This window comes from Streptomyces sp. NPDC056373, assembly GCF_042262425.1.
Taxonomy (GTDB): Bacteria; Actinomycetota; Actinomycetes; order Streptomycetales; family Streptomycetaceae; genus Streptomyces.
This window is the reverse complement of record NZ_JBHJPX010000004.1, coordinates 224,029-337,351: the sequence shown is the minus strand read 5'-3', so window position 1 is coordinate 337,351 and position 113,323 is coordinate 224,029. Positions and strand designations below refer to the sequence as shown.

Here is a 113,323-nt window from a genome sequence, read left to right as displayed (position 1 = left end):
CCCGGCCTCGAGAACCGTCGAGGTACGGGTCCGGGGCGGGTGAATCCCACAGCCTGACACCGCGGCCCGCTTCTCTCACGTCGCCGCCCTCCGGCCCCGCGGCTCCTCACACCCGTGCCCGCCAGTCCCCGCCCGTGATGGCCCGTCCCCGGGCCCGAAGCCGTGCGGCGACGGCGGGCGCGGCCACGTACACCCAGGCCCGCAGGGCCGCCCCGTCGCACTCCCGGACGACCTTCCGCTCGACGCGCTCGTACAGACTGCGCGGATCCCCCGGCACGTACTCCTCCAGCCGGTCCAGCTCCGCGAGCAGGCCCGCGTAGGCCTCGGGCAGCGCGGTGACCAGCTCCCCGCTCACCGTGCCGCCGCCCGGCTCCTCGACCGCGTACGGGTAGCCCGGCCCCTCGTAGAGCACCGCGTCCGCGAGCCTGCCCGGCTCCTCGGAGCGGGTGCGGCCGCGCAGGAAGAGGCCGTGGTTGACCTCCCCCGGACGGAGGGTGCCGTAGACGAAGAAAGGCAGGGTCACAGGAACGATTCTGCACCCTCACACACCTCCACAGCGGGGCTATGGACATGCCAGGTCCGTGACGCCTTAACTCGCGGTCAACATCAACGCCGCCCCCGGTCGACCCCACGCGACCGGGTGCGCCCGTATGAGGAGACCGATGAGTCGGATACGTCATGTCCGCGGTTCCCGTCTCGCCCTCGCCGGTGTGGCCGTCACCGGTACCACCGCCCTGCTGGCCGCCGTTCTCTCCCCGGCCGCCGGCGCGGCCGACCGGCCGACCAGGCCGGGCGCGATCGAGGACGCGGAGGCGGTGCTCGCGGACCGGGCCGGAGCCCTGGGCCTCACCCCGGCCCAGGAGACGAAGGTCCGGGACGTCGTCGTCGACGAGGACGGCACCCGGCACGTGCGCTACGACCGCACCTACCACCGACTCCCGGTGCTCGGCGGTGACTTCGTGCTCCACCTGAACCCGGACGGCACCTACCGGGGCACGAGCCGTGCGACGAAGGCCGCGCTCTCCCTGGCGAGCGTCACCCCGAAGGTGACCGCCCCCAGGGCCGCCGACCTCGCGGCGGGCCTGCTGCGCGCCGCGCACCTCGGCGAGACCCTGAAGAAGCTCAAGTCCAAGCCCCGCCTCGTCGTCGACGCCCTGCACGGCGCCCCCAGGCTGGCCTGGCAGACCGACGCGGTGGCGCACGACGAAATCGGCAACCCGGTCGGGCGCACGGTGCTGACCGACGCGACGACCGGCGACCGCATCGACGCCTGGGACTCCATGGAGTCGGCGTCGGGCGACGGCAAGTCCCTCTACGGCGGCACGGTCCCGCTGGAGACGACGGCGTCCGGCTCCTCGTACCAGCTGAAGGACGCGACGCGCGGCGGCACCTACACCGGGGACGCCGCGAACAAGACGGACAAGTGCCTGCTGACCGTCTGCCTGACCCGCGCCCCCGCGACGCTCTTCACGGACTCCGACAACCAGTGGGGCACGGGCGAGGCCGCCGACCGGTCCACGGTCGCGGTGGACGCCCAGTACGGCACGGACGCCACCTGGGACTACTACAAGAAGGTCCACGGCCGTAACGGCATCGCCGGCGACGGCAAGGGCTCCTTCAACCGCGTCCACTACGGCAAGGACTACAACAACGCCTTCTGGGACGACAACTGCTTCTGCATGACCTACGGCGACGGCGACGGCAAGCTGATGGGCCCGCTGGTGTCGCTGGACGTCGCCGGGCACGAGATGTCCCACGGTGTGACGTCGAAGACGGCGGCGCTGACCTACTCGGGCGAGTCCGGCGGCCTGAACGAGGCCACGTCGGACATCTTCGGCACCCTGGTGGAATTCCACGCGGAGAACGCCGAGGACCGGGGCGACTGGCTCATCGGCGAGAAGGTCGTCCGCTCCGGCCTCGGCCGCGAGGCCCTGCGCTTCATGGACAAGCCTTCCAAGGACGGCAAGTCCGCCGACTGCTGGAACGCCAAGCTCGGTGACCTCGACGTGCACTACTCCTCGGGCGTCGGCAACCACTTCGCCTACCTGCTCGCGGAGGGCAGCGGCGGCAAGACCCTCAACGGCGTCGCCTACAACTCCCCGACCTGCGACGGCTCCACGGTGAACGGAATCGGCCGGGCCGCCCTGGGCAAGATCTGGTACCGGGCCCTGACGGTCTACATGACGTCCTCGACGGACTACGCGGACGCCCGCACCGCGACCCTGAGCGCGGCCAAGGACCTCTACGGCGCCGACAGCACCGAGCAGAAGGCGGTGGCGGCGGCCTGGAAGGCCGTCGCCGTGAGCTGACCGCTACCGCTCGACGGGCTCCAGCCGCACCGCGCACGCCTTGAACTCCGGCATCCGGGAGGTCGGGTCGAGCGCGGGGTTGGTGAGGGTGTTGGCGCGGCCCTCGCCCGGCCAGTGGAAGGGCATGAAGACGGTGTCGGGCCGGATGGCGTGCGTGATCCTCGCGGGCGCCACCGCCCGGCCCCGCCGCGACACGACGGCCACCGGATCGCCCTCGGCCGCTCCGAGCCGGGCCGCAAGCCTCGGGTGCAGCTCCACGAACGGCCCGGGAGCGGCGGCGTTCAGCTCCGCCACGCGCCGGGTCTGCGCCCCGGACTGGTACTGGGCCACGACCCGCCCGGTGGTCAGCAGCACGGGGTATTCCTCGTCGGGCTCCTCCGCGGTCGCCCGGTGCGAGACGGGGACGAACCGGGCCCGGCCGTCCGGCGTGGCGAAGCCGTCGAGGAAGAGGCGGGGCGTGCCCGGGTGCACGGCAGACGCCTCCCCGCCGGGCAGGGTGCCCTCGGCCTGACCCTTCCCGTCGGGCAGGGTGCCCTCGGCCGGGCCCTTCCCGTCGGGCAGGGCGCCCCCGCCCTCGCCCTCCGGCTCCACCGGCGCGGGGCACGGCCAGAACACCCCGTTCTCCTCGGCCAGCCTCCGGTACGTGATCCCCGAGTAGTCCGCCGCCCCGCCCGCCGACGCCCGGCGCAGTTCCTCGAAGACCTCCTCCGGATCGGTCGGGAAGCCCTTCTCCACGCCCAGGCGGGCGGCGAGTTCGTGCAGGATCTCCAGGTCGCTGCGGATGCCGTCGGGCGGGGTGATCGCCCGGCGTCGCAGCAGCACCCTGCCCTCCAGGTTCGTCGTCGTGCCCGTCTCCTCGGCCCACTGGGTGACCGGCAGGACCACGTCCGCGAGCTCCGCCGTCTCCGACAGCACCACGTCGCAGACCGCCAGGAAGTCCAGTGACCTGATGCGCTCCTCGATGTGCGCGGCACGCGGTGCCGACACCACCGGGTTCGACGCCATCAGCAGCAGCGACCTGATGTCGGTGCCCAGCGCGTCCAGCAGCTCGTAGGCGCTGCGCCCCGGCCCGGGCAGGCTGTCCGGGTCCACGCCCCACACCTCGGCGACGTGCGCCCGGGCGGCCGGGTCGTCGAGCTTGCGGTAGCCCGGCAACTGGTCGGCCTTCTGCCCGTGTTCGCGCCCGCCCTGCCCGTTGCCCTGGCCGGTCAGGCAGCCGTACCCGGAGCGCGGGCGGCCCGCCCGGCCGGTGGCCAGGCACAGGTTGATCCACGCGCCCACCGTGTCGGTGCCCTTGGACTGCTGCTCGGGCCCCCGTGCGGTGAGCACCATCGCCGACTCCGGCTCGCAGAACATCCGGACGACCTCGCGGAGTCGAGGAACGGACACACCCGTGATCCGTTCCACGTACTCGGGCCAGTGCGCCATCGCGGCGGCCCGGGCGTCCTCCCAGCCGGTCGTGCGTTCCCTGACGTACTCCTCGTCCACCCGGCCTTCGGCGATCACCAGGTGCAGCAGGCCCAGGGCGAGGGCCAGGTCCGTGCCCGGCCGGGGCGCCAGGTGCAGGTCCGCCTGCTCCGCGGTCTTCGTGCGGCGCGGGTCGATGACGATCAGCGTGCCGCCGTTCTCCTTCAGCTCGGTGAAGAACCGCAGCGACGGCGGCATGGTCTCCGCGAGGTTCGACCCCACGAGGATCACGCAGCCGGACTTCGGGATGTCCTCCAGCGGGAAGGGCAGCCCGCGGTCGAGCCCGAACGCCTTGATGCCGGCGGCGGCCGCCGACGACATGCAGAAACGCCCGTTGTAGTCGATCTGGGAGGTGCCGAGCACGACCCGCGCGAACTTGCCGAGGCTGTAGGCCTTCTCGTTCGTCAGCCCGCCCCCGCCGAACACCCCGACCGCGTCCGGCCCGTACTCCGCGCGCGTGCGGCCCAGCCCCGCGGCGATCCGCTCCAGCGCCTCGTCCCAGGAGGCGGGCACCAGCGTGCCGCCCTCGTCGCGCACCAGCGGGGAGGTCAGACGCACGTTCCGCGCCAGCACCGCCGCCGATGTACGCCCCTTGCCGCACAGGGCGCCCCGGTTCACCGGGAAGTCCGCGCGCTCGCTCACCTCGACGGTCCCGTCCGGGGCGGGCGTGAGGTTCATCCCGCACTGCAGGGCGCAGTACGGGCAGTGCGTGGGCGTCGCGGTGTTCTGCATGCCGTCCAGCGTGCGTCGGCCGTGTTACGCCGGGGACGGCTCCCTGTTACGCGGCCGGGACGGCAACCTCCCCGCCGCCGCCCCGCCCGCGTGAGGCAGGAGCCCGCCGCCCTGGCGAGACACAGGCCCGCCCTCCTTCAGGTCGTCGCCGACCGGCACGGACGTTGCCCGTGGGACGAGAAACGCCACATGTGGCTCATTGCGTTCCTTTCTTGGCCGATCCGACCTCGTTGAGAGTTGAAGCAGCGGCACTACGCTCTCGCTACGCGCAGCGCTCGCACGACTCCGCACGGCGTTCGACACCCGGGCATGCCCGCCGCTCACGGCAGCATCCACCCGCGGCCGGACCGCAGGTGGCAATCCGACCTCGAAACAGCCAGGAGGCCACCCGATCATGCCTCTGCGCCATTTGACCCCCCGCGACCAGCAGCTCTTCAGGCAGTACGGCCGAGGCCCCGCCGTCCCCGTCCCCGACCCCCTCCTGCACCACGCCGTCGCCCGGCACGCCGCGGCCACCCCGCACGCCGTCGCCGCCGAACACCAGGGCGCCCGCATCACCTACGGCCGGCTCGACCGCTGCGCAGGCGCCCTCGCCGCCCGCCTGGTCCGCGAGGGCGTCCGCCCCGGCGACCACGTCGGCCTGTTCGTCCGCCGCTCGATCCCGATGCTGGTCGGCCTGCTCGGCATCCTGAAGGCCGGCGCCGCCTACGTCCCCCAGGACATCGGCCTCGCGCCCCCGGCCCAGCTCACCCACGTCATCCGCACCGCCCGCACCCGGATCGTCCTCACGGTCGCCGAGCACGCCCACCGCGTGCCCCTGCCCGACGGCCATCTGCTGCTCCCGCTCGACGAGCCCCTGCCGTACGCCCCGGCCCCGCGCGTCCGCGTCACCGGCGACGACGGCGCCTACGTCCTGTTCACCTCCGGCACCACCGGCCGCCCCAACGGCGTGCGGGTCAGCCACCGCAACGTCGCCAACCTCCTGCTCACCGCCCCGGGCGACCTCGGCGTCCGGCCCGGCGACCGGGTCGCCCAGCTCCTCAACATCGCCTTCGACATGGCCGCCTGGGAGATCCTCGGCTGCCTCACGCACGGCGGGACCCTCGTCATCCGCGGCAAGGACATCGCCGCGGCGGCCCGCACGGCGGACGTGCTCGTCGCGACCCCGACCGTGCTGTCCGGCCTCGACCCGGCCGCCTGCCCGCGGGTGCGCACGGTCGCCGTGGCGGGGGAGCCCTGCCCACGCCCGCTGGCCGACCGCTGGGCCCGGCAGGCCGCCTTCTTCAACGGCTGCGGCCCCACCGAGACGACGATCGTCAACACGATGAGCCGCCACGTCCCGGACGCCCCGCTGCTCACCATCGGCCGCCCCACCCCCAACAACACCGTCTACGTTCTCGACGCCGACCGCCGTCCCGTGCCGGTCGGCGAGCCCGGCGAGATGTGGGCCGGCGGCGACTGCGTGTCCGCCGGCTACCTCGGCGACGACGCCCTCAACGCAGAGCGGTACGCCCCCGACCCCTTCCTCGGCGGTGGCCGGCGCATGTTCCGCACCCGCGACCTCGGCCGCTGGACGCCCGGCGGCGAGCTGGAGCACCTCGGACGCACCGACGACCAGGTGAAGGTGCGCGGCTTCCGCGTCGAACTGGACTCCGTCTCCTCCGTCCTGGAGTCCGCGGCCGGCTGCACGCGGGCCGTCACGCTGAAACGCGACGCCCGCACCCTGGTCTCCTTCGTCTGCCCGGCGGACGTCGACCCGGAAGCGGCGCGCCGGGCGGTCGCGGACGCCCTGCCCTACTACTGCGTCCCGGAGCGGATCCTCCCGCTGGCCCTCCTGCCCGAGACCGACCGGGGCAAGGTCGACAAACAGGCGTTGCTGCACATGATCGAGGAGCGCGTGGCGGTGGCGCGATGACCACCTCCCCGCCTCGGAACCAGCGAACCCGGAACCAGCAGGCCACCGACGGGCTCCCGCCTCTCCTGCCGGGCCCCCGCCGCCTGCTCAAGCACCCCCGCCTGATGCACTACAACCGGCTCGCGGCCCTGGTGCTCCTGGCCAACACGGCCTTCGCCTGGATCGGTTGGCCCCTGACCGCCCCCACCCTCGGGCACGCGGCCCTCGCCAACTTCGCCCTCGCCGTCGTCGTACGGCAGCAGTACGTCATCAACCTGCTGTTCCGGCTGGCGACTTCGGCGCCGACCAGCTGGCCGCTGCGGGTCCGCTGGTCGCTCGGCAAGGTGTACCACTTCGGCGGACTGCACATCGGCGGGGCACTGGCGGGCACCGCCTGGTTCCTGGCCTCGACGACCACGGCACCCGACGGCCCGGCCAGGGCGGTCGGGTGGACCCTGATCGCCCTCCTCGCCCTGATCATCGCCACCGCCCTGCCGCCCTTCCGCTCCCGTCGGCACGACCACTTCGAGAAGATCCACCGTTTCGGCGGCTGGACGGCGCTGGCCCTGTTCTGGACGCACACGCTGCTGGCGTCGCCGGGCCCCTGGGAGGTCGGCACGCTCGCGGTGATCACCTTCAGTGTCGCCCTGCCCTGGCTGCGGCTGCGCAAGGTGGACGTCCACCTCGAACGCCCCTCCTCGCACGTCGTGCTGGCCCGCTTCGACCACGGCGAGACCCCGTTCGCGGGCTCCTCCACCGCGATCAGCCGCAGCCCGCTGACGGAATGGCACTCCTTCGCCAACGTGCCCGCCCCCGGCGAGTCCGGCTTCCGGCTCACGATCTCCCGGGCCGGCGACTGGACCGGTTCCTTCATCGACGACCTGCCCCGGCAGGTGTGGGTCAAGGGCATCACCACGGCCGGGGTGGCCAACATCGAGGTCCTGTTCACCAAGGTGGTCTACGTCGCCACCGGCAGCGGCATCGGCCCCTGCCTGCCCCACCTGCTCGCCGCCCAGGTGCCCTCCCGGCTCGTCTGGGCGACCCGCGACCCCCGTACGACCTACGGCGACGCCCTGGTCGACGAGATCCTCGCCGTCCAGCCGCACGCCCGGATCTGGGACACCTCCCGGCACGGCAAGCCCGACATGGTGCGCCTCGCCCACGAGGCCTGCCGGGACTTCGGCGCCGAGGCGGTCATCTGCATCTCCAACAAGAAGCTGACCTGGCAGGTGGTCCACGGCCTGGAACGGCGGGGGATTCCGGCGTACGGCGCGATCTGGGACTCGTAGAAGGGGATGCTGATGAACCACCTGAAGCTGGAGCGGGACGGCCGGGTCGTGACCGTACGCCTGCACCGCCCGCACGTACGCAACGCGCTCAGCAGTGAGCTCCTCACCGAACTCCTGGACACACTGAGCCCGTTGGACGCGGATCCCGAGGTCGGCTGCTTCGTCGTCACCGGCTCGGACACGGTCTTCGCCGCGGGCGCCGACATCAGGGAGATGGCCGGGAAATCGGCCGTCGACATGATGGCCGAGGACTACTTCGCCGGCTGGGAGGAGTTCGCGGACCTCCGCACCCCCAAGGTCGCGGCCGTCAACGGTCATGCCCTCGGCGGCGGTTGTGAGCTGGCGATGATGTGCGACCTGGTCGTCGCGGGGGAGTCGGCCGTCTTCGGGCAGCCCGAGATCAAGCTCGGTGTGATCCCCGGCATCGGCGGCACCCAGCGGCTGACCCGGCTCGTAGGCAGGGCCACGGCCATGGACCTGGTCCTCACCGGTCGCACCATGGACGCACAGGAGGCTGGACGCTGCGGTCTCGTCTCCCGTGTGGTCCCCGACGACCGGGTCCTGCCAGAGGCCCTCGAAGCGGCGGCGGCGATCGCCTCGTACGGCAGTGCGGCGGTCAGCGCGGCCCGCGAGTGCGTCGACCGGGCCCTCGAAACCGGTCTGCGCGACGGGATCCGCTTCGAACGCCGCGTCTTCCACGCCCTGTTCGCCACCGACGACCAGAAGGAGGGCATGACGGCGTTCCTGGAGAAGCGCTCCCCGCGCTTCCACGAAGACGGACACAGGCCCGAAGACGAGCACGAGCACTGACACCGACACCCACCGACCGGCCGGGGGCGGACGCCCCCGGCCGGGTCACCCGCGAGGATCCCCGGCCGCCGCCAACGCCCGCCGCACACCCGGCTCCCGCGGCCCGAGGAAGCGCGGATCCGGACGGAACACCGCGTCCAGCGCGGCCTTCCCGGCGGCGAAGATCTCCCGGGTGCCCCCGTAGTACCAGGTCGCGTCGTGCACGGCGTCCACACCGACCCCGTACGAGGAGACCCCCGCCGCCTCGCACAGCGCCACCGCCCGCCGGATGTGGAAGCCCTGGCTGATCAGCACGGCCTGATCCACCCCGAAGATCTTCTTCGCGCGCACGCAGGAGTCCCAGGTGTCGAACCCCGCGTAGTCGCTGACGATCCGCCCGTCGGGCACCCCGTGCCGCGTCAGATAGGCGCGCATCGCGTCCGGCTCGTCGTAGTCCTCCCGGCTGTTGTCCCCGGTGACGAGCACCACCTCGACCCGCCCCTCCCGGTACAGCTTCGCCGCCGCGTCGAGCCGGTGCGCGAGATACGGCGAGGGCTCGCCCTCCCACAGCCCGGCACCGAACACCACCGCCACCTCGGTACGCGGCACGTCCGCCACCGTCCGCAGCCGGTCACCCGCCACGGCGTACATCCACGTCGCCGGAAGCAGGGCCAGCACGCACCCGGCCATCACGGCCTGCACCAGCCTCCGCTGCCCCCGCCGGGTACGCGGCAGCCGCGGTCTGCGCAACGTCACACGACGCATCGGACGGTCCCTCCCCAGGTCGGCCCCTCGACAGTCAGGGACGTCGTCCGGGACCGCCCGGTTCATCCGCAGCCACGTGACCAGCTTCACTCGTCTCGGGGAAACGGCAGGTCAAGGCAGCTCACACCGCCGCGTCCCACATCGTGAAGCGCTGGAAAACACCCGTGACGCCCATGCAACGGGAAGGCAACGCGCCACCGTCACCATCGGAGCATGCCCAGTCAGCTCAGCCTCGTCCCGCCGCCCGCCACGCGCCGCCCGGCCCCGCCCGCCCTCGTGGTCGTGGCCCACGGCAGCCGCGACCCCCGCGCGCTGAGCACGGTGAGCGCACTCCTCGACCGGGTCCGCGCTCTGCGCCCCGACGTGCCCGTGCACCTGGGCCACATCGAACTCAACGCCCCCCTGCTCCCCGACACCCTCGCGGCCCTGGGCGACACGGAGGCGGTCCTCGTCCCCCTCCTCCTCAGCCGTGGCTACCACGTCAAGCAGGACATCCCCGAGATGGCGGCGGCCTCCCGGGCCCGCACTCACCTGGCCGCCCCGCTGGGCCCCCACCCGCTCCTGGTCGACGCACTCCAGGCCCGCCTCACGGAAGCCGGCTGGGGCGGGACACCCCACCGCACCAGCGCGGTGATCCTCGCCGCCGCGGGCTCCCGAGACCCGGACGCGAAGACGGACACGGGCCGCACCGCCCACCTCCTGGCGACCCGCCTCGGCGTCCCGGTCATCCCGGCCTACGCCTCGGCGGCGACCCCGACGGTCGAAACGGCCGTCCGCACCCTCCTGGCGAGGGGCCGCCGCCACATCGCCCTCGCGTCCTACTTCACGGCCCCCGGCCGCTTCGCCACGGAGTGCGCCCGAAAGGCCCCCTGGACAGCGGCGGCCCCCCTGGGCACCCACCCCGCCATGGCCGACCTCGTCCTCCACCGCTACGACGAGGCGCTGGCGACGGCGGCTGCTCAACCGGTACTGGCCTCGGCCTGATGTCGCCGACGGGGACATGTCCTTAAGGGGCGCGGGGAACTGCGCGACCAGCCCAGAACAACGCGCACACGCCCCACAACAGAACCAGGCACACGCGTTGGCGCTTACTGTCGAGCCATGGACGGCACCGCACAACACCCCCCCGGCTACGACCCGACGTCAGTCGACCGCTGGGCCCCCGAACCCGACAAACGCCCCGGCCGCACCGCCTTCCAACGCGACCGGGCCCGGGTCCTGCACAGCGCCGCCCTCAGAAGACTCGCCGGCAAAACCCAAGTGGTGACGCCCGGCACCCTCGGCCCCGCCTGGGACGCCAGCCCCCGCACCCGCCTCACCCATTCGCTCGAATGCGCCCAGGTCGGCCGCGAGCTGGGCGCGGCCCTCGGCTGCGACCCCGACCTCGTGGAAGCCGCCTGCCTCTCCCACGACCTGGGCCACCCGCCCTTCGGCCACAACGGCGAACAGGCCCTCAACGAGTTCGCGGCGGACTGCGGCGGCTTCGAGGGCAACGCCCAGTCCCTCAGGCTCCTCACCCGCATCGAGCCCAAACGGTTCACCCCGGAACGCTCCGTCGGCCTCAACCTCACCCGCGCCGCCCTCGACGCCGCCACCAAGTACCCCTGGCCCCGCGGCGCCCACCCCACCGACCCGGCGTCGCACAAGTTCGGCGTCTACGAGGACGACCGCCCGGTCTTCGACTGGCTCCGCAAGGACGCCCCCGGCACCCGCACCTGCTTCGAGGCGCAGGTCATGGACTGGTCCGACGACGTGGCCTACTCCGTGCACGACGTGGAGGACGGCCTGCACGCCGGTCACATCGACCCGAACTGCCTGCATGCCGACCCCGAACGCCGGGACGTCTTCCAGGTCGCCCTCGGCCGGTACGTGCCCGCGGACACCGACCCCGCCGAGCTCGCCGAGGCCCTGGACCGGCTCCTCGCCCAGGAGTGGTGGCCGCACGGCTACGACGGAACCGCCGTCGCCCAGGCCCGTCTGAAGGACGCCACCAGCCAGCTCATCGGCCGCTTCTGCCTGGCCGCCGAGACCGCGACCCGCACCGCCTGGGGGTACCACCCAGGCCGTTCAGGCACTGGGGGAGGCGCCGGGCGGCTCACCCGGTACGCCGCGGAGCTGGTCGTCCCGCGCGAGACCCGCATGGAGTGCGCGGTCCTCAAGGCCGTCGCCGACCTGTACGTCATGCAGCGCGCCGAGCAGGAGCGACTGCGCGCCGACCAGCGGATCGTCGTCGCCGAACTGGCCGAGGCGCTCACCGCCCGCGCCCCGGACGGCCTGGACCCGCAGTTCCGCGCCCTGTTCGACCGAGCGGGGGACGACAGGGCGCGCAAGCGGGTGATCGTCGACCAGATCGCCTCCCTCACCGACACCTCCGCCCGTTCGCTTCACGCCCGTCTGACGGGGCAGGGATGAAACTGGCGTGACCGGCGGGACGCGAGCACCCCCGAATGTGACCCTCCGTGGCCTGATCGGGTCACTCCCTCTTCCCGCATCACGCTCCGTGCGGGACGCTCGCAAGTGGCGACACCCTGACGAGGAGGCACCAAGTGGTCGACGCGGATCAGACATTCGTCATCGTCGGAGGCGGACTGGCCGGCGCGAAGGCGGCCGAGACGCTCCGCGCGGAGGGCTTCACCGGCCGCGTGATACTGATCTGCGACGAACGCGACCACCCCTACGAGCGCCCGCCCCTGTCCAAGGGCTACCTCCTCGGCAAGGAGGAACGCGACAGCGTCTTCGTGCACGAGCCGGCCTGGTACGCGGCCCACGACATCGAGCTGCACCTCGGCCAGACCGTCGACGCGATCGACCGCACCGCGAAGACGGTCCGCTTCGGCGAGGACGGCACCCTCGTCCGCTACGACAAGCTGCTCCTGGCGACCGGTGCAGAGCCGCGCCGCCTGGACATCCCGGGCACGGACCTGGCCGGCGTGCACCACCTGCGCCGCCTCGCCCACGCCGAGCGCCTCAAACACGTCCTGACCAACCTCGGCCGGGACAACGGCCACCTCGTCATCGCCGGGGCCGGCTGGATCGGCCTGGAGGTCGCGGCGGCGGCCCGCGAGTACGGCGCGGAGGTCACGGTCGTCGAGCACGGGCCGACCCCGCTGCACGGCGTGCTGGGCCCGGAGCTCGGCGCGCTCTTCGCCGAGCTGCACCGCGAGCACGGCGTGCGCTTCCACTTCGGCAGGCGGCTGACGGAGATCGTCGGCCAGGACGGCATGGTCCTCGCGGCCCGCACCGACGACGGCGAGGAGCACCCGGCGCACGACGTGCTCGCGGCGATCGGCGCGGCCCCGCGGGTCGCTCTCGCGGAGGCGGCCGGGCTGGACATCGCCGACCGGGCGCAGGGCGGTGGCATCGTGGTCGACGAGCGGCTGCGCACCTCCGACCCCGACATCTACGCGGCCGGCGACGCGGCCTCCTTCCACCACGCCCTGTTCGCCACGAGCCTGCGGGTGGAGCACTGGGCCAACGCCCTGAACGGCGGCCCGGCGGCCGCGCGCTCCATGCTGGGCAGCGACGTGACGTACGACCGGGTGCCCTACTTCTTCTCCGACCAGTACGACCTGGGCATGGAGTACTCCGGCTGGGCGCCCGCGGGCAGCTACGACCAGGTGGTGATCCGCGGGGATGCCGGGAAGCGCGAGTTCATCGCGTTCTGGGTGAAGGACGGCAGGGTGCTGGCCGGGATGAACGTGAACGTGTGGGACGTCACGGACAAGATCCAGCGCCTGATCCGCTCCCGGGCGAGGGTGAACCCGGAGTCCCTGGCGGACCCGCACGTTCCGCTGGAGGGCCTCGCCTCCTAGCCGTCAGGACTGTCGGCGGACCACCGTAGAATTCACGCGTGGCAGGACGGATCAACGACGAGGACGTGAAGGCGGTACGGGACGCGGTCCCGATCGACGCCGTGGTGTCCGAGTACCTCCAGCTGCGCAACGCGGGCGGCGGGAACCTCAAGGGTCTGTGCCCCTTCCACGACGAGAAGTCGCCGTCCTTCCAGGTCAGCCCGAGCAAGGGGTTCTTCCACTGCTTCGGCTGCCAGGAGGGCGGCGACACCATCACGTTCGTGATGAAGATCGACCACCTCTCCTTCTCGGAGGCGGTCGAACGCCTGGCCGGCCAGGCGGGCATCACCCTGCGCTACGAGGAGGGCGGCTACAACCCCTCCCACCAGCGCGGTGAGCGGATCCGCCTGGTCGAGGCCCACAAGATCGCCGCCGACTGGTACGTGGAACAGCTCGCCACCAGCCCGGAGGCCGACACCGGCCGCCAGTTCCTCGCCGACCGCGGCTTCGACCAGGCCGCCGCCCAGCACTTCTCCGTCGGCTACAGCCCCCAGGGCTGGGACCACCTCACGCGCTTCCTGCGCGGCAAGGGCTTCACCGACAAGGAGCTGATCCTCTCCGGCCTCTCCCAGGAAGGCCGCCGCGGCCCCATCGACCGCTTCCGCGGACGCCTGATGTGGCCCATCCGCGACATCGGCGGCGACGTCGTCGGCTTCGGCGCCCGCAAGCTCTACGAGGCGGACAACGGCCCGAAGTACCTGAACACGCCCGACACGGCGATCTACAAGAAGTCCCAGGTCCTCTACGGCATCGACCTCGCCAAGAAGGACATCGCCAAGGCCTCCCGCGCGGTCGTCGTCGAGGGCTACACGGACGTGATGGCCTGCCATCTCGCCGGCGTGACGACCGCCATCGCCACCTGCGGCACCGCCTTCGGCGGTGACCACATCAAGATCCTCCGCCGGCTGCTGATGGACAACGGCTCGGCCCGGGTCATCTTCACCTTCGACGGCGACGCCGCCGGTCAGAAGGCCGCCCTGCGCGCCTTCGAGGACGACCAGAAGTTCGCCGCCGAGACCTACATCGCCATCGCCCCTGACGGCATGGACCCCTGCGACCTGCGCCTGGTCAAGGGCGACGAGGCCGTCGCCGACCTCGTCGAGCCCCGCACCCCCCTCTTCGAGTTCGCACTGCGCCAGATCGTCAGCCGCTACGACCTCGACACCCCGGCGGGCCGCGCCGCCGCCCTGGACGAGGCCGCCCCGATCGTCGCCCGCATCAAGAACAGCGGCGCCCAGCACGAGGTCGCCGTCCAGCTCGCCGGCATGCTCGGCATCCTCGACACCCAGTTCGTGGTCAAGCGCGTGGCCCAGCTGGCCCGCTGGGCCCGCGACCGCGGCGGCAAGGGCCCCGCCCCGGAGCGGCACCACCAGGGACAGCAGTACGCCGGCCCGCCCCGGCCCGCCGCCCCCCGCGGCCCGGCCCTGAACCTGCGCAACCCCGTCTTCGCCACCGAGCGGGAGCTCCTCAAACTCGCCCTGCAGCGCCCCGAGCTGGTCTCCCCGGCCTTCGACGCCTACGGCGTGGACGAGTTCACCGCCCCGCCCTACGCCGCCGTCCGCCAGGCCATCCAGGACGCGGGCGGCGCCGAACCGGGCGTCGCCGACCCCCAGGACTACCTGGTCAGGGTCCGCGAGGCCGCCCCGGACGACGCCGTCCGCGCGATGGTCACGGAGCTCGCCGTCGAGGCGATCCTGCTGCACAAGGGCGTGAAGGGGGCCGACGAGGTGTACGCGGGCGCCCAGTTGGTGACGGTCCGCCGCCGGGCCGTGGAGCGCCGCATCCGCGACATCACGAGCCGGCTCACCCGCCTCGGAACCCACGGCGACCCGGCCGAGCTCGCCGCCGTGCAGAACGAACTGTGGGTCCTCCAGCAGTACGACCAGACCCTCCGGACGCACGGCGCCGCCGCGCTCTGACACGGGTCAGGCCCCGGCCCCCTCGAAGGCCGGAGTCACCGCGCGCACCAGCCGCTCGGCGAACTCCCGCTCGTCGTACCTGAACCGCGGGTACTCGGTGACGAAGTGGTTCCACTCCACGGAGCCGACCGCCTCCACCACGTCCTCCAGGAGGACCTGCTCGCGGTACGAGTACGGCCACTCGCCCGACAGCCGGAACACCTCGTGCAGCAGCTCGTAGCGCAACGGGTACCGCTCGGCCAGCAGGACGGCGTCGTACAGGTCCTTGCCCTGGGCGTGCGCGTCGTTGATCACCCACATCAGCTTCCACGCCAGCGACAGCTCCGGCGTCGCGGCCTGGACGAGCGCACCGCCCGGCAGCTCGACCGGCCCGGGCTCCTCGGGCAGCCGCTCGTTGAAGACGAAGTCCAGCTGGACGTGACCGCCGGGCAGGCCGGGGGCGCCCCAGGGGAGCACCATGCGCCGGCCGGGCACGCGGTCGTACGTCCAGATGTCCTCGACGACCGCGCCGCGCGCCGAGATCCCGACCCCCTGGCCCCGCGCCTCGGCCAGTTCCTGCGCCGCTGCCGCGATCCCGGCCAGCATCCGGTCCGTCCGGCCGTCCTCCATCCGCCAGGTGTGCGGAACGACGACGAAGTCCAGGTCACCGGGCTCGCGCGCGGCCTCCCCGAACCACGCCGACATCAGCACGCTGCCCCGCAGCACCAGCGAGTCCACCCACGGCGAGTCGCTGATCGCGGCCAGGACCAGATGCAGCGCCTGCCGGCGGGCCGCCCGCCACGCCTCGCCCCGCGTCGGGTCGGCGAAGGCCGGGTCGGTCGCGCGATAGGCCTTGTGGAGGTGCTTCAGGGCCGGGTCGAAGACCGGGCGCTGCACCACGTCGTCCCCCGGCACCGGACGCAGCGTCTTCGGCAGGTGTTCCGCCCTGCGGGTGGCGTCGTCGAGAGGCTCACGGGGGATCTCGGAACTCCGCCAGCCGAACCGCTCCCACGCCGTCCCTGTCATGCCCCTGCCCCCACCGGTTCCTCCAGCCATCCCTCGTCCACCGACACGTCACTGTCGTACAGCACGAACTCCCGCTCCACACCGAGCACTTCGCGGTCGCTCAGCTCGGTCAGCAGCCGCTCCAGTGCCCGGCCCGCGCCCTCGGCGTCCACCGCGTGGCAGCGCTGGGTCACGAACCGCTCCTGGTGCTCACCCCGCACCCGCCGGGCGTTCCACGACAGATGGGCGCCGTGCGGCACGACGCGCGCCGCGAGAGCCGCCAGGTCCGTGTCCGCGGTGAGCCGCAGCTTCACATGGTGCTCGAAGTAGCGCCCGTCGTCGCAGGGCCGGCGCGGCACCTCCGGCGACCAGGGCGACGACTCGATCTTCACGCGCACCGGATCAAAACCGTCCGCCCGCAGACGCGCGGCCACGTCCCGCACCCGCGCCGCTTCGCAGGCGTACGACGGCGAACCGGACAGGGTGAGCATCGGCTGGTCGCGCATCCGGCCCCTGGCCAGCACGATGTGCGTGAGCTCGAACCCGCCCGCGGCCGCCCAGCGGCGCAGCCGGGCGAGCTCGTCGGGGCCGGCGCAGCGGACCGTCACATGCGACTCGTACAGGGCAGCGGACATCGGCCGATCGTCGCAGACCAGTGGCGTACGGGGCATCCGGGTTTCCCACGAGGGGCGACCGCGCGGTCACGGACCGGAAACAAAAAGTCACCGCACGCCCCTCGTGGCGACGATGTGTCTTACCCCACACTGGGTTCCGGTGCCTGAGTCCTCGGAGCGCGGCCGATCCGTCACCCACGGGTCCCAGACCCCCGCGGTTCCGCTCATCGCGTACGGGACGGAAAGCGGCGAGGCCGACTCCGCCCCCGAAGTACCGCTGCCGCACTCCAGGGCAGCGATCATCCTGGAGGTCGCCCCCGTGCAGACCCAGACCCTCACCCAGACCGACGCCGATGCCGCCCCCGGCGCCGACGGTGCCGCGCCGGACGCGGAGGCCGACGCCCTGTCAGGGGTCCCGGCGCAGAGCCGCGCCGTGCACCACCCCGAGGCGGAACCGGAGCCGGAGCCGGAGGAGCCGGAGGAGCCGCCCGCCGAGGCCGTCGAGGCGGCCGAGCCGCCGGAGGCCGTCGAACCCCGGCCGGTCCGCACCGAGACCGGCAGCCCCTCCTCGGACCTGTTCCGCCAGTACCTGCGGGAGATCGGCCGCATCCCCCTGCTCACCGCCGCCGAGGAGGTCGAACTCGCCCGCCGTGTCGAGGCCGGACTGTTCGCGGAGGAGAAGCTGCGCCTCACCCCCGACCTGGACAGCCAGCTCGCCCTCGACCTGGACCGGCTCGTCGTCATGGGCCGCATGGCCAAACGCCGCCTGATCGAGGCGAACCTGCGCCTGGTCGTCTCCGTCGCCAAGCGCTACGTCGGCCGCGGCCTGACGATGCTCGACCTCGTCCAGGAGGGCAACCTGGGCCTGATCAGGGCGGTCGAGAAGTTCGACTACGCCCGCGGCTACAAGTTCTCCACGTACGCGACGTGGTGGATCCGCCAGGCCATGTCCCGCGCCCTGGCCGACCAGGCCCGCACGATAAGGGTCCCGGTCCATGTCGTGGAGCTCATCAACCGGGTCGTCCGCGTCCAGCGCCGCATGCTCCAGGAGCGGGGCTACGAGCCGACGCCCGAGGAGGTCGCGGCGCATCTGGACCTGCAGCCGGAGCGGGTCAGCGAGGTTCTGCGCCTCGCCCAGGAGCCGGTGTCGCTGCACGCGCCCGTCGGCGAGGAGGACGACGTCGCCCTCGGTGACCTCATCGAGGACGGTGACGCGGCCTCTCCGGTGGAGTCGGCGGCGTTCCTGCTGCTCAGGGAGCACCTGGAGGCGGTCCTGTCGACCCTGGGGGAGCGGGAGCGGAAGGTCGTCCAGCTCCGCTACGGCCTGGCGGACGGCCGCCCGCGCACGCTGGAGGAGATCGGCAGGATCTTCGGGGTGACCAGGGAGCGCATAAGGCAGATCGAGTCGAAGACGCTGAACAAACTGAGGGACCACGCCTTCGCCGACCAGCTGAGGGGTTATCTGGACTGATGCCGTGTGCGGGTCCGGTGGGGCTCGTTCGCGCAGTTCCCCGCGCCCCTGAAGGGGCGCGGGGAACTGCGCGAAAAACCACGATGGCGCCGCAGCCGCTCCACGACCCCACCCGGCACCCCCGGATCGCGACTCAGTCCACTTCCGCCACCGCCTGCGCGAACTGCGCCTTGTACAGCCGCGCATACGCCCCGCCCGCCGTCAGCAGCTCCTCGTGCGCGCCCTGCTCGACGATCGACCCGTTCTCCATGACGAGGATCGTGTCCGCGTCCCGGATCGTCGACAGGCGGTGCGCGATGACGAACGACGTGCGGCCGTGGGCGAGTTTCGCCATGGCCTTCTGAATGAGGACCTCCGTACGGGTGTCGACCGAACTGGTCGCCTCGTCCAGCACCAGGATCACCGGGTCGGACAGGAACGCCCGGGCGATGGTGATCAGCTGCTTCTCACCGGCACTGACACCGGTGCCCTCGTCGTCGATCACCGTGTCGTACCCGTCCGGCAGCGTCCGGACGAACCGGTCCGCGTGCGCCGCCCGGGCCGCCTCCTCGATCTCCCCGCGGGTGACCTCCCGGGACGCGCCGTACGCGATGTTCTCCGCGATCGTGCCGCCGAACAGCCAGGTGTCCTGCAGCACCATGCCGATCCCGGCCCGCAGTTCGTCCCGCGACATCCGCCCGATGTCGACCCCGTCGAGCGTGATGCGCCCGCCGGTGACGTCGTAGAACCGCATCAGCAGGTTGACCAGCGTGGTCTTGCCGGCGCCGGTCGGGCCGACGATGGCGACCGTGTGCCCCGGCTCCACCTTCAGCGACAGGTCCTCGATGAGCGGCTTGTCGGGGTCGTAGCGGAACGACACGTGCTCCAGCGCCACCTGCCCGCGCAGCTCCTCGGGGCGCACACCCGGCACCGGGTCCGCTTCCTGCTCCTGCGCGTCGAGCAGCTCGAAGACCCGCTCCGCCGAGGCGACACCCGACTGCACCAGGTTCGCCATCGAGGCGACCTGCGTCAGCGGCATGGAGAACTGCCGCGAGTACTGGATGAACGCCTGCACATCACCGATCGACAGCGAACCCGAGGCGACCCGCAGGCCGCCCACGACCGCCACCAGCACGTAGTTCAGGTTCGACACGAACATCATCAGCGGCTGCATGACCCCGCTGTTGAACTGCGCCTTGAACCCCGCCTCGTACAGCGCGTCGTTCTGCTCGGCGAACTGCCGCGCCGACTCCTCCTGCCGCCCGAACACCTTCACCAGCGCGTGCCCGGTGTACATCTCCTCGATGTGCGCGTTCAGCTTGCCCGTCGAGCGCCACTGCTGCACGAAGTGCGGCTGCGACCGCTTGCCGATGCGCGTGGCCACGACGAACGACAGGGGCACGGTCACCAGCGCGACCAGCGCGAGGATCCAGGAGACGTAGAACATCATCGCGAGCACGCCGATGATCGTCAGCACCGAGTTGATGAGCTGGCCCATCGACTGCTGGAGGGTCTGCCCGATGTTGTCGATGTCGTTCGTCGCCCGGGACAGCACCTCACCGCGCTGGCGCTGGTCGAAGTACGACAACGGCAGCCGCGACAGCTTCGTCTGCACGTCCTCCCGCATCCGGAACATGGTCCGGTTCACGGCCCGGTTCACCAGCCGTGTCGCCACCGCCATCAGCAGCCCGGCCACCGTGAACACGCCCAGCGCGAGCAGCAGCACATGCCCGACGGCCGTGAAGTCGATGCCCTCGCCCGGGGTGAAGTCCGTGCTGCGCAGCATGTCGGCGACGTCACCGTCCCCGCGCTGCCGCATGGAGTCGAGGACCTGCTCCTTGCTCGCCCCTTCCGGCATGCCCCGGCCGACGATGCCCGCGAAGACCAGGTCGGTCGCCTTGCCGAGGATCTTCGGCCCGACGACGTTCAGGCCGACGCTGAGCACCACGCACAGCAGCAGCAGGTAGATGGTCACGCGCTCCGGCCGGAACCGCGCGACGAGCCGCTTGCCCGACCCCTTGAAGTCGAGCGAGCGGGAATCGGGGCCGCCCCCGGCCATCATCCGCCCCATGGGCCCCGCCATCAGGCAGCCTCCGCTTCCGTGAGCTGGGAGAGCACGATCTCCCGGTAGGTCTCGTTGTCCGCCATCAGCTCGTGGTGGCGGCCGGTCCCGACGACCCGGCCCTCGTCCAGGACGACGATCCGGTCGGCGTCCCGGATGGTCGCCACCCGCTGCGCGACGATCACGACGGTCGCCTCCGAGGTCTCCTGCGTGAGCGCGGCCCGCAGCGCGGCGTCCGTGGCGTAGTCGAGCGCGGAGAACGAGTCGTCGAAGAGGTAGATCTCGGGCCGCTGCACCAGCGTGCGGGCGATCGCGAGCCGCTGGCGCTGACCACCGGAGACGTTCGTCCCACCCTGCGAGATCGGCGAGTCGAGACCGCTCTCCAGCCGCTCCACGAAGTCCTTGGCCTGCGCCACCTCCAGCGCGTGCCACAGCTCCTCGTCGGTGGCGTCCGGATTGCCGTAGCGGAGGTTGGTCGCCACCGTCCCCGCGAACAGATACGGCTTCTGCGGCACCATCCCGACGGTCCTGGCGAGCAGCTGCGGGTCGATCTCCGCCACCTCCACGCCGTCGACGAGCACCTGCCCCTCGGTCGCGTCGAACAGCCGCGGCACCAGCCCGAGGAGTGTGGACTTGCCGCTGCCGGTCGAGCCGATGACCGCGGTCGTCTCACCCGGCCGGGCCACGAGGTCCACTGCCCGCAGCACCGGCTCCTCGGCACCCGGATAGCGGAAGCCCGCCCCGCGGATCTCCAGGTGCCCGTGCCGGCGCAGCTCCCGCACCGGCGCCGACGGCGGCACGACGCTGGAGGAGGTGTCCAGCACCTCGTGGATCCGCTCGGCGCACACCTCCGCGCGCGGCACCATCATGAACATGAAGGTGGCCATCATCACGGACATGACGATCTGCATCAGATAGGCCAGGAACGCCGTCAGGTCGCCGATCTGCATCCCGCCGCTGTCGATCCGGTGCGCGCCGAACCACACCACGGCGATCGACGACAGGTTCACCACCGTCATGACGATCGGGAACATCAGCGCGAGCAGGTTGCCGGTGCCCAGCGCGAAGTCGGTGAGATCGGTGTTGGCCTTCCGGAAGCGCTGCTGCTCGTACTCGTCCCGGACGAAGGCCCGGATCACGCGGTTGCCGGTGATCTGCTCGCGCAGCACCTGGTTCACCGAGTCCAGCCGCTCCTGCATCGCCCGGAACAGCGGCCGCAGCCGCCGCACGATCAGCGTCACGCAGATGCCCAGCACCGGCACGACCGCCACCAGCACCCCGGACAGCGGCACATCGAGACCGAGCGCCAGCACGATGCCGCCCACGCACATGATCGGCGCCGACACCAGCAGCGTGAACGTCATCAGCGCCAGCATCTGCACCTGCTGGACGTCGTTCGTCGTCCGCGTGATCAGCGACGGCGCCCCGAAGTGACCGACCTCACGCGCGGAGAACGACTGCACCCGGTCGAACACGGACGCCCGCAGATCGCGCCCCAGCGCCGACGCCGTACGGGCCCCGTAGTACACGGCGCCGATGTTGCACACGACCTGGACGAGCGAGATGCCGATCATCAGGCCGCCGTAGCCCAGGATGTAGCCGGTGTCGCCGTTCACGACACCCTTGTCGATGATGTCGGCGTTCAGCGTGGGCAGGTAGAGCGTGGCGCAGGTCTGCAGGAACTGCAGCAGCACCAGGAGAGCGATGGGTCTCTTGTAGGGCCTGAGACAGGTCCGCAGAAGTCGTATGAGCACGCTGCTTCTCTCGGAGTGGACGACGGGGCGAGTGGTTGCCCCTGGCCCCTATCGTCGAACACTCCACCCGCGTTACCTCAACCGAATTAACCCAACAGGCGGTCGATCCCCTCAGAGGGCACCGGGGTGCGTCTGCTCCCGCACCGCCACGAACTGCTGCCGCACCGCCTGCCCCACGGCCAGCTCGTCCCCGGGCTCCAGCACCTGCGCCACCGCGCCCTGCCAGGCCGGCGGGTTGCGCACGTCGAGCGTGCCCTGCGAGGCGCCCAGCGCCCAGGCGGCCTGGCGGGCGGCGCCGATCGCCGCGTAGTCCGCGGGCTGCGGCACCACGACCTGCGTCCCGAACAGCATGGGCGCCGCGGCCTGCACGGCGGGCAGTTCGGCGGCCGGCCCGAGCAGGAACACCCGCCGCACCTCCACACCCCGGCCGCGCAGCACGTCCAGCGCGTCCGCGAGCCCGCAGAGCATCCCCTCGAACGCCGCCCGCGCCAGGTGCTCCGCCTTCATCGACTCGCGCCTGAGCCCGGCCAGGGTTCCGGCGGTGTGCGGCAGATTCGGCGTCCGCTCGCCTTCCAGATAGGGCAGCAGCACCAGCCCGTGCGACCCCGGCGTCGACTTCATCGCCAGGTCGGACAAGCTCTCCAGATCCGGCAGCCCCAGCAGCTCGGAGGCCCCGCGCAGCGTCCGTACGGCGTTCAGCGTGGTGACGACGGGCAGGTGCATGCCGGTCGCGTCCGCGAGCGCCGTGATCATCCCGGACCCGTCGACCAGCGCCTCGGGGTGCACGGCCATCACGGACCCGGACGCGCCGAGCGACACCACCGCGTCGCCGAGGCCGATGCCCAGACCGAACGCCGCCGCCATGGTCTCGCCGGTTCCCACGGAGATCAGCAGCCCCTCCGGCGTCGTACCGGCCGCGTCCGCCGGGCCGATCACCTCCGGCAGCATCACCTGATGGCCGAGCGCCAGCTCCACGAGGTCGGGCCGGTAGCCACCGGTGGCCGCCGACCAGTAACCGGTGCCGGACGCGCCGCCCCGGTCGGTGGTTCTCCTGACCGGCCGGCCCAGCAGCTGCCACACCAGCCAGTCGTGCGCCTGGAGGAGGATCGCGGTGCGCTGCGCGTTCTCCGGCTCGGTGCGGGCCAGCCAGCGCAGCTTCGTGATCGGCTGGGCGGCCTGCGGCACACACCCCACCGCCTGCGCCCACGCCTCGCGCCCGCCGAGCGCGTCGATCAGATCGGCCGCGGCGACCTGCGTGCGCTTGTCACCGCCGACCATCGCCGGCCGCACGGTGTTGCCCTGCGCGTCCAGCGGCACGACGGCGTTCTGCTGCGCCGAGACGCCGATCGCCTGCACCCCCTCCAGCAGCCCACCGCCCGCGGCCTCGCCCAGGGAGAGCAGCCAGGCCTGCGGGTCGACGTCCGACGGACGGCCGCCGCCCTCGGGGCTCTCCACCGGATGCGGCGCATATCCCTGCCTGAGCACGGCTCCGGAGTCCGTGTCACAGACGACGATACGAGTGAAATCGGGTGAACTGTCCAACCCGGCGACTATCCCCATGGCCAAAATTCTGCCGCACGCTCCCATGGGGTCGGGCCATGGGCGCCGTGGGGGGTGTCGCCGGGTTTCGAGTGCGGGCTCGTCGTGGCTGGTCGCGCAGTTCCCCGCGCCCCTTTCAGGGGCGTGACCCTGCTCGGCATCAGGAGATCAGGTGTTGCTCGTGCCCCAGTCGTCCTCGCCCCCGTTGTGGGTGGCTCGGTCGCGCAGATGGCGGACGCGGTCCGCCACCGACTCGGGGACCCGGTCGCCGACCTTGTCGCTCACCACGTGGTACGCCTTGCCCGCGAACTCACGGCCCTGGTGGGCCGCCGTCTCCGCGGTGTTGCGCACGGCAGGGTTCTGCGCGAACTGCCGGGCTGACTTCTTCAACTGCTCGTAGCGCTCGCGTCCGGCCCTCGTGCCCAGCACGTAACCAAGGACGACTCCGGCGACGAACGTGAGCCGGTAACGCATGGCGGCCACCCTTCCCTTGCGTAGATCTCCGGTGCGGTGACGGCGCCGGGGAGTACCGATTGGCAAAGCACCCCCCTGCTTGCGCTAATGTATGTGTCGCAGCGAGCGCGCGCCCCCTGGCGGATACCCAGGTAGGTGCGTTCGATGCAAACGAGACCTTCCTCGGTAGCTCAATTGGCAGAGCAGCCGGCTGTTAACCGGCAGGTTACTGGTTCGAGTCCAGTCCGGGGAGCTCGGTCCTCCGTAGCTCAATTGGCAGAGCAGCCGGCTGTTAACCGGCAGGTTACTGGTTCGAGTCCAGTCGGGGGAGCAGGTCGAAAAAGGACCCCACGCAGGGGTCCTTTTTCGTGTCCGTTCCGCTGTCCCGGGAACCGCGCGGCACCCGGCGCAGTCCTCAAGGTCACGTAGGCCGTGCGAAGCCGCCCACCCGAAGCAGGAGATCGTATGAGCGGCTATGCTGCGGCAGACGGCGCGCACACATGTACGCGACACGCCGCTATGGGGCGGTAGCTCAGCCGGTTAGAGCAGCGGACTCATAATCCGTCGGCCGTGGGTTCGAGTCCCACCCGCCCCACTTGCGCAGGGCTGTGACCTGCGGAAACGTTCATTTTTGGCTGTTGGATCGTCAACTTTGCCTGGACGGACTGAATCCGCTGCTCGTGGGTTTGGAGGCCGACGGCGGTCGGGGGAGCTCCAAACCCTCTGACCTGCGGCTGAGTAGATGATCGAGGGTGTCGCTCGTGGTCCGGGCGGCTGCCCTTAGGGCCGATGCCAGGACCCAGGGGCCGTACAGGGGCCGGGACGGCGCAGACGTGTCCAGGCCGACGGGGTTTCGGGGTCGATTCGTTGTCCCATTTGATGGTTGCGTGGCTGGGGCAGCCATCCGCAGGGCGGACAATTGAGTACCGGGCCGGCGGCGGAGGCAGTGCTGATACCGGCGCGACGGTGCGCGGACGCGGTAGGGCGACGTCGGCTGCCGTCTGTGCTGTGGAGAACCTGTCGCTGCTGAGGAAGGGTCCCGGCGATGGCTGAGGGGCAAGGAAACGGCCCCTCTCGGCTGGCCTCGCGCCACAGTCGCTCGCCTGGAGAACTCCTGGCTGTAAGGAACCGCTGCCACCGCGGCAGGTGCCGTGGTTTTGCCAGTTCAGGTGAAGCCCGGCCAGTCGGCCAGGCAGGTCCCATTCCGGGTGCGGCAGGAATGTACGACGCTCTGTCAGAGCGGTTCCTCCCACTCACCGGTGGGCCCCGCCCGGGCGGCCGGACCGGCATGCGGGCTGGTCACCGGTGCTGCGCCGTGGCCAGCTCGTCGGTGTACCGGCCGAGGACGTCCTCGGTGGCGGGGGCGGGGCCGAACAGCTGCTCCTGGCGGCGGGGGTCGGCGACGTAACGGCCGGTGTCGAACCAGCTGAACATCGCGGCCATGTCCTTGACCAGGGGCATGAAGCGTCCGGCGACGGCTCCTGCGGTGCGGGCGACGACGGACGGGACGGCCCGTACCTTGATCTTCGTTCCGGCCCGGTTGCCCATCAGGTCGGCCATCTCGCGCGTGCTGACCGGACGGTCCCAGCCGATGTCGATGCGTTCACCGTTGTCCGCCTCGGCGTCGACGGCGGCCGCCAGGTACGCCGCGAGGTCGGAGGTGTGGACGAAGGTCAGCGGGACGGTGGTCTTGCCGATCCACGTCAGGCGGCCCTTGTCGATCGGGTTGCCCGCCATGGTCGCGATCTGGTCGAGGAAGGCCCCCGGCCGCAGTGCGAGGAACGGGACGCCGAGCTGTTCCAGCTTGTCCTCGGCGAGCTTCTTGTGCCAGAAGTGCGGGACCTGGGGCGTCTGGTCGCTGGTGAGGATGCTGGTCAGGACGAACCGCCGGATGCCGGTGCGGTGGGCGGCCTCGGCGAGGTTGGCGTTGCCGACGGTGTCGATGTCGTGCGCGTTCCTGCCGCCGCGGGTGTAGCCGGCAGCGGTGGTGATGACGGCATCGGCGCCGTTCATGGCGGCGACGAGCGAGTCGAGGTCGAGCATGTCGCCGCGGGCGATCTCGACACCCCGGGTTTGGAGCCTGTTCGCGTCGGTGGTCGGCCGGACCAGGGCGCGGACGTACTTACCGCGCCCCAGCAGTTCGTCGACGACCTTGCCACCGAGGGAGCCGGTCGCGCCGACGACGAGGACGGGGAGGGTGGTGGTCATGGGGGTCTCGCCTTCCATCAGGTCAGTGGTGGGGATGGGGTGGGCGGGGGAGGGACGGTCGGGGACGTGGGTGGCCAGGGACGTGGGTGCTTTCGACCCGGGTCGCTCAGGGGGCGGCCCTGTGGTGGGCGGGTCCGCGGCGCGGGTCACCGGCGGCCTGGTGGGGAGCTTGAGGAGGTCGACGGTGACCCGGGGGCGGGTGATGCGTCCGTCCCGATGGCGGCCGGCCGTTGGGCCGGCGACGGGGGAAGGGCTCGCCGGGCCCGCGGGGTGTTGCCCTTGGGCGCTGCCCCGTCCCCGGAAGAGTTCCGTCCTGCTTGCACCGGGACAGCTCGTGCTTGCCCCTGACGCTGGGGCCCCGCTCACCCCCGCCCGCCCCCGTCCTCACTGCGTACGCGGGGGCAGCGGGCGGGTTCCGCCACAGGCGCCGGAACGGCTCGCCACTTCGCAAGAACGCCGGGAACGAGGCGCACTCCAGGCCGGACCGGGGTGCGGGTCTAGGGGAGTTACTCGGACTCGTCCCGCGGAAGAGCGGGGTTGTTGATCGCGTCGGCGATCGCGTAGGCGGTGCGGACGAAGGACTCCGCCTGCTGCGCCGACAGATTGAGCGCGGAGGTCTCCTCCAGGGCCCGCCACATGGCCGCGATGGGCTCGCGCATGGCACGGCCCTTGTCGGTGAGGTGCACGACCATGACACGCCGGTCGTGTTCGGCCGGCTCACGGACGAGCAGACCGGCGTCCTGCATACGGCGCAGGGACTTGGACACGGTGGAGTGGTCCAGGCCGACGCTCGCCAGCAGCTCGGACTGGGACTGGCCGTCCCGGTCGAGGAGTTGCATCAGCAGCAGTTCCTGTCCGGGATGCAGGTCCATCTCACGGAGCATGACGCCGGCGCGGGCGCGGTGGGCGCGGGCGAGCTGGAAGATCGCGTAGCTCATCGGCCCCTCGCTGGCTGTAGAGGGGGCGCGGTGTGTGGAGGCGGGCATGATGCGGGTCCTCAGACGGTGTGGGTGGGGTAGTCGGTGTAGCCGGCCACTCCGCCGCCGTAGAAGGTCGCCGGGTCGGGGGTGTTCAGCGGCGCGTCAGAGCGTAGCCGCTCGACCAGGTCCGGGTTGGCAAGCGCGAGGGCGCCGACGGAGACGAGGTCAGCCACGCCGTGGTCGATGTCCTTGGCGCGGGTGGGCAGGTCGGTGCCGGCCCGGTTGAGGATCAGGGTGGTCGGCCACAGTGCGCGCAGGGTGCCCAGCAGCTCCTCGTCGCCCGCGTGCATCACGTGGAGGTATGCCAGATCGAGCGGGCTCAGGGCGCGCAGGAGCGCCGGATACAGCTCGGCGGTGTCCGACTCGGCGATGTCGTTGTAGGGGTTGCCGGGGGAGATACGGATACCGGTGCGCTCGGCGCCGATCTCGTCGGCCACGGCAGCGGCCACCTCGACGGCGAAGCGGATGCGGCCCTCGATCGAGCCGCCGTAGCCGTCGGTGCGCTGGTTGGTGTTGTCGGACAGGAACTGGTGCACCAGGTAGCCGTTGGCGCCGTGGATCTCCACGCCGTCGGCGCCTGCCGCGACGGCAGCCGCAGCGGCGCGGCGGAAGTCGTCGACGGTCGCAGCGACCTCCTGCGTCGACAGAGCACGGGGTGCCGGCATCTCCTGGGGCCCGGACGCGGTGAACATCACGCCCTGCGGCCGGATCGCCGACGGGGCGACCGGCTGCCGACCGTGGGGGGTGTTGTCGGGGTGGGCGATGCGTCCGGTGTGCATCAGCTGGATGACGATCCGGCCATCCGCTGCGTGCACGGCGTCGGTGACCTTGCGCCACCCGGCGATCTGCTCGTCATTGTGGATGCCGGGAGTGAGGAGGTAGCCCTGGCCATCGGCGGAGGGCTGGGTTCCCTCAGTGATGATGAGCGCGTGCGAGGCCCTCTGGGCGTAGTACTCGGCGTTCAGCTCGTTCGGTACGCCTTCAGGCGTGGAGCGGTCACGGGTCATGGGGGCCATGACCAGTCGGTGCGGGAGGGAGATGTCACCGACGGTGGTCGGTGTCCACAGGGAGTGCAGCATGAGGGGTCCTTCGACAGGGCGGTGACCGGCCGGTCACCGAAAGGCAGCGGGTGGTCGTGTGGAGGCCGGGGGGCGTGCTCAGTCGACGTTCAGGACGAGCTTGCCCCGCACGTGCCCGGCGTCGCTGACCTTCTGGGCCTTGGCCGCCTTGTCGAGCGGGTAGGCGGTGACGGTGGTGACGAGCTTGCCGGCCGCGGCGTCCTGGGCCAGGGCGGCGAGGCGGGCGGTCGAGCGTTCCGGGGACCCCTGGGAGAAGGTGATGCCCAGCTGTCGTGCACCGAAGTCGGCGATGGTGACGATGCGCTCGGTGCTGCCCCGCAGGGTGACGGAGTCCTCCAGGGCGCCCTTCCCGGCCAGGTCGAACACCGCGTCCACGCCTTCGGGGGCCAGCGCCCGCACCCGCTCGACCAGGCCCTCGCCGTACACGGTCGCGGTGGCGCCGAGCGAGGTGAGATAGTCCTGGTTGGAGGGGCCTGCGGTGGCAATCACGCGCGCTCCGCGGGCCGTGGCGAGCTGGACCGCCAGGGTTCCCACCGCTCCGGACGCGCCGTGCATCAGCACGGTCTCCCCGGCGGCGACACCGAGCAGGTTCAGGACCCGCTCGGCCGTCTCGCCCGCCACCGGCAGCGCGACCGCGTGCTGCCAGTCGAGTCCGGCGGGCTTGGGGGCCACGGTGGTGGCCAGCGCGTACTGGGCGTACGAGCCGGTGTCCGACCAGCCCTGCACCTCGTCACCCACCTTCACGTCCGTCACGCCCTCACCCAGGGCGTCCACCACGCCGGCGAGCTCGCCACCGGGGACCGCGGGGAAGGTCGTCGGGCGGACGGCCTCCATCATCCCGGAGCGGATCTTGCCGTCCAGCGCGTTCAGGCCGGCCGCCTTGACCCGGACGCGGACCTGCCCGGGGCCGGGCTGCGGGACCTCGACGTCCGCCTCGTACAGCACTTCCGTGCCTCCGAAACGGTCGAACAGGATGGCTTTCATGACGACTCCTCTCGCGCCCCACCCATTTAGGTGGCTGGACACATAATTACCGTAACAGCAAACATGTGGCTAGCCAAGTATTTGCTGTCGATCGCGCTGGGCGAGGGCGGTCGTGGTCGCGTCGGTCTCTTCGGGGCGGCGGTCGAAGTGGGAGGCGCCCCGCCGGAGCGCACCTTCCCCCGCCACGGGCTACCTCGATTGGAAGCTGGAAGACGGGCCGGTCGGGCCCCGGCCGGCGGTGTGCGGCTTCTTTTTGCCCGGGGCTCGGGTCGGCTCGCGGTTGGCCGCCGGTCAGCCTGCTCCGCGACCCTCTCCTCCAGTCGAGCCAACGGCTCGGTGTCCGGCTGTTCCAGCGGGAGGCCTGGCGCGCCGTACGGCCCGGCCTGGTCGCGGATTTCTCTGTTGACGAGCGGTCGTTCAGGGTCGGTACCACCACCTGTCCGCTTGCTGTGCTTGCGTGACGACCTCACGGTCCAACAGGTTTCCCTTCGGCGGTCGGACGGGACCCGGGTCGCCCTTCTCGCGGGGCATGTGGCCGAGCGACTGAACGGCTCCTGGGCCATGAGGGGGCAGTAGTACGTCGTTGGCCTCTCTGTGTGGGTCCACGGCAGACAGTGCGCATCGATCGCCATGTGCTCGGTGGACGGCTGAACGGCCGCCGCTTGGCGTCGAGTGGCAGGAGGCCGTCGCCGGCATCGTGGGGGATCGGTAGTGGCGCGTCCGTACTGCGAGAACGGTAGCCACTCTAATTATGACGTCAGTGGTGTATGCTGCTGGTGTAATAATTTGCAGCTGGGGGTGTGTGCATGGCTTGGAAGATTGTCGTGGTCGAGCCGGCTCTTTCGTGGCTTCACGGCCTGCGCCGTACTGACCGCGACACCCTGATCCAGGTCAGCCAGGCTGTCACTGCCCTTCAGGAGGAAGGTCCCGCGCTGGGCCGGCCTCTGGTGGACACGATCAAGGGCTCGGAGCTGTCGAACCTCAAGGAGCTCCGCCCCGGCTCGGCAGGGGCTACGGAAGTGCGGTTGTTGTTCGTGTTCGACCCGGACCGCCAGGCAGTGATCCTGGTCGGCGGTGACAAGGCGGGCAACTGGTCAGGTTGGTACCGCGTCGCGGTGCCCCAGGCGGAGCAGGCGTACGCGGAGCATCTGAAGCGAATCGATGGAGAGGACGAGGCACGATGACTGATCACCTCAAGGATCCGCAGGCTGTCTCCTGGGGAGACCTGGCCGAGGATTTCGCCTTCACCGATGCCGAAAAGGACCAGATCCAGAAGGGGGCGCAGGCGATGGTCCTGGCCTCCCGTGTGCACCGCCTCGCCGAGTTGCGGAAGCGGCAGCACACCACACAGGTTCAGGTGGCCGAAGCCATGGGCGTCACCCAGGCCCGCGTCTCGCGCATCGAGAAGGGCCAGCTGGAGCGCAGCGAGGTCGACACCCTCGCTGCCTATGTCAAGGCGCTCGGCGGCAAGTTGAAGATCGTCGCTGACTTCGGTGACGAGACTTACGTCCTCGGCTGACCTGATCGACACGCTGTGCCCAGGCCCATGCGCCCGGTGGACAGATTCGCTTCGTGACGTCAGCGATGATGCTCCACCCTGGTACAGGGTGGAGCATCATCGCGTCGGTAAGGCACTCCGCTGTGCGAGGGTTCCATCCCCTCGGCTGAGCTGGGCGGACGCGGCTGCTGCTGTGGCAGGCGTCCAACTCGTCGAGCCTCAGGGGCCATTGAGGGGCCACAAGGACAGGAACGCATCGACAAGCACCACGCAGGACTGACACGGATCAGCGCGTCTGGCCTGCGAAAACGTCAGGAATGAGCGTTGATCGACAAGGACCGCCAAGATTCCCAAAGGACTCATAATCCGTCGGCCGTGGGTTCGAGTCCCACCCGCCCCACTTGCGCAGGCTCCTGACCTGCGGAAACGTTCATTTTGTCCTGCCGGATCGTCAATTTTGCCTGAACGGACTGAATCCGCTGCTCGTGAGTTCGGCTCCGTTGCGGTCGGTGTTGGTTCATATCGCTCTGAACTGGGCGGATGGTGCGGTCCGGCGATGGGGCAGGCCGCTGCGGATGGCGTGTGTGCGGCCTTGGTGCCCGATTCTGGACGCTGGCTGGACATGAGGATTCAGAAGTGCCGCCCGGGGACCTTCGAGTAGGCGGCTTTGTCGAGCCGGCGGGTGGGCACGGAGGCAGTCCGAATGGGGTGCGGTCCGAGTCGGGAGGCGGAAACAGCCCGTACTGGAAACGGCCCAGAGAGGATCGGCAGGCTGGGTGGGAGCGGCCGGGCGTCGAGCACGACCTTGCCCGACAGCGCGGCTGCGGGAAGCCCCCGTAGGGAGCCGGCGGATGCTCACCACGACCCGGTCACCGGCGCGGGCCGCCTCCTCGGGTGTCGCGGTGCGGGCTCGTCGGCCGAGCTTGGCCCCCGTCTCTGCCAAGGTCTGGGCACCGCGGGATTTGGACACTAGGAATCGCGAGCCGGGCGAGGTTCGTGACGAACGACGCCCTGCTGCGCCCCGATCTCACCGCCGAGGATCTGGTTCTGTTCAGCGGCTCCCTGAACCAGGCCGCCCTGATGACCGGCGACAGCCATGCGGGCCAGGAGAGCGCCGCCTTCTGCGCATCTCCCTCGACCGCCTCAGCAGCCGCAACACCGCACCCGTACGAGTCTCGGTGACGGGGAGAACGGCCTCGCCGCAGCGGGCGCTGTTCGCGCGAAGACACCGGATCAAGAGGAAGAGGCCGACCTCTTGCATGAGGTCAGGCCGGCTCCGTTCGCCGACGATCCGGCCGTCGGCCATGTAGTAGAAGCTCATGGCCGGCACCGAGACCTTGTTGTCGAAGTGTCACCTGAAGACCACCGGGTGACCGCCATCCGCCGGGCGCTTTGTCGAATGCCGGGAAACGATGGGAGAGGTCACCACGAGCGACCAGCCGCCGACTCACCTCGCGAAGCATCCGCATCGCGCTGGAAGGACATGTCATGACCGCTACCGCTCCCAAGGCTCCGACCGCACCAGGGGTGCGGTCCTGGTGGGGGATCCCGTACGCCACCGCCGAGCGGTACCGCCGTCCCGTGGTCGCGGGCTTCGATCCGAGCCTCCCGTACGACCGCAAGGGCGTCTTCTGTACAGCCCGACAGCGGTGACTGGCTCGAAGCAGACAGCGGGATGGGTGAGGACTGCCTGAACCTGAACGTGTGGGCCCCCGAGGAGCCGGCCGACAAGGCGCTCCCGGTGACGGTGTACATCCACGGGGGCGGATTCGAGGTCGGCGCGAACACGCAGATCACCTCGAACGCCGCCGGTCTCGCCGCGACGGGGCGCGTGGTGGGCGTGTCCGTCAACTACCGGCTCAGCGCCCTGGGCACACTCTCGCTCTCGCAATACGGCGGGAAGCTTGCCGAAGCCAGCAACCTCTTCCTCCAGGACATCATCGCCGCGCTCACCTGGATCCAGCGGAACATCGCCCACTTCGGCGGCGACCCCGGCAACGTCACCGTCTACGGTCACAGCGCCGGCGCCTACTCCACCTTCGGGCTGCTCGGCGCTTCCTCCGCCGACGGCCTGTACCGGCGCCTGGCCGGGTTCTCCGGCGGGCCGGCCCGCTCCATCCCGGCCTGGTGGGCCGAGGAACTCGCCCACCGGTTCGTCACCGAACTCGGTGTCGCGGACAATCCGGAGAAGGTGCTCGACCTCGACCCGCTCTCCCTGCGGGACGCCCTGCGCAAGGTCCTCCCGACGGACCTCGGAGTCCGCGGCGGGGTGGACAACAAGGCCACCGGCGTCGTCCTGGACATCGGGCAGCCCGGCGCGGTGGTGCACGCCCACCCCATGGACGTACTCGCCTCGGGCGTGCACCGCGACGTGGACGTGCTGCTGAGCATGGCCGGCGACGACATGGGCTGGTGGGTGGCGAACGACCTCGACCGTTTCGACCCGGGGACCGTCGACCGCGTCGTCGACGAGGTCGCGGGGTGGCGTATCTCCCGCTCCCGCGCGCAGAAGATCGTCGACGCCTACGACCAGGGTGGCCGTACCCCGGCCGAGGTCCGCGCCGCGGTCATGGCGGACTACCTCTTCGCGCTCCCCGCCGCCCGCGGCGCCCTGGCCCACGCCGCCGCCGGCGGCAACGCCCACCTCCTCGTGATCGGCCCCGCCGCGGGTGCGCCCGCCGTGCACGGCACCGAGATGCACGCCCTGGTCGGCCAGGAAAAGCCGGGCCGCAGCGCCGAGCAGGCCGAGCGTGACACGCGGATCCGCGACATCGTCCTCGACTTCACCACCGGCGAGCAGTCCCGCCTGTGGCCAGCCGTCACGGACCAGCCGACCTCGGAAACCGTCGGCAATTCTCCCTTCGAGGGCACCGCTCACTACCAGCAGGTCCTCGACCTGTGGGAAGGCATCGACCGCCCCTGATGGCCGGCGGGCGATACGGAACAGCGCAGGAGACACATGGAGTGAGGTACTCGACATGAGCCGACCGACAGCAGCCGGCGACGGCGCACCGGCGACGATGCGGGCTGTCGTCGTCACACGACCCGGCGGCATGGAGGCACTTCAGATCAAGGACGTGCCGGTGCCCGTCCGCAAGCCCGGCTGGGTGCGGATCAAGGTGAAGGCGTTCGGCGTCAACGAATCCGAAGTCACCACCCGCAAGGGAGAGTCGGACGCCGAGGTCACCTACCCGCGCATCCCCGGCATCGAAGGCGTCGGGATCGTCGATGAGGCCGACGATGACAGCGGGCTGCGACCGGGGCAGCAGGTGGCCACCATGATGGGCGGCATGGGCCGCTCGTACGACGGCGCGTATGCCCAGTACGTGACCGTGCCCGCGGCGCAGGTCATCCCGTTCGAGACCACCCTGCCGTGGGAGGTCGTCGGCGCACTGCCGGAGATGTTCCAGACCGCCTACGGATCCCTGACCCGCGGGCTGGACCTCAAGGCCGGGCAGACGCTGCTGATCCGCGGCGGCACCTCCACCGTCGGGCTGAGCGCGGCAGCGATCGCGAAGGACCTCGGAGCCACCGTCATCTCCACCACACGCAGCCTCGACCGGGCCGGGGAACTGCGGGCGGCGGGCGTCGACCATCCCCTCGTCGACGACGGAACCCTCGCCGGCCAGGTGCGGGAGCTGCTGCCCCACGGTGTCGACGCCGCACTTGAGCTGGTGGGCTGCTCGGTCCTCGCCGACACCCTGCGCACCGTCCGTCGCCACGGCACAGTGTGCTTCACCGGAGCCCTGGCGGGCCAGTGGACGATCCCCGACTTCAGCCCGTTCATGATCCCGGGCGGAGTGCGCCTGACCTCCTACGACGGTGCGGCGACCGATCTCCCGGCCGACGTCCTGGCCCACCAGCTCCAGGCCATCGCAGAAGGACGCCTCAATGTCCCGGTCGCGAAGGTCTACCACGGCCTGGAACAGGTCCGGGACGCCCAGGCCGACCTCGAGTCCGGCACCACGCCGGGCAAGCACGTCGTCGTCCTTGACGACTGAGACCCGGACGACCGACGACTGAGAACTGATCGCGGGGCGCGACAAGGTCATCGCGCACAGCGAGTCGATCTCCTCGCTACGCCGCACCGGCCCGTGCTGAGGACCTCAGCCGGCTGCCGCGCGCCTACATCGACACCGGCTCGGCCGAGGGGTTCCGCGACGAGATCCTGATCTACGCCGGCCGCCTGTCAGAGGCGGGCGTGAGCGTTGATCTCCACATGTGGGGCGGAGCCTTCCACGGATTCGACATGTCGGTGGATCATGCGGCTGTGTCACGCTCTGCCAACGCGACCCGTGAGGAGTTCATCCGGCGGGCTCTCGACAGGTGAGCGGTGCGACAACGCGCAGATTGCGAAGACAGCCTTCGCCTCCTGACGAGCAAGGGGCGTCCGCCGCGTTTCCGTCAAGCGTCGGTCCTCGCCTCGCCCGCCGCGAAGGCGGCCGGGGTGAGGCCGGTGCGGTCGCGGAAGAAGCGGCCGAAGTTCGCGGGGTCGGTGAAGCCGAGGTGGGCGGCCACGGCCCGGGCGTCCCACCGGGCAACTCCCAGCAGGCGCCGGGCTTCCAGGAGGCGCCGCTCGTCGATGAGTTCACGCACCCCCTTGCCGGTGGCGTCCCGGGCGGCCCGGCTGAGGGTGCGGACCGAGCAGCCGAGCAACTCGGCGTAGTCCGAGGCCTGGTGCAGTTCGCGAAAGTGCAGTTCAAGGGCGTCCAGGAAGCGTCCGTACCTGTCGGCGCGGCCCGCGTGGGCCGTGGCCGTGCCGACGGGGGCGATGCCCGGGGAGTTGGCCAGGCGCAGCAGCAGCGATTCGAGCAGGCTGCGCCGCAGGGCGTGGTGGATGTCGAGGGGGCGGCGCCCCAGTGCGCGGTGTTCGTCCAGGAGCTGGAGTGCCGTCTGCTGGAGCCAGGCGGTGTCGTCGGGGTGCGGGCTGAGTACGGCAGGGGCCTCGTGCGCGGTGAGCGGGGCCAGGAGACGGGCGGGGTCGGGCCGCAGCACGTCCGGTTCGAACAGGATGAACGGGCCGCGGGCCGCGCCGGGCGGATGCCAGCACTGCGCGTGCCCGGGACGCACCCACAGCCACTGCCCGGGGGTGACGGTCCGCGTGACGTAGTCGACATCGTGCCGCAACTCACCCTCGGTGACCCCGATGAGGTAGTGGAAGGTGGCACGGCCCGGACGGGGCGGGTTCCACGGCCAGTCGTCGTGCTGGGCGAAGAAGTCCTCGACGGTACTCACCTCAAGGCCGTACGGAGTACCGACCGGGGGCTGGAAACCGTACAGCCGAACCGCGGCAGGACCGGTCGCGGTTCCGCTCGGGTCGGGGTGTCGCTTGTCGACCATCACGTGTCCGCACCCTACCGCCCGTCCCGTCGGCTTCGACGCAAGGATGGAACGTGCCAGTGCACCCGTGCGGCGCTTCCTACCTCCTTCGACGCCACAGTCCGTCACCACCTGAGAAGGCCCACCGCCCATGAACGCATCGACCCTGCACAAGACTGCCGCCGACTGCGCGGAAGAACTCCCCGGAGCCCAGCTGGAGCACCCCTTCGGCCCCGACTGGGAGGTCTACAAGGTGCGCGGCAAGGTGTTCATGCTGATGACCGAAGTCCCGGGGCGTCCCGTCGTGATCCTCAAGGCGGACCCCGGCGAGGCCGACGCCCTGCGGGAGCAGTACAGCCACATCACCCCCGGCTACCACATGAACAAGAAGCACTGGATCACCGTGGAGGGCGGAGAAGGCGTCGACAGGAAGCTGGTCGAGGAACTCGTCACCGACTCCTACCGGCTCGTCGTCGCCCAACTGCCCAGGGCCGAGCGGCCTGTCGACCCGCACACCTACGGCACCAGCAGGCGGGCGGCCACGTGAGCGCGGCTGGCGACCGCCTCCAGGACACCGCCCGCCGGGCCGCCCTGGCCCTCCCCGACGTCAGCCACGGCTACCCCTTCACCCCGACACTCGACGTGTACAAGGTCGCGGGCAAGGTGTTCCTGATCGTCACCGACGACCCGGACGACCAGATCATCACGGTCAAGTGCGAACCCGAACACGCCCGCGCTCACGTACGCGCCCACGCCTCGATCTCACCGGGCCGCTATCTCGACAAACGCCACTGGATCTCCCTCGGGCCAGGCCCCGGCATCACCGAACGGCTGGTCACCGACGCGGTCGAGGACTCCTACGACCTGGTCACCAAGCGGCTGCCGCGACGCGACCGCCCCGGCGCCCGATGAGCACCGCGCGCTTCCCCACGAGCGGCTGAGCCGACGCCTGTCAGTGCCCCGTGCAAGGCTCGCCACGTCCGCACACGTCCGCTTCCGACCCGAGAGACCGATGGAACCGACCGAAGCGACTCTGCCGCTCTTCGGCGAGGAGCCCGCCCGGCCCCTCGCCGACCGCCTGCGCCCCACCCGGCTGGAAGATGTCGTCGGGCAGGACCACCTCCTGGCCCCGGACGCCCCGCTGGGCCGCATGGTCGCCCGGCAGCGCCTCGGCTCCGCCATCCTGTGGGGCCCGCCTGGCGTCGGGAAGACCACCATCGCCCGGCTCCTCGCGGACGCCGGCAACCTGGCCTTCGAGCCGGTGTCCGCGACCTTCTCCGGCGTGGCCGATCTGCGGAAGGTGTTCGCCGCCGCACGCAGCCGGCGCGGCATCGGCCAGGGCACCCTGCTGTTCGTCGATGAGATCCACCGCTTCAACCGTGCCCAGCAGGACAGCTTCCTGCCCTACGTCGAGGACGGCACCGTCACCCTGATCGGCGCCACCACGGAGAACCCGAGTTTCGAACTCAACGGCGCCCTCCTGTCCCGCACACAGGTCCTCGTCCTCAAGCGCCTCGATGAAGCGGCCCTGTCCATGCTCCTCGCCCGCGCCGAGCAGCTCACCGGCCACCGTCTGCCCCTGGACGACGACGCCCGCCGCGCCCTGATCGCCATGGCGGACGGCGACGGCCGCTACCTCCTCAACATGGCCGAACAGCTCCAAGCCCTCCCCGACACCGGAACTCCCCTGGACACCACCGGGCTCGCCCATCACATCCAGCAGCGGGCCCCGCTGTACGACAAGGCGCAGGAGGGCCACTACAACCTGATCTCCGCGCTGCACAAGTCGATGCGCGGCTCCGACCCGGACGCGGCCCTGTACTGGCTCGCCCGCATGCTCGACGGCGGCGAGGACCCGCTGTTCGTCGCCCGCCGGCTGGTCCGCTTCGCGAACGAGGACATCGGCATGGCCGACCCCCACGCCATCCAACAGGCCCTCGCCGCCTGGGACGTGTACGAGCGGCTCGGTTCCCCCGAGGGCGAGTTGGCGATCGCCCAGGCCGTCGTCTACGCCACCGCACCCAAGTCCATCGCCGTCTACCGCGGTTTCAACGGCGCACTCCGATCAGCCCGGCACACCGGCTCGCTCATGCCACCCGCCCACATCCTCAACGCCCCGACCCGGCTGATGAAGGACCTCGGCTACGGCAAGGACTACCAGTACGACCCGGACACAGCCGACGGCTTCTCCGGTGACGACTACTTCCCCGATGACATGGACCGCGAGACGTACTACGAGCCCACCCGCAACGGCTACGAAGCCCAGATCGCCGAGCGCCTGCGCCACTGGGCCGCTCTGCGCGCCCGCCGGCAACGCGGCTGACCGGCCGACGCCCGCGAAGAATCATCACGGCCGGAGGACGAGGTGCACCTAGCCGATGTCGGCCGCCTGCTCCGGCGCGAGGCGTCCGTGACTGAACCACTCCAGGCGTCGATGGTAAGTGGATCGACTTGCCTTATGGATGGCGCGGGGGCTGCCTTCAGTGGGTAAGTCCATCGACTTACCTATCGACTCGGCAAGGAACAATCAACATGAATCGTCTTGCGGGCAAGCGCGCCCTCATCACCGGCGGCACGAGCGGGATCGGTCTGGAGACCGCGCAGCGTTTCATCGCGGAAGGCGCCGACGTGCTGGTCACAGGGGTCACCCCGGCGCCCGGTGACGCCTCGGGTGGGCGGTCAGCGAGAGGCTTGACGTCCGTCCGTGCGACCGGGCGGACTCTACTGCCTGAGGTCGATCATGCGGACCGGCTGCCCCGTCGTGCGCGCAATGGTTTCGAAGTCGCGGTCGAAGTGGAGCAATGTGAGGCCTGCTTCTTCCGCGGCCGCTGCCACCAGGAGATCGACGGGGCCCGCACTGCGGTGTTCCCCTTTTGCGGCCAGTTGTTCCTGGACGATGCGGGAGCGGCGGTAGACGCCGTCAGGCATGGGGCACCACACGTAGTGGGCGTCGAGTGCAGCCTTCAGTCGCGCGCGGTCCGCGGCTGAGCGGGCGGAGTAGAGGACCTCGAGTTCCGTGATGTCGCAGATCGCGACAAGGCCGGAGCCGATCCTGTCGTCCCAGTCGGTCGTGGTCTGGCGGAGCAGGACGCGGGCGAGGGCGGAGGTGTCGATGAGGTAGTCGGCGATGGTCACGGCCGGTACTGGTTCTTGTCCAGGAGAATGTCGACGTCCAGGGCTCCGTCGGTCACCAGTTGCCGGGCGTCTTCGAGTGCGCGCAGGCGCCGGTAGCGGGCGGTGACCTCGCGCAGGGCGGTGTTGATGGTGTCGCGCTTGGTGGTAGTGCCGAGTTCCTTGGCGGCTTCTTCCAGTGCCTCGTCGTCGAGGTCGATCACGGTGCGGCTCAAGACAGCCTCCTCATGCACACTGTGGCGTATATCAATATACATGATCGATTGTATATCTAGAGTCCGCACACCCCTGGTGGTCTGTTTCTCGGATCTGTGGACTTGCAGCGAGCGCGCCAGAAGAGGGGGCGCCAGGAACTTCCCGGTGGGCTCCTTTCAGCGTTCGACCTTCCAGGTGGGGCGGGAGGTCGTCGCGTACGGCACAGGCTTCAGCCTCTGGTGCCCCCTGTCGAGGCTCTGCCTCAGCACCCGGGGAGAGCCTCTCGTGTTGGAAGGGGAATCCGTTGCGGGCGGGTTCGAGATCCCCGCCCGAGCTGGGGCGCTGCTCTTCGTTCCCGGCCGGACCGGTCCATCCGGGAATCGTTCTGGACGCAGGTTGGACACAAGGATCCGTCGGTCGGCGCCGGCCTGGCCGTCGCGCAGCGGGTCGCGCAGGATCCCTCCACCGGGCCCCGGCAGGCCCAGGCCGCCGTGGACGCCGTCCACCAGGCCTTCGCCCACGGCGTCGCCCAGACCAGCCTCATCGGCGGGATCATCATGGCCGCCGGAACTTTGATCGTCCTCGCGGTCCTGCCGGGTCGGCGCGGGTGCGCGAGGAAGAGCGCCGAGCCGGGGGCCGGGACGGCGGTCAGCGAGGCGGAGACTGTGCGGGAGCACACCGGGTCCCCCCGCTAGATCGCCGACGGGGCGTCCACCGGATCGACGGGGACGCGCCCGCCTGCCGGAGCGAGTGGCACCGCCTCCGCCGGATGCACACTGCGGCGTATATCGATATGCATGATCGATTGCATATCGGTGGGCTCGCGCGGTTCTCGCGACATGACGGGCCCTCACCCCATGGCGGCCAGACTCGTGACCACCGCTATGCCGGCGGGGGAGGGGGCTCCGTCAGGGGCGTTCCTGCGCAGCCAAACCCCTGTCAGACCGGCACGCTGAGCACCGACGGCGTCGTTGTCCAGGCTGTCGCCGATGTGCACCGTGCGCTCGGGCGGGGTGCCGAGGCGATCACAGGCCAGGGCGAAGGACTCCGGGGACGGCTTCGCCAGACCTGAATCGCCCGACACGGTGATCGCGTCGAGCCAGGGGCGCAGGCCCAACCCCGTGATGCGGCGTCGCTGCTGACGCCCGTCGGAGTTGGAGAGGATCCCGATCCGGTATCCGGCGGCGCGCACGCGCCGAAGGAAAGGAAGGACGTCGGGGTAGAGCCGGAGCCGGGATTCCACGGCCTGTTTGCGTCGCGCGTCAAGTTCGTCGAGACCGGCGGTGCCAGGAACAGGGCGACCGAGCACGGTGAGCATCTCGGCGAGACGGTTCCGCTCCAGGGCCTGATAGCTCAGCCGTCCGGAGGTGAATCGTGGATACCAGCGATCGGTCAGCGCCATCCACGTCGTGAAATCGGCCTCCGGGCCCAGGACTTCGGCCAGAGCCGCAGGACTCGCCCCGCTGAAGTCGACGAGAGTGTCGTCCATGTCCAGCAGAACCCCGGCGGGTCCGGCTGTCCGGTCGGGCAGCCGGACCGTGCCGCAACGCGCGGCCGATCCGGGCATGGTGTTCATGCCACCGGACGAGGACGAGCCGGCAGTGCGTGCAGTCAAGGATCCTGTCTTCCCCGGGAGCCCGGTGGTGAAGTCCTGATGGTCGGTGAGGTGACTCCACGACCGGGTCGATGACGGTTCCTACGGACTCGACGTGGGGCGGCCACCGGCCGTCGTCGTGTGCCGCGGTGCCCGGAACGGCCGCGGTGGGCCGGCGGCGGCCCGGACGTTCACTCAGCCGCCACGTCGATCCGCAGCATCGCACGCAGTTCGTTGAAGCGGGCGTCGAGACCCTCGGGGTCGTCGGCGGTGAAGATCACGTGGCCGTGCGCCTGCCCGACGTGGGAGGACTCCTGGACGATGTCGCCCACGCTCTTGTACACCTCGACGTCGACGACGCCCTCGGTCGCGCGGGCCTCCTCCACACCGTGGATGGCGGTGATCACGCCGGCCTTCTCGGCGAAGAAGCCGAAGAAGCCGGTCGGCCGGGCGTCGCCGGTCCCCTTCAAGTCGGGTTCGCGGCCCAGCGCGACGTCCAGGATGACGTCCACCATGTCGACGCCGGTGCTGGTCAGCACCGAGGTGTAGACCTGGAGGCCGCCGAGCCGTGCGGCGGTCTCCAGGATGACCGGCTCGCCGTTCGCGGGGATGCGGAACTCGGTGTGCGTGACACCGGTACGGATGCCCAGCGCCTCGTGCGCGTGGGCCGTCAACTCCACGATGCGAGCCTGAATCCCGGAGGAGAGCTGGGAGGGCGTACGGAAGAAGACCTCCTGGAAGAAGGGGCCCTGCATCGGCAGCGGCTTGTCGTGGATCGCCACGACCTGGGTCTCCCCGTCACGCACGACGGACTCGACACTGACCTCGCTGCCCTCGACATAGCCCTCCAGCAGCAGTGCCGCGCCGTACTTCTCCCGGTCCGCCCGGTGCAGCGGGTCGTAGTCGAAGCCGTCCCAGGCCCCGCCCCGGATCATGTCGAAGTGCTCATCGAGTTCGGTCTCGCTGTCGACCCGGCGTACGTACATGCTGCCGCCGCCGATCAGCGGCTTCATCACGAGCGGATAGCCGATGTCCGACCCCAGCCGCCGAGCCTCGTCCAGGGTGTGCGCGAGACCGAAGCCCGGTCCGGGGACGGAGCCGTGCCGCGCGAACTCGGTACGCATCTCGAACTTGTTACGGGCGATGTGCGCGGTCTGTTCGCTGATGTACGGCAGACCGAGCGCGGCGGCGACCGCCGCGGCAGCGGGCACGCTGTGCTCGACGAAGGACACGACCCCCTCGATCGGCTCGCTCTCCGAGGCCGCCAGCTCCCGGGCCGCGGCCACCGTCTCCTCGATGCTGCTGGTGTCCGCGTCCACCACGCGGTCCACGAACTCCGGCTCCCACGTGGGGCCGTTGACGATCAGCAGCAACCGCTCTCCGTGCTGCCGGGCACGGGCGAAGTGCGGCTTGCGGTTGGGAGTGCTGGTGTGCAGGATCAGGACGCTCATGGCGGGTCGGTTCCTTCGTTGAGAGTGACGGGTAAGCGGTGCGTGCCCAGGCGGCGGTACCGCGGGTGGGACGGAGACAGGACATCAAGCCGGCCGCGGGCCCGCGCGTCGCACCCGGGGGTCTTGACGGACCGCGGTGACGGACGGGCGGCGGTGTCCGTGTCCGGTGGTGGTGAGCTCTTACAGCAGCGTGCGCAGATGGGCGACCGGTCGGCCGCCGCCCCACAGCTGTGGCGAGAGAAGCTCCTCGACGGTGCCCCTGGCCGATTCGGGCACCGGCAGCCCGGCGAACTCGATGAACGCACGCAGCGCCACCGGCATGGAGGCACGGCTCGCGCCGTCGTCGATCTTCACCGCCACCGCCCCGGCTCGCGGCGCGGCCAGCAAGTGCAGGCCCTCCGCCCCGAGCTTCACCAGCAGGCCCGGAACAGCCGTCATCGCCCGGGCGTCGACCTGGTCGGTGCCGTCGACCAACTGCGGGTGGGCGCGCATCGCGTCGGCGACCTCCCGCTCCTGGGTCCCCTCCGTGGCCTCGACCAGACGGGTCATCGCACGGGCCAGGCCGGTCAGGCTCACGGCGAAGATCGGCACACCGCAGCCGTCGACACCGGTCGCGGTGACCGGCTCGCCCGACAGCTCGTCGATCACGGACGCGGCCAGCTTCTGCAGCGGGTGGTCGAGCTCCCGGTAGGTCGCGGTGTCCCAGCCGTTGGCCGCACAAGCCGCGAGCATGGCCGCGTGCTTGCCCGAGCAGGCCATGTACGCCTGCCGCGGCCCGGCTCCCGCGGCGATCAGTGCCCGCTGGGCGGCAGGGTCCCCGGGCAGGTCCGCCGGGCACTGGAGCGCGTCTTCGCCGAGCCCCGCGCCCGACAGGATCGCCTCGACCTGCGCCACGTGCATCGGCTCGCCCCGGTGGCTGGCCGCGGCGACCGCCAGTTCGGCGGCGCTGCCGGGCTTCCACCCCGCGCGCAGCATCGCGACGGCGAGCACCGGCTTGACGGCCGAGCGCGGGAAGACCGGAGAGGCCGCGTCACCGACCGACTTGACCAGTACGCCCGCGGGATCGACGACCGCGACGGAGCCGCGGTGGAAACTCTCGACGAAACCGGAACGGACGAGCTCGGCGACGTTTTCCCCGCCACGATATGCGGCGGCGGGAGGTTCAGGGCTCACTCGGGACACTCCTTGCGAAATCGGTGTGATGGCTGCGTGAAACCCGGCGGATCGGCCGGCCGTCAGGCCACGCCGGAAGAATTTTCGACGGGAACCCCGGGTGCTTTCGAGACCGCTTGCTCGCCAGGGACGTTCCGGGTGCGCTCGGCCCAGCGCACGGCCGCCGGCTGGACGAGTCCCGCCACCAGAAAGAGCAGACCCACGATGTACCAGCCCGGTTTTCCCAGTCCGATGCACAAGGAAGTGAGCAGGGCAGGACCGAAGCTTTCGGCCAGACCGAGCCCGATGCCGAACACGCCGAGATATTGACCCTGAGAGTGGCTCGGCGCCAGCTCGAAGGAGATCTCGAATCCGCCGGCGGCCTGCCACAACTCGCCGACGCTGTGCACGACGGTGGCGATGACCAGCATGGTGACGGCAACCCACGTGGGGACCCCGGCGGACCAGGCAATGGCCACGCACGAGATGAGGAAGGCGACCCCGGACCGGCGCAGGGCGAATCCTGCCGCCCGGGGGCTGTCGATGCCTTTGCTGGCACGCACCTGAAAGAGCACGACGATGGCGGTATTGGCGATGACGATGGCCGATATGAGCCAGCGCGGCGCGGCGGTCTGACTGACCAGCCACAGCGGAATGGCCACCGTCAGCACCCGGTACTGGATGGACAGAATGCCGTCCAGCAGAGACAGCGCGATGTAAGGGCGATCCCTCAGAGCCAGCCAGCGTGGCCCTTCCGCCGGGGCTTCCGGCGCCACCGGCGGCAGGTAGAGCATGATCGCGGCGGAGGCCAGGAGCATGACCGCGTTGCCGATGACGATGAGGAGATAGGCGCTGCGCGTATCGGCCTGGGCGGCCCATCCGGCCACCGCGGCACCCACAGAGATCCCGACATTGGTGACGGATTGAATGTAGGCGCGGAACTCCTGTGGCCGTCGGCCGCCGTAGCGGCGAATGAGCGGGCCACGTGCGATGAGGCCCGCTCCCTGAGCGGCGGCGGCCAGACTCGCCACCACGAGGAACGGCCAGAAGCTGCTCACCAGGCAGAAGCCCGCGGTCGCGAGGCCGCCGAGCACCAGGCTTGCCACATAAATGCCCCTGGCCCCGCGACGGTCGGCCAGATAACCGGCGAGGACTCCGACAGCCACCGATATGAAACCGGCAACGCTGAGCCCGATGCCCACTTGCCTGACGGGAAGATGTGCGGATCTCGTGAAATACAGCACACCTGCGGTGAGGAAAATTCCCTTTCCGATGGTGCCGACCAGCGTCGCGAGCGCCAGGACGCGGCGTGGTCTGGTGTCGGGAAGTAGTGGAGACATGGGTGGCTGCCCAATCCTGCGTATCAGTTACCGAACCTGGAACCGGAGAGTCTCGTTGATGTCCCGCTGCTTCTCGAGAATGTCTTCACGGGATTCCCCAGTGAAGATCACGTGTCCGTGGGCTTGCCAGACCCGCGGCGGCACGTCGACCTGCTCGCCGAGCTGGCGGTAGATCATGACCTCCGAGACGCTGTCACTGGCTTCCAGGCTCTCGACTCCGTCGACGGCGACGAGTTCACCGGGCTCCTCCGCGAAATGCAGCGAGAAGCCGACGTGCCGGAAGTTCTCGCTGTCCACGACGACATCGGCGTCCGCGCCCAGCGACACCTTGGTGAGGACCTCGACCATGTCGACGCCGGTCGACAGCAGCACACTCTGGTACACCGGGCCGCCGCCCAGGCGTGCGCCGGTCTCCAGAATGTAGGGCTCGCCCTCCGGGGAGACCCGGAACTCCGTGTGTGTGGCGCCCTGAGTGATGCCGAGCCCCTCGTGGGCCAGGGTCGTGAACTTCTTCACCTTCTCCAGCGTCTCGCCCGTCAGCACGGTCGGAGTCGCGTAGAAGGTCTCCTCGAAGAAGGGGCCGTCCATCGGCGCCGGCTTGTCGTGAACGGCGACGACGGTCGTCTCGCCGTTCTGCACGTAGCTCTCGACGCTGATCTCGTCACCGGTGAGGAACTCTTCGAGGAGAATCCCCTCCGAGTACCGCGACTTGAGGAAGAACAGCGGGTCGTAGTCGAACCCGGCCCAGGCGCCCTGCCGGATCTCCTCGAAATGCTCGGCCAGTTCCTCCGGGCTGTCGACCCGGCGGACGAACATGCTGCCGCCCCCGATGATGGGCTTCATGACCAGGGGGTACTCGATGGACCGGGCAGCCTCCTGCGCCTCCTCGACCGAGGACGCGAGCGCGAAGCGCGGCTGCGAGATGCCCACGGTCTCGAAGGCGCTGCGCATGCTCAGCTTGTCGCGGCTCTTCGCGGCCGTCTCGGGAGAGATGTACGGAAGGCCGAGTTCCGCGGCGACCGCGGCCGCGGCCGGCACACTGTGCTCGACGAAGGCGATCACGCCCGCAATGGGCTCGGACTCCTCCTTCGCGATCTCCACACACCGGGCGACGGTGGCGTCGAGGTCACCGGTGGGCGCGGCGTAGACCGCGTCGACGTAACTGTGCTCCCAGCTGGGCTGCTCCACGACGACGATCGCCCGGTGGCCCAGCGCGTGGGCCGTCTCGGCGGCCTTGGCGAGGTGCTTGCGGCGGCTCGCGTTGCGGGTGTGCAGGATCATCAGGGTCATTTTCAGTGCACCTTTCGAATTGCTATCGCCATGTCCGGCGAGACTTCGTCGACCGACGTGTCGAGCACGAGGACGGCCGGGCCCTGCCGGGAGAAGAAGGACGCGATCTCCGAGGCGTCGCGGTCCGGGTCGTCCGAGGCCATCACCGGCAGGCCGATCGCCGCACAGATGGTGGGCCAGTCGATCCGGTGGAAATCACGGCTGACGGCGGCGGCTCCGTGCCGGTGGATGGCGTGCTGGTCGATCAGATTGAGCCGTCCGTTGTCGAGGACGATGATCTTCACGTCGAGACCGAGGCGCTCGATGGTCTCCAGCTCGCCGATGGACATGGTGAGTCCGCCGTCGCCGACCAGGGCCCACACCGTCGCGTCGGGGCGTGCGACGGCAGCACCGACGGACGCGGGGATCGCGTAGCCGAGGCTTCCGGTTCCGCGCGGGGTGATGAGGCGCTGCGGTGGCGTCAGGTGCAGCAGCGCGCCGAACCAGCCGCTCGCGACGCTGGCCTCGCCGACGCAGACGTCCCGGTCGGACAGCTCCGCGTCGACCGTCGCCACCAGCGAGGCGGTGCCGGTCTTCGACCAGTTGCCGGCGGTGGTGGTCGAGGGACGGGGGCCGCCGTAGGACCACTCTCCCAGCGCGTCGGTGAGCAGCTTGAGGCCGTCGGCGATGTCCTCGCGCAGCACGCAGCCGCGCAGCGGGTCGGGGTCCTCGATCGCCGGGTCGTCGTCGATGCGGACGAGGAACTGGCCGGGCGACGGCCACGCGTACTGGTTGGTCGACTTGTCGCCCATCTTGGAGCCCGCGTAGAGGACGACCTCGCAGCCGCTGATGTACTCGTTGGCGGGCGTGTCGCCCTTCGACCCGACCACCCGCGGCAGGTCGCTGCCGACCTCGGAGAGAACGCCCTTGCCGTTGAGTGTGGTGAACACCGGGATGCCGAACCGGTCGACGAACTCCCGGAGGGCCTCGGCGGCGCCCGCCGCGTGGCAGCCGCCACCGGCGATCAGGGCGGCGCTCGCACCGCGCCCGACCGCTTCGGCGGCCCGCGCGACCGCGCCGCCGGCCGTGGCGGCCGTGTCCGCGTGGGCCGTCTCGCTTGCCGCGGTGGACGGCGCGTCCAGCAGCGTCGGGTCGGCCTCGGCCTCCAGGACGTCGGGGGCGATCTCCACGACGACCGGGCCGCGGCGGGGCCGCTCCGCGAGGACGAGCGCGGCGTCGATGACGGCCAGCGCGCCCCGCTGCTCACGGACCACGTAGACGTGCTTCGCTACGCTGTCGAAGAGCCGTGCGTGCTCGACCTGTCCTGTTGCCCACGGCCGCGGGGTGCTCTTGCTGGGGCCCGAGGTGATCAGCACCAGCGGCGTGCCGCTGTTGAAGGCCTCCAGGAGGGCCGGGGTGGCGTAGGGAGAACCGATTCCTCCCGGGGCGTCGCAGACCGCGACACCTCCGCTGATCCGGGCGTACGCCTCGGCCGCGTAGGCCGCTCCCCTGGGGCACCGGCCGACGACGTGGGTGAGCTCGTCGTTCCGCTGGAGGGCGGCGTACAGCGAGAGCGAGGTCTCGCCGGGGTATCCGAAGACCTGTGAGACACCGCGCTCCGCCAGCCTGCGGGCGATCTCGTCCGCGACCGTGGTCATGAGGCCACGCCCAGGATGTTCGTCGGCGTGGGCAGCATGGGCCGCTCCGCACCGGTGAGGATGATGAGCAGGTCGCTGTCCTCCTTGAGGGACCCTTCCTGTGCCATCCGCATCGCGCCCGCGAGACACGCGGCGGCCGCGTAGCAGGCGTCGAAGCCGAGTGACTTCAGCAGTCCCTTGGCCATGTGCATGTCGTGCGTCTGGGCGGCCACCAGTGCGCCGCCCGTGGTGAGAGCCATGGAGCGCAGGTAGGGGTAGGTGTTCGTCGGGTCGCCCCGCTGGATGGCGTGCGCCAGTCCCTCGGGGTTCTCGACGATGTCCTCCTCCGCGATGGCGGCGCGGCCCGCGTTCCACGCGCTCACCATGGGGGCGCAGCTGTTCTCCTGCACACCGACGAAAGCCGGCAGGCTCTCCAGGAGGCCGAGGCGGTTCATCTCCACGGCGCCCTTGTAACCGCCGAGCAGGCCCATGCCGCTGCTGATGGCCTGGAAGACGTGGGTCGGCGCCGACGGCATCTGCTGGTAGGCCTCGAGGTAGGACATCTTGAGGCCCTCGCGGCGGGCGTAGTTGAAGAAGCCGCCCTCCCAGAAGTACCCGTTCTCCTTGGCGTACTTCTGGGCGGCCGCGCCCGCACCGACGAACGTGCCGGCGACGGCATGCGTGTCGATCTGGGGGTGGTCCGCGTAGTTCAGACGGTAGGCGAACCGTTCCCCGACGAAGATGTGGAGCTTGAAGCCCTGCACGAGGCTCATCGAGTTCGCGTACGCCATGGAGCTGTTGCCCGTGGAGGCCATGACGAACTCGTTGACGCCGAGGCCCTTGAAGCGGCTCAGGCTGGCCGACGCGATGCGGTCCTTGGTCGATCGTGTCGGATTGCGCGTCTCGTCCTTGATGTACACCGAGCGGACGCCGAGGAGACGGGCCAGCGCGGGTACGTCGGTGCAGGGGGTGTTGCCCTCGCCCAGCCAGGTGATGTGGTCCTCTTCGGCCACGGGCAGGAGGTCCTTGTAGCGCCGCAGCGGGTTGGGGTTCGAGTCGAACGACCCGATCTCGGCCCGGTCGAGCGGGTACAGGACCTCGATCGCGCCCTTGCAGGACGGACACCGGTGCGTCCTGTCGTCCGTCTCCTTCTCGCAGTCGAGGCAGAGGAAGACGGGACGGTCGGCCGACATGTGGTTCGCGTAGAGCTTCTGGTAGTCGAACATCAGGACCCCCCGGAATCCTTGTCTTCTCGCGGGCACGTGGTAGCGGCCATTCCGGCCTTCAGCCCGAGTGCGTGGCCGTTTCGGAGGTCCGCGCCCTCGACGAGAATGTTGTAGTGGTTGGGCATGTGGGTTTCGTCGAAGCCGCTGATGGTGCCGAGCGTGCGCCCCTCGCTGACCAGGGCGTCACCGACCGCGAGGACGCCCGACGTCTCGAAGCCGGCGAATCCGTAGTACTCGACGTGGTCGACGGGGTAACGGGGACCGGGGCCCACGTTGATGAACTCGTGCACCTCACCGGCGCGAATGCACCGCGTGCGCCACGCCGACGGCTCGATGGCGCGGTCGCGTCGCGTGTGGTCCATGACCGCGGCCCAACGGAGCCGAAACGGTTCTCTACTGGTAAACATCATTCCCTGCTTCTCGGAAAAGGACGTGAGCGAGCGCCGTCAGCGCGGGTTCACCGCGCGCGGCAGGTCCCAGGCCGAGGAACCCTGGTGGAAGCGCGGACCGAAACGGCTCGATCCCCGCAGCCGCCGGTACAGCGAGATCGGAACGAACACCGCGACGAACACCGCGGATGCTGCAAAACGCATGGAGACCATTCCTTGTCAGTCGAGCGGGATCTCGTCGCGCCAGTCGACGGATTCGGCGAACGGCGGCTGGTCGTCCTTGTGCAGTACGTGGCTGCCGAGGACGAGCACGTCCATCCCGGTGCGCCTGAAGCAGCGGTAGGCGTCCTCGGGGGTGTGCACGATGGGCTCGCCGCGCACGTTGAACGACGTGTTCACCAGGACCGGGCAGCCGGTCGCCGCCTTGAAGGCGCTCAGCAGCCGGGCGTACGGGGCGTTGTCGCGCTCGGTGACGGTCTGCACCCGGGCGGAGAGGTCCACGTGCGTGATGGCGGGCAGCTCGGAACGGGCCTCGTTGATGCTGCCCAGGCCGCGGCTCGGCCCGCCGGGCTTCAGCGAGGTCTCGGTCTTGATCCGGTCCGCGACCTCGGCGACCACCAGCATGTACGGGCTGTCGCCGACCAGACCGAAGTAGTCCTTGGCGTCCTCGGCCAGGACGGCCGGCGCGAACGGCCGGAACGACTCACGGAACTTGATCTTGAGGTTCATGCGCTTCTGCATGGACCGGTCGCGCGGGTCGCCGATGATCGACCGGGCGCCCAGGGCTCGGGGGCCGAACTCCATGCGTCCCTGGAACCAGCCCACCACGGCGCCCTCGGCCAGGTGGCCGGCCACCTCGTCGTACAGCTTGTCCGGCGGGAACGTGGTGAAGACGTAGCCGTTCTCCTGCAGGAACTTCTCGATCTCGCTGTCGGAGAAGCCCGGTCCGAGCAGTGCGCCGGACATGCCGTCGCCGCCGCCGGCCAGGTGCGGCCGGCCGTGCGCCGGGACCGAGTGGTCGAGCGCGGCGCCCAGCGCGCAGCCCGCGTCGCCGGCCGCCGGCTGGATCCACAGGTCGTCGACGATGCCGGAGCGGCTGAGCACGCCGTTGGCGACGCAGTTCAGGGCGACGCCGCCGGCCATGACGAGCGCGCGTTCGCCGGTCTGCTCGACCGCCGCTCGCGCCAGGCCCAGCACGATCTCCTCGGTGACCACCTGGACGGAGGCCGCCAAGTCGCAGTGGCGCTGCTCCAGTTCGCTCTCCGCGTCCCGGATCGGCGCGCCGAACAGCTCCTCGAAGGCGCGCCCGACCATGCGGCGACCCTGATGGAACTCGAAGTACTTCATGTTCAGCGTGAACGAGCCGTCAGGGCGGATGTGCACCAGTTCCCGGCGGATGACGTCCGCGTACCGCGGTTCGCCGTAGGGCGCCAGGCCCATCAGCTTGTACTCGCCGGAGTCGACCTTGAAGCCGCAGTAGTAGGTGAACGCCGAGTAGAGCATTCCCACCGAGTGCGGATAGGAGACCGAGTTGACCAGTTCCAGGGAGTTGCCGCGGCCGTGCCAGATCGTGGTGGTCTGCCATTCGCCGACGCCGTCGATCGTGAGCACCGCCGCGTTCTCGAACGGCGAGGGGTAGAACGCCGATGCGGCGTGCGAGCGGTGGTGCTGCGAGGCGACGGCCCGTGGCGCAGTGCCGCGCCCCATCGCCACGAGCTCGGCGTCCACGCGCTTCAGGACGTCGCGCTTCCAGCGCAGCCACTCCGGCAGCACGGCCGAGAACGGCTGGAGGCCACGCGGGCCGGCACTGGCGAACGAGGACAGCACACGCCCGTACTTCAGGCTCGGGTCCTCGTAGTAGACGACAGCGTCGAGCTCCGCCAGGGATATCCCCGCGTGGTCCAGGCAGTACGCGATGGCGTCCGTCGGGAACGCGGAATCGTGCCGGACCCTGCTGAAACGCTCCTGCTGTGCGGCGGCGACCACAACGCCGTCGCGTACCAACGCGGCCGCGCTGTCGTGATAGTAGGCCGAAATTCCCAGCGTATACATGGACATCAGGACACCCCCACCGGTGCGTGGTGGAACAGCGACCCGCCTTGCGATCGAGGTTTCCACGGAGTTGTACGGAATCGGTCGCCGATCCGGTCGGCGACGGTGGACGACGGCAGCGGGGCCAGTGACTCGTAGCCGATGCGGACCCGTTCCCATTCGGTGGCGGACTCCGCCGGGGTCGACAGCTTCGACACCGTGCGCATGTGCGTGTCGATGGCGTCGGCGGCCCAGGCCGAGTGGCCGGTGGACACGTTGTCGATCGTGTTGTGGAGATCGACGAAGTGCGTGGAGAAGCCGTAGTGCTTCAAGAAGCGCCGGGCGGTGCGATAGCTGCCGCCGACACCGGAGAGCTCCATCGCCAGGTTCATGCCGAGGATCTCCGGCATGAAGGTGTGCGGCAGCTTGCCCAGGCACAGCCAGTAGACCGGCCGCTCCAGCGACTCCTCCCGGAACCGGGCGTCGTAGGCGAACTCCCGGCTGCCGGTGGGGGCGAGCTCGATGCCCATCTCCCGCAGCACGTCACGGTAGATCTTCGGATGGTTGAGCTCGATGTCGCCGTTGCCCAGTTCGTCCCAGTACGTCTCGAACAGCGGGAAACCGTACCGGGTGGTGGCGAGCCCCGCGTCGGTGAAGCCCTGCAGCCACGAACCGTCGATCAGCGTCAGCGGCGCCAGCTGCAGGGTCTCGTCGATGACCTGCTCGCGGGTCGGCATGTCGCCGGACCTGCCGGTCTCGAACTCGACGCCGTGCTTGTCGTGCATGTCCAGCAGCCAGGGACGCATTCCGGCCGACGTCCACCGCTCGGGCAGCGAACGGTCCGTGCGGCCCAGCGACCGCTTCGCCCGGGCCAGCCAGTGGTTCACGTACCGGAGGGCGAAGTCGCGGGTGCCCGGGGCCAGTACGCGCCCCTGCAGCACGAAGTACGCCTCGCGGACATCGGCCGGCACCACGCCCGCCTCGGCGGTCCGGTCGATGAGGCCGGGGGCCGGTGCGCTCGGGACCCGCGCGGCCGGCGGCGGCGTGGGCTCCGGCTCGGAGTCGGCCAGCGAGTCGATCCACGTCGAGATCACCTCGACGTCAGCTGCCGAGAAGACCCGGAACATCGGGCCCTTCGGGCCGATCAGGCCGTTGACCAGGGAGCTGCGCTCGGCGTTGCCCGGCTTGACCATGCGGGTCGCGGCCAGCTTCATCAGCAGGGGGCCCGGGTCGGTCTTGGCCCGCTCCAGCAGCTCGGAAAGCGACTCTCCGCCGTCCATCCGGAAGTTCTGGTGGTAGACGGCGCCTTCTCGGGCCCGCTCCCGGATCAGTTGTTCCATCGCACGCTGCGGATGCAGCGCGGCGCGGGCCTCGTCGAGCAGCAGCTCGTTCCACGACCGCAAGGCGTCGAGCATCCAGGCCGCGCCGAACGCGACCTGGCGGCGCGCGGTCTCGCCGGTTGCGCAGAACTTCTCAGCCACGCCACGCGAGAGGTCCAGCGGCGCCTCGATGCCGGTGGCCCCGGTGGACTGTGCCAGGTCCAGACGCGCCCACTCGGCCGGGGCGCCATCGCTCGCGCGGAGCGCCTGCCAGCAGGGAAGCATGCCGACGGAGCGCAGCACCACGTCGATGCCGGCGATCACAGCCGCGAACTCGTCGCTGCGTCGGCTGACCGCGAACAAGGCCGCGGGCAGGGCGAACATGTGGTCCCGGACCGGCCGCTCGGCGGCCAGTTCGTCGGCGTCCACAGCCAGTTCGGGACGGCCGTACTGCGCCGCGAGGCCCTTGAACGCGTCGTAGCGCGACGAGCGCGGCCCGCCGACGCCGATGTCGTCGGCGAACAGGGCCAGGATCCTGAGGTGAACCTCGTCCTCGAAGACCCCGGGTGCGCTCATGCCCTGCAACCAGGTCCCGAGCGTCGAGGCGAGGGGCCCGGACTGGCGGAGCAGCGCGTGCGCCAGGGTTCTCGATGCCTCGGCCAGGTCGGCGGAGTCTGCTAACTCCCGGTAGGCGCTGCCCTGTTCGTTCCGCCACGAGGAGGCCTCGTGGAGCGTGACGTCCAGGTTCGGAGCGTCGGTCTCGGGATCAACAGACGCGACCTCGGCCATGAGTGTCTTGATCGCGGTGGTGCCCAGGAATATCTCGGGGTCGACACACCTGCGGTACGTCTCACGCCACATATGGTGCTCTCTTGTCGTGCTCGACCGGTCTCAGAACATCGGGTAGATGGACGCGTCCGGCTTCTTGGACTTCTTCCGGCGGAAAATACGGCCGAGCAGGGATTTGATGAACGACATGCGGGGCTCCAGGTTAGATGTTTTCCAGAATCTTGCCGGCAACGAAATCATGACCGTGGTCCGTCAGGTGGATCCGGTCGATGAAAAGCCACTGGTCCTGCTGGGCGGAACCGGCCAGGACGGGGCTGAAATTGACGAAGTCGACGCCCATTTCCTTCGCGCCCTGCTCGAGCAACGCCGCGTACTCGACGTTCACGTCGCGGCTCAGAATATCGCCGTACATCGCGGCGAAACCGCCGTGCTGCTCAAGCTCGTCGAAGATGAGTTCCTCTTCCCGGCTCCCCTTGTCGCGCACCCAGCCCGACAGCGGCTGAAGAATGTAGGTGATCTTCGCGTCCCAGGTGGAGGCCAGGGCCTTCCAGCCGCTCAGGTGCCGCAGCGTGAGGTCGGCGGCGTAGCTGATCTGCTCGTCGATGCTCGGCGCGGCCGGCGTGGGCGCTTCCTTCTCCCGGCGCAGCAGGCTGCGCATCGGGGACTTCGTCTTCGCGTGCTGCGCGAAGATGTCCTGGTACGTCGTGTACTGGAAGAAGGTGCCGTGGTCCTCCTCCCGCATCTGCGGCATGCGGGCCAGGCTCAGGTTGTTGAACCCGGAGAACAGCACGATCTCGTCCACCTTCGGCAGCAGGTGGCGGTAGAGCGTGAGCAGGAGGAGTTCCTGTGTCGAGTTGAAGCTGCGGCCGCCGAAGTTGAGCCAGGTGCCGGGCCGTTCGTCGTGGGCGTTCAGCCGCGAGGGAAGCGTCCAGGCGTCGGAGCTGGCACCGATGCCGAAGACGGTGGAACTGCCGGCCAGGAGCCGTACCGACTCGGCGTCCCCCAGGTCGGCCACCGAACAGCTGCGGTCGCCGTCCGTGGCGTACCGGAAACCGATCGAGTCGGTGTTCACCACGTCCGAACGATGCGACTGCGGGTGGAAGAAGAGCAGATGCGGGAGCCAGCGGATCTCGCCCTTGCTCGTGAATTTCTCCTCATAGCCCGCAAGATACGGCGCCAGTTCGTTCCTGATTTTCACTGGTAACTCCTCAGGAGATAGGCCCGGACCCTCATCGAAAGCATTATTCGATCTCGATCCTGATGGACTTCACAAGCTCGTCGAACGTCTCGACGAGTCCGTTGTCACTGTCAGCGGTAAAGATCACATGGCCATGTGACTGCCAGACGCGCGGTGGAACGTCGACGAAGTCCCCCACCTTCCGGTAGAGCGAGAGCTCATGCACGCGGGGATTGCGGCGCGCTTCCTGCACTCCGCTGATCCCACTGATCCGCCCGGCTTTCTCCGCGAAGAACAGATAGAAGCCGGCAGGCGTGGGCTCGGCCCGGGGAGTGAGATCCGGTGGGCGGCCGGAGGCCGTGTCGAGCACCGCCGCGACCATGTCCACCCCGGTGCTCAGCAGAACCGACTGATAGACCGGCCCGCCGCCGAGCCGCGCCGCCGTCTCGAGGATCTTCGGAGTGCCGTCGCTCTGGATCCGGAACTCCGTGTGAACGGCCCCCGTATCGATGCCGATGGCCCGGTGCGAGGCAGCGGTGAGCTCGACGACCCGCTCCTGCACCTCGGCCGGCAGCCGGCTGGGGGTCGCGTAGTGGACGTCGACGAAGTAGGGGCCCTCCATGGGGACGGGCTTGTCATGGAGGGCGACCACGTGGGCCCGGCCGTCGACGACGATCGACTCGACGCTGATCTCCGCGCCCGGTAGGTACTCCTCCAGCAGGATGGCCGAGTCGTAGGTCTCCGCCATCCAGGCGTACAGCGGGTTGTGCGCGATTCCGGACCAGGCGCCGCGCTGTACCACCGGGAAGTGCTCGGTGAGTTCGGCGAGGTCGTCCACCCGCCGGAAGTAGCCGCTGTCGTTGTCGACGAGCGGCTTCAGCACCAGCGGGAAGCCGATGCGGGCGGCCTGCGCCGCCGCCTCGTCCAGGGTCCGGGCCAGTCCGTAGGCCGGCTGTGGCACGTTCCCCGCGGCGAAGGCCTCGCGCATGGCGTGCTTGTCGCGCACCGTGCGCGCCGCCTGTTCGCCGACGAAGGGAAGCCCCAGGTCGGCGGCGACCGCGGCGGCGGCGGGCACGCTGTGCCCGACGAACGCCGCGACCGCCCGGATGGGTTCCTGCTCCGTCGCGGCGAGCGCGCGTACCGCGGCGACCGTGGCCCCGATGTCCGAGGTGTCCACCGACACCGTGACGTCGGCGAAGTCCTTCTCCCAGGTCGGATCCTTCACGACGACGAGAAGCCGGTCCCCGTGCTTCTTCGCGTACTCCGCGGCTTTCGCCAGGTGGCCGCGACGGCTGGCGTTGGATTTGTGAAGTAAGAGGATGCTCATTCGCTGCGTGTCTTCCCGTGCATGACGACCGCGGCCGTGTCTCCCGCGTTCAGCTGATGCCGTTGAAGAACTTCACTCCGCCGTAGACCGCCTCCGACCCCAGCTCCTCCTCGATCCGGATCAGCTGGTTGTACTTGGCCGTTCGGTCGGCCCGCGACAGCGAACCCGTCTTGATCTGACCGCAGTTGAGGGCGACCGCGAGGTCGGCGATGGTGGTGTCCTCGGTCTCGCCCGAGCGGTGCGACATCACCACGGAGTAGCCGGCGCGGAAGGCTGTGTTCGCGGTGTCCAGCATTTCCGTCAGGGTGCCGATCTGGTTCACCTTGACCAGGATCGAGTTCGCGATGCCCCGGTCGATGCCGTCCTGGAGTATGCGGACGTTGGTGCAGAAGACGTCGTCGCCGACCAGCTGGCACGTGGAGCCGATGGCGTCGGTGAGGTACTTCCAGCCCTCGAAGTCGTCCTGGGCCATGCCGTCCTCGATCGACACGATCGGGAACCGGGACGCCAGGTCGGCGAGGTAGTCGGCGTGCTCGGTGACCGACCGGACGCGGTTCTCGCCCGCGTAGTGGTAGGCCCCGTCGCGGTAGAACTCGGAGGACGCGGGGTCCAGCAGCAACGCGACGTCGTGGCCGGGCCGGAATCCGCTCTTCTCGATGGCCTTGACGATGAACTCGAGTGCTTCGTCCGCCGTGGCCAGATCGGGCGCGAACCCGCCCTCGTCGCCGACGTTGGTGTTGTGTCCGGCAGCGCGAAGGAGGTCTCGCAGCGTGTGAAAGACCTCCGAGCCGATACGGACTGCCTCGGCCATCGAGGCCGCACCCACCGGCGCGATCATGAATTCCTGGAAATCGAGCCCGTTGTCGGCGTGGGCGCCACCGTTGATGATGTTGATCATCGGGGTGGGGAGAACGTGCGCGAACGTGCCGCCGACATAGCGGTACAGGGGCATGCCGTGCGACGCGGCCGCTGCCTTGGCGACCGCGAGCGACACGCCCAGCGTGGCGTTGGCCCCGAGGCGCCCCTTGTTCTCCGTCCCGTCGAGCTCGATCATCAGCCGGTCGATCGTGGACTGCGCATCGGCCGGAAGCCCGCGCACCGTCTCCGCGATTTCTCCGTTCACTGCAGCAACCGCTTGCGTGACGCCCTTTCCCCGGAAACGGGCGGGGTCGGAGTCGCGAAGTTCCACGGCTTCCCGGGTGCCGGTCGAGGCGCCGGAGGGAACCGCGGCCCTGCCCAGGGATCCGTCGGCCAGACGAATGTCCACCTCGACAGTGGGATTGCCACGGCTATCGACGATTTCGCGTGCGGACACGCCGGTGATGTCAGACATTCCACTCCTACGCTGCGTCTCACATTTTTATGCTGGATGAGTCACCACACAGCATTGCTGCCGTGGCACGCCAGAAGGCTCTTCCTGCCACGACGTCGGCCCGTCAGTGATGGGTGGGGCGCTGTTGACCTGGGGTGATGCTACGGAATTGGACCGTAACAACGATCGACTGACCGGATGACTCGTCATCGAGCCCGTATCTGTCTGTCGCGCGCGGAACCCGCAAGAGGCTTCGTCGACCATGCTGCGCGCTGTGTGCGGCAGAGTTTCATTCCGATCGATCCGCGAAGGATTGCATTACATCGCGAACGTCATCCGGTGCGGACGGCTTCCGGCACTTCCACGCGTCCCCACAAGAACACTCAGGCCACTCAATAGGAGACGGATGCGGCCTTCAACATTGAAGGGCCATGCTCCTAATTGCTCCACGCGGCACATCCAGGTGTCCGCGCAGTTGCAATCTAATCACATGCCCCCTGCACCGAGACAGTTCGGGGTTCGCATCCGCACCGTGCCACCCGCGGGCCAGGGTGCGCACCAGGTGGGCGAGTTGGCCCGGTCCGATGCCTCTGAGCAGGAAGCCGGCAGCTACCGGCGGGCCCGCCGACGTGCGCCATCCGGGTCTCGTGGGTGAGAGCTACCTCACCGAATCACGGTCGCGGGAGGGCGGCCTGCCCGGCCGCGGCCGCGGCGCGTACCTCGCGGGGCGTGACCCCGTAGCGCTCGCGGAAGGCACGGCTGAAGTGCCCGGCGCTGGTGAACCCGAACGCGAACGCGATCTCCGTGACGGTCCGGTCGTCACCGCGCTCCAGCTCGGCGTGACACCGGGTCAGCCGCAGGGACTTGATATAGCCGCCCATGGTCTCGCCCCGTTGCGCGAAGACGTCCTGGAGCGTGCGCAACGGTACGCGCAGTTCGGCGGCGACCGTGGCGGGGCGCAGGCCGAAGTCGCCGATGTGCCGGTCGATGTGTGCGCAGGCGTTGGCGAACAGGCCCGCCTGCAGCGCGGCCCGGCCGGCCGGCCGGTACGGCCGCAGACAGGCCGCGAGCAGCTCCGCCAGTACCCGGGACGCGGCCTGGCGAGCACCCTCGTCGAGGTCTGCCGCGCAGTTCGCGACATCGTCGGCGACGGTACGGAACAACCGCACGGCGGGCTGGTCCTGGGGCAGCTGGATCACGGACCGGAAATCGAGCGACGGGCACAGCCCCGAGGCGACGTCGCGGGGGAACAGGAGCGTGCGCTTGCGTTCCGTCTCGGTGACGGTGAACCGCCCCGGCACGGTGCTCTCCCACACGGTGACGCTGCCGGCCCGCGACTCGACGGCCACGTCGCCGTGGGTGAGCAGGCTCCGGCCGTCCAGCTGGATGAGAACGCCGATCCATTCGCCCCGCGTCCGGGCGATCTCGCGGCGGCCCCGGTGTGCGGTGAGGGGGGCCACCGTGCAGTCGACCAGCCGAGCCCGGCCCAGTCCGCAGGAGCGGACCCGGACCCGGTCGCCGCTATGGCCGGGCGATGCCGCAGCCCGCGACTCGACGGTCCACGGCAGGTGCGTGGCGGACAGCAGGGCCTCGTCCTGCTCGTACCCGTCACGCCAGCCGAGGCGGGTCGTCCGCACCGCCGAAGTGCTCATGCGACGAGTGAACCACGCCGCCCGCGCCGTGGGGCGGCCGGATTGCGCGGATCGGCAGGTTCGGTTGCGCGCAGGGACCAGCCGGGGCGAGGGGCCGAGGCGAGTATCCGAGTATGCGAACCGACATCGAATTTCGGACCAGTGACGGCACCCGGCTCAACGGCTGGCACCACGTGCCGGAGGGGCCCGGGCCGTTCCCGACGATCGTGATGGCCACGGGCTTCTCGGGTGTCAAAGAGGGCGGGCACACACCCGCCACCGCGGAGCGCTTCGTGGAGGCCGGGCTCGCGGTGCTGGTGTACGACCACCGGAACTTCGGAACCAGCGCCGGCACTCCACGGCAGGAGATCGACCCGCTGTTGCAGATGCGGGACTACAGCGACGCCGTGACGTTCGCCGAGACGCTGCCGCAGACCGATCCCGAGCGCATCGGTGCCTGGGGCTCGAGCCTCTCGGGAGGCCATGTGATCGTCCTCGCCGGGCAGGACCGGCGGGTGCGCTGCATCGTGAGCCAGATGCCGATGATCAGTGGCCGGGACTGCGGTCAGCGCCTGGTCCCCGCTCCGGCCCTCGCTGCGGCTGCCGCTTTCCAGCGCGCCGACCGTTCGGCGCGCATGGCCGGCGAGGAGCCGGCGATGATCCCGGTGGCCGGCCCGGACCCCACCGCGCAGGCAGCGCTGCCGACGCCCGACTCCTGGGAGTTCGTCCAGGCGGAAGGCAGCCTTCCCACCTACCGCAACGAGGTGACGCTGCGGTCGATGGAGCTGGTGTCCGGCTACGAGCCCGGTCTGCTCATCGAACGGGTCAGCCCCACGCCCATGCTGATGATCGTGGGTGAGACCGACCTGGTGTGCCCGCCGGACCTGCAACTCGGCGCCTACGCGCGGGCCCGGGAGCCGAAGCGGCTGCTGACCGTGCGGGCCGGCCACTTCGACGTGTACAAGCCAGGCCCGGCCTTCGACCGGGTGGCCGGCGCGGCGGCCGAGTTCTTCGCCGAGCATCTGCGGTGACAAGACCACGGCACGAGCCCACGGCCACGAGGGCGCGGCCACGAGGGCGCGGCCACGAGGGCGCGGCCACGAGGGCGCGGCCGGAAGCGCGCGCGACGAGCGTACGGTGATGGGCTCTTGCCGACGAGCACGCGCTGACGGGACGGGCGCACGCTGACCGCACGCGCGCAGCTGACAGGACGGGTGCCTGCGGACGAGGGGCCGCTCCAGGGCGGCCCCTCTCTTCGTTCACCCTGCGTCGGCGGGGGCGAGCTCACCTGCCGGGGCGGGGGCCGGGGTCGCGCCGCGGTGGCGCCGGCGCCCGGTGTAGGCGGTGATCGCCTCCCAGAGGTCGCGGCGGTCGGCGTCGGGCCACAGGCCGGGGGTGAAGTGCAGCTCGGCGTAGGCCGTGTGCCAGGGCAGGAAGTTGGAGACGCGCTGCTCCCCTCCGGTGCGCCAGAGCAGGTCGACGTCGGGCATGTCCGGCTGCGGCAGGTGCCCTGCGAAGTCGTCCTCGGCGATCAGGCCGGGCTCCAGACGGCCGGCCCGGGCGCGCTGGGCCAGGGCGGCGGCCGTGCGGGTGAGCTCGTCCCGGCCGCCGTAGTCGATGCACATGGTCAGCGTCAGACCCGTGCGGCCGCGGGTGGTGCGCTCCCGCAGGTGGAGCAGGTCGACCAGGTCGGGGGGCAGGCGGCCGGCGCGGCCGTGCCAGCGCAGCCGGACGTCGAGGTCGCGGAAGGGGTTCTCGGCCAGCTCGTCGCGCAGCAGGCCGAGGATCGCGTCGACCTCCTCCGGGTCGCGCTGCCAGTTCTCGGTGGAGAACGTGTAGAGCGTCAGATGGCGCAGGCCGATCTCCAGGGCGCCGTGGACCACCTCGCGAACGGTCGAGGCACCGGCTCCGTGGCCCGCGTGCCGGGGCAGACCGCGCTGCTGGGCCCAGCGGCCGTTGCCGTCCATGATCACGGCGACGTGGGCGGGCAGCAGGCCGGGCGGGACCTCGGGGGGCCGCTCGCCGCCGGGGTGGGGCGGCGGCGGCCGGAAGGTGCCGGTGGGTGCCGGCCCGGCGGGCGCCGGTGGCCGGTGGGCGGCGGGGCGTTGCGGCGGCGGCACCGTCAGCGGGGTCAGGCTCCAGGCCAGCGCCGAGCGGGCCCGGGCCGGGACGAGGACGCGGGCCCGGGTGCGCAGCGCGGGCCGGGGCGGGGAGCGCAGGAGGTCCGGGCCGGCCGAGTCGACGGCGTCGAGCTGGGCGCGCAGCAGGGCGGCCATCGTGTCCAGGACGGTGGCGGGGCCGGGGTGCATGCCCCGGGTGAGGGCCTCCTGGCTCACCCACTGGCGGGCCAGGCCGGTGAGGTGCGTGACCAGGGCGGCGACGGCGGGGCTCCAGCGGCGCTGCGCCAGGTCGGCGGCGGACCCGGGGTGCTGATCGAGGGCCTCGGCGGGCAGGAGCAGGTCGCCCTGGGCCAGATCGGCGGACAGGTCGGTGAGGATGTCGGTGAGCCGGACGCCGTCGAGGAACTCCTCGTAGGCCTCCCGGGTGTCCAGACGCAGCGCCACGGGGACGCCGGCCCGGTCGAAGACCGTGCGGACCAGACCGAACCAGGGCAGCAGGTTGTCCCGGCCCCAGGCACGCCACTGCGCCCAGTCGGCGAAGTGCCTGCCGCGGGTGTCGTCCCGGACCTGGACCATGGCGTCCCGCAGCTCGGACAGGTCGAGGCGCCAGCGGTTCGCGGTGTCCACCAGGGCGTGCCGGACCGGGTCCGGGCTGGAGCCGGTGGGCAGTTCGCGGTGCAGGGCGGTGATCCAGGCCTCAACCCGGGCGGCCCGCTCGGCGGCGGGCGCGGTGCGGTCGTCGCCGAGGTCGTCGAGGGCGCTGGCGGCCGCCCACAGGGCGTGCAGGGCCGGGCGCAGGGCCGCGGGCACCAGCTGGATCAGCGCGTACTCCGCCGGGTCCTGTTCCTTCGTACGGCGCCGGCACAGCCGGTAGGCCGCCCGCAGCGCCGGGTCGTCGCCGGTCACCGGGAGTCCGGCTCGCTCCGGGGACGCGGCCGGCTCCGGGGTCGCACCTCGCTCCGGGGTCGTGGCTTGCTCCGGGGACGCGGCCGGCTCCGGGGTCGCACCTCGCTCCCGGGTCGTGGCCTGCTCCGGGGTCGCGGCGCGCTCCGGGAGTTCGGCCGGTTCCGGCGATGCGGGGACCGCCTCTCGTCTCGCCGGTGCTGTGGTCGCGGGGGGCACATCGCTCACACCGAGGACGATACGTCCTGGTTCAGCGGGTGGATCACAGGGGCCGGGGTGCGCGTCCGGGACGTCCCTCAAGGCCCCGGTCCCGGATCCGGCCGCACGGCCTCGGTGATGCCGGCCCGGGCCGCCTCCAGTTGGGCGGCGAACGCGATGCCGAGGAACAGCACCACACCGGTCAGGTTGGCCCACAGCAGCAGGGCGACGAAGGCCGTCAGCGGCCCGTAGACGGCGCCGAAGGAGCCGCTCTTCGCGACGTAGAGCGCCAGCAGCCAGGTGGCCGTGATCCACAGCACCAGATGGACCGCGGAGCCGAACGCGAGCCAGGTGTAGCCCGGTTGGTCCCGGCGGGGCGCCCAGCGGAAGATCACCGAGGAGGCGACCCACGCGAGCAGCACGCCCAGCGGCACGTAGAGAGCGTCCCACCGGTCGAGCCAGGCGGAGGACCAGCCGAGGGTCTGCACCACCGCGCTGCCGACGGCGTCACCGGCCACCAGCACGAGGAACCCCAGCACCATCGGCATGCCCGCGGCCAGGGCCAGGAGCAGGGACCGGCCGTACTTGGCCACGAAGGGCCGGTCGCGCTCGATGCCGTAGATGCGGTTGGCGCCGCGCTCGACCTGGGCCATCGCCGAGGCCAGGTTGAGCAAGGCGAAGGCCAGGCCCAGCCACATGGCGACGGCGCCCCAGGCACCGGAACCGGCACTGCGCTCGGTGCCGTGCAGGGCGTCCTCGACCAGTCTCGTGCTGGCGCCGGGCACGATCCGGCCGAGGGTGAGTTCGATGATCCGCCCCACGCTCTCCGTGTGCACGGTGGTCGCCACGCCGACCAGGGCGATGGTGAACGGCACCATGCCCAGGACCACCTGGAAGGCGAGAGAGCGGGAGTTGCTGAAGCCGTCCGCGTAGCGGAAGCGGCTGAACGCGTCGACGAGCAGCCGGCGGCCTCCGTAGCGCCGCAGGGCGGTGAACGCCTCGTCCCCGGAGAGTTCCTCCCCGATCATGTCCCGCGTCTGCGGGACGTGCACTGCGGTGCCCATCGAGAAAGGTCTCCTTCTGCCTGCCCTGCGTACCGCACCAGCATGCCGGGCGGCGCGGCCGCGCGGGTCAGAAGGGCATGCGCCCGCGGGTGCGGCGGCCGGCCGAGCCGCTGCGGCTCACCGCGCGGGAGCTGGTGTGGAAGGGCTTGGCGAAGAGCCGGCCCAGTACACCGGGTGCCTTGCCGCCGGCCCGGGCGCCCGCGCCGAGCGAACGCTGGGTGCCGCGCTCGGGATGGCGCGAGAGGCGGGGGACGAGGAAGGCGAGCACGGCGAGCAGTACGCACCCGGCGATGACGACGGCGACGATCACGAGCAACTCCCTTGACTGGTAGGGGAGGTACGGGTTCCCCGCCGGGCCTGTCGTATGTGCCGTCTCCGTCCCGTCTCCGTTACCGGGACTGGGCCGTCATGGGGACTTCTCCGTACCGTCTCCGTTACCGGGACTGGGCCGTCATGGGGACTTCTCCGTCGTGGTGCCCCTCGGACGCCTCGTCCTCGCCCGGAGTGTGGCCGCTCCTCGTGTACCCCGCTGGTCCGGGGAACACCGCCCCCGGGACCCGCGCGGACCGCCTCAGCCCCTGCGGCGCCGTGCCACGGCCCGCTGCAGCGCGGTACGCAGCTCGTCCGGCGGCGCCGGGCCGTCCGCCTCCGCGCTCGCCGTCACCGCCGCCGCGACGTCCCGCAGCTTCGTGTTCGACAGCTGGGACGTCTCCCGCAGGATGTGCCACGCCTCGTCGGACGCGCAGCCGTGCGTGGCCATGAGGATGCCCCGCGCCTGGTCGATGACGGGGCGGGAGGCGATCGCCTGGCGCAGCTGCTCGACCTCCTCCTGGAGGACGTGCAGGCACTCCGCGCGCTCCAGGGCGACCGCGGAGACGGTACGCAGGGCCGGTGGCGCGGTGGAGGCGGGGGCGGTGGTGTCCAGGCCGGTCAGCGGGTCGGTCGTGTCCAGGCCCGCCAGCTCCAGGATCCGGCGCGGCTGGCCGTTCCAGTTCGTCGCCGTCACCGTCAGGGCCCGCCGCCGGCCGTGGTCGGCCAGCACGTCCAGGAACTGCAGGCCCGCCGTGTCCATGAAGTGCACGCCCCCCATGTCCAGGTCCACCCGCGTGATGGTGGCCGGCAGGCCGGCCAGGGTTCGCGCCAGGATGTCCGCGCAGCCGTGGACGAGTTCGCCCCGGGGGGTGAGCTCGGCTCGCTGCGCGTCCACGCGGCCGCGGATGACCAGGGTGTCCAGCCCTCCCGTGAGATGTGGTGATGCCGCTGAGGTCATGTCACCGCCTTGTCGGTCCTCGTCGGTCGTGTTCGTCTCGCCGGACTGCACGACGTCTCTCGCCCCCGTGGACGTCCGTGTGAGCTGCGCCTGCCCGCCGTACGGCTTACTACACACCGTTTCGGGGAATGAGCTTCTGCCGTACGGGTACGAGCGCTGTGGTCCGGAAACGTGGGGAGAGGGCCTTGAAGACTCGGCATCAGCTCTCGGCGGCCGGCCCCGCGCCGGGCCTGGCGGTGTTCCCGCTGGCCGGGCGGCAGGGCGTCCGGGCGGCGGGGGAGGTCGGCCTGACGACGCGTTCGATCTGGGAAGGCGTGCTGGAAGAGGCTGTTCGCGAAGGTGAGGACGTGTACTACCTGGAGCTGTCCGACGTGACGTTCGTCGACGTCGCGGGCGCCGGTGCCCTCGCGGCCGCCGCCGGGCAGCTGCGGGACGGGCGGCGGTTCGTGGTGCGCCGGCCGCCGGCGGCCCTGCGGCGGACCCTGGACCTGCTGTGGCCCGGACAGACGGGGATCGAGGTGTCGACGTCATGACCACCGCTGTGACCGGCCCCTTCGGGCCCCCGGACCCCTTCGCCCACCCGGCGCTCTTCTACCGGGACGAGCAGGAGTACCTCGACGGCACCCTGCCCTTCGTGCGTGACGGCCTGGATGCCGGCGAGCCGGTCGCCGTCGCCGTGCCCGGCAAGAACCTCGCCCTGATCAGGGACGCGCTGGGGGACGCCGCCGAAGCCGTGCGGCTGCTGGACATGCGCGAGGCCGGACGCAACCCCGGGCGCATCATCCCGGGCGTGCTGCGCGCCTTCGCCGACGCCCAGCCCGCCGGCCGCCGGGTGCGGATCATCGGCGAGCCCGTCTGGGCGGGCCGTTCCGACATCGAGTACCCGGCCTGCGCCCAGCACGAGGCGCTCATCAACGCCGCCTTCCGGGGCCGGGCCGCGACGATCATGTGCCCCTACGACGTGGCGCGGCTGCCCGAGCACATGGTCACCGACGCGTACGCCACCCACCCCACCGTCATCCACCCCGGCTCCCGGGCCGAGCAGGACAGCGCGGCGTTCGCCCCGGAGGACGTGGTCGTCCGCTACAACGAGGCCCTGCCGCCCGTGCCGGAGGCGCTGATGTTCGCCTTCGACTCCGACTCCCTCCCGCACGCCCGGCACGTGGCCGTCGGGGAGGGCGCGCGGCTCGGCCTCGTCGGGGTGAAGCTCGACGACCTGGCCCTCGCGACCGCCGAGCTCACCACCAACAGCGTGGTGCACGGCGGCGGTACGGGCGTGCTGCGGGTGTGGTCCGAGGACGGGTACGTGGTGTGCGAGGTCCACGACGACGGGCACCTCACGGACGTCCTGGCCGGACGCCGGCCCGTGCCCCGTGACCAGCGCGGCGGGCGCGGGATCCTGCTGGTCAACCTGATCGCCGACCTGGTGCGGGTGCACCGGAGCGACAGCGGGACGACCGTCCGCTGCTGGTTCGCCCGCTGACCCGGCCCCGGTGCTCGGGGCCCTCGGGCGTCGGCGCTCAGGCACTCGACGTCGATGGCCGGCGTTCAGGCACCTGGCGTCGGCGGCCGGCGCTCGGCCACTCGGCGTCGGCTCGGCGTCGGCGGCCGGGGCGCGGCCACTAGGCGCCGGAGGTCGGCGCGCGGCGTCGGTGGCAGGGTTCGGGCGCTCGGTGCAGACGGCCGGCGCGCGGCGCCGGTGGCGGAGTTCGGGCGCTCGGCGTCGGCGGTCGGCGCGCGGCGCCGGTGGCGGGGTTCGGGCGCTCGGTGCAGACGGCCGGCGCGCGGCGTCGGCGGCGGAGTTCGGGCGCTCGGCGTCGGCGGCCGGCGCGCGGCCGCTCGGCCTCGGCGGTCCGCGTTCAGGTGCCCAGCGGGTCCAGCGCGAGCGGTGCGATCCTGCCCTCCAGCATGGCGCCGAGTCCCTGCACGGCGCACACGTCCGGGCGTTCGGCGATGTGCACCGGCATGCCCGTGGCCTGCCGCAGCATCTGGTCCAGGCCCGGCAGCAGGGCGCTGCCGCCGACCATCATGATCCCCCGGTCGGCGAGGTCGGCGACCAGGTCGGGCGGACAGTCGCGCAGCACCTTGCCGATGCCGTCGAGGATCGCGGTGAGCGGCGTCTGGATGGCCTCCCGGACGGCCGCGGTGTCGACCTGGACGGAACGGGCCAGGCCCGTGGCGACGTCCCGGCCGTGGATCTCCGTGGAGGCCGGGCCCTGCGCGGTGAGGCCGTTGCCGGACAGGGCCAGCTGCAACGGCCTCACCGACTGGCTCGGCAGCATCAGCTCGTGCTCGTGACGCAGGTGCTGCACGATCGCGTGGTCGACGGCCTCGCCGCCCACCGGGATCCGCTCGGCGGTCACGATCGAGCCGAGGGACAGCACCGCCACCTGCGTCGCCGCCGCCCCGCACACCATGATCATGGTCGCCTCGGGCTGCTCCACGGGCAGGCCGCAGCCGACGGCCGCGGCGATGAGCGTGTCGACCAGCTCCACCCGGCGCGCACCCAGCCCGACGAGTGTCTCGATCGCGGCGCGCTGGGCCAGCGGGTCGGCGTCGTGCGGGGTGCAGGCCGCGGCGCGCAGGATGGGCTTGCGGCGCAGGCCGCGGCGCATCTTGTCGCCGAGCAGGTGCCGCAGCATGCGCTGCGCCATCTCGATGTCCACGACCGTGCCGCCGGAGACCGGCCGGACCACCCGGATGTAGTGCGGCGTGCGGCCCGTCATCTTCTCCGCGAGCTCGCCGACCGCGATCAGCGCGCCGGTGCGGGTGTTCACGGCCGCGGCGGACGGCTGGTCGACGACGAGACCGGCGCCCTTGACGTAGACGCGTGTGCGGGCCGCCCCCAGGTCGACGGCGAAGTGGCAGCGGCGCAACTGCTCCAGACTGGCGGTCATTGGCAGGTCCTCCCGAGAGCACAGACCGTGGGGGGCCGCCAGGTGGCGGGCCTCGCATTCGTGGGTCCGCCGGGACGGCGGGCCTCTCCTTCGCATCGTGCGCGGGAGGGGACCGGGCCGCCTTTCCTGGGGGGCCGGGCGGGGCGCCGCCGAACGGGGGGTTCCGCGTGTCGGTCACAGGGAGACCGCGGCCTCCAGCAGGGGCGCGAGGGAGGGCACCGTGGACTCGCAGCCGGCCTCGCGCAGCCGCCGTTCGGTGGTGCCGTTGCGGGCGAGACCGACGAAGCGCAACCCGGCCCGCTGGGCGGCGGCCAGCTCGGCGACCGTGGAGCCGATCACCAGACCCGTCGCGGCCGACCCGGCACATGCGTCGAGGGCCCGCAGCATGCAGTCGGGGTGCGGGGTGAGCAGAGCGAGGTCCTCGGCGCGCCCGTGGACGCCGGCCAGGGGCAGGGCGCCGTACGGCCGCAGATAGCGCGGTACGGCCTCGGCGCAGACGTCAGTGACGATGCTGACGCGGCGGCCGGAAGCGTGCAGGGCGCGGACCAGGGGCGCGGAGTTGTGCGTCGCCGGGGCGTGCGGCACCGCCCTGAGTTCGATCTCGTCCAGGCGCTCGCGCAGCAGCGGGCCGAGCGGGTCCTGTGCGAAGGCCCGGAGCACGTCCAGCGGATGGGCGAACGTCTCGCGCACCGGGCCCGGCAGGGCGTGCCGCGGATCGCGGTGCTCGTCGACGAGGGCGAGCAGGCCGAGCACGGCCTCGCGCGCGGTGCTCGCCGAGAACAGGCGGGCCATCGGGCCGTCGAAGCCGACCAGGACCGTCTCCGCCTCCCCGAGGAGCCGGGGCAGCGGGAGCCGCCCGGAAGCGGCCCCCTGTGGTCCGGGCAGGGCCGCGCCCTCCGGGCCCAGCTGCACCGACGCCGTCACCGACAGCCCGGGCACCGGCCGGCGGCGCAGTCCGGCGTTGACCGCGCGCTGGGCGGCGCCCGCCCGGCGCAGCGGATGCCTGCGGGTGATGCGCCCGGCCTCCTCCAGCAGGTGGCCGAGCAGCGTCTCGGACACCCGGCCGACCTCGGCCCGTACGAAGGCGACCGGGTCGTCCACGTGCCAGGACAGCTCGACCGCGGCGGCGAAGGCGCCCTTGCCGGAACTCGGCAGGGAGACCCGGTGGTGGGCCTGGTGCGTGGTGAGGTCGACCTCGTAGTAGGTCACGAGCCGCGGCTCGCCGTCGCCGGGCGCCGTCACCGGGCTGAGGAGGGTCAGCGGGCCGTCGGGCCGGGTGTGGACGACGGCCCTGCGGCCCGGGACCGGTATGCCGAGCCGGCGCAGGTCGCGCGTGATGAAGGGGCCCTGCACCAGGTCGCGGGCCTCCGGCTGCGGGGCCCGGGCGGGGGACAGCGGGCAGTACCAGGCGATGGGCGGGGGGTCCGTGGCACCGTCCTCGAAGAGGGGCCGGAAGCGCTGGGGGCCCTGGGCGGCCGAGCTGGCCGCGAACTGCTCGTAGAGGTCCGGGGAGACGATCACCTGGATGCCGGCGGGCACACGCGGCGGCTCGGGCGGCGGACCGGGCCGGTCCCAGAACGTGACGGTCAGCGGCGGCGGATCCACCAGCCCGGAGAGGACCTCGGGCAGACCGCGCAGGACGGCGGCCAGGACGGGCAGGAGGTAGGTACCGGGTTCGGTGCGGACGTCGTAGCCGCCGCCGCGCACGCGCACGTCGAACTGGTGGGGGGCGAGCGCGCCGCGGGAGAGCATCTCGTGCACCGCGTGTTCGAGGGTGATGCGGGCCTCGGGGCGGCCGGTGAGGTCGTCGGACTCGAAGAGGATCCTGGGGGCGGCGGTCCCCGTACCCGCCTGCGGGTCCGTCCCGCCCAGCCGTCGCACGGTCTCCTCGCTGACCGTCGCGAACGCCGGACCCGCGTCGCCCTTCCCGCCGGCGGTCTCGGCCCGGAACTCCCCGGCCGCGAGCCCCGCCCGCTCGTCGATCAGCCCGCCGACCCTTTCGAGGAACTCCCGGGTCCGGCCGCGGGCCGTGCGCGGCAGGGAGCGCAGCAGCAACTCCCGTACGCCGGACCGGAACGCGTAGGAGCCGGGCGGCCCGGGGACGGAGGTGAGCATGCCGCTGAGGATGACCTCGGCCAGGTGCTGGGGGCGCGGGTCGCGCTCCAGAGTGCGCTGGACGAGGCGCATCACGGGCACCGAGGGGACCGCCAGCGCGAGATGCCCGGCGAGGCGGAAGGCCTCCGGGGACGCGGTCGCGCGAAAGCGCAGGACCAGGTCCTCGGGGGAGACGGTGGTGATGTCGGGGGTGGGGTCGGTGGGGGGCGCCGGAGCGGGCGGCAGCCAGGCCGCCGCGCCGGGTGTCCGGGCGCCGTCCGGGCCGGCGAGCAGGGCGGCCCAGTGGGCGAGCCAGGGGGCGCCCGGTTCCAGGACCGGTAGCGGGAAGGCCGGGGCCGGGGGTGGCGATGCGTCGTACGGGGGCGGTGAGGCGTCGTACGGGGTGAACGCGAGGGTCGCCGTGGGGGCCGCGATGGTGGGGGCCGTCAGCAGACCCGGCTCGGCGGGCAACGCCGTGGTGGCCCACAGGCGTTCGGGGAGCGGCTGGACCACGGCGAGCGGCATGCGGCGGGCCCAGCGCCGCAGGGTGCGGTACCAGCGCTCGCCCGCCTCGCCCGGCCGCCACTGCGGGCCCGTGCAGTCGCTGACGACGAGGGTGGCCGTGCGGCCGTCGTCGAGGACGGGGACCTGGCGGGCCCGGCCGTCGGGCGTGGCGGGGTGCAGGGTGACCGTGCGGAAGACGCCCGACTGGGCGAGCGCCGTGTGCAGTTCGCTCACCAGGGGCCGCCAGACCGGCATGGTGGGGCCGGTGTCGTGCACGAGGTTCAGGCGCAGCCAGCGGTCGGGGGCCGGGCGCAGTACGGGCAACCACATGTCCGGGTGGGCGCCGAGCCGCGCGATCCGGTCGGCCGTCGCCCGCTCGTCCAGCAGACGTGAGTGCGGGGAGGGCACCTTGCGCTGCAGCGGGCGCAGGGCGCGTTGCAGTGCGAGGGGACGGGGCAGCATCGGGGGCGCGGGCGCGAGGAGAGGTGACCCGCCGCCGGGGCGGTCGTGGGGGTGGTCCGGTGAGCGGGGGGCCGGCAGCCGGAGGGGGACGCGACCGGAGGTGACCCGGTCGGCGGGCACGGCTGCGGGCACAGGGGCGGCGGGGGCCTGCTCGGCGGGGCCGGTCGCCTCGTCACCGGCGGCGGGCGGCCCCGGAGCGACCGGCCGGCCGGTCCCGGAGCGGGGCGCGCCCTCGCTGACAGGAGCCTCGGCGGGGACCGGACGGCCGGTCTCGGACTCCCCGGCAGGTGGCTCCAACTGGTGTGCCAGCCATACGAGTTCCGCGAGCTCCCGGGGTGTCGGCGCGGTGCCCGCCGCGGACAGCGCCGCCGCCAGCCGGGCGACCGGGGACGGCCCGGGTCCGGCGTCAGAAGCCATCGCCGTCGGCCGCCGCGCTGAGGTACGGCATCAGCTGCTCGGCGAGGTCGTCGCGGGACTCGGCGTCCAGGCCCGCCACCCCCGTGAGGTAGAGGGCGTTCAGCAGCTGGTCGGTGGCCAGTTCGCCGCCGGAGGCCCGTTCCAGGAAGCGGGTGATCAGACGGTCCGCCTCCCCGCCCGGCGTGTCCAGATGGGCCCGGACGATATGGGTGAGCTGGTCCCGGCCGGGGCGGCGCAGCTTCAGCCGGACGCAGCGGCGCAGGAAGGCGGGCGGGAACTCGCGCTCCCCGTTGCTGGTCAGCACGACGAACGGAAAGGCCCGGCAGCGGACCCGGCCGCGGCGGACGGCGACCGGCGTGTCCGTGCCGTCGGCCAGGACCTCGGCCGCGCCGTCGCCGGAGTGCCGGGCGGCACGCACCAGTTCGGGGATCTCGTACTGGCCCTCCTCCAGGACGTTCAGCAGGTCGTTCGGCAGGTCGAGGTCGCTCTTGTCGATCTCGTCGACGAGCAGCGCGCGGGGCCGGTCGTAGGGGAGCAGGGCCGTGCCGAGCGGGCCGAGCCGCAGGTGCTCCTCGACCCCGCCCCGGTCCTCCCGCGCCTCCCGGGCCGCGTACAGCCGGGACAGCGGGTCGTACTGGTAGAGGCCGTCCGCCAGCGAGCTGCGGCTGGTGATGTTCCAGCGCAGCACCGGGCCGAGCCGCAGCTCGCGTGCCACCGCGTAGGCGAGGGACGACTTGCCGGTGCCGGGCGGGCCGGTCACGAGCAGGGGGCGGCGCAGGCAGAGCGCGGCGTTGACGAGCCGGACGCTCTCCTCGCCGGCGACGTACGACTTCGCACGGTGCACACGGTCGGGGGAGACGGCCGTCGCGTCGTCGCCGTCGTGCGGCGGCGGCAGCGCCGGCCCGCCGTCGAAGGCACGCCAGGGCGGCGGGGCGGGCAGGTCGTCGATGCCGTCGTGCGGCTCGTCGCGGCCGGTGTAGACGGACCAGTGCGGCATGGGGAGTGGTCTCCGCTCTCCGTTTTCGTGCGGGTGTTTCTCGGGGCGCGTCGTATGCGGGTGGTTCTCGGGGCGCGTCGCGTGCGGGCGGGTCAGGCCACCGGCGACCTCGCGTGCGCGGCGGCGACGGCGTGCGGGTCGGCGAAGACCCGCGGGTCGTCCCAGAGCAGCTGGATGCCGTGGGCCCAGTGGCCCTGCTCGGCGAGCGCCTCCTCGCGCAGGGCGAGGACGTGGAGCGGGAGTTCGGCGGGCGGCACGGCCATGACGTGGGCGTCGAGCGCGTCGAGGAACGCCTTGCCGGTGCAGCCGTCCGCTCCGGCGCACTCCTCCTGCCCGGAGCCGCAGCCGCCGCGTGACCACACGATCACCGGGGCGGGCGCGGCGAGCGAGGTGTCGAAGTGGGCCCGGGTGCGGGCGGCGGCCGGGGCGGTGCCGAACCCGGCGAGACACGCGTCGCGCTGCCGCAGCCGCAACCGCAGCCGCCCGGGCTCCTCCGGACCGCCGCACTCCACCCGGTGCATCCGTGCTCCCGGCCAGGAGTCCAGGCGCTTCCACGCCCGGGTCAGCACGTGCCGGGTGCTGGCCTTGCGACGGGCGTGGTCGGTGACGACCAGCGGGTAGACGCAGCCGAGCGGCGTGTCGTCGTCCGGGGCGCTCTCCCAGCGGTCGACCGGCCAGTCCAGCCAGTCCCGGGGGAGCGCGAACGCCACCAACTCGTCGGCGCCGGGCGTCAGATACCGGAAGGCCGTCTCGATCCCCTCCTGCACGTACGCGGGCAGCCGGTGCTGCTCGACCGTGCCGGAGTCGACCGGGTGGCGCCGCCCCTCGCTGTACGCGGACACCTCGACCCGGACCAGACCGTCGCCCGCTCCGCTGTGCCCGAGCTCGACGAGGATCGGCGACCAGTTCGGAGCCGACGGTTCGGTGGCCGGGGCGCGCAGCAGGTCCTGGAGCCGGTCGGTGAACCGGGCGACGGTCCGCGTGGCGCCCGGGCCGTCGAGTTCGCACAGCACGAACAGGGCCGCCGACCACAGCGAGTCGAACCCCTCCTCGGGCGGCGGAGGGTCGAACGGATCGGCCGCCGCCGTGTACAGCCGCACCGGGTCGCAGTCGACGCCCGCACGGGCCGCCCTCTCGACCAGGGCCCGCAGCCGGGCACGGTCGGCGGTGGCGTGCTCGGACGTCGGGACCAGGCTCCGCAGGCCCGGCCAGTAGCGGGCCATGACCTGGGTGGGCATCATCCGGCCGGTGCGCACCTCTGTGCGGCCGGCGTCCGCCGTGACCATGCCGACGACCTCGCCGGTGCCGGCCAGGGTGACGGCGGCCCCGCTGAAGCCGGGGGCCAGGGGCTGGCCGCCCTGGTGCCACGCCTCCAGCTGGAGCCACTCCCGTCTGATCAACTGCGGTGCCGTGACACGGCATTCGGTGAGGGTTCCCTCGTCGAAGCCGCGCGGGAACCCGTAGACGACGAGCTTGCGGGCCGTCGGGCCGTGCGCCGCGTCGACCGGGGCCAGCGCGGCCGGGGCCATCGGCATCTCCCGGTCCAGCTCCAGCACCGCCAGGTCTCCGGGGTCGGTGACACCTCCGGCCCAGCCGCCGTGCGCGACGACCCGGGCGGACACGGCCGGGGTGCCGGGCCGCTCGGTGAAGGTCACCGCCAGGCCCTCGCCGTCGCCCACGACATGAGCACACGTCAGTACCGTGCTCGGGGTGACCAGGAAGCCCGCTCCGGCCACCCGGCCCCGTAACTCGATCCGGGCGTGCCACTCGGCGCTGTTCAGGGCACTCGCCGCTGCGCTGTCCACGGCGCTGCTCATGAGGCGGCGCCGGCCCCCGGGGCGGACGCGGCATCCGATGCTGCGGCACCCGGTGTGGTGGCATCCGGGGTGGACGGGACGTGCGGCGCCGAGACGGTCTCCGTCGTGGACGGGGACCAGGTCAGCCTGACCACCAGATGGCCCTCGGCGGTGCCCTTGGCGATGAACGCGCCCGTCTCGGCGGCCAGTTTCACCCCGAACTCGATCTCCACGCCGTCGGGCCTGAGCGAGCCGTCCCGGAAGACGCGCAGCGCGGACTCGGCCGCCGCCCGCACACCGTCCAGGGCGCCCTCGAAGGTGCGGGCCGCCTGGACCGTGCCGTCACCGCGGGAGACCAGCCGGGAGCCGGACCGCTCCTCCACCGCCTCGACCGCGACCACGGCCCCGTCACCGGTCTTGAACTCGACCAACCCGTCCACGACACCCCCGTCGTCCGATTGCGCTGGGCGGCACCATTGTGACGGAAGGTACTCGATGACGCGGAGGGCATTCACCGAACTCACCCACCGACGGTCCCCCGGATCACCCCCAGCTCCACCAGGTCCTGCGGCCGGATGCGGAGCTGGTCCGCCGTCGACTCGACCTCGCGCGGGGGCCGTTTGAGGATGGCCGCCGCGAGTTCCGGCGCGATCACCGAGAAGTAGCTGTCGGGTGTGGCCCAGGTGTTGCCGGGGGCGGCCAGGGCGAGGGCGCCGCCCGATCCCCCCTCGCCGATCACCAGCGTCGTCACGGGGGTACGGGCGCTCGCGACCACCCCGAACAGGTCGGCGATCGCCGCGCCCGCGCCCTGCCGCTCCGCCTCCGCGTCGTTCGCCGCGCCCGGGGTGTCCACGAGGGTCAGCACCGGGATGCCGAGCCGGTCGGCGAGGCGGATCAGCCGGGCGGCGGTGCGGTATCCGGCGGGGCGGGTCGCGGTCCCGGTCTGCGCGGCGTACGCGACCGTGCGGCCCTCGTGCGTGCCGAAGCCGCACAGCATGCCGTCCGGGTCGGTGCCGCCGCAGCGGTCGCCGCTGATCGCGACCCGGTCGGTGAAGTAGGCGTCCAAGTAGGCCGCAGCACGCGGCCGTTGCGGGGAACGGGCCCGGCGGACGGCGTCCCAGCCGGTGACGGGCAGGACCGCGGACCCGCCGAGCGCCTCCGGTGGCGGGGCGGGCGTGCCGGACGGGCACATCAGCAGCCGCAGCCATCGCCCGAGCGTCTCGCGCAGCTCCTGTGGCCCTACGACCGCGTCCGCCGCGCCCGCCGCGACCTGCGCCTGCGCCGTGTACGCCGCCGGGTCCGCGTCCGCCGGGCGCACCCGGGAGCCGGCGAAGCCCACCTGGGCGCCGGGCAGCGCGAGCGTCACGTCCGCGCCCGCGCCCAGGGTGGCCCAGCCGCCTCCGGTCGTCGGGTCGCGAAGGACCGCGACCTGCGCGAGACCGGCCTCCCGGGTGAGCGCCGACTGGCGGGCCACCCGCTGGAGCTGGGTCAGCGCGAGCATGCCCTCCTGCATGCGGCTGCCGCCCGTCGCCACCAGCGGCACCACCGGGCAGCGGCGGTCACGGGCGTGCGCGTACGCCGCCTCCAGCCGGTCGCCGGTGCGCTCGCCCAGGGAGCCGCCGAGGAAGCCGAACTCGAAGGCGATCAGCACGGCCCGGACGCCGCCGACGCGGGCGGTGCCGCAGACCACGGACTCCTGCTCGCCGGTGCGCTCGGCGGCACGGGCGCGCGAGGCGTCGTAGCCCGGCCAGGCGAGCGGGCCGTCGGGCCGTGACTGCCGTGCCGGGGCGGGGAGTTCGGCGAAGGTGGCGTCGTCGGCGACGGCGCTGACCACCTCGCGGGCGGAGCGGAGCTCAGTCATGGGCCAGCGCCCGCTTCATGATCTTCCCCATGTCGTTGCGGGGCAGTGCGTCGAGGTGGTGCACCACCCGCGGCCGCTTGTGCGGCGCGAGCCGCTGCGCCACATGGTCCGCCAACTCCTCCAGCCCGGGCGGCGACTGGGGATCCGCGGGCACGATCCACGCCACGACCCGCTCGCCCAGGTCGGCGTCCGGCTCCCCGGTGACGGCCGCCTCCCGCACCCCCGGGTGTTCCAGGAGCGCGTTCTCGATCTCACCGGCCCCGATCTTGTAACCACCGCTCTTGATCAGGTCGGTGGCCTGGCGGCCGACGATCCGGACGTAGCCGTCGGGGTCGCGCACCGCCACGTCGCCGGTGCGGAAGAAGCCGTCGGCGGTGAAGGCGGCGGCGGTGGCGTCGGGGCGGTTGAGGTACTCGGTGAACAGGTTCGGCCCCCGCACCTGGATCTCGCCCACCGTCTCCCCGTCGTACGCGGTGACCTCCGAATCGTCCTCCTCGACCAGCCGCAGCTCGACACCCGGCAGGGGCACGCCGACCGTGCCCGGGCGGGCCTCGCCGTCGGCGCGGACGGCGGTGTTCATCAGCGTCTCCGTCATGCCGTACCGCTCGATCACCCGCCGCCCGGTCGCGGTCGCGATCCGGCCGTGGTCGTGCACGGGCAGCGCGGCGGAGCCGGAGACCAGCAGCCGCGCCCCGGTCAGCGCCTTCACCAGGTCCGGGTCGCTCGTCACCGCCTCCGCGATGCGGTGGTACATCGTCGGCACGCCGAACAGCATGGTCGCGCCGGTGTTCAGCTCGCGGGCCACGCCCTGGGTGGTGAAGCGGCCCAGGTGGCGCACCGCCCCGCCGCGCCGCAGCGGGCCGAGCGTGCCCAGGACCAGGCCGTGCACGTGGAACAGCGGCAGTCCGTGGACGAGCACGTCGTCCCCCGTCCACTGCCAGGCGTCGGCCAGGGCGTCCAGGGTGCTCGCGACGGCCCGGCGCGGCAGGACGGCGCCCTTGGGCGGGCCGGTCGTGCCGGAGGTGTACACGATCAGGGCCGGATCCTCGTCCCCGGCGCTGTCCTCGGGGGCCGGGCCGGTGGCGTGCACGTCGACGTCCACGCGGGTGAGGTCCCGCAGGGGCGCGGGGAGCAGGTCGTCGGGAGCGGTGAGCACGAGTTCGGGGGCGCTGTCGGACAGGATGTGCCCGAGTTCCTTCTCGCCGGACTTGGGGTTGAGCGGCACGGCCGGGACTCCGGCCAGGAGCGCGGCGACCACGGCTACGGCCGTCTCCATCGTGGGCGTCGCCCAGACGGCGACCCGCGTGGCTCCGCCGATGCGGCCCGTCAGCGCTCCGGCCGCGGCGGCGAGCTGCGCGTAGGTGAGGGAGCGCTCGCCGAACCGGAGGGCCGGACGGTCGGCCGCGATGTCGGCCGGGCTGTCGGTCAGGGCCGGGAAGAGAGGGGGCACGCGTCACATCTCCTTGACTGTTGCCTGCTGTTGTCCGAGGGCTGCGGGTCGGCCCGGCCGGGTCACCCCCAGCCGGGGACGACCATCACCAGCCAGGCCGCCGCCGGTACGACCGCCACCACAATCCCTCCGTACACCATCAGCTGCCGGAAGAAACGCTCTCGGTCCACGTCCGGGGCGGCGGCGAGGACGAGCGCGCCGTTCGTGGAGAACGGACTCACGTCCACGACGGTCGCCGACACGGCGAGCGCGGCGATCATGCCGATCGCGCCGATCTCGCCCCGCTCCAGGAACGGCACGGCCAGCGGGATCAGGGCGCCCATGATCCCCACGGAGGAGGCGAACGCGGAGACCAGGGCGCCGATGTAGCAGAGCAGGACGGCCGCGAGGAGCGGGACGCCGATGCCGCCGACGCCCTCGCCGGCCCAGGTGATGGTGCCCATCTCGTCGAGGACGCCGACGTAGGTGAGGACGCCGCAGATGAGAAGGACGGTGGGCCAGGCGATCTGGCCGGTCGCCTTGCGGCTGTCCTCCGGCCAGGCGGTGCTGAGGACGACGGCGAGGGTGATGGCGGTGAGGCCCGCGTCCAGGTCGAAGACCAGGACGGCGACGACCAGGGCCAGGAGGGAGGTGAGGGTGGCTGTGCGGGCGGGGGTGAGGCGGGTTTCTGCCGGGCTCGGGGTGGGGGTGGCCGTGGCGGGGTGGGTCCGCAGCCGGGCGGTGCCGGGTGCAGCCGCCCCCACCTGTGCCGCCCCAGCAGCACGACTGCCCGCGGTGGGGGCGGGGCTGTCCGTGGCCGGGGCCGAACCGCCCGCGCTGGGGGTGGAGCTGCCTGCTGCCGGTGCGGGGCGGCCCGCTGCCCGGGTGGGGCCGCCGCCGGGGCTCCCGCCATCGGCCACCGCCCCCTGCGCCCACAGCTTCAGCCCGCCGCACACCACGAACACCACCGCCGCGATCACCAGGTTCGCCGCGAGTGACGCCAGGAACAGGACGACCTCGTTGCCCGGGAGCTTCTCGCGTTCCACGATGCCGTTGACGATCGAGCCGTAGATGCTGATCGGGGAGAAGCCGCCGGCCTGGGCGCCGTGGACGACCATCGCGCCCATCAGCAGCGGGCTGATCCCGTAGCGCGCGGCGAAGCTCAGGGCGATCGGGGCGACGATCGCCACGGCGGCCGGGCTGACCGCGCCGATGGCCGTGAGCGCGCCGGTCAGGGCGAACATCACCCAGGGGATGAGCGCCACCCGCCCCCGCACGAGCCGGACCGCGGCGTGCACCAGCCAGTCGGTGGTGCCGTTGGCGCGGGCGATCGCGAAGAGGTACGTGACGCCCACCAGGACGACGAACAGGTCACCGGGGAAGCCGGCGAAGATGCCGTCGGCGTCGAGGTCCGCGACCAGCCCCCCGACGGCGAACGCGGCGGCGAAGGCCAGCGCGCCCATGTTGACGGAACGGGTGGTGGCGATGACGAACACCACGACGAGGACGAGGATCGAGATGAGTTCGGGGGACATACGGGCTCCCGTCGTTGGGCCCCGGAGCGGCTGGGCGCACCTCCAGTGGCCGAGTGGCTGAGCCACTTGAGGTGCGTTGGTCGAACAGCGTGGGTGCGGGCCGGGCGCCCGTCAAGGGGGTGCGTGAGAATTGGCTCAGCCACTCCGCCACTGTGCAGGGCCGGTGTTACGCTCCCGGCGAGAGGGGGAGCCCGTGACCGACGCCTTGCGCCCCATGACGAAACAGCGCCTCTACGAACAGGTGCTGGAGCGGCTGCGTCAGTACGTCGCCGAGGGCGGTCTGCGGGCCGGTGACCGGTTGCCGCCGGAGCGGGATCTCGCCCAGCGGCTCGGGGTCAGCCGGGCCTCGGTGAAGCAGGCGATCGTGGTGCTGGAGGTCCAGGGCCTGGTGGAGGCCCGGCACGGCGGGGGCACCTACCTCGTGCGGGACAGCCTCGACACCGAACCGGTCGAGCGGATGGTCGAACGCCGCCGGCGCCTGCCCGACGTCCTGGAGGCGCGGGAGGCGCTGGAGACGAAGCTCGCGGAGCTGGCCGCCGAGCGGCGCACGGAGGACGACCTGGCGGAGCTGCGCTCGGCGCTCGGCGTGATGACCGAGGAGATCGAGGCGGGCGGCCACGGCGCCGAGGGCGACCGGCTGTTCCACGCGGCCGTGACGGCGGCGGCCCACAGCAGTCTGCTCGCCGAGTTCATGCGCTCCATCGCCGAGCAGATCGCCGAGAGCCGCACCGAGTCGCTGCGCCAGCCCGGCCGCCCGTCCCGCTCCCTCTCCCAGCACCGGGCGATCCTCGACGCGATCGCCGCCGGGCAGCCCCGGCAGGCCGCCGCGGCCATGCGGCGTCACGTCCGCACGGTGGCGAAGGTGCGGCTGCTGGACTGGGAGCCGGGGGAGGAGGGCTAGGGCCCCGGGGGCGGTCCGGTCCCGGGCCGTCCGGTCAGTTCTCCACCACGTCCGCGACCACACAGCTGACGTTGTCCGGCCCGCCCGCCGCGTTCGCCGCCGCGACCAGGGCCTGGACGGTCTCGTCCGGGGACGCGGGCGTGACGAGGAGTTCCCGGACGCGGTCCTCGCGCTCGTCCGTTCCGCCACCGATGCTGGGGCTTCACCAAAGGTGAAGGTCAAACGGGGTGTCGCGGTTCCGGACGGGATTGTTAGCCTGCGACGGACATCGAATCGATCGCCCGTACGAGGATGGAGTCGCCGTGACCGGCACCCCGCGCATCGCCGTCGTCACCTACGACCCCCGCGGCGAGGAGCACAAGGACCGGGACCTGCCGGTGCTGGTGGCGGCGCTGCGGGAGGCCGGGGCCGATGCCGTCGCCGTCCCCTGGGACGACCCCGCCGCTGACTGGGCCGCCTTCGATCTCGCCCTGATCCGCTCCACCTGGGACTACAGCTGGCGCGCCGAGGAGTTCACGGCGTGGGCCGAGCGGTGCGGGAAGGCGACCCGGCTCGCCAACCCGGTCGGGGTCGTGCGGTGGAGCGCCGACAAGCGCTACCTCGGGCAGCTCGCGGAGGCCGGAGTGCCCACTGTGCCCACCCGGTACTTCGCTCCCGGCGATCCCGTAGAGCTGCCCGCCGACCGGGAGTTCGTCGTGAAGCCCGCCTCCGGGGCCGGCGCCCGGTACGCCGCCCGGCACCCGGCCGGGGAGCGGGACGCCGCCGTACGGCAGGCCGGGCGCATGCACGCCGAGGGGTTCACCGTCATGGTGCAGCCCTACCTGAGCAGCATCGACACGCACGGCGAGCGGGCCCTGCAGTTCTTCGGCGGACGTCTGCTGCACGCCAGTGTCAAGGGCGCCGTCCTCGCGCCGGGCACGCCGTACGACGCGGACAAGGTCGCCCACCCCGACCTGCGCCGCTGGGAGCCGACCCCCGCCGAACTGGCCGTCGCCGAGCGGGCACTGGCCGCCGTCCCCGTCGACGCGGAGCTGCTGTACGCACGTGTGGACCTCGTCACCGGGCCGGACGGCGAGCCGTGTGTGATGGAGCTGGAGCTGATCGAGCCGAACCTGTTCCTCCATCTGCACCCGGACTCGGTGCCGCGGGTCGTGCGGGCGGTGCTGGCCGCCGCCGGCTGACCACCACGGGTGGGGCATACCGCCCTCGGTGGGGCTTTTGGTGTACTGGTAGGGCCATGCCCTCTCCCGAGCCGGCCCCGCAGCCCGCGCGACGGTCCTGGGCACCGCTGCTGGCGGTGTGCGCCGGGTACTTCATGGTGATCCTGGACGTGACGGTCATCAACGTCGCCGTGCCGGTGGTCGGGCGGGAGCTGTCGGCCTCGCTCACCGGCATCCAGTGGATCACCGACGGCTACACCCTGGTCTTCGCCGGGTTCCTGCTGACGGGCGGGGCACTGGGGGACCGGCTGGGCAACCGGCGGGTTTTCTGCTGGGGCGTGGCGGTGTTCACCGCGTCCTCGGCGGCCTGCGCGCTCGCGCCCGGCACGCCCTTCCTCGTGGTGGCCCGGCTGGTGGAGGGGCTCGGCGCGGCGCTGATCGTGCCCGGTTCGCTGGCCCTGCTCCAGCAGGCGTACCCGGAGCCGGACGTCCGCTCGCGGGCCTTCGGGCTGTGGGGTTCGATGGCGGGCATCGCGGCCTCCGCCGGGCCGCTGCTGGGCGGGCTGCTCGTCTCCACGGTGGGCTGGCGCTGGGTGTTCCTCATCAACCTGCCCGTCGGCGCCGCCTGCCTGGCGCTCACCCTGCGGCACGTGGCCCGCTCGCCCCGGCGCGCCGACCGGGCCCTGGACTGGCCCGCGCAGGTCGCCGTCGTCGCGGCGGTGGCCCTGCTGACCGCGGGGCTCAACGAGGCCGGGCGGCGCGGCTGGTCCGACCCGGCCGTGCTCGCCGCTCTGGGCCTGGCCGTACTGTCCGCCGCTGCCTTCGCCCTGCGCGAGCGGCTGGCCCGGTCCCCCGCCCTCCCGCTGAGCCTGCTGCACTCACGCGCCATGAGCGGCGGAGCCGTGATCGGCCTGCTGTTCAACTTCGGCTTCTACGGCATGGTGTTCACCGCCAGCCTGGAGTTCCAGCACCAGCGCGGCTACAGCGCCCTCGGCACCGGTCTGGCCCTGTTCCCCGCGGTGGCGATGACCATGTTCGCCTCGGTCCTGTCCGGCCGGCTGTCCCGCCGTACCGGCGACCGGCCGCTGGTGGTCTCGGGCATGCTCCTGGCCGCCCTGGGCCTGGCCGGCTGGGCCGCGGCGGGCGCCGATCCGGCCTACGCGCTCCTGGTCGCCCCGATGATGGCCGCGGGCTTCGGCACCTCCTTCGCCCTCACCGGCTCGACCGCCACCGTCATGGGCGCCGCACCCCCGGCCTACTCGGGCGCCGCCTCCGCCCTGTTCAACACCACCCGCCAGGTCGGCAGCGCCACCGGCGTCGCCCTCGGCGGCAGCCTCCTCGCCTCGGCCGCGAACTACGGCACCGGGATCAGGACCAGCATGGGCATCGGGGCCCTCGCCTATCTGGGCGCGGCGGTCCTCGCGTGGTGGTGCGTACCGGCGAGGACCAGTCAGCCCTGACGGCCGGTGACCGACACCCGCTGCAACAGCCCCCAGGTGAACTCCGCGACGGCCTCCCGCCGCACCCCCTGCGCGTCCGGCGCGGTGAACGCCAGACCCCACCGGGTCGGGGCCGTGCCCTCCAGGGGGCGGGCCGGGGCGAAGGCCCGGGCCGCCTCGTCGACGGTGCAGGACCAGGGGGTGAGATCGTCGAGCGTGCGCAGCTCCGAGCCCGGGGCGCCGGGGGCGCGGACCAGCCACTCGTTCCACACCGCGCGGTTCGGGGCGGTCAGCACCTCGAAGCGCAAGGACGGCCAGAGGGGCACCGGCCACAGCCAGGCCTCGCAGTCGAGATCGCCGATCCGGCGGGGCGTGCGGGACTCGGGGTCGCCCAGTACTTGACGGTAGCGGGAGAGGGGCGCGCGGGAGCGCGGGGAGCGGACCATCGCCTGCCAGCGCCTGTTCGCCTCGCGCATGTCGGCGATGGACACCCCCAGCTCATGGCGGGCGTCCTCCACCAGCCCGGGGTTGTGGTCGGCCATGCGGCGCAGCAGCACCAGCTGGAAGTCGAGCGGGGTGAAGGGGCTAGCGGGGTGCTTCGCGGAGGGCATGGGACCCATCGTCGCCCACCGGGGCCCTGCCGGGACGGCGGCCGTCGGGCAGGAACAGCACGGAGTTGACGTAGCGCGGGCCCCGCCGGAGCGGGGAGGGCAGGACGCGGCGGAGCAGACCGTGGGAGACGACGTAGGACGCGTCCGCCTGGTGGTCCTCCAGCGGGAACCTCGCCAGCGGCACCCAGGTGTCGCCGGGCAGGACCCAGCCGTCGTAGCCGAGCAGGGACAGATAGGTCACCACCGGCGCGATCGGCTGGATGCGGGACTCCAGTTCCACGAACAGGGCCGGCCGGTCACGGGCCAGCAGTCCCGTCGCTCCGCGCAGCACCGCGGACTCGTTGCCGTCCACGTCGATCTTGATGAAGCCGACATCGCGCAGGCCCAGCTCGTCCAGCGTGACGCAGTGCACGTCCAGCGCGCGGCCGTGGATGTCACGGCGGACCAGCGAGGACACGCCCCGGTCGCCCGAGTCGTCGGACGGCAGCCACAGCCGGGCGATGCCCGGCCGGTCCGAGGCCGCCGCCCGGACCACCCGGACGTTCGGCAGGGCGGCGGCGGCCAGCAGCCGCGCCAGATGGGGCACCGGCTCCACCGTCACGACCTGCCCGGCGAGGCCGGACAGGCGGTGCGTCCAAGGGCCGTACCAGCCGCCGACGTCCACCGCCGTGCCACAGCCCGGCGGACACAGCTCGGCGAGCCGGGCCAGCTCCGGTTCGAACCGGGGGTAGAGCGCCCGGGCCGTCGCGGCCACCAGGCGGGTGGGCAGCAAGGGGGCGACGCGGGCCGCCAGGCTGGTCACCGGGCCATCCTCTTCAGGAGTTCCTCGTGCTCGTCGTCCGGCACCTGCTCGCCCGAGGACGGCAGCAGCTGCGGGATGCCGTCGGTGATCGGGTAACGGCGGTGCAGGCGCGGGTTGTACAGCGACTCCTCCCGCCCGGCCTCCTCGGCCAGCAGATGCAGCGGGCCCTTGTCGATCGGGCAGGCCAGGATCTTCAGCAGCGGGTCGTCGGGCTTCACGGTGAGGTCAGCTCCTTGGCGGGTGGGGAGGGTCGGGGAGAGGTGTCGTGCTTCGGCATGGTCAGCAGCACGGCCACCGCCAGGGCCGTGCCCGCCACCCGCAGCGCGAGCCGCAGCGGCTCGTCGGGCAGGGCCTCGCCGAACGACAGCGTGCCGAGCACCGCCGTGAACAGACTCGTCACGGTCGTGCACACCGGCACGATCAGCGAGGCCCGGCAGCGTTGCAGCGCCGCCTGCGACATCACCAGGCCGAACACACCGGTGAACGCCAGGAGATAGGGGTACGGGGAGCTCAGCAGGTCCAGGAGGGCACCGCCGATGCCGTCGGTGGTCAGACGGCTGGAGACGCCCTTGATGGCCAGCGAGCTGACCCCGTACAGCAGGCCCACCGCCACGCCGTACTCGACGCCGGTCGTCGGGCGCCGGTGCCGGTTGCGGGTGCGCCGCTCGGCGGAGCCGTACAGCCACACCCCGGCCGCCAGCGACGGCACGCACACCAGCAGGACCAGCGGGTAGGGCGCGTCCTGGCTGACGGTGTCCGCTCCCTCCCGCAACGACAGCACCACCATCAGCAGCGCCAGCAGGATCGCGCCCAGCGCGTACCGCTCCCGCCCGGACGTCTCCTCTCCGAGCAGCCGCGCCGACAGCAGCACGAGCAGCACCAGGCCGGAGACGAAGATGCCCTGCGCGGCGGCGATCGGCAGGGTGCGGTAGACGACGAGTTGCGCGGCGAAACCGGCGGCCAGGGCGAGGGAGCCGCCGATCCACAGAGGGCTGCCGACGACGAGGCGCAGCAGCCGGCCCGGCTGCCGGATCGTCACCTCGGGCAGGGCGGTGAGCGCCCGTTTCTCCAGCACGAAGCCCAGGCTGTACAGGGTGTTCGCCAGCAGGGCCGCGGCCACTCCCCACCACATGGGCTACGTCCTCCTGGCGTGCAGCAGCAGGATCGACGCGAGTTGCGGCCGGGCGCAGGCCAGCCGGTCCAGTGGCCGCAGCGGGCGCGGTACGCCGTGGAAGGGAGCCCCTTCGAGCCGTTCGACGGTGAACCCGGACGCGGCGACGAACTCCTTGAGCGCGCGGGCGGTGTAGAGCCGCAGATGCCCCACGACCTCCGTGCCCGGGCGGCCGTGGATGCCGCGCAGGCTCACCTCCGAGAACACCGGCTGCACACCGGCCAGCAGCAGGCCGCGGTTGTACCAGGCGGCCAGGTTCGGTGTGGACAGCATCAGATGCCCGCCGGGGCGCAGGATCCGCCGGATCTCGTCGAGGGCCGCGTCCGGGTCGACGAGGTGCTCGACGACCTCGCTGAACAGCACCGCGTCGGCCGAGCCGGACGCGAACGGCAGCCCGCCGCCGGTGAGTTCGCCGCGCACCGCGTACGGGATGCGGGTGCGGGCGCGACGCAGGGCGTCCTGGGACCAGTCGACGCCGATGACGCGGTGGCCGGGCAGGAGCGGGGCGGCGGTGGCGGCGGCGGTGCCGTCCCCGCAGCCGATGTCGAGGATCGTCTGCGGGCTCGCGGTCGCCGGGCCGCTCAGGGCCCGCGCGAGCATGCGGGCCTGGCGGAGGCTGCGCGGGGTGCCGGAGGCGACCGGCACGGCGGGGTTCTCGTAGAAGTCGCGCAGGTCGCGGGGCGGGGCGCCGGTGGTGGCCCGGGTCGTCACGAGGTCACCTCCGTGGTGTGCAGGTAGTGCTCGAAGAGGTCGCGCAGGTGGGCGCCGTCGCCGCTGCTGAGCAGGGCCTTCGACCAGCGCAGGGCCAGGTGGAGGCGGCCGGCCGTGGAGGCGGTGGTCACCGTCAGGCCGCGCGGCATCCGGGCCGGGGCGGAGAACCAGACGGCGTGCGCCCGGCCCGCCTCCTCCCCGAAGTCCAGCGGGTACGGGATCCGGCCGATGTTGCTGAGCAGCGTCGTCGACGTCCAGGGCGCGGCGGCCCTGCGCAGGGTGCGGGTGAGGGCCGCGCGGGCCCCGACGGGCGCCCAGGGCGCGGTCAGGAGGGCGGCCCCGTGGCCGAGTTGGGGGCGGGGCAGGGACTTGAGGGCCCGGGTCCGCTCCGCGGTGCGGCGCAGCAGGGCCGCCATGTCGGTGACGTCCGGTTCCCGCGGCGCGTACGGGACTTCCACCAGGCGGGTGCCGTTGCCGATGGGCATCGTGGTGTCACGGGGCCGGTCGTCCACCGGCATGGTGATGCGCAGGGGGCGGGGGCGGGCGCCGTGCTCCCTGTTCCAGTGGGTGATGGTCAGGGCCGTGGTGACCATCAGCTGGTCGTTGACGGTGTACGGGGAGCCTTTGGGGCGGTGCGGGAGGGGGAGTTCGGTGACCAGCAGGCCGTTGCCGGGAGAGGGCTCGGGAGTGCCGTGCGCAACCCGGGCGGGAGGTGACCAGGTGGCCGGGGTCTGCGCAGCCTCCCGCCGGGGCTCGGCGGGGCGGGCCGGGGGCGCCGCCGGGGAGTTGTCCCGGCCCCCGTACAGCTCTGCGGCCGTGGCCAGGACGCGCAGGCACGCCGGGCCGTCCAGGGCGGTGTGGTTGATGGTGAGCAGCAGGACCGAGTCCACCACCTCCAGCCGGATCGGCGGGGACATCGACAACGGCGGGGCGTGGGTGAGGGCCCGGGTCCGGGCGTCCCGCAGGGCTCGCGGGCCCGGCGGGGCGAAGGTGACCACCTCCACATCCGGCTCCGGCGTGAGCTCCCACTCGTACTGCCGCCGGTACCAGGGCCCCCGTGCCTCCCGCATGAGGATCCGCGGATGCCGGTGCAGGGCTTCGAGGAACGCCTTGCGCAGACGCCCCTGGTCGAGGGGGCCCGGGAGGTGCACCTCGATGTGGACCGTCTCCGGCTCCGCCTCCTGGAGGCAGTGCCGGGACACCTCGTCCACCACCGGGAACGGGATGCGTACCGGTGCCGTCATACGGTCCTGCCCTCCCCGGTGTCCGTCCTCGGCAGTCGCCGTGTCGGCTCCTCAGACCGCGGCGGCTCCTCGCGCAGGCTGACCAGCCCCGCGAACAGGCCGATGAGCGCGAGCAGTTGGGCCAGATGCCCGAACGCCCCCTCGCCCGCCCCCACCGGCTCCCCGGCGCCGAACGCCGCGACGATCCCGGCCCCGGCCAGCGCGGCGAACGCGATCGGCACCAGCAGCGCGTGCCGCCGTGCGGCGAGCAGCGCCAGCGCCGGGACCAGCAGCGCGAACCAGCCCGCGATCACCACGCCGACCAGCGTCAGCGCCACCGTGCCCAGCCACAGCCCCGGCAGCGGCGGCACCGGCTGCGGCGCGTCGGGGTTGGGAGCGCGACGCCGCCACAGCGCCAGGCCCAGCAGGACCGCGATGCCGGCCCCACTGCCGATCAGGGCGGCGTCGTACGTCGTGGCCGGCTCGTAGGAGAGCGTGACGTCGCCGCCCGCCCCGGCTGGGACCCGCCAGCCCTGCTGCCAGCCGTCCAGCCGCACCGGGGTCAGCTCCTTGCCGTCAAGGGTGGCCTTCCAGCCGTCGTTGAAGTTCTCGTACGTCGTCAGGTACGAGGCCGCGCCCGAGCCGACCGTCACCTTGCGCCGGTCGCCCAGCCAGTCCCGGATCCGCAGGTCACGCCCGGCCGCCGCGGCCTCGGGGACCGTGCCGCGGGTCAGCGTCACGTCCGTGAGCGCGAGCGGACCCGCGTCGCCGCCCTCCAGGCGGTGCTCACCGGCGTCCAGCCGCACCCCGGTGTCGTCCCGGCCCTCCTGGCAGAGCGTCACCTCCACGCCCCGCCGCTCGGCCAGGTCCCGCACGGTCCCCTTCGCACCCGTCTCGTACAGCTCGCCGTCCAGCGCCACCACCGGGCCCTTGCCGCAGGGCAGGGAGAACTTCCGGGTGCCGTCCGGCTGCGGGGTGCGGTACTGGTCGAGGGACGGGACGTACGCCTCCGTGAGGCCCACCGGCAGGCGCAGGTCCTCGTCGGCGACCGGGTTGTGCAGCGTCAGCGGCGCCGTCTCGGTGATCGTGATGTCGAGCCGGTCGGTGGTGATCGGCGGGAAGCGCACCCAGCCGTTCTTGTCCGCGCCGGCGATGGCCGCGCCGTCGGGGGAGCTGATGTGCACCTCGGACGCGCGGGCCGACAGACCGCCCGCGGGGGCCAGCACCAGTTCGCCGACCGGCTGCTTGCCCTCCCAGCGCAGGTGGATCGTCGGCCGGTCGCCCGCGATCCACGCCGTCGTCAGGTCGCCGTCGGTGAGGTTGCGTGCCGCGAGGCCCGCGCCGAGGCTCGCCGTGGAGTCGGCGGTGGCGACGATCCGGGACTGCTGCCCGGGTGCCACCTCGTAGAGCAGTTCGTCGAGTTCCGCGCCCGGCACGGGCACCGCGCTCGCCTTCACCTCGTACGTCCCGGCGGCCGGGGTGGTGAAGCGGCGGTGCAGACCCGCCTCGGTGCCGGTCGCGGACAGGCCCGTGGGATCGGAGGCCCGGTGCAGCGAGACGACGGTCGCGGCCGACGTGGCGTCCTCGGCATCCGCCGGGAGCCGCAGCAGCCGGGTCACCCGCACGTCGGGCAGATCGATCTCGGAGAAACCCGCACCGGTCAGACCCGGCCGGCGCTCCACGGAGTCCACGATCGTCAGCTTCATCCAACCCGTCGCGCCCGCAGGGGCCTTGATCCGCTGGGTCGTGCCGTTCGGCTGGAGGAAGCTGGTCCGCTCGCCCTTCTCGGTCTCCACCCGCACCTTCGTCGCCGCCGCCCGCACGCTCTCCTGCGGCAGCGGAGTCACCTTGAAGGACGACGGCATGTCGTAGGAACCCGTGAAGCCGATGCGCAGCCACTGCCCGTCCGGCGTGTCCGGCGCGCCCTCCGCCCACGCGGTGCCCGGGTCGCCGTCGAAGGCGTTCACCGGGTCGTACTGCGGCAGATGGAACAGCCAGTTGCCGTACGAGGAGGCCGACACCGAGCGGGCGCCGCGCAGTTCGGCCACCGTCTGGTGGTCGATGCCCTCGGCGGGCAGGATCTGCCGCGGCTTCTCACCCGGGTCCTGCAGGGCGTCCGGCGCGTTGCGCTCGTCGCGCGTGTACGTGTACGACGTACCGGAGTTGACCAGCCCGAACCGGGTGTCCGCCCGCCGCAGCCCGTCACCGAGCACCTGCACGGCCGGGGTGCCGAGCCCCGGATGGTTGTCGCCGGTCAGGACGGTCGCCCGCCCGCGCAGCCGCTCCGCCAGCGGCAGCAGCGCCTCGGGCCCGCCGGACACCACGGCCGTGTCGGCGACCGGGGCGAGCCCGGCCTGCCCCGGCCGCACCACGTCCTCACCCGTGGGCCGGTAGATCTCCACGGCCCGCTGCCGCGGATACAGCCCCTCGACCTGGAGCGGCGCGTCCTGCGCGATCCGGCCGCCGGTCATCACCGGCCCGAGCCCCGTCACCCGCTCGTACCCCGACTGCTCCAGGGTGCGCTTGACGGTCGCGGTGGGCACGTAACCGACCTGGTCGGGGTCGAGGTCGTTGCGGACGACGACGTAGTACAGCCCGGCCCGGCTCAAGTAGTCGGCCAGACCCGGTACTTCGGCCCCGGACACCAGCGCCTGCTCGACGGCGTCCATCGCACGCCGGTTGCCGGGCGTGCCGAAGGGCACGTAGTCGCGCTGCGCCCACCGCGACTCGGCGAGCACGTCGAGCGGCTGGTCGACGGGGGAGCCCCAGGTGTAGAGGCCGTGCGCGGTCGCCGGGACGACCAGGGCACGCGAATCGGGCGAGTACTTCTCCAGCCAGCCGGCCGTGGCCCGCCAGTACGTGGGGAGCTTGTGGAACGAACCCGGGTTGAGGATCGAGCCGTTGAGGTACGGCCACAGCAGTCCGGGCAGGATCAGCACGGCCGCGGCCAGCGGGGCGAAGCGCCGCCCGCGCACCCGCCGGGCCCCGCGCGGCTCGGCGGCCACCCCCACCAGATGGGTCAGTCCCAGTGCGAGTGCCAGCGCCACTCCGGTCTGGAACTTGTAGATGTTCCGGAACGGCGACAGCCACCCGTCCAGCCAGCCCTGCACCACCCCGTGGAACGGCGCCCCGAACGCACCCCCGTACCCGGCGAGCAGCACGAGAGCCGCCACCAGCACCGTCAGCACCAGCCACCGCCGCTCGGGCATGTCCCGCCGGGCCAGCCCGGAGAGCCCGAGCCCCGCCGCGAGCGCCGAACAGAGGATCACCCCGACGGAGGACGCCACGGCCCACCCGGCCGGCAGCCACGCCTCACCCAGGTGCAGATAGGCGACCCAGTTCCCGGCGCCGCGCAGCGCCTCGGTCGCCGACATGGTGTCCGTCGTCGTCCGCGCGGTCTCTATGTAGGGGAGGAAGTTCTCGCCGTAGACGCCGAGCAGCAGCAGCGGCACCCACCACCAGGCGGTCACCACGAGCACGGCCGGGGCCCACCAGGCGATCAGCTTGCGCTGCCGGGGGCCGGGCGGCCGGGACAGCAGATACAGCCCGGCCGGCAGCAGGGAGGCCAGCGTCGCCGACGCGTTCACCCCGCCCATGAACGGCACGAGCAGCGCCGAGCGCAGGGCCGCGACCCGGGCGGCGTACCGCTCGTTCGTCAGCGGCAGCAGCACCCACGGCAGGAACGCCCCGGGCAGCGCGGCGGCCGACGTCGACCCGATGACAGTGGTGAACACCGGCCACAGGGCATAGGCCACGGCCCCCAGCAGCCGGGACGCCCCGCTGCCCACCCGCAGCCGCTCCGCCAGCCGCAACGCACCCCAGAAGGCGACGGACACGATCAGCGACAGCCACAGCCGCTCCGCCAGCCACACCGGCAGCCGCACCAGGTCGCACAGCCAGTAGAACGGCAGCATCGGCCACAGATAGCCGACGTACTGGTCCTGGATCCCGCCGAACCCGGCCCGGTCGTGCCACAGCTGGCCCAGATCGGCCAGGAACTGCCCCGGATCGACCGTGACCCCGAGTTTGGTGTCGAAGGTCTGCCGACCCGGCTGCACCGCGAGGAACAACACGAACACCACGGCCCAGAAACCCAGCAGCCAGCGCCGCGACCGCGGGCCCTCGGGCGGGCCCGCGGAGGTCGCGGTGGTGGGGACGGCTGCCGGGGGAGGAGCCTGGACCGTGGTCGTCATGGGGGACACCGCCGCAGAATGAGGAGGAGGTTCCAGGTGGCGAACTCGCGGATGCCGGGCGCCTTGACGACGGCTTCCGCGAGGAACGGCCAGTAGCGGGAACGCGCCGAGACGATCGTGACGTCGTCCCGGGCGCGCACCTGCCGCAGGGTGGAGCCGATGTGCACCGCGAACAGGTTCTCGCCGAGCGTGTGCTTGGCGGCCTTTCCGGTGCGTCGCTGGTAGCGGGCCCGGGCCCGCCCGGCACCGAACCAGTGCCACGGGGCCCACTCGTGCCCGCCCCACGGCGACAGCCAGTTGGTGAACGACACGTAGATCAGCCCGCCCGGACGCGTCACCCGGGCCAGCTCACTGAGGAACGTCTCCGGATCGGCCACGTGCTCCAGCACGTTGGAGGAGAAGGTGACGTCCGCGACGCCGTCCCGCAGCGGCAGCAGGTACCCGTCGGCGACGACCGTGCCATCGGGTGGCTTCTCGCCCAGCTCGCCCATGTCCGGCTCGAACAGGTGGGCGTGGGCACCGCGGCGCCGGAACTCCTCGGTGAAGTAGCCGCTGCCGCCGCCTATGTCCAGGACGGTACGCCCGGCGACCGGTCCGTCGTAGGCCTCGACCTGGTCGACGGCGTCGCGCGCGAGCAACGAGTAGCAGCTCCCGGGATCGTCCTGTTCGTGGAGGAAGGCGCGGAACAGGGCGAGGGATCGCCGCAGCGAGGGGTCTTTCGACGTAGCCAGGGGGCGCGCGGCCGCGACATGCGCGGCTCCGCCCCGCGGGCGCGACCAGCCACGACGGGCGGTAGGCCGCCTCACGTCCCCCAGCCCCTCACCGCCTCGGCGGCCACCACCCGGAACTGCCGCACCGTCCGGTCCCACCGGAACCGAGCCGCACGCTCCCGGGCCGCTTTGCCCATCAGCTCCCGCTGCCGCCCGGACAGGGCCAGCGCACACCACGCCGCGGCGAACGAGGACTCACCGCGCGCGAGCACGCCGGTCTCCCCGTCCAGCACGGAGTCCTTGAGCCCCGGCACGTCGAAGGCCACACTCGGCGTCTCCCGGGCCGCGGCCTCCGTCACGACCAGACCCCACCCCTCCACCGCCGAGGGGTGCAGCAACAGCCAGGCCGCGCACAGCAGCCGGTGCTTCTCGGCCTCCGTCACATACCCGGTGAACTCCACACCCGGACCGGCGAGCCGCTCCAGCCGCTCCCGTTCGGGCCCGTCACCGACGATCACCAGCCGGCCGCCGGTCACCGGCCGCACCCGCTCCCAGAGCCGCAGCAGCAGATCGACCCGCTTGTACTCGACCAGCCGCCCGACGGCGACGAACAACGGCTCGGCAGAGCGATCGGCCCTCGGGCCGGGCTCCTCGACCCCGTTGTGCACGACCCTGATCCGGTCCCGTTCGACGCCGATCGCCCGCAGCGCGTGGGCGGTCGAGGAGGACACGGCCACGAGCAGGTTCCGCTGCTGCGCCCCGGTCAGGGCCCAGTGTTCGAGTCTTCGGCCGATCCGGGCCGCCGGCGCCAGCGGCCCGCCGAAGCGCATCTTCCACAGATCCGTGTGGACGTGGTTGACCAGACACAGGGTGGGCCCCCGGTGCCACAACGGCGCCAGGTACGGCATGCCGTTGCACACCTCCACCAGCAGATCGCAGTCGCCGACCCGGCGCGTGAAGGCCGATCTCGCGCGCAGGTAATGCCCGTACGGGCCGCCCGCGGACACGACGCGATAGTCACGGAGGGCCGCGGGCCCCCCGCACAGCAGGGTCACCTCGTGGCCCAGGCGGGTCAGGCCGTCGGCGAGCCGGTCGACCAGCAGCTCGGAGCCGCCGGCGGACGGGTTGTCCAGATCGCGATGGGCGAGGAAGACGATCCGGCGCGGATGTGGGGGGAGCGCCGGGGGGTGCTGCGCGCCGGGGGACGTGGCGTGCAGCATGGACGGTACGTGCTGGGGCATGGGTGCTCCAACTCGTCTCGGGGTGCGGAACTCAGCGTGGGGAAACGTGGGGGTGGGGTCGTCACGGAGGGGTCGGCCCGTGGGGAGCCTGAGCTCTTCCTGGGAGGGGAGTGTGGACGGGATGTGCTCGGGTGGGGTTGGACAGTTTTCGCCCGGACGTTCGCCAGGGCTACTCACCGACGTGACAATTTCGGGCTTTGTTGGAGCTGACGGAACATCACTTCGTGAGGGTGGGCTGGGGCGTATCGGGCCTTTCGGCCGGAACGGGGTTCTCCGGCTCCTTCCGCCCACGCGCCACGAGAACGCCACCCGCCACGGCGAGCACGAATCCGGCCGCCGCGGCGCCGATCGGCAGCGTCGTGCCCACCAGGCGCAGCTGCCCGCTGTCCCGCTTCGCCTGCCGCACCGCTTCCTTCTGCGTCGCGGTGGTGAACGAGACCTTCCGGCTGTCCAGCAGCACCGCCGCGTCCTTCTTGCCGCCCGGCGCCCGCAGGGTCCGCCTCGGGCCGGTCTGCGCGTAGATCACCCGGCCCGTCGCCTGGTCCACGACCAGCTCGAAGCCGTGGTTGGAGTACCACTCCTCGGCCAGCACCTGCGGCCGGTTCGGCTGGTCGACGAGGCTGCCGGGGACCATGCGCGTCCCGGTCCTGCTCGGCGGCACGGAGCCGGTGAACTTGTAGCCGGTGTAGCCCTGGACCTTCGCGGTGCCGCGGTAGCGCAGCACCACCGTGTCGCCGAGGGTGTTGTCCCACCACTGGTAGGAGCGTTTCTGCACGTCGAAGGGGAACTTCAGATACGCCTCGCCCTCGATGTACGGCTTCTCCCCGCAGCAGTGCACCGGCCGCGTGGTCGTGCGGTCCATCACCCAGCGGTGCGGCACGAAGTCCAGTGCGTCGTGCGGATCGGCGGCCGGCAGCGACTTGTCGGTGTCGACCGTGGTCGTCACGTCCCAGACGGCGTTGCCACTGCGTTCGCTGTCCTCGACGTTGCCCCGCACCCGCTGGGTCACGGTGATCTTCCGGTCGGGCACCGTCTCGATCCGGTCGGTGTCGAAGACGCTGCCCCGGCCGGTGTAGACGGCGGTCGTGTCGATGTCGATCGGGTTGACCGCGGCACGCGGTTCCACGTACCAGGCGAGCAGCGGCGCCAGCACCAGCAGGAACGTGCCGAGACCCAGCAGGACCAGGGAAAAGGGAGAGGTTGTACGGCGCATCCGGGCACTCCAGTGGCTTGGGACGGCTCGACGTACGAGAGGGCCGGCACGGCGGCGGGACGCGCACGTGCGGCTGGGCCGGGAACCGTAGGCCGCTCTTGACGGGGTGTCAATGCTTGTCGAGACTGGGCGCGACAGGCAGGGACGGGGTGCCGGGGTGGGGCAACCTCCGGACGATCTCCGGGCGAATCCGGACAGAGAGGCTGACCCTGCGATGTCCAGACTGCTCGCTGCCGCGTTGACCGTCGCGCTCGCCGCCGCCCTCGCCGTGGGCGCCGCGCTGGGCGTGGTCGCGCTGCTCGAAGCCACACCCGACCAGCCGAACACACCCCTGATCACGTACGAGCAAGCAGGCCAGGGGAGTTGACGATGACGGCCACCCGCACCGCAGCCGTCACGACGCGCTCGGCCTGGCACGACGTACCGCGCCTCCAGGTGCGCCGGTTCGCCGCCATCGCCATGGCCGAGGCGCCCGCACTCGCCGAGGAGATCCTCGGTGAGATCCAGCGCGAGTACCCGCATCTGCCCGTCGTCCTCGACGACTCCGGCGAACCGATGGCCCTGGTCGGCATCCGCCGCGCCATCGAGGTGTTCGTGCAGCACCTGGAGCACTCGGAGGGGCGCCCGACCGTCCCGCCCGGCGTCTTCCAGGACTTCGGCCGCGGCGAGGGCAGAGACGGCCGCTCCCTCGACTCCCTCCAGGCCATCTACCGCATGGGCGTCCGGCTGGCCTGGCGCCGCTTCGCCGACATCGGCCAGCGCGTGGAGATCCCGCCTCCGGCGATGTACGAACTCGTCGACGCGGGCTACCAGTACCTGGACGGCCTGGTCGACCAGTCCGTACGCGGCTACGCCGAGGCGGCGGCCCGCCAGGCCGGCGAACGCCTGCGTCTGCAGCGCCGTCTCATGGAACTCCTCCTCGCCGAGCACCACCGCGGCGACCCCGCCGAGGCCCTGACCGAACGGGCCGCCCGCATCGGCTGGCCCTTACCGGCCAAGGTCGCGGTCGGCGTGCTGCTCCGCCCGGCCCGGGAGGCGATGGCCCCCGCGGTCGGCCAGGGCGTCCTGCTCGACATGGAGTACGAGCAGCCGCGCATGGTCGTGCCCGAGCCGGACGCGGCGGGCCGCCCCGAGCTCATGCACCGGGCCCTGGCCGGCTGGTCCGGCGCGATCGGCCCGCCCGTTCCGCTCACCGACGCGGCGAAGTCGCTGCGCTGGGCGGAGGCGGCGGTCCGCCTGATGGAACGGGACCTCCTGCCCTCCGGGGAGGTCCTCTACTGCACCGAACACACCGAGGCCCTGGTCCTCCTCCAGCCCGAGGAACTCATCGACGACCTGGCCCTCAGGTGCCTGGCCCCCCTGACCCACTGCGGCCCCACGCACGGCCGCCGACTCGCCGAGACCCTCCTGGCCTGGCTGGAAACCCGAGGCGGCGCCCCGGAGGTCGCCACCCGCCTCGGCGTCCACCCCCAGACGGTCCGCTACCGCCTGCGCCAGATCCGCGAACTGTGGGGCGACGAGATAGACGACCCGGACCGCCGCTTCGAACTGGAACTGGTGCTGCGGGCGCAGCGGTTGAGGGGGGAGCTGGGGGCGAAGCGGGGGCGGCGGTGAGCGGCGGACATCCCGGCGATCTTCGATCGCGCTCGGGGTCCTCCGTACCGCCCTCATGACCGGCCTGACCAGGGTGTCGAGTCGGCCTGTGCACAGAGCGAAGTACGGGGGCGTCGACATGTCGGACCTGAAGAGGGAAGCGACCGCGCTGCTGCACAGGGCTGCCTCGGGATCGACCTCGACCCCCTTGCCCCTCACGCCGTCGGGAGACCACGAAGCGCGCATCTGGGTCGACACATGGGGCGAGTCCTTCTTCGCGTGCGACGAGCTGCGGTGGCTCGCGTACGTCTCCGGCGCAGCGGAGGTGAACGGCCCGGTGACGGCGAGGCCGAGCGACTGGGTCGCCGCCCTCACCCCCTGAGGGACGACCGTCCGGAGCGGGGCAGGACAGCCCCTCTTCCGCTCTGCCGGACTCCGCCCATTGCCCGGACATACCTCTATGGCTAGCCTGTGTTCGTCATGCCGATCGCCTGTTGATATCTCGAACGTCGGGATCCGGAACAGGCGCCTGAGACATATAAGGGAGGGGGCCGGTCGTGGGACGCCTCGTACCAGCCGTGACCCGGGCTCTCGACATTCTCGAGCTCTTTCTCGACGGGGACGGGACGCTCTCCGCCCCCGACATCGTGCGCCGGCTCCAGCTGCCGCGCACCACCGTGCACGAACTGGTCACCACGCTCGCCGCCCGGAAGTACATCGTTCCGGTGCCCGGCCAGCCCGGACGCTACCGGCTCGGCGTGCGCCCGTACCAGCTCGGTGCCCGCTACTCCGAGCAGCTCGACCTCGCGGCCGAAGGGCAGCAGGTCGCCCGGTCCGTCGCCGAGACCTGTGACGAGACCGTGCACGTGGCGATCCTCGAGGACACGGACGTCATCTACATCGCCAAGGTCGACTCCACGCACGCCGTGCGGATGGTGTCGGCGGCCGGGCGCAGGCTGCCCGCCCACTGCACCTCCGTCGGCAAGATGCTGCTGGCCTCCCTCCCGGAGCCCGAGCTCACCGCGCGCATCCCCGACAGCGCCCAGCTGGTCGCGATGACCCCCAACAGCATCACCGACCCGGCCGCCCTGCGCGAGGCCCTGGCCGAGATCCGTGAGCGCGGCCTCGCCGTGGAGAACCGCGAGTCCAACCCGGACGTGTCCTGCGTGGCCGCGCCGGTCCGCGACCGCGCCGGGCAGGTCGTCGCCGCCCTGTCGATCTCCGTGCCCATGATCCGCTGGAGCGAGGAGCGCCGGGCCGAGCTGGAGCAGCTCGCCGTCAAGGGCGCCGCCGAGCTGTCCGAGCACCTCGGTCACCGGAGCGTGGCATGACGACGCCGTACGAGGTCGCGGTGCGCGCCGAGGCCGAACTCGGCGAGGGCCCCACCTGGGACGCGGCGACCGGCCGGCTGCTGTGGATCGACATCCTGGGCTCCCGCCTGCACACGTACGACCCGGTCACCGGGCGCCGCACCCTGCGCCGCACGGAACAGCACATCGGCGCCGTCAAGCCGCGCGCCGGCGGCGGACTGGTGCTGAACCTGCGTGACGGGGTCGGCCTCCTCGACCCCGACGGTGCCTTCCGCTGGCTCCACCACGAGCCGGTCCCCGGCCGCCGTGCCAACGACGCCGCCGTCGCGCCCGACGGCGCGCTGTGGGCGGGCACGATGCGCTACGACGAGGCGCCCGGAGGCGGCACGCTGTCCCGCCTCACGGGGGACGGCACCGCCGAGGTCGTGCTCGACGACGTGGCCGTCAGCAACGGCACGGGGTGGAGCCCCGACGGTCGCCTCATGTACTACGTCGACTCCCCGACCCGGCGCCTCGACGTCTTCGACTACGCGGACGGGCGGATCTCCGGGCGCCGCACCCTCGCCGAGATCGAGGAGAGCGCGGGCTTCCCGGACGGGCTGACCGTGGACGCCGAGGGGTGCGTGTGGGTCGCCCTGTGGCAGGGGTCCGCGGTACGGCGGTACACGCCCGATGGTGAGCTGGACCGGGTGATCGAGCTGCCGGTGCCGCTGGTGACGGCCTGTGCGTTCGGCGGGGACGGGCTGACCGACCTGTACGTGACGACGGCCCGGGTGGGGCTGACCGACCCGCCCGCCCTGGCGGGATCCCTGTTCGTGGTGCCGGGAGCGGGCAAGGGCGTGACCCAGCCCGCGTTCGCCGGCTGACGGGGGGAGGAGCAGGGGGGCGGAGGACCGGCACGCCTTTGTCCCTGCGTCCCCTTCGGTCCGGTGCCTCAGCGTCCCGTCCGGTCCAGCCTCCGCAGGACCGCCCGCTCGTCGTCCGTGAGCGGCGCCCCCACCGCCGTCGGCAACGGCGGCCCGCTCAACGTCGCCAAAACCGTCGAGGGCCGGAGCAGCCGCGCCGGGCCCGTCGTCATGCTCATCACGTCCCAGAGCGCCGACGCCGCCGGGTACGAGCCGGTCGCCGTGCGGATCATGCGACGGGTGTAGGCGGTGACCAGACGGTCGGCGAGGCCGGGCGAGCCCCCACGCGTCCCGGGGTACCAGACGTCCTGGCTCACCGCCATCGTCCACGCGGACTCCACCGGCCTCGCCGCCCGCCGCTGCACCCGCCGCGCGAGCCCGGGCTCGCCGAGGCCGGAGGCGGACCTCCGCAGCTCCCGGGCCAGCTCCCGGGCGCCCAGCGCGGCCACCGACATGCCCTGCCCGTACGCGGGGTTGAACGTGGCCAGCGCGTCACCGAGCACGACGAGGCGGTCGGGCCAGGAGCGGACCTTCTCCAGGTACCGGCGGTGATTGCTGGTGCTGCGGCTGACATGGACGTCGGTGAGCGGTTCCGCGCCGGATATCAGCCGGCCCACGACGGGGTCGGGCAGCTCCAGGGTGTACCGCAGGAACGCGTCCGGGTCGGACGGCGGTTCGCCGCCGCCCCGTGTCCCGGCCAGGCTGACCATCCAGCGGTCGCCCTCGATCGGCAGCACCATGCCGCTGCGGCCGGGCCGCCCCCGGTACGGATCGGCCTGCACCATGGTCAGCGGGAAACGCCCGGCCCCCTCGGGAGTGCGGTAGAGACGGGTGGCGTTCACCAGGCCGGCGTCCACCGTCTTCTCGCGCACGTCGTCGACGCCCAGTCCCGCCAGCCAGGTCACGATCCGCGAACCACGACCGCTCGCGTCCACCACGAAGTCGGCGGCGAGTTCCTCCTCCCCGGCGCCGGTCGAGAGGCGGACCCCGGTCACACACTGCCGCGACCCCGTCAGCTCCAGCACCCGCGCCTTGCGGATCACCACCCCGGTGCTGTCCAGCACGGCGCCCCGCACCGCCCAGTCGAGCAGGGCCCGGGTGCAGGTCAGCATGTGCGGTCCGGGGTGGCGCCAGCGCCGGAGCCAGCCCTCGGGCGTGAGGGCGACCATGCCCGAGCCGAGCGGAATCTCGTGCGCCCCGGCGGCGAGGAGGTGCTTGCGCATGCTCACGCCCGGCACCAGGTCCTCCATGGAGGCCAGACCCCCGGCCATGAGGAGATGCGCGTGACGTCCCTGTGGCAGGCCCTTGCGGTGCTCCGGCCCCTCGGGCAGATCGTCGCGGTCGAGCACGACCACCTCGTCCGCGACGGCGGACAGGGCCGCCGCGGCCAGCATGCCGGCCAGACCCGCACCGATGACGACAGCTCTACGCGACATGCGACTCCCCGCACTCAGCCATGAAGGCTCCTTCGCCCTGAGGGCATTCCCCGACGTCCGGCCACCGCCGTGCGGCGCACAACACCCATGCGCCGACAGCGGTTTCGAGCCACACGGGCCTCGTTCCGGACGGTTCTCACCGTACCTTCACGTATCGTGCCCGAGGCCTTCCGTGCGGGGTCCGGTCCGTGCACCCCGGTCCGGCGGGACACCGGCCGCGCCATTCGGGAGGGGCGGGAGCCGCCCGGGCCGTCGTCAGCCGGTGAGCGACCTGCCGTCCGTGTGGTCACGCGCCAGGGCGCGGATCGCCCGAAGGTCCTCCGAGCGGCGCAGGGCCCGGGACACGGCACCGATCTCGCGCAGCAGGTCCGTGGTGTCACGGGCACCGGTGCCGTCGTCCTCCGAAGCCCGGTTCCTGGCGTCGGCCGCGTCCAGGATCGCCGCGGTGGCGGCGAGTGCCTTCGCCCGGTCGGGTGGATGGCCGAGGGCGAGGGCGGCGTCGTGGAACCGTTCGCGCCGGTCCTCGTCGATGTGCCGGGCGAGCGGCAGCAGCACGTCGCGGATGAACGTCTCCCGGCGCACCAGGCGCAGCTCGGGCGTCGCGCGCAGCAGGAACGGGACCCCTTCGCCGTTGACCGTCCTCATCAGCATGTACAGCGGCCGCAGTTCGTGCAGGGCGAGCCGGACGTGCCAGCGGCCGTGCAGGTACTGCCCGGCGTGCGGGAGGATGAAGCCGACCGCGATGAGTACCGCGGACAGGCAGGCGAGCGGCGGGGCGACGGCCGTGCTCAGCCAGTCCAGGTCCCGCCCGGCCCAACGGGCCGCCACGGCACTGATCTTGGCCGCGTCGAACAGCAACTGCGCCGCGTAGCCCACGCCGAGGAACTTCAGCCCCCAGCGCAGCAGCGAGTCGAGCCCGTCCGTGCGGACCCAGTTCCAGATCAGCCCGTTGGTGACCAGCGCGGCCACGGTGTGCGCGAGCAGGTACAGCACGATCACTTCGCGCATGTACGGGGTGTTCGCGTAGTACGTGTCGAGATCCCGCAGCCGCTCCACCGGCACGTCCGCGAGCGCGAACAGCACCCATATCGCGACGATCACACCGGAGTAGACCGCCACGACCCCGCGCATCGCACGCCGGGTGCGCTCCGAGCGGTCGGACAGGCCGTTGCGCCAGGAGATGATCAGCAGCAGGCAGAAGGCGCAGAACGCGGTGAGCAGCGAGTAGACCCAGGGGCCGGAGAAGTTCGCCACCCCGGTGAACCGGTTGACGCGGGCGATCGTCGACGGCGCCACGAAGACGAACACGGCGCAGGCGAGCAGCAGCAGCCCGCCGACCGCGCGCAGCATCGGGTCCTTCCAGAGCCGGATGATGCTCGGCAGCTTGATGGCCAGGGCGGCGGCCAGGACCCCCGCGGGGATCCACCAGAAGTTCGGATAGAACTGGTTGACGAACTCGGCCGGGGTCAGTGCCACCGTCGTCACGGTGCCGCACCTCCCCGCGGCCCCCGGTAGTACAGCGACCGCTGCACGGGTTCGAGGGGCGTGTCCGGGGCGCGGCCACCCGGCAGCAGGGCCCGGCACCCCGCCGCCAGCCGGTGCCCGAAGGCATCGGCCTCGGCCTCGTCCCTCTCCCGGGAGCCGTGGCGGGCGGCCACCGACAGTGCGACGTCCTCCCACCCCGGCCGGTCGGCGAACGCGTGGGCCGCCGCCGTACCCACCCCCTGGTGATGCCCGTGCCCGGCGTGCAGATGCCACAGCTCGTGCCCGAGGATGACCAGCTGCTGCACCGCCTCGGCCCGCTCCTCCACGATGACGAGGTCGAAGTCCTGGAACTCCACCCACAGGCCGGTCACTTCTATCTCGTCGGGAAACCGCTCGAACCGCAGTTCCACGGGCCGTCCGCCGCGCCGCGCGCTCATCTCCTCGCACAGCGCCCGGCACAGCGACCGGATGTCGGTGGGGCGCCGGGGTCTGCGGCGGACCGCGGTGGCGAGCTCGGCGGCCAGGCCGCGCATGGCTGAGCCACTGCGTGAGCGCCTGAGCGCGGCGGTGACCCGGGCGGCCCTGACCCGCGCGCCCGCGATGTCCATCGCTCCCCCTCCTCGGCGCCGGCCGAGGCCTGCCGGCGCATCCGAGACTACGCGCCCGAAAGTGTGCGCGTCATGCGATCCGACGTCCGATGTTCCATAGGGAACGACCGTTCCTGTCCGGAAAAGTCCTGACCGAAGTCCGGACGGCCCATTGACGTGCAAGCCCATCAAATTTACGGTCCCGTTCGAGGTAACGAGCGCTATCCGAAATGCCGAACGGTACGGGTCGGCGACCCCATGAACCACCCACCCCGAAAGGCGACCATGCACACCGCCCGCTTCACCTTGGACCCCGCTTTCACGGTCGGCGAGGTCAACCCCCGCCTCTTCGGCAGCTTCGTGGAACACCTCGGCCGCTGCGTCTACACCGGCATCTTCGAACCGGACCACCCCGCCGCCGACGAGGACGGCATCCGCACCGACGTCCTGGACCTCGTCCGCGAACTCGGCGTCACCGCCGTCCGCTACCCCGGCGGCAACTTCGTCTCGGGCTACAAGTGGGAGGACTCCGTCGGCCCCGTCGAGGACCGCCCCCGCCGCCTCGACCTCGCGTGGCGCTCCACCGAGACCAACCGCTTCGGCCTCTCGGAGTACATCGCCTTCCTGAAGAAGGTCGGCCCGCAGGCCGAGCCCATGATGGCCCTCAACCTCGGCACCCGGGGCGTCGCCGAGGCCATCGAACTCCAGGAGTACGCCAACCACCCGGAGGGCACCGCCCTGTCCGACCTCCGTGCCGCGCACGGCGACAAGGACCCCTTCGGCATCAAGCTGTGGTGCCTGGGCAACGAGATGGACGGCCCCTGGCAGACCGGCCACAAGACCGCCCAGGAGTACGGCCGGATCGCCGCCGAGACCGCCCGCGCGATGCGCCAGATCGACCCGGGCGTCGAACTCGTGGCCTGCGGCTCCTCCAGCCAGGCCATGCCGACCTTCGCCGCCTGGGAGGCGACGGTCCTGGAGGAGACGTACGACCTCGTCGACCACATCTCCCTGCACGCCTACTACCAGCCCCAGGACGGCGACCTCGACTCCTTCCTGGCCTCCGCCGTCGACATGGAGTCCTTCATCGAGAACGTGGTCGCCACCGCCGACCACATCGGCGCGAAGCTGAAGTCGAAGAAGAAGATCAACCTCTCCTTCGACGAGTGGAACATCTGGTACATCTCGCAGTGGCACGAGATCGAGAACTCCGGCGCCCGGGACTGGGCGGAGGCCCCGCGCCTCCTGGAGGACAACTACAGCGTCATGGACGCGGTCGTCTTCGGCTCGCTCCTCATCGCGCTGCTGCGCCACGCCGACCGCGTCACCGTCGCCTGTCTCGCCCAGCTCGTCAACGTCATCGCCCCGATCATGACCGAGCCAGGCGGCCCGGCCTGGCGGCAGACCACGTTCTTCCCCTTCGCCCAGGCCTCGAAGTACGGCCGCGGCGAGGTCCTCGACGTGCGGGTCGACTCGCCGACGTACGAGACGAAGAAGTACGGCGAGACCGACCTCCTGCACGCCACCGCCGTGCGCGCCGAGGACGGCACCGTCACCGTCTTCGCCGTCAACCGCAGCCGCACCGACGCCCTGCCCCTCGAAGTCGCCCTGAGCGGCCTCGACCTGACCCGGGTCGTCGAGCACAGCGCCCTCGCGGACGCCGACCCCGACGCCCGCAACACCCTCGACGACCCCGAGCGGGTCGCCCCCCACCCGGTCGACGGCACGGCTCTGCGGGACGGCACGCTCGGCGCTGTCCTGGAGCCGCTGTCCTGGAACGTGATCCGGCTGGCCTGACAGCCCCCGGTCAGCGTTCGATGCGCAGCAGGGCGGCCGACGACGCGGACGTCGAAGTCGTCCCGACCGCCCAGTAACCACCCGAACCCGGCACCCCGGCCAGGGCGTTCATCACGACGGGGGCCGACGCCACCGGCCCCCGCTCGCTCACCCACGCCGTGCCGTCCCAGCGCAGGTAGTGGGCCCGGGTCTGGTCCCAGAAGTCCCAGCCGGCGATCCGGTCGGGACGGCCCTGCGCGTCGGCGACGATCCCGCTCAGCATGCCGACACGGAACGGCTCGGTGACGCCCTGCCAGGTGCTGCCGTCACCGTGCAGGAGCAGCACACCCGGGGGCTTGCCGACCGGGCCGCCCACCCCGTAGTCGTAGCCGACCAGCCACAGGTCGTCGTCGGCGACCGGCAGCAGCCCCGTGATGCTCGCGCGGATGCCCTGGTAGGCGGGCAGCTCGGTCCAGTCGGAGCCGTCCCAGCGGGCGACGATGCCGACGCCGTACAGCCAGACGTCGCCGCTCGGGGTGAGCCGGACACCCGAGGGAGTGACCGTGGGCGCGCTCGGCGGTGCGGGGAGCCAGGTCCAGGTGCCGCCGTCGTGGCGCAGGAGCAGCCGGCCGTCGGAGGTGCGCCCGGAGAACCAGGCCCCGCCGTCCGGATCTACCACGACGTCCGTGAGGGAGGTGCCGCCCCGGCCGGGGAAGTCGGTCTCCCGCCAGGTGCCGCCGTCCCACGCGAGCAGGTGCGTGCCGCCGGCCGTGTCGGTGCCGATCGCCCACGCCGAGCGGGCGCACGTCCCGGCCACCGAGTGCAGGTAGCCGCGGAAGCCCAGGTGGGCGAGGCCGGTCCGCGCCCATGCCGTGCCGTCCCACACCAGAGCCAGTGGCGAGCCGAGGGTGCCTCCGCTGCGGCCCTCCTCACCCACGGCCCACGCCAGACCGCCCCCGGCGGCGGCGACGTCCCGCAACTGGGCGGCCGGTGTGCCGTCCGGGGCCGGCACGGCCTGCCACGCACGGGCCTCCCCGGTCGCCCCGGCGGCCGCCGCAGCGACCGGCCCGCCACTCGCCGGGACCAGTGCCAGACCGGCCCCGACACCGGCCAATCCACTGATGAATCCGCGTCTCCGCACCAGGGTCCCCTCCCCGTCGGCAGCGCTGAAGGGTCAACACGGTGAACCAGCGGGCCGCAGAAGGCAATGCGCGAGGACGGCTCGATCCGGTCACACCGGTTCCACGGGCACCCCTCCGGCCGCCACGCCCAGCAGCGTCAGCCGTACGTCCCCGGGCCCGGACGGTGTGGTTCCGTCGGACAACACCGCCAGCGCCAGTGTGTTGGCACCACGTGTGCGCAAGATCCCGTTCGGCAGCACGAAAGTGTGCTGCGGGCCTACGTCGTTGATGTACTGGCCCATGTTCCAGCCGTTGAGGAAGATCTGGACGCGGTAGGCGCGGTCCGGGTCGTCGTCGAGGACGAGCCCGACCGAGGCATCGACACCGGGGTCGACGTCCAGCCGGAAGTCCGTCCGGTACCAGGTGACGCCCTGCCGCCGCTCGGACCGGGGAAGCCCGGCGTCCTTCCAGTCCCCGTCGTCGTACTCGGGCAGATGCCAGCCCTCGCGCTCCCCGTGCAGCCCGCCGTTGTTCATCGGGCCGCGCACCGGATCCGGCAGGGCGGCGCCCTGGATACGCCACTTCACCTCGGGGGAGCCGCCCTCGAAGGCGACGGCGGTCAGACCGCGCGCGGCCTTGTGCGTGTCGCGCGCCTCGCCGTCCATGTCGTGCTGCATCCGCCGCACGAGCACGGACAGCACGTGCCGCTGCTTCCCGCTCTCCTGCCGGCCCCCCTCCTGGCTGTCCTCCCGGCTCTGCTCGCGGAACTTCTCCCGCAGCTTCTTCGGCAGCTCCAGCCGGGCCTTCGCGGTCCACGTCCCCTGCCGTGCCCGGTCCTTGTCCGGCACCGGCATCCGGTGCGTGCCCAGCGGCTCGCCGTCCAGCCAGGCCATCAGCAGACCCTGCGTGCCCGTGCTGTAGGCGAGGGACACGGACGCGAAGTCGTCGTCGCCGCTCCACTCGCCGCGGTACCAGACGTCGCCGTAGTGGAAGCCGTAGTCGTCGGCGAACAGGACGGGCTGCCCGTCGGGCACGGGCGTGCTGCTGAAGGTCGTCTCCTTGTCGGCGGTCGTCCAGCCCGAGTCGTCGAAGTCCGGCTCGGACTCCGGGTTCCCGGCCCGCCGCCGCCAGCCCTCCAGCGCGGGCAGGGCCGGCCGGACCACCCCGGGCAGCGGCCGCAGCGCCAGCAGGCTGCCGGAGGCGCTGATCCGGGTGGCGACCGGGCGACCGTTCCAGGTGACGTGGGTGATGCCGCGCGGCCCCCACACCTCCAGGCCGGTCTGGTCGATGGTGTCGCCGGTGAGGTGGACCGTCGAGCCGCGCAGCTCGGCCGACCGCAGCAGGGCGGGGCCGTAGACGAGGAGCGGGCCGGACGGGGTCTCGTACGGCCACAGCCGCAGGGCGGTGGCGTCGTCGGCGAACAGCACCAGCATCGGCGTGTCCACACCGTCGCCCTCGACCCGCACCCGGCTCAGCCCACCGGCGCCGAGCGGGGCCGTGATGAACAGCTTGCCCAGGTTGTAGGCCCAGGCGGGCTCCGCGTCCAGCCGCATGGGCGTCGGCTCGTCCGCGCACTCCAGGACGACCTGGGCCATCTCGCCCCGGCGGCCCGCGAACACGGCGATGTCCTGCCGCCCGGCGGTCAGGCTCACCATGGGCTGCACGGTGGAGTGCACCAGCGTCCGCTTCCCGAGCTTCAGATTCGCGGCGATCAGCTTGGCGTCCCGGGCCGGGACCGTGACCGGCTCGTCGAACCCGGCGTCCGGCAGCGTCGAGGAGAGAGCCTCACCCGTGTCGTTGCGCAGGACGTAGACGTGGGCCCCGGTGTCGGGGTTGGTCAGGTGGTAGACCTTCATCCGCTCGTCGGCCGCCCGCACCGTCTTCGCCCGGTGCAGCCTGGCGAAGTCGGGCACGGACCGCAGCAACTGCCCGATCTGGTGCATCGGGGCGAGCTTCGGGGTGGCGTTGCGGGCCTCGTCGATCGCGGCGCCGTAGTCGTACGAGGTGTAGACCGCCGGCGCGGGCAGCCAGCCCCACGAGGTGCCGCCGTACGTCATGTAGACGTTGTGCAGCGTGATGCCGTTGGCGAGGTTGGTGAGGTAGAAGCGCCGCTCGTACGCCGCGTCCCGGGTCCGGCGCGCCTCGGCGTACCCCTTGCCGTCGAACCAGGACCCGCCCCACGGGTCGAACCAGCCGCCGCCGAACTCGGGCACGAACCCGGGTGTGCGCGGACTGGCCGTCGCCCCGCCCTTCCGGCCGCCGGTCCCGAACGTCCCCCAGTCCGGCGGCACGCGGTCCGGCTCCGGGTAGCCGTCGAACCCGTACAGCCAGCGGCCCTTCTCCCCGCCGGTGCCGAACGACCCGGGCGTCCAGGCGCCGTTGCGTCCCTTGTCGTTGTGGAACAGCGGCACGTCGATGCCGTCGGCGCGGACCTTCTCGTACAGGTACGACATGTAGGCGCGCCCGGACGGCTCGTCGACGTGCGCGTCGTACTCGTTCTCGATCTGGTAGAGCAGGACCGTGCCCGTGCCCCGGGTGAACAGACGTTTCGCGACGACGGCGTTGACGGCGGTCAGCCATTCGTCGGCATAGCGCAGATACGTCGGGTCGGAGGTCCTGGCCCGGCCCTCGGTGGCGGTCAGCCAGCCGGGGAAGCCACCGGCGTCGACCTCCGCGTTGATGTACGGACCGGGCCGCAGGATGACGTACATCCCCGTCTCGGCGGCCGTCCGCAGGAACCGGTCCAGGTCGCGCACGCCGGTGAAGTCGTAGCGGCCGGGGGCGGGGGAGTGGTGGTTCCAGGCGACGTACACGCTGACGGCGTTGTAGCCGTGGGCACGCATCTTCTCCAGCACGTCCCGCCACAGCGACGGGCTCGGCAGCCGGAAGGGGTGCATCTCGCCCGACCACAGCACCAGGCGACGGCCGTCGATGATCAGCGAGTGCTGGTCGAAGCCGATCTCGTGCGGCCGGCCGTCCGCGCTCGGCACCGGGGGCGGCGGGCCGGTGCGCGTGGTGCGTGCCGGGTTGGCGGAGGTCGGCGACCCGCTGCCGGTCAGCGCGAAGCCGAGCGCCGCCGTGCCGGCCAGAGCGTGGAAGGTACGCCTGCTGAGCTCCAAGGGAGCGCCTCCTGTTGTGCCTTGCGATACGTGGTGCGAGTTGCGTGGGCTCGTCGTACGGGTGGGGTGTGCTCGATGTGTTGCGGGTGGGTGTGCTCGATGTGTTGCGAGGTGCGTGTGCTCAATGTCTACAGGGTGACGGCGACAATGGTCCTATGAGGATCTCGGCACGTGCGGACTACGCGGTACGAGCGGTCGTGGAGCTGGCCGTCCGGCAGGGGGAGGGGTCGGTCAAGGCGGAGGCCGTCGCCACCGCGCAGGACATCCCCCACAAGTTCCTGGAGGGGATCCTCGGCGATCTGCGCCGGGGCGGTGTCGTCGACAGCCGGCGCGGCGGGGGCGGCGGCTACCGGCTGGCCCGGGAGGCCGCGGAGATCACGGTCGCGGACGTGATCCGCGCCGTGGACGGACCGATCGTCTCGGTGCGCGGCGAACGACCGACCGGCCTCGCCTACTCCGGCACCGCCGAGCCGCTGCTGCCGCTGTGGATCGCCCTGCGGGCCAATGTGCGCAGGATCCTGGAGGGTGTGACGGTCGCCGACCTCGCGGCCGGGGCCCTGCCCGAACCGGTGGAGCGGCTGGCCGCGGAACCGGCTGCCTGGGAGAACCCCTGAGGGGCGGCGGCCGCCGGGCGCGGCGCTGTGCGTGGTCCTCATTCCGTCCTCGGGATGTCCTCGGTCTGACGCACTGGTGCAAGGCACCTTATGCGCCCGTCGGCATCCCGGGTGAATTCCCGCCAGTGTGAATGGCCGGAGAGCCATCTGGCCCGCCCCTGCCGCCCTGCGTACGATGCGACCGCTCCCGCTCTTCACATCCCCTTCATGGAATGGTCACAGGTCGGGGGTGCACGCGTCTGTGTCTTTGACATGTGCATGTTCAATCATTGTCACGCTCCACCCCCCACGAACGGAATGGGAGAACCATGGCCGGTGGCCTGCTCCTGAGTGGCGCGATCGCCGCGCTGCTCACCAGCGCACTTCCCGCGCAAGCCTCGTCCTCCGGGTTCGACGACCCGCCCCCGGACAAGATCATCATCCAGGTCGCCACGGTGAACGGCTCCGGCTGCCCGGCAGGCACGGCAGCGGTCGCCGTCTCCGAGGACAACACCGCCTTCACGGTGACCTACAGCGACTACCTCGCGCAGGCCGGCGGGAACTCCGACCCGACCGCGTTCCGCAGGAACTGCCAGCTCAACCTGAAGGTCCACGTCCCCGGTGGCTTCACCTACGCCATCGCGAGCGCGGACTACCGCGGATTCGCCTCGCTCCAGCGGGGCGCGAGCGCCAGCCAGCGGGCGTCGTACTACTTCCAGGGCTCGCCCAGCACGGTGTACAAGAACCACCCCTTCAGCGGCCCCCTCAACGACAACTGGCAGGCCACGGACGAGACCGACTGGGCCCAGCTGGTCTACGCGCCCTGCGGAGTGCAGCGCAACTTCAACATCAACACCGAGCTCCGCGTCAACGCCGGCACCCAGTCGGCCGACAAGGTCAGCTTCATGACGATGGACTCCACGGACGGAGACATCAGCACGGTGTACCACCTGGCGTGGAAGCAGTGCCCCCCGAAGCAGTCGTGACGGGATGAGGGGCGGCCCGCTGACCGGCGGGCCGCCCCTCAGCGGCGTTCCGTACCGGCCCCGGCCCGTCCGGCCCCGGCCAGTCCCGCCCCGGCCAGTACGTAGGCGGCGAGGGCGTGCAGCGGCATGAACCCGCCGGGGCGGTCGATCTCGTCGATGAAGGACAGGGAGAGCACCGCCCAGACCAGTCCGCCGCCGACCATCAGCGTGATGTTTCCGGTCTCCCGCATGAGGCGCATCCCGGCCCCCAGCAGGAAGGGCATGAGAGCCCAGGCAGAGGCCGTGGTCACCAGGGACTCGAAGGCGCCGGCGAACATCGTCGCCTCGCCGGTCGCCGCTTTGCCGCGGGCCCATGCGTATCCGGCGGTCATCAGGGCGTGACAGACGGCGGCGGATGCGGTGGCGCTGATGGCGCCTTTGACGAACCGCGCGTATCGCATGGCGGGGAACCCGTCCTTCGAAGAGGGCCGATCAGCCGTCGGATGCGAGTGCCGCCGCCGTGGCCTCCACGAAGGCCTCCCGGTTGTCCAGCATGATGTTGTGGCCGCAGTCCGGGATCGCGACGACGGACACTCCGGCCTCGGCGAGGGCGTCCGCGCCGGGAAGCGGGCCGTCGGCCTCGGGGAGCAGGAACGTGCGGGGGATCTTCAGGTCCAGCAACAGCTCGCGCATCGTGGGGGTCGTGCCACGGGTGAGGTGCAACGCGCTGCGGTGCAGGGCCTCGCGGCCGGCCAGGCGCATCGTGGACCACCAGTGCGGGCCGACCCGGTCGCGGACCTCCTCCCAGCCGCCCGCCAGGAAGTCTTCCTCCGAGTAGGTGGCGATGCCGCTGCTGCCCGACGAGCCGGGTTCGCGCGGGATCGGGTCGAGGTTCGCGTCGATCAGGACCAGGCGGGAGACCAGGTGGGGGTGGCGGGCCGCCAGGACGATGGCCACCGATCCGCCCATGCTGTGGGCGATCAGCTCGGCGGCCGAGACGCCCGCTGCCGTCAGGGCACCGGCCAGCACGTCCGCGTGGGACTCCAGTGTGTAGTCGAAGTGGGCCGGGCGGTCGCTGATGCCGTGGCCCAGCAGGTCGATCAGCAGCGAACGGCGTCCGGCCAGGCGCGGATCGACCGCGACCTCGGTGAAGTAGGCGGGCGAGGTGGCACCCAGCCCGTGCACGTAGACCCGCGGCGGCTCCTGCCCCGGCAGCTCGACCCAGCGGACTCGATCACCCTCGGGCGTTACGGCGGCGCTGCGCACGGTCCTTCATCCCCCTGAATGTGGCGTCTGTGTCGGTGGACGGTCAAGAGTAGTCTGCGGCATGGAGTTCTTCTGCTACCACCGCGACCGGCCCGGCTCCCTGCCGCTGCGTGAGGAACTGGGGGAGGCGCACTGGGCCTACATGGACCGGTACGAGGCGGAGTTGATCGCCCGCGGGCCGACCTTCGCCGCCGACGGGGAGACGCCGAGCGGCAGCGTTCACATCGTCGAGCTGCCGGACCCCGCGGCCGCCCGGGCGTTCGCCTTCGACGAGCCGGGCTACCAGGCCGGGGCGTACCGGGACGTGCTGCTGCGGCGGTGGCGCAACCTGCTGGGCCGCACCATGTGGGACTTCCCCGGCGGCCGTACGGGCGGCCACCGCTTCCTCGTGCTCGGCCTCGGCGCCGGTCCGGCCGCCGACCTCGACGTAGCCCCCGGCCGCGACGAACTGATCGCTTACGGGCCGCTGCTGTCCGACGACGGTGCCGAGTGGCTGGGCACGGCGGCGCTGGTGCGGGCACCGGACGCGGAGGCGGCGCGTGCCGTGCTGACCCGGGAGAGGTATGCCGACATCGAGGTGCACGACTGGGAGTTCGGCGGACGCCGGTGAGGCGAGGCGCGGGGCGGGCCCGAGGGGACGGGGGCCGCCCGGTGTGCGAGCGGCCCCCTGGGAACGCACCGGGTGTGCCCGGCGTCAGCCCTGTTCCACGCCGAGGGTCAGCGTGCCCGCGTAGCCGGCGGACGTCGTGCTGCCGAGCGGGGTGAGGGTGAGGAGGCCAGAGGCCGCGCCTCCGTCGTCGTAGATCGAGTCCTGGGCCAGGGTGGTGCGCGGGACCGTGTTGACCTTGTAGGTGGTCAGCGCCGCGACCCTGGCCGTGATGGTCTCGGCGAAGAAGAGCTGGCCGGTATGGAGCTCCCGGCCGCCGGTGAAGGAGCCGTCGGGGGTGAGGGTCACGTTCGTGTGGACCTTGACGTGGATGTGCACGCAGCGGCCCCGGTACCAGCCGGGGTAGACCGTGGTGATCGCCGCGACTCCACGTGCGTCGGTGAGGACGCCGCCGCGCAGGAACGTGCCGTTGTCGGGTTCGTTGTGGCCGTTGTTGCCCACGAACCCGGAGTACTCGCCGAGGGCGTCGCAGTGCCAGAGCTCCACCAAGGCGTTCTTCAGCGGGGCGCAGGTGTCGTCGTCGACGACCGTCAGCGTCAGCTTCAGGGGGATGCCGGTCTTGTCCTCGTGGATGTCGGAGCGGACGTACTGGCCGTCGAGGTAGTAGGGGCCTTCGGTCAGCTCCTTCGTCAGGGTGCAGACGGCTGCGGCGGCGACCGGGGCGGTGGGCCCGGTCTCCTGGGTGCCCTGGTCGGCCGGGGTGACTGCGGCGCCGACGGCCAGCGTGGCGGCGGTGGCACCGGTGGCGAGCAGAACGGTGCGGCGGCCGATGGGGGTGGCGGGGGTCGCGGGGTGTTTCTTCGGGGTTCCTGTCATGAACACGGCAGAGTAGAGGCCGAATCTGTCGGCGAGCTGTGAGTTCGGCAAAGTGCCGCGCCGTCAAGTATCTGACGAGACAGGTATTTACGGGCCCTGGTGGGGCCACTGGCTTCTTCGCGGTGCCGTCCTTCCACGGCCTGCCTCAAGGGCGCGAGGCCGGACTTTCCCGACGCCCTGAAATAATCTTCAGAGCAACGGAGTTGGCGAGGTCATGACTCAAAGACCCGCGCCCCGCACCCTGTCCGACGCAGCCCTCTCCGACCTGCTCGGGACGCAGCAGTTCGGCACGCTCGCCACCGTCAAGCGAAGTGGCCACCCCCACCTGACCACCATGCTGTACAGCTGGGACGCCGAGTCCCGCACGGTGCGGTTCTCCACGACGGCCGACCGCGTCAAGCTCAAGCACCTGCGGCGCGAACCGCGTGCGGCCCTGCACGTGCAGGGGGGAGACGTCTGGTCGTTCGCCGTCGCGGAGGGCGAAGCCGAGATCTCGGAGGTCACGGCGGTCCCCGGCGACTCGGTCGGGCGGGAGCTGCTCGCCATGATCCCGGCCGGCGCCGAACCGGAGGACGAGGAAGCCTTCCTCCGGCAACTCGTCGACGAGCGCCGCGTCGTCATCAGGCTGAAGGTGGACCGGCTGTACGGGACCGCGCTCGACATCGCGGGATAGGGCTGCGGCACGATGAGCGCGTGAACGCACAACAGGGCAGCGCCGATGAACAAACCCTCGCGGACCTGGCCCGGCGGCTCCTCGCGGTGGACACCGGCGGCTGGTCGCCGGAGGGGGTGCGGACCATGGCGGACGGGCTCGGCTGGCCCCGGGGCGGCACCGCCGACCGTCCCGTCCTGGTCACCGGCCGATCCGCGGGCGACGCCCGCCTGCGGCCGGTCGGCCGGTACGAAGAGCGATACGTCAGCGGCGAGTCGTACGTGGAACTCGCCGTGCCGGTTGCGACCGCAGCACCCGACGCCGCAGCACAGGCCGCAGCCTTCCACGCCGCCAAGGAGGAACTGACCGAGGCGCTGGGGCGGCCGTCCGTCATGGGTTCGCACGGAGAGACGGGCCCCTTCTACGGCAGCGGGCCGCTGTGGGGCGCCCCCTTCCTGCGCTGGCGCGGCAGTACGGACACCCTGGAGCTGCGCGCCGGGAAGGCGGGACCGGAGCTGGTCCTGCAGCCCACCGCCCCGGCGGAGGACTGGTTCTGGCGGCAGGGCCATGGCGAAGAGCACGCGATCAGCGGCTTCTTCGGCAGCAACAGCGACCCGGCCAACGCCGGCCTCGGCCGTCCCGGTGGCTGGACCGCCCGCAGCTGGGAGACCGTCACCCGGTCGCTGGGCGACTTCCTGGAGGCCCTGCCCGCGGAGACCGCAGCCCTCGGCATCCGTATCGGGATGCCGGTCTACGGGCGGTCCGGCCGTGGCGCGCCCCTCCTCTTCGACGTGACGTGCGACGACCGGCTGTCGATCGGCTGCTTCGCCCCCTACGGCGTCGACGCGGCCTCACTCGGCTGGGGCACCGTCGCCGAGCACCCGAGTACGGCCTCGGTCTGGCACGACGGCGATCCGGTGTGGCGCGTGGACGCGGGAGGTCCCGGCGAACCCCGGGGCCGCGCCCTCGCGGAGATGCTGGTGGCGACGGCCAGGGCGGCGGGGGTGAGCGAGCCGGCCGATCTGCTCGTCGGCGGCGAGGCCGAGGACGTGGACGACTACCACGTCAAGTACTACGGGCTGGGCCTGCCCACCGGCTGATCCCCGTAGGACGGCGATGGCCCCGGGGCGGGAATTCCGCCCCGGAGCTTGGTAGTTGGCGCGCGGACCATTGACGCGCAAGGGGTTCGATTCTACGTTC

General features: G+C 72.0%; 96 protein-coding genes, 3 tRNA genes and 3 pseudogenes. 41 read left to right on the top strand and 61 right to left on the bottom strand.

The window, feature by feature from the left end; genetic code table 11:
• Positions 1 to 106: 106 nt before the first annotated feature.
• Positions 107 to 523 (bottom strand): gamma-glutamylcyclotransferase family protein, encoded by a 417-nt coding sequence (locus tag ACFCXS_RS10680; protein WP_376642895.1) that lies wholly within the window; start codon positions 521 to 523, stop codon positions 107 to 109.
• A gap of 139 nt (positions 524 to 662) precedes the next feature.
• Between ACFCXS_RS10680 and ACFCXS_RS10675 the strand changes: the two genes are divergently transcribed.
• Positions 663 to 2,309 (top strand): M4 family metallopeptidase, encoded by a 1,647-nt coding sequence (locus ACFCXS_RS10675; RefSeq protein ID WP_376642894.1) that lies wholly within the window; start codon positions 663 to 665, stop codon positions 2,307 to 2,309.
• A gap of 3 nt (positions 2,310 to 2,312) precedes the next feature.
• On the opposite strand, the gene ACFCXS_RS10670 is transcribed toward ACFCXS_RS10675, so the two are convergent.
• A complete protein-coding gene (locus ACFCXS_RS10670) occupies positions 2,313 to 4,508 on the bottom strand; it encodes a molybdopterin oxidoreductase family protein (protein WP_376642893.1) in 2,196 nt (731 codons plus the stop codon).
• Positions 4,509 to 4,902: 394 nt separating this feature from the next.
• Here ACFCXS_RS10670 and ACFCXS_RS10665 point away from each other — a divergent pair, with 394 nt between their 5' ends.
• From ACFCXS_RS10665 to ACFCXS_RS10655, 3 genes are read left to right on the top strand one after another with little or no spacing between them, the layout of a single operon-like run.
• Positions 4,903 to 6,423 carry an amino acid adenylation domain-containing protein gene (locus ACFCXS_RS10665; RefSeq protein ID WP_376642892.1) on the top strand — a complete coding sequence of 507 codons (1,521 nt, stop codon included), beginning with the start codon at positions 4,903 to 4,905 and terminating at the stop codon, positions 6,421 to 6,423.
• Positions 6,420 to 7,691 carry a hypothetical protein gene (locus ACFCXS_RS10660; protein WP_376642891.1) on the top strand — a complete coding sequence of 424 codons (1,272 nt, stop codon included), beginning with the start codon at positions 6,420 to 6,422 and terminating at the stop codon, positions 7,689 to 7,691. Before ACFCXS_RS10665 ends, ACFCXS_RS10660 begins: the two co-directional genes overlap by 4 nt.
• A gap of 12 nt (positions 7,692 to 7,703) precedes the next feature.
• Positions 7,704 to 8,501 carry an enoyl-CoA hydratase-related protein gene (locus ACFCXS_RS10655; protein ID WP_376642890.1) on the top strand — a complete coding sequence of 266 codons (798 nt, stop codon included), beginning with the start codon at positions 7,704 to 7,706 and terminating at the stop codon, positions 8,499 to 8,501.
• A 45-nt stretch (positions 8,502 to 8,546) separates the two neighbouring features.
• On the opposite strand, the gene ACFCXS_RS10650 is transcribed toward ACFCXS_RS10655, so the two are convergent.
• Complete coding sequence (locus ACFCXS_RS10650) at positions 8,547 to 9,245, bottom strand: vancomycin high temperature exclusion protein (RefSeq protein WP_376642889.1); 699 nt, start codon at positions 9,243 to 9,245, stop codon at positions 8,547 to 8,549.
• 213 nt (positions 9,246 to 9,458) lie between these two features.
• On the opposite strand from ACFCXS_RS10650, the gene ACFCXS_RS10645 reads away from it, so the two are divergent.
• The 4 genes from ACFCXS_RS10645 (at position 9,459) to dnaG (ending at position 15,015) form a co-directional block, all read left to right on the top strand.
• A complete protein-coding gene (locus ACFCXS_RS10645; protein ID WP_376642888.1) occupies positions 9,459 to 10,229 on the top strand; it encodes a sirohydrochlorin chelatase in 771 nt (256 codons plus the stop codon).
• A 117-nt stretch (positions 10,230 to 10,346) separates the two neighbouring features.
• The gene (locus ACFCXS_RS10640; protein ID WP_376642887.1) at positions 10,347 to 11,657 is read left to right on the top strand and encodes a deoxyguanosinetriphosphate triphosphohydrolase; all 1,311 of its coding nucleotides are present in this window, start codon (positions 10,347 to 10,349) and stop codon (positions 11,655 to 11,657) included.
• Between the two features lie 134 nt (positions 11,658 to 11,791).
• Positions 11,792 to 13,057, top strand: a complete 1,266-nt coding sequence (locus ACFCXS_RS10635) for an NAD(P)/FAD-dependent oxidoreductase (RefSeq protein WP_376642886.1) — start codon at positions 11,792 to 11,794, stop codon at positions 13,055 to 13,057.
• Positions 13,058 to 13,095: 38 nt separating this feature from the next.
• Positions 13,096 to 15,015, top strand: a complete 1,920-nt coding sequence (gene dnaG, locus ACFCXS_RS10630; protein ID WP_376642885.1) for a DNA primase — start codon at positions 13,096 to 13,098, stop codon at positions 15,013 to 15,015.
• A 6-nt stretch (positions 15,016 to 15,021) separates the two neighbouring features.
• On the opposite strand, the gene ACFCXS_RS10625 is transcribed toward dnaG, so the two are convergent.
• Together ACFCXS_RS10625 and ACFCXS_RS10620 are read right to left on the bottom strand one after the other, a co-directional pair.
• On the bottom strand, positions 15,022 to 16,020 hold the full coding sequence (locus tag ACFCXS_RS10625) for a nucleotidyl transferase AbiEii/AbiGii toxin family protein (RefSeq protein ID WP_376642884.1): 999 nt from the start codon (positions 16,018 to 16,020) through the stop codon (positions 15,022 to 15,024).
• On the bottom strand, positions 16,017 to 16,634 hold the full coding sequence (locus tag ACFCXS_RS10620; protein ID WP_376642883.1) for a hypothetical protein: 618 nt from the start codon (positions 16,632 to 16,634) through the stop codon (positions 16,017 to 16,019). Before ACFCXS_RS10620 ends, ACFCXS_RS10625 begins: the two co-directional genes overlap by 4 nt.
• Before the next feature lie 139 nt (positions 16,635 to 16,773).
• Here ACFCXS_RS10620 and ACFCXS_RS10615 point away from each other — a divergent pair, with 139 nt between their 5' ends.
• Positions 16,774 to 18,084, top strand: coding sequence for an RNA polymerase sigma factor (locus ACFCXS_RS10615; RefSeq protein ID WP_376642882.1), 1,311 nt, complete (start codon positions 16,774 to 16,776; stop codon positions 18,082 to 18,084).
• A gap of 133 nt (positions 18,085 to 18,217) precedes the next feature.
• Here the strand turns inward: ACFCXS_RS10615 and ACFCXS_RS10610 are convergent, their stop codons facing one another.
• From ACFCXS_RS10610 to ACFCXS_RS10595, 4 genes are all read right to left on the bottom strand, one after another.
• Entirely contained in the window at positions 18,218 to 20,146 is a 1,929-nt protein-coding gene (locus ACFCXS_RS10610; protein WP_376642881.1) for an ABC transporter ATP-binding protein, read from the bottom strand.
• Positions 20,146 to 21,879: an ABC transporter ATP-binding protein gene (locus tag ACFCXS_RS10605; protein WP_376642880.1), complete on the bottom strand. Its 1,734-nt coding sequence runs from the start codon at positions 21,877 to 21,879 to the stop codon at positions 20,146 to 20,148. Before ACFCXS_RS10605 ends, ACFCXS_RS10610 begins: the two co-directional genes overlap by 1 nt.
• Before the next feature lie 111 nt (positions 21,880 to 21,990).
• Entirely contained in the window at positions 21,991 to 23,439 is a 1,449-nt protein-coding gene (locus ACFCXS_RS10600) for an FGGY-family carbohydrate kinase (protein ID WP_376642879.1), read from the bottom strand.
• Positions 23,440 to 23,586: 147 nt separating this feature from the next.
• Positions 23,587 to 23,892: a YtxH domain-containing protein gene (locus ACFCXS_RS10595; protein WP_031131155.1), complete on the bottom strand. Its 306-nt coding sequence runs from the start codon at positions 23,890 to 23,892 to the stop codon at positions 23,587 to 23,589.
• A 159-nt stretch (positions 23,893 to 24,051) separates the two neighbouring features.
• Here ACFCXS_RS10595 and ACFCXS_RS10590 point away from each other — a divergent pair.
• The 3 genes from ACFCXS_RS10590 (at position 24,052) to ACFCXS_RS10580 (ending at position 24,466) form a co-directional block, all read left to right on the top strand.
• Positions 24,052 to 24,124, top strand: a tRNA-Asn gene (locus ACFCXS_RS10590).
• Positions 24,125 to 24,129: 5 nt separating this feature from the next.
• A tRNA-Asn gene (locus tag ACFCXS_RS10585) sits at positions 24,130 to 24,202 on the top strand.
• Between the two features lie 190 nt (positions 24,203 to 24,392).
• Positions 24,393 to 24,466: transfer RNA gene (locus ACFCXS_RS10580), tRNA-Ile, on the top strand.
• Between the two features lie 704 nt (positions 24,467 to 25,170).
• On the opposite strand, the gene ACFCXS_RS10575 is transcribed toward ACFCXS_RS10580, so the two are convergent.
• From ACFCXS_RS10575 to ACFCXS_RS10560, 4 genes are all read right to left on the bottom strand, one after another.
• The gene (locus ACFCXS_RS10575) at positions 25,171 to 26,079 is read right to left on the bottom strand and encodes an SDR family oxidoreductase (RefSeq protein ID WP_376642878.1); all 909 of its coding nucleotides are present in this window, start codon (positions 26,077 to 26,079) and stop codon (positions 25,171 to 25,173) included.
• A gap of 506 nt (positions 26,080 to 26,585) precedes the next feature.
• Complete coding sequence (locus ACFCXS_RS10570; RefSeq protein ID WP_376642877.1) at positions 26,586 to 27,065, bottom strand: MarR family winged helix-turn-helix transcriptional regulator; 480 nt, start codon at positions 27,063 to 27,065, stop codon at positions 26,586 to 26,588.
• An 11-nt stretch (positions 27,066 to 27,076) separates the two neighbouring features.
• Positions 27,077 to 28,138, bottom strand: a complete 1,062-nt coding sequence (locus ACFCXS_RS10565; protein WP_376642876.1) for an alkene reductase — start codon at positions 28,136 to 28,138, stop codon at positions 27,077 to 27,079.
• A 78-nt stretch (positions 28,139 to 28,216) separates the two neighbouring features.
• Positions 28,217 to 29,122, bottom strand: a complete 906-nt coding sequence (locus ACFCXS_RS10560) for an NADP-dependent oxidoreductase (protein ID WP_376642875.1) — start codon at positions 29,120 to 29,122, stop codon at positions 28,217 to 28,219.
• Positions 29,123 to 29,928: 806 nt separating this feature from the next.
• Between ACFCXS_RS10560 and ACFCXS_RS10555 the strand changes: the two genes are divergently transcribed.
• The 7 genes and pseudogenes from ACFCXS_RS10555 to ACFCXS_RS10525 all read left to right on the top strand — a co-directional run.
• Positions 29,929 to 30,306, top strand: a complete 378-nt coding sequence (locus ACFCXS_RS10555) for a type II toxin-antitoxin system RelE/ParE family toxin (RefSeq protein WP_376642874.1) — start codon at positions 29,929 to 29,931, stop codon at positions 30,304 to 30,306.
• Positions 30,303 to 30,641, top strand: a complete 339-nt coding sequence (locus tag ACFCXS_RS10550) for a helix-turn-helix domain-containing protein (protein ID WP_079662454.1) — start codon at positions 30,303 to 30,305, stop codon at positions 30,639 to 30,641. The genes ACFCXS_RS10555 and ACFCXS_RS10550 overlap by 4 nt, the downstream gene beginning before the upstream one ends.
• A gap of 975 nt (positions 30,642 to 31,616) precedes the next feature.
• A complete protein-coding gene (locus tag ACFCXS_RS10545; protein ID WP_376642871.1) occupies positions 31,617 to 31,802 on the top strand; it encodes a hypothetical protein in 186 nt (61 codons plus the stop codon).
• Positions 31,803 to 32,108: 306 nt separating this feature from the next.
• Positions 32,109 to 32,273, top strand: a complete 165-nt coding sequence (locus ACFCXS_RS10540; RefSeq protein ID WP_376642869.1) for a hypothetical protein — start codon at positions 32,109 to 32,111, stop codon at positions 32,271 to 32,273.
• Positions 32,218 to 33,543 carry a carboxylesterase family protein gene (locus ACFCXS_RS10535; RefSeq protein ID WP_376643029.1) on the top strand — a complete coding sequence of 442 codons (1,326 nt, stop codon included), beginning with the start codon at positions 32,218 to 32,220 and terminating at the stop codon, positions 33,541 to 33,543. Before ACFCXS_RS10540 ends, ACFCXS_RS10535 begins: the two co-directional genes overlap by 56 nt.
• Positions 33,544 to 33,598: 55 nt before the next feature.
• On the top strand, positions 33,599 to 34,621 hold the full coding sequence (locus tag ACFCXS_RS10530; RefSeq protein ID WP_376642867.1) for an alcohol dehydrogenase catalytic domain-containing protein: 1,023 nt from the start codon (positions 33,599 to 33,601) through the stop codon (positions 34,619 to 34,621).
• 71 nt (positions 34,622 to 34,692) lie between these two features.
• Positions 34,693 to 34,950: pseudogene (locus ACFCXS_RS10525) on the top strand (alpha/beta hydrolase); the annotation flags it as partial.
• Positions 34,951 to 35,024: 74 nt separating this feature from the next.
• Here the strand turns inward: ACFCXS_RS10525 and ACFCXS_RS10520 are convergent.
• Positions 35,025 to 35,855 (bottom strand): helix-turn-helix domain-containing protein, encoded by an 831-nt coding sequence (locus ACFCXS_RS10520; protein ID WP_376642865.1) that lies wholly within the window; start codon positions 35,853 to 35,855, stop codon positions 35,025 to 35,027.
• 235 nt (positions 35,856 to 36,090) lie between these two features.
• Between ACFCXS_RS10520 and ACFCXS_RS10515 the strand changes: the two genes are divergently transcribed.
• From ACFCXS_RS10515 to ACFCXS_RS10500, 4 genes and pseudogenes are all read left to right on the top strand, one after another.
• Positions 36,091 to 36,486 (top strand): MmcQ/YjbR family DNA-binding protein, encoded by a 396-nt coding sequence (locus tag ACFCXS_RS10515; RefSeq protein ID WP_376642863.1) that lies wholly within the window; start codon positions 36,091 to 36,093, stop codon positions 36,484 to 36,486.
• Complete coding sequence (locus tag ACFCXS_RS10510) at positions 36,483 to 36,851, top strand: MmcQ/YjbR family DNA-binding protein (RefSeq protein ID WP_376642861.1); 369 nt, start codon at positions 36,483 to 36,485, stop codon at positions 36,849 to 36,851. The genes ACFCXS_RS10515 and ACFCXS_RS10510 overlap by 4 nt, the downstream gene beginning before the upstream one ends.
• A 100-nt stretch (positions 36,852 to 36,951) precedes the next feature.
• Positions 36,952 to 38,262, top strand: coding sequence for a replication-associated recombination protein A (locus ACFCXS_RS10505; RefSeq protein WP_376642859.1), 1,311 nt, complete (start codon positions 36,952 to 36,954; stop codon positions 38,260 to 38,262).
• Positions 38,263 to 38,471: 209 nt separating this feature from the next.
• Positions 38,472 to 38,604: pseudogene (locus ACFCXS_RS10500) on the top strand (SDR family NAD(P)-dependent oxidoreductase); the annotation flags it as partial.
• A gap of 56 nt (positions 38,605 to 38,660) precedes the next feature.
• Here the strand turns inward: ACFCXS_RS10500 and ACFCXS_RS10495 are convergent.
• Entirely contained in the window at positions 38,661 to 39,074 is a 414-nt protein-coding gene (locus ACFCXS_RS10495) for a PIN domain nuclease (protein ID WP_376642858.1), read from the bottom strand.
• Positions 39,071 to 39,286: a type II toxin-antitoxin system VapB family antitoxin gene (locus tag ACFCXS_RS10490; RefSeq protein ID WP_319280468.1), complete on the bottom strand. Its 216-nt coding sequence runs from the start codon at positions 39,284 to 39,286 to the stop codon at positions 39,071 to 39,073. The genes ACFCXS_RS10495 and ACFCXS_RS10490 overlap by 4 nt, the downstream gene beginning before the upstream one ends.
• Positions 39,287 to 39,679: 393 nt before the next feature.
• On the opposite strand from ACFCXS_RS10490, the pseudogene ACFCXS_RS10485 reads away from it, so the two are divergent.
• Positions 39,680 to 39,961, top strand: a pseudogene (locus tag ACFCXS_RS10485) (MFS transporter); the annotation flags it as partial.
• 155 nt (positions 39,962 to 40,116) lie between these two features.
• On the opposite strand, the gene ACFCXS_RS10480 reads toward ACFCXS_RS10485, so the two are convergent.
• The 15 genes from ACFCXS_RS10480 to ACFCXS_RS10410 all read right to left on the bottom strand — a co-directional run bounded on the left by ACFCXS_RS10480 (position 40,117) and on the right by ACFCXS_RS10410 (position 58,931).
• Complete coding sequence (locus ACFCXS_RS10480) at positions 40,117 to 40,881, bottom strand: HAD family hydrolase (RefSeq protein WP_376642856.1); 765 nt, start codon at positions 40,879 to 40,881, stop codon at positions 40,117 to 40,119.
• A gap of 170 nt (positions 40,882 to 41,051) precedes the next feature.
• Positions 41,052 to 42,311: an ATP-grasp domain-containing protein gene (locus ACFCXS_RS10475; protein WP_376642855.1), complete on the bottom strand. Its 1,260-nt coding sequence runs from the start codon at positions 42,309 to 42,311 to the stop codon at positions 41,052 to 41,054.
• Positions 42,312 to 42,491: 180 nt separating this feature from the next.
• Entirely contained in the window at positions 42,492 to 43,484 is a 993-nt protein-coding gene (locus ACFCXS_RS10470) for an asparaginase (RefSeq protein WP_376642853.1), read from the bottom strand.
• 62 nt (positions 43,485 to 43,546) lie between these two features.
• A complete protein-coding gene (locus ACFCXS_RS10465) occupies positions 43,547 to 44,803 on the bottom strand; it encodes an MFS transporter (protein WP_376642851.1) in 1,257 nt (418 codons plus the stop codon).
• Between the two features lie 27 nt (positions 44,804 to 44,830).
• On the bottom strand, positions 44,831 to 46,093 hold the full coding sequence (locus ACFCXS_RS10460) for an ATP-grasp domain-containing protein (protein ID WP_376642849.1): 1,263 nt from the start codon (positions 46,091 to 46,093) through the stop codon (positions 44,831 to 44,833).
• 2 nt (positions 46,094 to 46,095) lie between these two features.
• Complete coding sequence (locus ACFCXS_RS10455) at positions 46,096 to 47,730, bottom strand: thiamine pyrophosphate-binding protein (RefSeq protein WP_376642848.1); 1,635 nt, start codon at positions 47,728 to 47,730, stop codon at positions 46,096 to 46,098.
• Positions 47,727 to 48,935 (bottom strand): pyridoxal-phosphate dependent enzyme, encoded by a 1,209-nt coding sequence (locus tag ACFCXS_RS10450; protein WP_376642847.1) that lies wholly within the window; start codon positions 48,933 to 48,935, stop codon positions 47,727 to 47,729. The genes ACFCXS_RS10455 and ACFCXS_RS10450 overlap by 4 nt, the downstream gene beginning before the upstream one ends.
• On the bottom strand, positions 48,935 to 49,342 hold the full coding sequence (locus ACFCXS_RS10445) for a DUF6917 domain-containing protein (RefSeq protein ID WP_376643028.1): 408 nt from the start codon (positions 49,340 to 49,342) through the stop codon (positions 48,935 to 48,937). The genes ACFCXS_RS10450 and ACFCXS_RS10445 overlap by 1 nt, the downstream gene beginning before the upstream one ends.
• Before the next feature lie 39 nt (positions 49,343 to 49,381).
• Positions 49,382 to 49,528 carry a hypothetical protein gene (locus ACFCXS_RS10440; RefSeq protein ID WP_376642846.1) on the bottom strand — a complete coding sequence of 49 codons (147 nt, stop codon included), beginning with the start codon at positions 49,526 to 49,528 and terminating at the stop codon, positions 49,382 to 49,384.
• A gap of 15 nt (positions 49,529 to 49,543) precedes the next feature.
• The gene (locus tag ACFCXS_RS10435) at positions 49,544 to 51,382 is read right to left on the bottom strand and encodes a carbamoyltransferase (protein WP_376642844.1); all 1,839 of its coding nucleotides are present in this window, start codon (positions 51,380 to 51,382) and stop codon (positions 49,544 to 49,546) included.
• A complete protein-coding gene (locus ACFCXS_RS10430; protein WP_376642842.1) occupies positions 51,382 to 53,535 on the bottom strand; it encodes an iron-containing redox enzyme family protein in 2,154 nt (717 codons plus the stop codon). Before ACFCXS_RS10430 ends, ACFCXS_RS10435 begins: the two co-directional genes overlap by 1 nt.
• Positions 53,536 to 53,665: 130 nt before the next feature.
• On the bottom strand, positions 53,666 to 54,661 hold the full coding sequence (locus tag ACFCXS_RS10425) for an SGNH/GDSL hydrolase family protein (protein WP_376642840.1): 996 nt from the start codon (positions 54,659 to 54,661) through the stop codon (positions 53,666 to 53,668).
• Between the two features lie 43 nt (positions 54,662 to 54,704).
• Positions 54,705 to 55,967 carry an ATP-grasp domain-containing protein gene (locus tag ACFCXS_RS10420; RefSeq protein ID WP_376642838.1) on the bottom strand — a complete coding sequence of 421 codons (1,263 nt, stop codon included), beginning with the start codon at positions 55,965 to 55,967 and terminating at the stop codon, positions 54,705 to 54,707.
• A gap of 49 nt (positions 55,968 to 56,016) precedes the next feature.
• The gene (gene eno, locus ACFCXS_RS10415; RefSeq protein ID WP_376642836.1) at positions 56,017 to 57,300 is read right to left on the bottom strand and encodes a phosphopyruvate hydratase; all 1,284 of its coding nucleotides are present in this window, start codon (positions 57,298 to 57,300) and stop codon (positions 56,017 to 56,019) included.
• Between the two features lie 650 nt (positions 57,301 to 57,950).
• A complete protein-coding gene (locus ACFCXS_RS10410; protein WP_376642834.1) occupies positions 57,951 to 58,931 on the bottom strand; it encodes a helix-turn-helix domain-containing protein in 981 nt (326 codons plus the stop codon).
• A gap of 113 nt (positions 58,932 to 59,044) precedes the next feature.
• On the opposite strand from ACFCXS_RS10410, the gene ACFCXS_RS10405 reads away from it, so the two are divergent.
• Positions 59,045 to 59,941, top strand: a complete 897-nt coding sequence (locus ACFCXS_RS10405) for an alpha/beta hydrolase (RefSeq protein WP_376642832.1) — start codon at positions 59,045 to 59,047, stop codon at positions 59,939 to 59,941.
• A gap of 228 nt (positions 59,942 to 60,169) precedes the next feature.
• On the opposite strand, the gene uppS is transcribed toward ACFCXS_RS10405, so the two are convergent.
• The 4 genes from uppS to ACFCXS_RS10385 all read right to left on the bottom strand — a co-directional run bounded on the left by uppS (position 60,170) and on the right by ACFCXS_RS10385 (position 64,465).
• Positions 60,170 to 62,161: a polyprenyl diphosphate synthase gene (uppS, locus tag ACFCXS_RS10400; protein ID WP_376642831.1), complete on the bottom strand. Its 1,992-nt coding sequence runs from the start codon at positions 62,159 to 62,161 to the stop codon at positions 60,170 to 60,172.
• A gap of 68 nt (positions 62,162 to 62,229) precedes the next feature.
• Complete coding sequence (locus ACFCXS_RS10395) at positions 62,230 to 63,195, bottom strand: YihY/virulence factor BrkB family protein (RefSeq protein ID WP_376642829.1); 966 nt, start codon at positions 63,193 to 63,195, stop codon at positions 62,230 to 62,232.
• Between the two features lie 67 nt (positions 63,196 to 63,262).
• Positions 63,263 to 63,505 (bottom strand): DUF6411 family protein, encoded by a 243-nt coding sequence (locus tag ACFCXS_RS10390; RefSeq protein WP_053672211.1) that lies wholly within the window; start codon positions 63,503 to 63,505, stop codon positions 63,263 to 63,265.
• Between the two features lie 261 nt (positions 63,506 to 63,766).
• Positions 63,767 to 64,465, bottom strand: a complete 699-nt coding sequence (locus ACFCXS_RS10385) for an ANTAR domain-containing response regulator (protein ID WP_376642826.1) — start codon at positions 64,463 to 64,465, stop codon at positions 63,767 to 63,769.
• A gap of 185 nt (positions 64,466 to 64,650) precedes the next feature.
• On the opposite strand from ACFCXS_RS10385, the gene ACFCXS_RS10380 reads away from it, so the two are divergent.
• Both ACFCXS_RS10380 and ACFCXS_RS10375 read left to right on the top strand, forming a co-directional pair.
• Positions 64,651 to 64,998: an STAS domain-containing protein gene (locus ACFCXS_RS10380; protein ID WP_376642824.1), complete on the top strand. Its 348-nt coding sequence runs from the start codon at positions 64,651 to 64,653 to the stop codon at positions 64,996 to 64,998.
• Positions 64,995 to 65,948 (top strand): anti-sigma factor RsbA family regulatory protein, encoded by a 954-nt coding sequence (locus ACFCXS_RS10375; RefSeq protein WP_376642822.1) that lies wholly within the window; start codon positions 64,995 to 64,997, stop codon positions 65,946 to 65,948. Before ACFCXS_RS10380 ends, ACFCXS_RS10375 begins: the two co-directional genes overlap by 4 nt.
• A gap of 376 nt (positions 65,949 to 66,324) precedes the next feature.
• On the opposite strand, the gene ACFCXS_RS10370 is transcribed toward ACFCXS_RS10375, so the two are convergent.
• The 8 genes from ACFCXS_RS10370 to ACFCXS_RS10335 form a co-directional block, all read right to left on the bottom strand.
• Positions 66,325 to 67,362: a rod shape-determining protein gene (locus ACFCXS_RS10370; protein WP_376642820.1), complete on the bottom strand. Its 1,038-nt coding sequence runs from the start codon at positions 67,360 to 67,362 to the stop codon at positions 66,325 to 66,327.
• Between the two features lie 174 nt (positions 67,363 to 67,536).
• Entirely contained in the window at positions 67,537 to 70,839 is a 3,303-nt protein-coding gene (locus ACFCXS_RS10365) for an SAV_2336 N-terminal domain-related protein (protein WP_376642818.1), read from the bottom strand.
• The gene (locus ACFCXS_RS10360; protein ID WP_376642816.1) at positions 70,829 to 71,836 is read right to left on the bottom strand and encodes an AAA family ATPase; all 1,008 of its coding nucleotides are present in this window, start codon (positions 71,834 to 71,836) and stop codon (positions 70,829 to 70,831) included. Before ACFCXS_RS10360 ends, ACFCXS_RS10365 begins: the two co-directional genes overlap by 11 nt.
• A gap of 92 nt (positions 71,837 to 71,928) precedes the next feature.
• A complete protein-coding gene (locus ACFCXS_RS10355) occupies positions 71,929 to 73,653 on the bottom strand; it encodes a trypsin-like peptidase domain-containing protein (protein WP_376642814.1) in 1,725 nt (574 codons plus the stop codon).
• Complete coding sequence (locus ACFCXS_RS10350; RefSeq protein ID WP_376642812.1) at positions 73,650 to 74,072, bottom strand: CU044_2847 family protein; 423 nt, start codon at positions 74,070 to 74,072, stop codon at positions 73,650 to 73,652. Before ACFCXS_RS10350 ends, ACFCXS_RS10355 begins: the two co-directional genes overlap by 4 nt.
• Positions 74,073 to 74,152: 80 nt before the next feature.
• Entirely contained in the window at positions 74,153 to 75,493 is a 1,341-nt protein-coding gene (locus ACFCXS_RS10345) for a carboxyl transferase domain-containing protein (protein WP_376642810.1), read from the bottom strand.
• A complete protein-coding gene (locus ACFCXS_RS10340; protein ID WP_376642809.1) occupies positions 75,486 to 76,943 on the bottom strand; it encodes an acyl-CoA synthetase in 1,458 nt (485 codons plus the stop codon). Before ACFCXS_RS10340 ends, ACFCXS_RS10345 begins: the two co-directional genes overlap by 8 nt.
• 62 nt (positions 76,944 to 77,005) lie before the next feature.
• Positions 77,006 to 78,457, bottom strand: coding sequence for an SLC13 family permease (locus ACFCXS_RS10335; protein WP_376642806.1), 1,452 nt, complete (start codon positions 78,455 to 78,457; stop codon positions 77,006 to 77,008).
• A gap of 193 nt (positions 78,458 to 78,650) precedes the next feature.
• Here ACFCXS_RS10335 and ACFCXS_RS10330 point away from each other — a divergent pair, with 193 nt between their 5' ends.
• The 3 genes from ACFCXS_RS10330 (at position 78,651) to ACFCXS_RS10320 (ending at position 81,978) form a co-directional block, all read left to right on the top strand.
• Positions 78,651 to 79,358, top strand: coding sequence for a FadR/GntR family transcriptional regulator (locus ACFCXS_RS10330; RefSeq protein ID WP_376642804.1), 708 nt, complete (start codon positions 78,651 to 78,653; stop codon positions 79,356 to 79,358).
• 302 nt (positions 79,359 to 79,660) lie between these two features.
• Positions 79,661 to 80,539: a RimK family alpha-L-glutamate ligase gene (locus ACFCXS_RS10325; RefSeq protein WP_376642801.1), complete on the top strand. Its 879-nt coding sequence runs from the start codon at positions 79,661 to 79,663 to the stop codon at positions 80,537 to 80,539.
• Positions 80,540 to 80,595: 56 nt separating this feature from the next.
• Positions 80,596 to 81,978, top strand: coding sequence for an MFS transporter (locus tag ACFCXS_RS10320; RefSeq protein WP_376642799.1), 1,383 nt, complete (start codon positions 80,596 to 80,598; stop codon positions 81,976 to 81,978).
• Here the strand turns inward: ACFCXS_RS10320 and ACFCXS_RS10315 are convergent.
• From ACFCXS_RS10315 to ACFCXS_RS10270, 10 genes are all read right to left on the bottom strand, one after another.
• Positions 81,969 to 82,577, bottom strand: a complete 609-nt coding sequence (locus tag ACFCXS_RS10315; protein WP_376642797.1) for a hypothetical protein — start codon at positions 82,575 to 82,577, stop codon at positions 81,969 to 81,971. The two genes, ACFCXS_RS10320 and ACFCXS_RS10315, sit on opposite strands and share 10 nt — an antisense overlap.
• Positions 82,543 to 83,370, bottom strand: coding sequence for an FkbM family methyltransferase (locus tag ACFCXS_RS10310; RefSeq protein ID WP_376642795.1), 828 nt, complete (start codon positions 83,368 to 83,370; stop codon positions 82,543 to 82,545). Before ACFCXS_RS10310 ends, ACFCXS_RS10315 begins: the two co-directional genes overlap by 35 nt.
• The gene (locus tag ACFCXS_RS10305; RefSeq protein WP_376642793.1) at positions 83,367 to 83,588 is read right to left on the bottom strand and encodes a Trm112 family protein; all 222 of its coding nucleotides are present in this window, start codon (positions 83,586 to 83,588) and stop codon (positions 83,367 to 83,369) included. The genes ACFCXS_RS10310 and ACFCXS_RS10305 overlap by 4 nt, the downstream gene beginning before the upstream one ends.
• Positions 83,585 to 84,490, bottom strand: a complete 906-nt coding sequence (locus tag ACFCXS_RS10300) for a hypothetical protein (protein ID WP_376643027.1) — start codon at positions 84,488 to 84,490, stop codon at positions 83,585 to 83,587. The genes ACFCXS_RS10305 and ACFCXS_RS10300 overlap by 4 nt, the downstream gene beginning before the upstream one ends.
• A gap of 15 nt (positions 84,491 to 84,505) precedes the next feature.
• Entirely contained in the window at positions 84,506 to 85,252 is a 747-nt protein-coding gene (locus tag ACFCXS_RS10295) for a class I SAM-dependent methyltransferase (RefSeq protein ID WP_376642791.1), read from the bottom strand.
• Complete coding sequence (locus ACFCXS_RS10290; protein ID WP_376642789.1) at positions 85,249 to 86,496, bottom strand: condensation protein; 1,248 nt, start codon at positions 86,494 to 86,496, stop codon at positions 85,249 to 85,251. Before ACFCXS_RS10290 ends, ACFCXS_RS10295 begins: the two co-directional genes overlap by 4 nt.
• Positions 86,493 to 90,668: an alpha-(1->3)-arabinofuranosyltransferase family protein gene (locus ACFCXS_RS10285; RefSeq protein WP_376642787.1), complete on the bottom strand. Its 4,176-nt coding sequence runs from the start codon at positions 90,666 to 90,668 to the stop codon at positions 86,493 to 86,495. The genes ACFCXS_RS10290 and ACFCXS_RS10285 overlap by 4 nt, the downstream gene beginning before the upstream one ends.
• The gene (locus tag ACFCXS_RS10280; RefSeq protein WP_376643026.1) at positions 90,665 to 91,399 is read right to left on the bottom strand and encodes a class I SAM-dependent methyltransferase; all 735 of its coding nucleotides are present in this window, start codon (positions 91,397 to 91,399) and stop codon (positions 90,665 to 90,667) included. The genes ACFCXS_RS10285 and ACFCXS_RS10280 overlap by 4 nt, the downstream gene beginning before the upstream one ends.
• A gap of 71 nt (positions 91,400 to 91,470) precedes the next feature.
• A complete protein-coding gene (locus ACFCXS_RS10275) occupies positions 91,471 to 92,619 on the bottom strand; it encodes a glycosyltransferase family 4 protein (protein WP_376642785.1) in 1,149 nt (382 codons plus the stop codon).
• Between the two features lie 217 nt (positions 92,620 to 92,836).
• A complete protein-coding gene (locus ACFCXS_RS10270; RefSeq protein ID WP_376642783.1) occupies positions 92,837 to 93,832 on the bottom strand; it encodes a DUF3068 domain-containing protein in 996 nt (331 codons plus the stop codon).
• Positions 93,833 to 94,046: 214 nt separating this feature from the next.
• On the opposite strand from ACFCXS_RS10270, the gene ACFCXS_RS10265 reads away from it, so the two are divergent.
• The 5 genes from ACFCXS_RS10265 to ACFCXS_RS10245 all read left to right on the top strand — a co-directional run bounded on the left by ACFCXS_RS10265 (position 94,047) and on the right by ACFCXS_RS10245 (position 97,601).
• The gene (locus ACFCXS_RS10265; protein WP_010042314.1) at positions 94,047 to 94,199 is read left to right on the top strand and encodes a hypothetical protein; all 153 of its coding nucleotides are present in this window, start codon (positions 94,047 to 94,049) and stop codon (positions 94,197 to 94,199) included.
• Between the two features lie 2 nt (positions 94,200 to 94,201).
• Positions 94,202 to 95,446, top strand: coding sequence for a helix-turn-helix domain-containing protein (locus tag ACFCXS_RS10260; RefSeq protein ID WP_376642780.1), 1,245 nt, complete (start codon positions 94,202 to 94,204; stop codon positions 95,444 to 95,446).
• A gap of 118 nt (positions 95,447 to 95,564) precedes the next feature.
• Positions 95,565 to 95,807: a hypothetical protein gene (locus ACFCXS_RS10255; protein WP_376642778.1), complete on the top strand. Its 243-nt coding sequence runs from the start codon at positions 95,565 to 95,567 to the stop codon at positions 95,805 to 95,807.
• A gap of 175 nt (positions 95,808 to 95,982) precedes the next feature.
• On the top strand, positions 95,983 to 96,756 hold the full coding sequence (locus ACFCXS_RS10250) for an IclR family transcriptional regulator (RefSeq protein WP_376642776.1): 774 nt from the start codon (positions 95,983 to 95,985) through the stop codon (positions 96,754 to 96,756).
• The gene (locus ACFCXS_RS10245) at positions 96,753 to 97,601 is read left to right on the top strand and encodes an SMP-30/gluconolactonase/LRE family protein (RefSeq protein ID WP_376642774.1); all 849 of its coding nucleotides are present in this window, start codon (positions 96,753 to 96,755) and stop codon (positions 97,599 to 97,601) included. The genes ACFCXS_RS10250 and ACFCXS_RS10245 overlap by 4 nt, the downstream gene beginning before the upstream one ends.
• A gap of 68 nt (positions 97,602 to 97,669) precedes the next feature.
• On the opposite strand, the gene ACFCXS_RS10240 is transcribed toward ACFCXS_RS10245, so the two are convergent.
• From ACFCXS_RS10240 to ACFCXS_RS10230, 3 genes are all read right to left on the bottom strand, one after another.
• On the bottom strand, positions 97,670 to 99,076 hold the full coding sequence (locus ACFCXS_RS10240; RefSeq protein ID WP_376642772.1) for an FAD-dependent oxidoreductase: 1,407 nt from the start codon (positions 99,074 to 99,076) through the stop codon (positions 97,670 to 97,672).
• Positions 99,077 to 99,331: 255 nt separating this feature from the next.
• The gene (locus tag ACFCXS_RS10235) at positions 99,332 to 100,561 is read right to left on the bottom strand and encodes a DUF6545 domain-containing protein (RefSeq protein WP_376642770.1); all 1,230 of its coding nucleotides are present in this window, start codon (positions 100,559 to 100,561) and stop codon (positions 99,332 to 99,334) included.
• Positions 100,558 to 101,169, bottom strand: coding sequence for a toxin-antitoxin system, toxin component family protein (locus tag ACFCXS_RS10230; RefSeq protein WP_376642769.1), 612 nt, complete (start codon positions 101,167 to 101,169; stop codon positions 100,558 to 100,560). Before ACFCXS_RS10230 ends, ACFCXS_RS10235 begins: the two co-directional genes overlap by 4 nt.
• Positions 101,170 to 101,433: 264 nt before the next feature.
• On the opposite strand from ACFCXS_RS10230, the gene ACFCXS_RS10225 reads away from it, so the two are divergent.
• Complete coding sequence (locus ACFCXS_RS10225; RefSeq protein ID WP_376642767.1) at positions 101,434 to 102,945, top strand: alpha-N-arabinofuranosidase; 1,512 nt, start codon at positions 101,434 to 101,436, stop codon at positions 102,943 to 102,945.
• A gap of 10 nt (positions 102,946 to 102,955) precedes the next feature.
• Here the strand turns inward: ACFCXS_RS10225 and ACFCXS_RS10220 are convergent, their stop codons facing one another.
• On the bottom strand, positions 102,956 to 104,065 hold the full coding sequence (locus tag ACFCXS_RS10220) for a hypothetical protein (protein ID WP_376642765.1): 1,110 nt from the start codon (positions 104,063 to 104,065) through the stop codon (positions 102,956 to 102,958).
• 90 nt (positions 104,066 to 104,155) lie between these two features.
• Positions 104,156 to 107,164, bottom strand: a complete 3,009-nt coding sequence (locus tag ACFCXS_RS10215; protein WP_376642763.1) for a beta-galactosidase — start codon at positions 107,162 to 107,164, stop codon at positions 104,156 to 104,158.
• Between the two features lie 155 nt (positions 107,165 to 107,319).
• Here ACFCXS_RS10215 and ACFCXS_RS10210 point away from each other — a divergent pair, with 155 nt between their 5' ends.
• Together ACFCXS_RS10210 and ACFCXS_RS10205 are read left to right on the top strand one after the other, a co-directional pair.
• A complete protein-coding gene (locus tag ACFCXS_RS10210; protein WP_104780760.1) occupies positions 107,320 to 107,778 on the top strand; it encodes an Rrf2 family transcriptional regulator in 459 nt (152 codons plus the stop codon).
• Between the two features lie 308 nt (positions 107,779 to 108,086).
• Positions 108,087 to 108,743 (top strand): DUF4360 domain-containing protein, encoded by a 657-nt coding sequence (locus tag ACFCXS_RS10205; protein WP_376642760.1) that lies wholly within the window; start codon positions 108,087 to 108,089, stop codon positions 108,741 to 108,743.
• 38 nt (positions 108,744 to 108,781) lie between these two features.
• Here ACFCXS_RS10205 and ACFCXS_RS10200 read toward each other — a convergent pair whose 3' ends face one another.
• Both ACFCXS_RS10200 and ACFCXS_RS10195 read right to left on the bottom strand, forming a co-directional pair.
• A complete protein-coding gene (locus tag ACFCXS_RS10200; protein ID WP_376642758.1) occupies positions 108,782 to 109,183 on the bottom strand; it encodes a hypothetical protein in 402 nt (133 codons plus the stop codon).
• 31 nt (positions 109,184 to 109,214) lie between these two features.
• A complete protein-coding gene (locus ACFCXS_RS10195) occupies positions 109,215 to 109,988 on the bottom strand; it encodes an alpha/beta fold hydrolase (protein WP_376642756.1) in 774 nt (257 codons plus the stop codon).
• Between the two features lie 61 nt (positions 109,989 to 110,049).
• On the opposite strand from ACFCXS_RS10195, the gene ACFCXS_RS10190 reads away from it, so the two are divergent.
• The gene (locus ACFCXS_RS10190; protein WP_376642754.1) at positions 110,050 to 110,598 is read left to right on the top strand and encodes a YciI family protein; all 549 of its coding nucleotides are present in this window, start codon (positions 110,050 to 110,052) and stop codon (positions 110,596 to 110,598) included.
• A gap of 84 nt (positions 110,599 to 110,682) precedes the next feature.
• Here the strand turns inward: ACFCXS_RS10190 and ACFCXS_RS10185 are convergent, their stop codons facing one another.
• Positions 110,683 to 111,471, bottom strand: coding sequence for an intradiol ring-cleavage dioxygenase (locus tag ACFCXS_RS10185; protein ID WP_376642752.1), 789 nt, complete (start codon positions 111,469 to 111,471; stop codon positions 110,683 to 110,685).
• A 214-nt stretch (positions 111,472 to 111,685) separates the two neighbouring features.
• Here ACFCXS_RS10185 and ACFCXS_RS10180 point away from each other — a divergent pair, with 214 nt between their 5' ends.
• Complete coding sequence (locus tag ACFCXS_RS10180) at positions 111,686 to 112,144, top strand: pyridoxamine 5'-phosphate oxidase family protein (RefSeq protein WP_376642750.1); 459 nt, start codon at positions 111,686 to 111,688, stop codon at positions 112,142 to 112,144.
• A gap of 20 nt (positions 112,145 to 112,164) precedes the next feature.
• The gene (locus tag ACFCXS_RS10175) at positions 112,165 to 113,223 is read left to right on the top strand and encodes a hypothetical protein (RefSeq protein WP_376642748.1); all 1,059 of its coding nucleotides are present in this window, start codon (positions 112,165 to 112,167) and stop codon (positions 113,221 to 113,223) included.
• Positions 113,224 to 113,323 lie beyond the last annotated feature (100 nt).

Coding starts and splice junctions, on each gene's coding strand:
- ACFCXS_RS10675 (WP_376642894.1), top strand. CDS start 663: ATGAGTCGGATACGTCATGTCCGCGGTTCCCGTCTCGCCCTCGCCGGT.
- ACFCXS_RS10670 (WP_376642893.1), bottom strand. CDS start 4,508: ATGCAGAACACCGCGACGCCCACGCACTGCCCGTACTGCGCCCTGCAG.
- ACFCXS_RS10665 (WP_376642892.1), top strand. CDS start 4,903: ATGCCTCTGCGCCATTTGACCCCCCGCGACCAGCAGCTCTTCAGGCAG.
- ACFCXS_RS10660 (WP_376642891.1), top strand. CDS start 6,420: ATGACCACCTCCCCGCCTCGGAACCAGCGAACCCGGAACCAGCAGGCC.
- ACFCXS_RS10655 (WP_376642890.1), top strand. CDS start 7,704: ATGAACCACCTGAAGCTGGAGCGGGACGGCCGGGTCGTGACCGTACGC.
- ACFCXS_RS10650 (WP_376642889.1), bottom strand. CDS start 9,245: ATGCGTCGTGTGACGTTGCGCAGACCGCGGCTGCCGCGTACCCGGCGG.
- ACFCXS_RS10645 (WP_376642888.1), top strand. CDS start 9,459: ATGCCCAGTCAGCTCAGCCTCGTCCCGCCGCCCGCCACGCGCCGCCCG.
- ACFCXS_RS10640 (WP_376642887.1), top strand. CDS start 10,347: ATGGACGGCACCGCACAACACCCCCCCGGCTACGACCCGACGTCAGTC.
- ACFCXS_RS10625 (WP_376642884.1), bottom strand. CDS start 16,020: ATGACAGGGACGGCGTGGGAGCGGTTCGGCTGGCGGAGTTCCGAGATC.
- ACFCXS_RS10620 (WP_376642883.1), bottom strand. CDS start 16,634: ATGTCCGCTGCCCTGTACGAGTCGCATGTGACGGTCCGCTGCGCCGGC.
- ACFCXS_RS10610 (WP_376642881.1), bottom strand. CDS start 20,146: ATGGCGGGGCCCATGGGGCGGATGATGGCCGGGGGCGGCCCCGATTCC.
- ACFCXS_RS10600 (WP_376642879.1), bottom strand. CDS start 23,439: ATGGGGATAGTCGCCGGGTTGGACAGTTCACCCGATTTCACTCGTATC.
- ACFCXS_RS10595 (WP_031131155.1), bottom strand. CDS start 23,892: ATGCGTTACCGGCTCACGTTCGTCGCCGGAGTCGTCCTTGGTTACGTG.
- ACFCXS_RS10575 (WP_376642878.1), bottom strand. CDS start 26,079: ATGACCACCACCCTCCCCGTCCTCGTCGTCGGCGCGACCGGCTCCCTC.
- ACFCXS_RS10570 (WP_376642877.1), bottom strand. CDS start 27,065: ATGCCCGCCTCCACACACCGCGCCCCCTCTACAGCCAGCGAGGGGCCG.
- ACFCXS_RS10565 (WP_376642876.1), bottom strand. CDS start 28,138: ATGCTGCACTCCCTGTGGACACCGACCACCGTCGGTGACATCTCCCTC.
- ACFCXS_RS10560 (WP_376642875.1), bottom strand. CDS start 29,122: ATGAAAGCCATCCTGTTCGACCGTTTCGGAGGCACGGAAGTGCTGTAC.
- ACFCXS_RS10555 (WP_376642874.1), top strand. CDS start 29,929: ATGGCTTGGAAGATTGTCGTGGTCGAGCCGGCTCTTTCGTGGCTTCAC.
- ACFCXS_RS10550 (WP_079662454.1), top strand. CDS start 30,303: ATGACTGATCACCTCAAGGATCCGCAGGCTGTCTCCTGGGGAGACCTG.
- ACFCXS_RS10540 (WP_376642869.1), top strand. CDS start 32,109: ATGACCGCTACCGCTCCCAAGGCTCCGACCGCACCAGGGGTGCGGTCC.
- ACFCXS_RS10530 (WP_376642867.1), top strand. CDS start 33,599: ATGAGCCGACCGACAGCAGCCGGCGACGGCGCACCGGCGACGATGCGG.
- ACFCXS_RS10515 (WP_376642863.1), top strand. CDS start 36,091: ATGAACGCATCGACCCTGCACAAGACTGCCGCCGACTGCGCGGAAGAA.
- ACFCXS_RS10505 (WP_376642859.1), top strand. CDS start 36,952: ATGGAACCGACCGAAGCGACTCTGCCGCTCTTCGGCGAGGAGCCCGCC.
- ACFCXS_RS10475 (WP_376642855.1), bottom strand. CDS start 42,311: ATGAGCGTCCTGATCCTGCACACCAGCACTCCCAACCGCAAGCCGCAC.
- ACFCXS_RS10465 (WP_376642851.1), bottom strand. CDS start 44,803: ATGTCTCCACTACTTCCCGACACCAGACCACGCCGCGTCCTGGCGCTC.
- ACFCXS_RS10460 (WP_376642849.1), bottom strand. CDS start 46,093: ATGACCCTGATGATCCTGCACACCCGCAACGCGAGCCGCCGCAAGCAC.
- ACFCXS_RS10455 (WP_376642848.1), bottom strand. CDS start 47,730: ATGACCACGGTCGCGGACGAGATCGCCCGCAGGCTGGCGGAGCGCGGT.
- ACFCXS_RS10450 (WP_376642847.1), bottom strand. CDS start 48,935: ATGTTCGACTACCAGAAGCTCTACGCGAACCACATGTCGGCCGACCGT.
- ACFCXS_RS10445 (WP_376643028.1), bottom strand. CDS start 49,342: ATGTTTACCAGTAGAGAACCGTTTCGGCTCCGTTGGGCCGCGGTCATG.
- ACFCXS_RS10440 (WP_376642846.1), bottom strand. CDS start 49,528: ATGCGTTTTGCAGCATCCGCGGTGTTCGTCGCGGTGTTCGTTCCGATC.
- ACFCXS_RS10435 (WP_376642844.1), bottom strand. CDS start 51,382: ATGTCCATGTATACGCTGGGAATTTCGGCCTACTATCACGACAGCGCG.
- ACFCXS_RS10430 (WP_376642842.1), bottom strand. CDS start 53,535: ATGTGGCGTGAGACGTACCGCAGGTGTGTCGACCCCGAGATATTCCTG.
- ACFCXS_RS10420 (WP_376642838.1), bottom strand. CDS start 55,967: ATGAGCATCCTCTTACTTCACAAATCCAACGCCAGCCGTCGCGGCCAC.
- eno (WP_376642836.1), bottom strand. CDS start 57,300: ATGTCTGACATCACCGGCGTGTCCGCACGCGAAATCGTCGATAGCCGT.
- ACFCXS_RS10410 (WP_376642834.1), bottom strand. CDS start 58,931: ATGAGCACTTCGGCGGTGCGGACGACCCGCCTCGGCTGGCGTGACGGG.
- ACFCXS_RS10405 (WP_376642832.1), top strand. CDS start 59,045: ATGCGAACCGACATCGAATTTCGGACCAGTGACGGCACCCGGCTCAAC.
- ACFCXS_RS10395 (WP_376642829.1), bottom strand. CDS start 63,195: ATGGGCACCGCAGTGCACGTCCCGCAGACGCGGGACATGATCGGGGAG.
- ACFCXS_RS10385 (WP_376642826.1), bottom strand. CDS start 64,465: ATGACCTCAGCGGCATCACCACATCTCACGGGAGGGCTGGACACCCTG.
- ACFCXS_RS10375 (WP_376642822.1), top strand. CDS start 64,995: ATGACCACCGCTGTGACCGGCCCCTTCGGGCCCCCGGACCCCTTCGCC.
- ACFCXS_RS10370 (WP_376642820.1), bottom strand. CDS start 67,362: ATGACCGCCAGTCTGGAGCAGTTGCGCCGCTGCCACTTCGCCGTCGAC.
- ACFCXS_RS10365 (WP_376642818.1), bottom strand. CDS start 70,839: ATGGCTTCTGACGCCGGACCCGGGCCGTCCCCGGTCGCCCGGCTGGCG.
- ACFCXS_RS10360 (WP_376642816.1), bottom strand. CDS start 71,836: ATGCCGCACTGGTCCGTCTACACCGGCCGCGACGAGCCGCACGACGGC.
- ACFCXS_RS10355 (WP_376642814.1), bottom strand. CDS start 73,653: ATGAGCAGCGCCGTGGACAGCGCAGCGGCGAGTGCCCTGAACAGCGCC.
- ACFCXS_RS10345 (WP_376642810.1), bottom strand. CDS start 75,493: ATGACTGAGCTCCGCTCCGCCCGCGAGGTGGTCAGCGCCGTCGCCGAC.
- ACFCXS_RS10335 (WP_376642806.1), bottom strand. CDS start 78,457: ATGTCCCCCGAACTCATCTCGATCCTCGTCCTCGTCGTGGTGTTCGTC.
- ACFCXS_RS10320 (WP_376642799.1), top strand. CDS start 80,596: ATGCCCTCTCCCGAGCCGGCCCCGCAGCCCGCGCGACGGTCCTGGGCA.
- ACFCXS_RS10315 (WP_376642797.1), bottom strand. CDS start 82,577: ATGGGTCCCATGCCCTCCGCGAAGCACCCCGCTAGCCCCTTCACCCCG.
- ACFCXS_RS10290 (WP_376642789.1), bottom strand. CDS start 86,496: ATGACGGCACCGGTACGCATCCCGTTCCCGGTGGTGGACGAGGTGTCC.
- ACFCXS_RS10285 (WP_376642787.1), bottom strand. CDS start 90,668: ATGACGACCACGGTCCAGGCTCCTCCCCCGGCAGCCGTCCCCACCACC.
- ACFCXS_RS10275 (WP_376642785.1), bottom strand. CDS start 92,619: ATGCCCCAGCACGTACCGTCCATGCTGCACGCCACGTCCCCCGGCGCG.
- ACFCXS_RS10270 (WP_376642783.1), bottom strand. CDS start 93,832: ATGCGCCGTACAACCTCTCCCTTTTCCCTGGTCCTGCTGGGTCTCGGC.
- ACFCXS_RS10265 (WP_010042314.1), top strand. CDS start 94,047: ATGTCCAGACTGCTCGCTGCCGCGTTGACCGTCGCGCTCGCCGCCGCC.
- ACFCXS_RS10260 (WP_376642780.1), top strand. CDS start 94,202: ATGACGGCCACCCGCACCGCAGCCGTCACGACGCGCTCGGCCTGGCAC.
- ACFCXS_RS10255 (WP_376642778.1), top strand. CDS start 95,565: ATGTCGGACCTGAAGAGGGAAGCGACCGCGCTGCTGCACAGGGCTGCC.
- ACFCXS_RS10245 (WP_376642774.1), top strand. CDS start 96,753: ATGACGACGCCGTACGAGGTCGCGGTGCGCGCCGAGGCCGAACTCGGC.
- ACFCXS_RS10240 (WP_376642772.1), bottom strand. CDS start 99,076: ATGTCGCGTAGAGCTGTCGTCATCGGTGCGGGTCTGGCCGGCATGCTG.
- ACFCXS_RS10230 (WP_376642769.1), bottom strand. CDS start 101,169: ATGGACATCGCGGGCGCGCGGGTCAGGGCCGCCCGGGTCACCGCCGCG.
- ACFCXS_RS10225 (WP_376642767.1), top strand. CDS start 101,434: ATGCACACCGCCCGCTTCACCTTGGACCCCGCTTTCACGGTCGGCGAG.
- ACFCXS_RS10210 (WP_104780760.1), top strand. CDS start 107,320: ATGAGGATCTCGGCACGTGCGGACTACGCGGTACGAGCGGTCGTGGAG.
- ACFCXS_RS10205 (WP_376642760.1), top strand. CDS start 108,087: ATGGCCGGTGGCCTGCTCCTGAGTGGCGCGATCGCCGCGCTGCTCACC.
- ACFCXS_RS10200 (WP_376642758.1), bottom strand. CDS start 109,183: ATGCGATACGCGCGGTTCGTCAAAGGCGCCATCAGCGCCACCGCATCC.
- ACFCXS_RS10190 (WP_376642754.1), top strand. CDS start 110,050: ATGGAGTTCTTCTGCTACCACCGCGACCGGCCCGGCTCCCTGCCGCTG.
- ACFCXS_RS10185 (WP_376642752.1), bottom strand. CDS start 111,471: ATGACAGGAACCCCGAAGAAACACCCCGCGACCCCCGCCACCCCCATC.
- ACFCXS_RS10180 (WP_376642750.1), top strand. CDS start 111,686: ATGACTCAAAGACCCGCGCCCCGCACCCTGTCCGACGCAGCCCTCTCC.